Below are 114702 nucleotides of genomic sequence, written 5' to 3' on the forward strand. Positions count from 1 at the left end.
CGTTGTTTTCCACGCATTGTTAGTTAACGAATCTGACAGGAAGTACGGTAATTCAACTGTTCCTCGATACACTTGAATAGAAGCTGCTGCTGGTGTTGAAAAGTTAGTGTTATAACCCGCAGCTAATTGTGTTGCAGCATCGTCACCAAATGCACTCTTAAACATCGCGTCAGCTTGTACAGCTGTAGCAAAATCCTGTTTCGTTCCATCAACTGTAAATGTATACAGATTATCAAGATCAGCTTCCGAAATACTATTTGGATTCGCTAGGTTCTTCCATATATCAGACGGGGTAACTGCGGGGCTAACTGTTTGTGCAATTGCAGCTTTGGTCCCGTTCATAACGTTACCTGCCGACGCCGTAGTAAACCAAGATGAGTATATGATTTCATCTGAGCTTGATACAGAACCATAGCCAGCGAACAACGCTTCAACTTGATGGATGATTTTCTGTGGTAAATCGAGCGAGCCTGCTTGGTCAATATCTTTCGTTTTTAAAGATGCGTAAGAGCTTGATGTTCCAAGTGGTTCATCTGCGCTATCAACAATTGAGTCAGTTAATGCATAGATGTAGTCAGAGCTAGGATCTAAACCTTTAAGAGGTAAAACTTGTATGGTCTTAAAATCGCTAGATGCCACTAAGTAGTCAACTCCAGCAGTTAGAGCAGTAAAGTTAGACATGACACCGGTGCTCAGGTCAACATCCACTTTAGCAACTTTTACACCGGCATTTAGGTGCGCGCTAAACGGTGTCGTACCCATCATCACGACATCATTCTTCAGCGTCCTATCACTTGGAAGATTCACATTGATAGTGAACGGCATGATAGTACTCCAACCATCAGCTTCACCCATGGCTACTTTTGGATCATTCAAGAGTCCCGTTGAATTTGCATCTAACGGAATATTTAGAGTGTGATCGTTGGTATCGAACAAGAAAAATGAAGGAAGAGGAACATCCGCTTCATTACCTAGAAGAGTGAAGCTAATTTTTGAACTTCTAGCTAATGATTGGTTGATTGCATCTGAATAAGGTGCCGCTGTTGAATCACCAGAGCTTTCACTATTGTCCCCACAGCCCGCAAGTAGTAATGCTGAGCATACGAGAGATAAAGAAAATTTGTTGTTCATGTAATTATTCCCGTACGGTTAGTTGAAGGTGTAGTTAAGTTGTATCGCTGAAAGGTAAGCAACGCCTTCAGCATCAAATGTAAGCTTTTGTCCCGCCGCATCAGTTTCGGTAAACGAACCGCTTTCACTTTGTACGAGTGCAAATGCAGCATCGACAGTCATATTCTCTGAAATAGAATAGGTGAGGCCTGCTGAATACCACATACGATCGCTGTCTGGAATGCTTAATGTCGCTTCACCAGCTTGCTCGTCATACGCTAGACCCGCTCGTACCGTCCAATTTTGATTAACCATGTAGGTTGCACCTACAGACCATCTTTGATTGTCTTCGTAATGTTCGGTTTTTAAGAAACATTCATTGTTTTTACAATCTGAACTAGTGGCTTTTAACTCTTTGAACTTACTCCACTTAGTTAACTGCCAACCATAGTGTATTGCCCAAGCATCGTTAAGTTGATGAAAAGCAGATAATTCGAAGATATCGGGCAGTTCAATTTCTAGGCGCCCTGTGGTTTTACCAGGAGCGCCGTTTTCCATTTTTAGACCTGTGTAATCAGTGAACTCACCGTCATCAAAGTCGAGTTCAACGGATGATCGGTAACCAAATCCAAAACGGTTGTACTCGTTCAGTTCATATAACGCGCCCACATTCCAACCAAAAGCAAAAGTCTCACCAGTCATCGAGATTAGTTTGTCACTTGGTGAGCCACCAACAGGAAGGCTGCCTTTGTGTCTGTTGAGCTCGGCCTCTGCATAAACAAAGTTAACGCCAGCTCCTACACTAAAACTATCGTTAACTCTGTACGCGATATTTGGATTTAAGTTGACTGAAATTAGTGATGTGTCACCTGCCAAATCACCTGCATAAATATCATCTGGGTAATCAGTGGCTACTCCGTAAGTCGTGAACATGCCAATTCCCCAAGCCCATTTGTCGTTGATAGGACTAATGTAATAAGCAGCAGGGACAATTTGTAAAGGAGCGACATCTGATGATTTTTGGTTGAAGTCGCTGTCATTGATTTTGGTTTGAGTAACGTCTACCTCGGGATCAACGATAGAAACCGCGCCTGAAAATTGGGCTGTATCAAATAGGGTCATTGCGGCGGGGTTTCTCGCTAGTACACTCGCGTTATCGGCTACAGCGCCTTCACCTGAGAATGCGCGACCAAGACCTGAGGCAGAATGCTCAGCAACTTGGAAGCCAGCCGCAAGTGAATTGCACGCAAATAGCACAGAAAGTGAAACGAGAGAGCGTTGTATTGTTTTCATCCTTGACCCTCCTAGGGCATCGAATTTCATTATTATCGTTTGAAAACACACTGAGCATTGTTGGTGTTGAAGCTCTAATGTAAACAGCATGTTAAATTCATGTTTTATATAAAGTCAAAGAAATAGTTGCTATTTTGTGAGGTTATATTTTCGAGGGGCGGCACTTTAACACTAATAATATAATTACAATCAATAGTTTATTTGTGGTTGGAGGTGTGACCAGAATGTTTATGTTAGCTATTGGTACAAATAGTGTTCAATAGCTCAATATGTAACAACTTTGTTTATGTTTACCGCCGATCGCTAAATCGGCATAATATCGACACTCGTTAGAAGTCATTAAATTGGAATTTAAGTTTGGAATTACTCGCGATAGAGTTTCTTGGTAAACCACTTCGATTAGAAGGGTCAATGGCAGGGTGGCAACAGTTGTATTGGGACAACACTCTGGTATCTCAATTAGATGCGACCACAGACCAAGAAGACGCACGAACACACGAATTTGCACTACGTGCTGGAGAAGAAACGTTGCAGTGTCACGTTGAGTCGACCGTTCAGTGGCAACCGTTTGAGATGACGTATAAAGCATCGGTTAATGGCCAAACTATTACCGAAGGCAATCGAAATACCAAAGATATCGAGCAACAAACCCCTGTTGTTGCTCCTAAACCAGAGAGGCGTTTTAGCTTAATTGGGTTGGTGTCGCTTGGCATGAAAGCGCTGAAAAGCGCTAAGTTAATTAAGGTCGTTCTTGCTTCCGCGAGTTTAGCGGCTTACTCATGGTTGTTTTCAATTCAGTTTGCTCTGGCCTTAATCGCCTGTTTAATGTTCCATGAGTACGGTCATATCAGAGCGATGAAATACTTTGGAATGAAGACAAAAGGGATCTACTTGATCCCGTTCCTTGGCGGGTTAGCACTTTCAGACGAAAAGATTAATACTCGTTGGCAAGATGTCGTTATCTCGATCATGGGGCCATTGTTTGGCTTGATATTGTCGTTGATATTTATGGTGTTGTACTGGGCGACTGGCGAGATGTTCTTTGCTGGGCTTGCGGTATTTAATGCCTTGTTAAACCTGTTCAATCTACTGCCGATTTTGCCTCTTGATGGCGGTCATGTTCTTAAAAGTATCAGTTTCTCGATGAACAGTGTGCTTGGCATTGTATTGTGTGTCGCGGCAGCTGTTGCTGGCGTGGTATTGAGTTATCAATTGAATTTAACCCTGTTTGGTTTCTTATTGATCATGGGCAGTGTTGAAATACTGTTCGAATGGAAAGGGCGTCATCACAGTCATTTGTTGCCGTTAGACAAATACGGTCAAGTCGTGTCGTTCGTTTGGTATGTGGGTTTAGTGAGCAGTTTGATCGGTGTTATCTGGTATTTTGCATCGACAGGTGATCAGCTATTGAGCCTACCTTTACAAATTCTTGGTACTTGATCAGTGAGTTTCTGTTGTTGGATTCATTTAGCTGCATAGTGCACTTGAACTGTTAGTTAGCAAGAAACTAAAAATGCCCTAACCAATATGGATAGGGCATTTTTGTAGATACACCAACTAAGCGATTCTAACTTAGACTACGCTTTGCAATTTGGTCTTAGTGAACCCGATTGAGGAAGCGTCTTTATCGTTGCTTGAAGATCTTTAATACGCGTACTGTGGGAAGGGTGCGTAGAAAGCAATTCTGGCGGCTGATTTCCACCTGATGCTTTCGCCATGTTTTGCCACAAGTTGACACTTTGGTTTGGATCGAACCCAGCTTGAGCCATATACTCTAAGCCAACAACATCGGCTTCAGACTCTTGAGTTCGCCCATACGGCAGAATAACACCATATTGAACGCCTAAACCTAACGCGGCCATCGTCATACCTTGATACTGCTTGTACTCTGATGCACCTAGCGCGACGTTAGTAATAGATAAGCCAGTATTAGCGATTTGAGACTGAGAAAGGCGCTCATTACTGTGGTCCGCTAGAACGTGTGCCACTTCGTGACCGATAACCGTCGCGAGTTGGTCCTGATTAACTGCAACCTTAAGTAAGCCTGTGTATACACCGATTTTTCCGCCAGGTAGGGCGAATGCATTCACTTGGTCGCTATCAAAAACCACCACTTCCCATTCACTAAAACCTTGCTTAGGAATGTGTTGAGTAATACTGTTCGCTACGCACTGTACATAAGCGTTAGTGTTGGTATCTTTACTGATGGGTTGTTCTTTCTTCATTTGTTCAAAAGATTGTGCTCCGAGCTGAGACATGTCTTTATCTGAAAAAAGCAGCAATTGGTTTCTGCCTGTCGGAGAAGCGCTACATGCGGTTAGGCCTGCAAGTGTGAGAAGCGAGGCAAACTTCATCCATGACGTCATACAATATCCTCTGTGTATTCGGTTTTTATGCATGTTAACATCAACTTGCGTAATAGCTAAGGGCTGTAAGATAACTAACAGCGGTAATATAGAAAAAAGCTATGCACGCGATAACAAGATCAATAATTAAGGAACCTATATGAGTATTTGGAAAAAGCCCGTTGACCTAGATACCTTCAACGCGACCTCAAAAAATACCTTAATTGAACACCTCAACATTGTTTACACCGAAGTAAACGATAACTCCTTGGTCGCAACCATGCCGGTTTGTCATTTTACGCATCAACCACTTGGCATGCTTCATGGAGGCGCATCAGTTGTGCTTGCAGAAACACTTGGCTCATTGGCTGCAAATTTCTGCGTTCCAGAAGGCTACTATTGCGTTGGACTCGATATCAATGCTAACCACGTAAGATCAATGCGCGAAGGCAACGTCATCGGTACTGCTGAGCCCATTCACCTTGGTGTATCGACACAAGTATGGCAGATCAATATCACAGATGAACGTCAACGTTTAGTTTGCACCAGCCGCTTAACCATCGCTGTAAAGAAACACAAGCGATAATAGACTTAAAGTCATCAGTTTTTTGTATTTAGAAGAAGTTATTAGTATTTAAAGAAGTAGCCCGAGAATCCCATGGTCATAACGTTTAAAAGTGGAAAAGTCATCGCAACGGCACATGAGCTGGTTGTTCGTTTAGATGGTGAACATAGAGTCACGCTACAAGCTCAAGTTGATGCCATTCAACTGATCGGAAAAGGGGCAAATGTCATTTCAGCCAATGGCTCTGAGTGTAAATGGTCGATAAAATTGGACGACGAACAGCAGCTTCGTGAGATCGCTAATGAAACTGGCTGCGATGTGATGTAATCCTATGCTGTAAAAGCACTTAGCCCTTCAGATTGAATAACGTCTTAGGATGTCATACTCAATAATCCATAATAAAATTGTGCCAGTAATATTGCTTTTAGGCCGTAAAATAGGGAAACTGAATTCAATGTCCTTTGAATAAGTTTTCCTCTTTATGAGCAGCCCAAGACTTCGCGTTCAATTTGAAACCCTGTTTGAATACTTCGATGGTAAAGATTCTGATGTTCAGTTAGACGACATCACGGATGTGCTCTGTTGTACCCGTCGTAATGCCCGAATGGTACTCAACAAGCTTGAGGAAGAAGGATGGGTCGAATGGTTACCGGCAGCGGGTCGAGGGAAGTTATCTCAACTTATCTTTAAGCAAAATCGTTGTGATGTGAGCGAGAACTTAGCGAGACGCTACTTACAGGAAGGCAAAATTGGACAGGCGCTGTCAGTGCTTGATCACAATGCTGCGAAACTCACCCAAGTCATTCAAAACTACTTGGGTGTGCAATATCAAGAGGGCGAACAGGTCATTCGTTTGCCTTATTATCGTCCGCTATCCATGCTTAATCCGACAAAGTCTATGCGTCGTTCAGAGCAACACATCGCCTGCCAAGTCTTCAGTGGTTTAACGCGTTTGGATGAAAACGATCAGCTCCAGCCTGATCTTGCTCACTCGTGGCAGCAGATCAGTGACTATCAATGGCGGTTCTTCTTGAGGCCAGGTGTTCGTTTTCATAACGGGGAACCTCTGTTAACCAATCATGTTGTGGATACACTTCTTGCCCTTGAACCTCTCAACATGTTTTCGCATATCAAAGATGTCTCTTCACCTGCAAATTGTGTTGTAGATGTTTTCCTCACACGTCCAGACAAGTATTTTCCGCTCGCACTAACGGAATCGGTCGCTAAAGTCACTTTACCGGTCACTTTACGTGGTGAAGACTACGATATTCGACCGATTGGAACAGGGCCTTACCGCATCGAAAAGAACGACGAGAAACAACTCGTGTTAACGGCTTTCAACGGATATTTTGGTTTCAGACCGTTAATTGATCGCGTTGAAGTTTGGGTAGTGGATGAGGCTTATTCATCAATGGTTTATCCAAGTCTTTCTAAGCCTGTAATGGCCGACCGCGGCGATAGCGATGAAGTAGAGCTCGATCCGGGGTGTACGTATCTATTACTCAACAGAAAGAAAGGTATAGCGCAAGATCCCGCTTGGGCGGAGTTTTTGTCAAATGCGTTAAATGCTGCCGATCTTTTTGTACATATACCAAAAGAAACCGTCATTGATTTGGGCGTTTTGCATGCTTATGGCATCAAGCCTGGTTGGTACGATATCAAGTTAAAGGTTCCGGAATGTCCACCAGCCGATAGTAAGCCTGCAATAAAGTTAGCTTACCAATGCCAGCACCCAATGTTTCCTACGCTCGCGAAGGCCATTGTTACTGTGCTTAAACAATATAATGTTGATGTTGAGCTTTTGGGTTACGAAACCGATCCACCGCATGCTGATGATGTGGACATTTGGATTAACCCCATGGGAATTGCGAATAACAGAGACGACGCACTGGCATGTTGGCTTATGGATTATAGTTTCCTCGATGAATCCAGTCCCGCAGATGATTTTGATCAATGGTGCCATATGATTGATCGTTGGCGCTCTGGTGAATTTGAACAGTTTCCAGCAAGGCAACTCGGTAAGCAACTGGTACAAAGCAACCAATTGATTCCGATGTTCCATTGTTGGTTAGGCGTAAACAAAGACCAATGTGGTACCTTACAAAACGCGAAGTGCAATGCGCTTGGTTGGTTTGATTTTAGCCAAGTATGGGTTAAACCTGACGTTGATTAATACACGGCTAACCTCAGCAAGGACAAGGAAAGACCGATGCAAACCGTTTTAGTAACCCTGATTACGCTGGTGGCATTTGCTGCTAACTCCGTGCTTTGCCGCTGGGCGTTAATGGATCAAACGATTGATCCCTTGAGCTTTTCGATTGTACGTATCTTGTCTGGAGCGCTAACACTTCTGATTTTATTAACGTTATCTTCGCAGTCTAAATCTAACTCCAAACCTAAACAGGATTCACATAACAGCGGTATATCGGGATACACAAAGCTCAAATCACAGTTCCAATTAGCATCCATATTGTCACTGCTCGTGTATATGTTTGGCTTCTCGTTTGCTTATTTAGAGCTTGGCGCAGGTCTTGGTGCTCTGGTGTTGTTTGTCGCAGTGCAATTTACAATGATTGCCGCGCATTTGTTCTCTGGCAACAGAATGTCACTCATTGAGTGGGGCGGGTGTTTGTTATCTGTGGCAGGGCTTGTTTACTTGTTAATGCCAACGGAATCGACACAGGCACCCGACTTAGTTTCTATCATCTTGATGTCTTTGGCTGGAGTTGGGTGGGGCATTTACACGTTGGCCGGAAAGAAATCGTCAAACGCACTGCAATCGACCACCGCTAACTTTGGATTCAGCTCGCTAGTTATCCTTTTGGCATTAAGCTTATTTTCTTTGATACCTAATGCGTTACCGCAAGTATCTATCACTGAGCAAGGTTTGATTTACGCGGTTATATCGGGCGCAGTGGCTTCTGGTATCGGTTATAGTTTGTGGTATTACGTGGTGAAAAAACTGAATACGGTGGTTGCGTCTATTGCACAGCTTTCTGTTCCAGTTATCGCGACACTTGGTGGCGTATTACTGTTATCTGAACCTGTCACCATGCAATTTATAGTCTCATCAACCGTTATACTTCTTGGGATAAGCTTGGTTCTTGTCGCTCCTAAACATAAGAAATAAAGAGTTCAATCATTAACTTCTATGGCTAAACCAAACAAGAAACAACCGACCAAGACGGTTCAGATTTTCTGCGCCAAATGTAAAACGCAACTTTTTAAGTATCGGAAAGGTGGCAAAGGTGCACTCGTGAAATGTTTTAAGGAGCGTATCGTTGAAGATTTCACGACAGAGCCATGTGTGTGCCCTGAATGCGGGATTGAATTTGCGCGAGATACCTTGGTTCGAGGTACGCCAGCCTACAAGTTTGTTGGTGGTAAGGTAACAATGAAATAAAAATGCCACCGCACTCATTGTGTGGCATTTCAGAACTGTTATTGAAGTTCAGAATCAAAAGCTAGTATCAATGAACTTTGACACGCCCTTGGAGCTTAAGAAGTATTAGCGAGACAATTGCGCCAGTTGTATCACACAGCATGTCTTTCTGCGCATCCCAAATATCACCTTGTGAACCAAGGAATGCGATACCTTCATCACCACCTGCAATCTCCGCGTACCACCACTCGATAATTTCATAGCCTGCAGCAACACTCATGATCGCAAATAGCGCAAAGAAACACGCCAGTACCGGTTGAGCCAGTTTTTTACGAATCAAGTACTCTGCGAGTGGGTAAGCATAAAGGCCAATAGAGAAATGGGCGACACGGTCAAAGTTATTGCGTTCAGAACCTATCATGTTATTGAACCAATCAAATGGCACCTCAGCGAAGGTATATTTCGCGCCTATCGTATGCAAAATCAGCCAGATAAACATCAAAACGTAGGCTGTCTTAGTGAAGGTGAGCTTTGTTGATACCCACCAAATACCCACCAATATCGCGAGCGCTGGGACAATTTCGGCAATCCACACAGCTCTTGAAGAGGGAGCGAACGCTGAAAATAGAAACACAGTCAGATACAGCGTCGTCAATGACAGTAATGGTCGATTTTGAGCAAGTGGCGTGATTGTCATATCAAGATCTCTCGTCGAAGTTTTTAATAGTGTCACACAATAATGAACAGTGTTCAATTGGGGTTTAATCACCAGATTTGTTGAAAAGTGGTGTTATCGCCCAGTATCTAGACAAACGGTTGCTAGAGTTTCACAAAAGTTTGATTTACAACAAAGCGATCCTTAAAATCGCTCTATTACTACATAACAAGAAAGAAAGTCATGAAACTGGAAACTGTCGATTACCTTGCTGACGACGCAGCAGAACAATTTGTTCGCTCTCTACGTGAAACTGGTTTTGGTGTTCTTAAGAACCACCCAATCCCGAAAGAGCTTGTTGAGTCAATTTACGAAAACTGGTACCAATTCTTCATCTCTGAAGAGAAAGAGAACTTCCACTTTAATGTTGAAACACAAGATGGATATTTTCCACCTTCAGTATCTGAAGTTGCTAAGGGCCACACTGTAAAAGACATCAAAGAGTACTTTCATGTATACCCTTGGGGCCAAATCCCTGAACAGCTCAAAGAACAGATTCTAGATTACTACCAACGTGCGAATGCTTTTGCTCAAGAGCTGCTAGGTTGGGTTGAAGCTCATGCTCCTCAAGAAGTACAAGAGAAATTCTCTATTGCGTTATCAGAAATGATTAACGGCAGTGAACAGACTTTGCTTCGTGTTCTTCACTACCCACCAATGCAAGGTGATGAAGAGCCAGGTGCAATCCGCGCTGCGGCACACGAAGACATCAACTTACTGACTGTTCTTCCTGCAGCAAACGAGCCGGGCCTTCAAGTTAAAGCACAAAATGACGAGTGGTTAGATGTTCCATGTGACTTCGGTAACATGATCATCAACATCGGTGACATGCTTCAAGAAGCATCAGGTGGTTACTTCCCATCGACAACTCACCGTGTAATCAACCCATCAGGTGAACGCCAAGAGAAGTCTCGTATCTCTTTGCCTCTATTCCTTCACCCGAAACCAGAAGTAGTGCTATCCGAAAAGTACACAGCAAACGAATACCTAATGGAACGTCTAAGAGAGCTTGGCGTTATCTAATGAGTTAAATGCTTAGTCCCTAATACTGGATAGATGTGAAAGGTCAGCTAAATTGCTGACCTTTTTTGCATCTGTAGCAAAAAATAGCTCCTGTATTGCTTACGGTTGCGTTCGACTAAACGGTATTCAGTCTTGACGGTAAAAAGTGTCTTTAAGCCAAGCGATAGAAAGTTGTTTGTCCTTAAGCTCGACAAATCGTAGAAAATCGCTTTCAATTAAAGAAGATACGCAACGGATGAGAAACAGATTACTTATAGAACCACTGTTTTGAAAATCCATTAATTCAGAAAAGCTAACTGAGTCAACTATGTCGAATCATCAAGATGTGCGAGCAAACTTTCACTGCCATATGGAAAACCCATTGCTTTGGCCGATAATGGAAGTGCTTAAGCAAAAGCCAAGTGGATGGAAAGTTCACACATTGGCGGCTCATCTGAACGATCTTGGGTTCGTGCCTGTGTTAGATCCTGTGCCTGAGAAAGAGTTGTTTAAGAAGAACTTCCTGATCATGAATGCGCTTTATCAGCTTCAAGAAACTTTACATCCTGATGGTTGGCTACAAGTCCAAGCGATGGACATTGAATTGATGAACGGTCGTTATCACGGAAGCAACCACAACATCGATCGTCAAGATCCACTTCGAGACTACTATATTAATTGGGTTAACTATGAAGCGGATGAAGGTGAAGTTAAAAGACTGTTGAACGAATTTTGGACTCGGTACCGGAAGTTTGTTGGTGGTGATGAGCTCGATATGGATCGAAGCCGAGCATTGAACCTGTTTGAGTTACCTTTAGACGCGACTCACCATGAGATTAGAAAGCGTTGGCGACAACTGGCGTTGAGATGGCATCCAGACCGAGACGAGGGTAACACCGCAAAATTTCAGACGCTCTGTGAAGCATGGCATGTATTACGAAGCTCATAATCGACAGTCACTTTTAACTGCCTAGCTGGGTGGAACCCTAAAATATAAAGCCCCATATTGTGAGTGACACAAGTGGGGCTTTGTCGTAATTACGTTATGTGTTGTAGCGACTTAAGTTGTTGGTGCTAGGAGTGATCTTTGCTCTCACCACTTTTATGCTCAAAGGCATAGTCGAGTACTTTACGGATATAAGGTGCGCCGACTTTCGAGCCGCCGTTACCGTGTTCAATGACCACAGTCGCGACATATTCAGGGTGTTCATAAGGTGCGAAAGCTGTGTAAAGCGCGTGGTCAAGTAGATGCCTAGCGAGTTTCTTCGAGTTGTAGACCTGATCTTTCGCTAGATCAAACACTTGTGCAGTTCCTGATTTACCGCCGCTCGTGTATTTAGTTCCCTTAAATGCACGCCTGCCGCTGCCTCGACTTCCGTGGTTCACGAGTCGCATCGCGTTGATGGGCACATCCCAAATTCTATCCGGTACTTCAGTGATTGAGGGCATTGGCTCCGGTTCGACAAGTTTTTGGGTACTGAAATCTTCACCGTGGTCTAAGGTAGCTCGTAAGATATGCGGTGGCATCACCTTACCATGATTAACCAATACTGAAGTTGCTTTAGCAAGTTGCATCGGTGTCGAAGTCCAATAACCTTGGCCAATACCAATCGGTACTGTGTCGCCCTGATACCAAGGGGTGCGATAACGCATCATTTTCCATTCTCGAGTCGGCATGTTGGCGGTACTTTCTTCATAGATGTCGATACCTGTCGGTTCACCAAATCCAAATCGGTTCATCCAACTTGAGATTCGGTCAATACCCAAATCAAAAGCGGTTTGATAAAAGAATGAATCCACAGACTCTTCAATCGCTTGGGTGACATCAACAGGCCCGTGCCCCCAACGTTTCCAGTCACGCCACGATTTGGAGTTTCGTTTTGAACCGGGAATTCTCCATACCCCATGGTCGTTACGAATTGTATCTTCAGAGATAACATGCTCTTGCAGTCCTGCCACAGCCATAAATGGTTTAACAGTTGATGCAGGAGGATAAACACCTAGAGTCGTACGGTTTACCAACGGGTGAGCAGGGTCATTCAATAAGCGTTGATAGTTCTTACTCGAAATGCCGTCGACAAAAAGGTTAGGGTCGTAACTCGGGCTTGATGCCATCGCTAACACGCTGTTGTCTTTTGGATCGAGAATAACTGCGCTGCCAGTTCTATGGTCAAGTTGCTCAAAAACGTATTTTTGCAGTTCAAGGTCGATATTTAGCACGATATCTTTGCCGGCTACTGGCGGCACGTATTCAATCGTTCGAACAACTCGTCCGCGGCTATTTACTTCTACTTCCTGATAGCCCTTGGTTCCATGTAGGATATCTTCGTAATAACGCTCAACGCCGAGTTTACCTATAATTGTTGTAGCTTGATAATTCGCATCTATCCCTTGTTCTTCAAGTTTTCTTAGATCGCTATCGTTGATATGCGCCACGTAACCAAGAACGTGGGTAAGAACCTCACCATTCGGGTAAAAACGCTTTAAGCTGGTATCGATAGATAACCCGGGGAACTGGTACTGATGAACAGAGAACTTCGCAATCTCTTCTTCCGTTAAGTTCTCTAGAATGGTCACTGATTTAAAACGGCGGGTGTTGTGATAACGTTTTTTGAAACGAGCGATCTGCTCGGCATCACGTGGGACGTATTTGTCTAGCTTGGCGAGCATTGCATCGACATCATCGGTTTGCTCTGGAATCATAGTCAGATCAAAGACAAGTTTGTTCTCTGCAAGCAATACGCCGTTGCGGTCGTAAATCAGCCCACGAGTAGGGGCGATAGGCAACACTTTGATCCTGTTACCATCGGCACGAGTTTGATAGCTTTTAAAATTTTCAACTTGAAGTCGGTATAGGTTGCCGACTAAGACAAGAGTGAACATCAAGATCCCACAAAATGCGACGATTACGCGGTTTTTGAATAGGTTCACTTCGATTTTATGGTCACGCATCTTAACGCGTTTATGATTCATTGAAGCCTCAAGGGTTTGTTACATTTGGTTACACTTGTCGAGTCGGGACTTTATCTGAATATCACTAGGGTTTTGTAAAAGCTGTGTCATGATTTTAGGGAACGACAGCATTAGATGGCGGTAAACAGCGCCTTTAATTTTCTTATTACAAAAGTTGATAAGTAATTGATGTAAATATTAGTTTTGTGAATTTTTAGAGTTGAAGAGTTTTGATAACACTAGAAGTTGGGCAAATAGAGGTTAGAAAGATTTACGGCCCTCAGAATGAGAGCCGTAGACCGTTAATTTGCTGACTTAGTAGCTAGTGACTTAGTAGCTTAGTCGCTTAGTAGCTTAGTAAATTGGAAGCTTGGAACTTAAAAAGCTTAGAAGCACAATAAATCTTATAGTTAACGAAATCAGTTCGAAGGCTTGAACTGAGATTTACGCATACGGTTAAGAGCTGCCATCACATCTAATGTTCTTGGTTTCGCTAAATCACCGTAGTTAGGCATGTTAGCGTGCCATTCGTTTTCCAAAATAGCGTTGAACTCTTTCGCTGGGTTGTTTGACCAACCTGGAGTTTGTGCAAATTGGAACCAAGCCCAACCGATCGCGTTTACTTCAGATGGCGATTCTAATTGCTCAAGCGCAGAAAGGTCTGCGAACTCTTTACCAAAACGCAGTGACTCTTTGCCTTTCGCGTTAACACGGAATTTACCGTCAGTTAGAATGTTCATTAGCGATGCGCGGTTCAATGAACGCGGCACAAACGTTTCTAAAGCCGTCTCGCATTCATTAGTACGCTGAGTAGGGTGCTGAGCAATAACGTCTTTTGCTTTTTCCGTCACATCTACCGCTTGGTAGTCGTGCATTTGAATCACAGTGTTCGCCACATCCAGGTAATCACCAGAGCCACCCATTACAACAATGGTAGAGATGTCCATCTCTTCACGAAGTTGGCCAATGCGGTCGACAAGTGGCGTGATTGGCTCATCGCCTTTTGACACTAGCGCTTGCATACGCTCATCACGAATCATGAAGTTAGTCGCTGATGTATCTTCATCGATAAGTAGAGTTTGAACACCGGCTTCAATTGATTCTTGTAACCAAGCCGCTTGAGACGTAGAGCCAGATGCATCTTGTGTACTGAAATCAGACGTGTCTTTCTGCATAGGTAAATGATTGATGTAGTTTGACAGGTTCAAGCTGTGCACACATCGACCATCTTCAGCACGTATCTTCATCGTATCAATCGCAGTTACGATGCCTTCACGACCGTCACCAGGAATATGGTTGTAGATAGAACGTTCAACGGCGTTCAACAGAGTCGATTTACCATGAAAACCACCACCAACGATTAGCGTAATGCCTTTTGGAATACCTAGGCCAGTCACGTCACCTTGATTTGGTGTGTTTAATGTAACGCTCAACGACTCTGGAGCTGCGAAAGGCACAGCGTCTTTCATCGGCAGGTCACAGTTACCCGCGATACGCGGTAGTACACTGCCGTTTGCAACGAACGCCGCTAGGTTATTTTCGTCCAATTGAGCACGCAGTGCTTCTTGGTCTTCAATCGTTTCACAGTGCTTAATCATTGCATCGATGTTCAACTCACGCTCAAGCGTTGCGCGACGAATAAACTTCGGTAAGTAGAAAGTGATGATGTTGTTCGCTTTCTTAGCAAGAATGCTACGGCCATCAGCAGGTAGGTTGATACGGAAACGAATTTCGATACCGTGTTCTGTGAAAACAACGGCCGTATTGTCTAATACTGTTTGGCCCGTCAGGGCAATAGACACGGTCGATTCTTGTTTCGCGAACTCAGAGAAGCTACGTGCGATAAAGTCACGAGCGGCTACTTGGTATTCATAAGATTTTTCTTTCAGCCAATCTAACCCGGTCAAAGACCACGCGCGCGTTGCACGAAAACGAGAAGCTGACGCGTATGGGTCACCTTGAATGTGGTCGATGTGTAATTCAAAATCAGCAAAGTCGTATTGACCTTTAATTTGTTGATATGCACGGTAGTTTTGTTTTTCGAGCTTTTTAAGCTTTGCAGTCAACTGATCCATAACGAGGAATGCCTATATAAGGGGAAAGATAAAAACAGAAAGGCGGCGATTATAAAAATCACCACCTTTAGAGTAAAGAGAAAGTAGGCCTAAATCCAAAACTAACTGCTCTTTTCCGCTTTAAGCGTAGCGAGTTGTCCCCAAATAGTTTTGATTGATTAAGCTGTGTTCGAATTCTTGGCTCGGCATTGGCCTTCCGTAAAGGTAGCCTTGGCCCACATCGCAGCCTTCATTAATAATAAATTGCTCCTGAACCTCAGATTCTATGCCTTCAATCGTGACTTTTAGGTCGAGCTTTTTCGCAATTTGAACAATAGAACGAACAATTTCCGAGTCTTCGTGTGAGTTGAGCATTTGGTCGACAAAGCTCTTATCAATCTTAATGGTATCAAATGGGAATTTCTTGAGGTAACTGAAAGAAGCGTAGCCCGTGCCAAAGTCATCCAATGACAATGTAACGCCAATATCATGCAGAGATTCTAAGGTATTCTTGGCAACCACTTCATCTGCAATCAGGCCGCTCTCCGTGACTTCAAGTTCTAAGCAACGAGGTTCTAGATGGTAGGTTTCGAGTAGGTGAACCACTTGTTCCGCAAAGTGCACGTTCTTAAGTTGAATCGCAGACACATTCACGGCCATTTTGAAATCGTCAACGTATTCAGACCACTCTTTGGCTTTTTCAATCGCATTGCGAAGAACAAAGCTACCCACTTCGAAAATCAAACCGTTTTGCTCAGCCATATGTATCAAGGTTTCGTTAGAAATGTCACCCAAAACAGGATGTCGCCAACGGAGCAAAGCTTCTGCACCAACCCAGCGATGCGTTAGCGGGCATACCTTGGGTTGAAAGTAGAGCATAAGGTCATCATTGCGAACGGCTTGAAGCAAATAGCCTTCGATCTTATTAATATGGGTTTGTTCTTCGGTATGAGATTGAGAGTAGTAAGCGAACTTTTGTCCTGAATCTTTACAGGCTAACATCGCTTCAGAAGATTTTTGCAGAATGCGTTCCGCATCATCTTCGTCGTTCGTAACTGCAATCCCAATAAAGGCGTGCAAATGCACTTTGTCACTTTCGATATCAAATTCTGAATGGCCAACTTTAACTAGCGTTTGGCAAAGTTCTTCTAGGCGATGGTCCAAATCTTTAACGCTAAACGCCAACACGAGGTCAACTGAAGTAGGGCGTGCTGTTAACACTTCTATATCAGAGATACTGTCGATGCGTTGTCGGTATTCAACAAGCACTTGGTCTAACGCACTATAGCCGTATCGAGCTTGTATGCGTCTGCCGTTGGTAAAACCAATATGAACGACTGCAAATGAGCTGTCTGTTAGCCTTCTTTGTGACAGTAGCTTGTGGTTTAAGCGAGATTCAAATGCGGTTCGGTTTAAAAAGCCTGTACCGAGATCGTGATTCTTTTGGAAATTGATCTTTTGCTCTGCTGCTTTTCGCTTATCAATCTCTTGATTTAATGAATAATTAAGACTCGCAAGGTCTTTAGTCCGAGTGTAAACACGGTTTTTCAAGTCTCTATTCATTTGAGTGAGCTTAGCATGCTGAAACAGGGTTTTAAGCTGGGACTCTATCGAGGTGCGAAAGCTCTGTAAAAGCTTGATGTAGGTGGGAGTGTAGTGGTTTTCTTTTGAATCTAAAATGCAGATGGTGCCAAATAATTCGCCATTCGGCCAAAGCAGCGGAATACCACAGTAAGAGACTAAGCCGAGCTTGATATCTGGATTGTTTTCCCAGTCAGGATCGGCGAGGGCATTGGGTACAACAAGTTGTTGTTGAGACTCCATCACCGTTTCACAGTAAAGCCCATTACCTAAGGTTTCAGAGTCACCTTTGTTGTAAGGGTTATTTTCACTACGGCTGGTTGAGAAAACTTCAATATAGTTGGCGTGAACACGCATGATAAGTGCGGCGGGCACTTGAGTGATTTGAGCCAAGAGGTCAACAATGTTCTGCCAACCTGACTCCATATCGTCTGGAATATCTAAGTCTATCGTTTTTATTTTCTTCATATGACTCCGAGTCAATTATGCTAAATGCATCAACACATCCTGTGTTAATTATGATGAACCAAATAAACTATGAACCTTACGTTAATTAATTATAAGAAATGTTGCACGAAAAAACCTCCGCAATTTTGCAGAGGTTTTCAAATGTGAATCTGGGTCTCAGTAATGAGATAAGTTTCGATTAAGGCTTTAATTTTATAAAATCTTCAGTATTAAGTTTCTGGTTATAGTCTACCGAAGGTTGAGCAAACCCATTTAACTGCAGAAACTCCTCTTTAAACCCTTGGTAATCGCCTAACATTTTGAAGTTGTTCTCATCCATCTTTTCTAACAGCTCTGTTACGTGTGCTTGGGTTTCAGGGTCTAATTCCCAGTCATCCATACGAATCAGACGTTCACCATCAAGTGGCACTTTAGTTTGTCCATACAGTTTGCAGCTAAACAAGCGCTGCATCTGTTCAATACAACCTTCGTGGGTCTCTTTCTCTTTCATAACTTTGTACAAAGCAAGTAGATAAGGGCTGAGTCCCGGGATGAAAACGCTCGCTTTAGTGACTAGGGCTTTACAGACAGTCGCGTAAGCGTTGCCATCAAAGTTAGCTAACTCTAAGTTAAGTGCGTGGCTGGTTTGGTGAAGGTCGATCTTAGCTCGCCCCAATGTCCCGTCTAAATAGATAGGGTGTGTGACTTCTGGACCAACATAAGAAAACGCGATTGTCTTACAACCCGGGGCGATAGATTCAGCGTTGATAAGCTCATCTATCCATTGTTCCCAATCTTCGCCGCCCATCACTTTGAGTGTGCTTTCGGCTTCTTCTTCCGTTGCAGCATCAAGTGTGTTTGTCACCCAATTGTCGTGCTCCAGAGAAATCGTCGCGCCAGTTACGCTTTCACCAATAGGCTTGATGGCAGAGCGCCAAAACTCATCGGAATCTGGTTTAGGACGAACGCCCGCAGCTAAGCTATAGATAATCAGGTCCACTTCACCTTCAAAGTAGGTTTCAATGGCTTCAACAACTTGTGAACGTGTTTCTTGCGAAAATGCATCGCCAACGATATTGATAGCAGTGCGTTGCTCTCGTTCTGCTTCTTTTTTGAAGTAGATGTTGTTGTACCAACCAGCACTACCTAGGGATTTTTCGTTTGGACCGCGCTCGAATGAGACGCCGATAGTGTCAGCTTTTGCGCCGCCAAAGGTAAGGGCAATACGAGCGGCAAGGCCAAAGCCTGAGGAAGCGCCGATAATCAGTACGCGTTTAGGGCCATCTTTGATTTGCGGCGCACTCTTAACAAACTTGATTTGTTGCTTTACGGCTTCTTGACAGCCAATAGGGTGAGCGCTTTTGGCTACCACACCCTTGATAACAGGTTCGATCAGCATAAATAACCTTACAGTTAACGGTGATATGCACTCAGGCTAACGTAAAGCTGTGTAAAATTTATTGAGCTAGACCATTAAAACTTAAAGATACTGATATAATTCTTCGGCGACGAATTCAGCAATCCAAGGTTGAGCTTCTGGTTTTGGATGCAGTCCATCGTTCATCATCCACTCAGGTTTAAGGATGATGTGCTCAAGGAAAAAGGGCAAAAGTGGCACGTTTTGTTGATCAGCAAGCGCTGCAAAAACGTATTCAAACTGCTGGTTGTAACGCTTTCCGTAATTCGGTGGGATTTTAATCTGCATCATTATAGGTTTCGCGCCCGCAGCTTTTATCTGCTCAATGATTTGATCAAGATTCGCAGACATCAGCTTCGGTGGGAATCCACGAAGTCCATCATTCGCACCAAGTTCAATAAGAACAGTGTCTGGAGCGTGTTCTTCAAGCAATTGTGGTAGGCGAGCCAAACCATTGCCAGTTGTGTCACCCGAAATACTTCCGTTAACCACGGTGACTGTTTTGTCATGCTTTGCTAATGCGTCTGGTAACAGGCTTGGCCAACTCTGTTTGATGTCCATGTTGTAACCAGCACTCAAGCTATCACCAAGGACCAGTAGCTTAGAATCTAACTCGGTATCTTGAGCCAAAGAAGCGGTTGAAAATAAAATAAAGAATAAAAAGGAAATTAGTCGAGTCATGCATACATCCATCATTAAAGCAGAAGCTGTTTCGAAGACAGTGTCTACTAATCAAGAACATTTAACAATCCTAGAGCACGTCGATATCGATATTCGTGAAGGCGAAACCGTCGCGATTGTCGGCACGTCTGGTGCGGGTAAGTCGACCCTAATGACGCTGCTAGCTGGTCTTGACGTACCAACGAAAGGTGAAATCAGTTTATTAGGGCAGCCACTTTCACAGCTTGATGATGAGGCAAGGGCTAAGATCCGTAGTGAATCGGTTGGGTTTGTATTTCAAAGCTTCTTATTAATCCCAAGCCTATCTGCACTACAAAATGTCACGCTGCCTTGTTTGTTGAAGGGAGAAGACGAAGACATCGAACGCGCGACTGCTTTGCTTGAATCCGTAGGCTTGAAAGACAGGCTTGATCACTTGCCGTCCCAATTATCTGGTGGTGAGCAACAAAGGGTCGCGTTGGCGCGCGCATTTATGATCAAGCCAAAAATCCTTTTTGCTGATGAACCCACAGGTAACCTAGACCAGCAAACAGCTGCCAAGATTGTTGAGTTGTTGTTTGAATTGAACTCATCTCACGGCACCACGTTGGTTTTGGTGACACACGATCCTAAGCTTGCACAACGTTGCCAAAGAACACTTAAGATGCATGTCGGTCAGATAGAGGAAGTCTAAATTGAATTCATCAAACGGACTGAATAAACGCCTTTTTTCATGGAGTATTGAAGAGATTCGACACGGTCAGTTGTGGCCAGTTTCAATCGCTTTAACGCTTATTATTGCTTGTGTGTTTGCATTGTCGGCGTTGGCAGAACGTATGGAGCAGGTAATTGTTAAGCAGGGCAAAGATGCACTTACTGCCGATAGCGTGTTCATATCAGCAAACCCAATTCCGCAATCCTTGTTAGACCTCACTCAAGCTGAGCAACTAGAAAGCTCCCAACTAACCCGTTTTTCAACCATGGCATTCAGTGACAACTCGATGCAGTTAGTGACGGTGAAAGCGGTTGAAAGTAATTACCCATTACGTGGCGAAATGATCTTAGAGGGCGTTGATAAAGCATTAAGTAACCATGTTGAGCCGGGTGAACTTTGGCTAGACGAGCGTATATTTGCGCAGTTAGAAGTAGACATTGGTGACAATGTCACTATTGGCGATGCCGATTTAACGATAACAGGGCGTATCACTCAAGAACCGGGCTTGAGCTTTAACCCATTCCAGCAAATGCCAGCTGTATTGATACACAAAAGCGATATCGATGCGACTGGTGCCATTCAACCGGGAAGCCGTGTGAGTTTCAGGCTGTTCTTGAACGGTGATGATTCAAAACTGAAAGCCGCGCAAGACAGCGTAGAATTAACCCCGAGTGACCGCTGGCGTACTCAAGATTCTGCGAGCCGTACTAACGACATGTTCGAAAGCACGACTCAATATCTTTCGCTAACCGTTGCTATCGTTGTGATCATGGCTGCGACCACTTTGGTACTCACGTGCCAACATTATGTGGCGAGTCGTCGTAAAACCATCGCGATGCTTAAGAGTTTAGGTGCAAGCAAGCAGTGGATCGTTAAATGGTTGTCTGTACAGGTCTCTCTGTTAGTGGTTATCGGTGCAGTACTGGGAATTACCATAGGTATCGGCTTAGAGTTTTTGCTTCGTATACCTCTGGGTGACTTATTACCAACGCCGCTTCCTAGCTATGGTATTGAACCTGCTATCTTGGCGATTTTATCAAGTATCTTAATTGGTGTTCCTGCTCTTGGTATCCCGTTAATTGGCTTGGTCAACACCTCAGCAATCAGTGTTATTCAATCAAGTCACCAGTCAAATGAAAGCTATAAGAAATACTTGTTGTTACTGGTACCGATTATTCCAATGATGCTGATGTATGGCGACAATCTATTGGTATGGATAGTTCTAGCTGGTATCGCTTGCCTGTTCTTAGTACTCGCAATTGTGAGTACGCTTGTTTTGCGCTTAGTTGGTAAGCTGCCGACGTCGACATCTATGCGTTTGGCATTAAGCCGAATTAATCGCACACCATTAGCAACTGGAATTCAATTTGGCTCTTTGGCACTGTCACTGATGTTGTTGTCTATCATCTGGTTGGTCAGAAGTGATTTACTGTCAGATTGGCAACAAACCTTGCCCGAGAACGCGCCCAATGCGTTTGCACTTAACATTGCAAGCTATGAAAAAGACAGTTATCTCGAGACGATTGATGCAAACGAAGTAGAGCGCACTCAGGCGTTTCCAATTATCCGAGGAAGATTGACGACTATCAACGGTGTTGAAGCGTCGGAATACAGCGATACCTCAGGAGAAACAGACGCACTAAGTCGCGAGATCAACTTCACTTGGGGAGATAGCTTGCCTGAGTACAATGAAGTGTTAGAAGGCCGCTGGACACAAGAGCATGGCGTATCGGTGGAATCGGATGTCGCGAAGCAGTTGGGTCTAAAGATTGGCGATGAGCTTTCGTTCACAATCAACAGCCAGAATGTCTCTGCCCAGGTGAATAGCATCCGTAAAGTCGAGTGGCGTGAAATGAAGCCGAACTTCTATTTCATCTTTACTCCAGATGTCTTGAGTTCAATTCCTTCTACTTGGCTAGTGAGCTTCAGATTAGAAGAACAACATAATCAAATGCTCAACGAACTCTCTCGAAATCACCCAACCGTGAGTTTGATGGATATTCGTAAGATGGGTAGCAAGATACAAGAACTGCTCAAACAGATTGTTTGGTCGATTACTGTACTTGCGGCGTTAGGTGTGGTGGCGGGGCTGTTGCTTATCTTCACTCTATTGCGATTAAGCTTATCTCAAAGACAACAAGAGATACGCTTGTATCGAACATTAGGCGCGAGTAAGAAGCGAATTCTCAATACTATTTGGTGTGAGTACGGGTTAATGGCGTTAGTCGCAGGCTCAATTGCAGCACTCGGTTCTGAGCTCAGCGTAGCAGGCGTTATGAACTTTGGCTTTGAGTTACAACCTTCACTTCACCCGATGCTGTGGATAGCGCTACCTGTGCTAACGTTCATCACATTGGCCGCGGTAGTGAATAGCTTAATCAAACGCTTGTTGGCACCAGTAAACAAGGATTTTGGTTAGTGGTTAGCGTGATCTAACCAAATGCTTTAAAACGGTCTAAAAGTGAAATTATTTATATTTAGTCATGCACTATTTATAAGACGTCGCTTTAGACCGTTTTTTATTTGACCAATACATAGCACAACTGGCAAATATCTCACCTTTATTTCCCAACTTTTTAGTATTTTTTAAAACTAATTGCACAATAATGCCGATTTAATGAATAGCGGTTAGTCCCTGTAAACAAAGGGTTTGCGCAACTTAGCAAGAACGTTATCAACAGTTATCCACAAAAACGGTGGATAACTTTAGGGATAAGTTAACATCTATGTTTTAAGAGTACAGAGGCAGCCTTTATGTGGCGTCACTTAGGACAAATTTGACTGTTAGAATAACCTTTAAAACTCTATCTGGAGTTATTGAGTCAAGAGATTATTTATGTTTTTTACATAGATATTAAATCCCGCCTATCTAAGACCTTGATAAAAATGTGTTTTAATTCATCGCAGAACAAAAGTAGAATAGCGGCAGTTAATCTTATTCTACAGAACACGATGAACCACAACAAAACGGATACAAATCAACCTTCTATTGCCATTGTTGGTGGTGGTATTGCCGGAACAACAAGCGCGATTCACTTTAGTGAGTTGGGTTTTAAGGTCACTATCTTGGAAAAAGGGCCGAGTTTGGTTAATGGTCCACCAATTTGCCACCTACACGCTGGCGGCAATTTGTATCGAGATATTTCTGTAGAGCAGTGTCTCCAGTTGCTTACGCAGTCAATTGATACTGTCCGCTTATTTCCTCATACGATCAATATCCGCCCGACAATCATAGCCGTTCCGCACAGTGATGGTGGAGAGCCGTTGGATCTGCTTCCTCGCCTTAAGATAATCAAGAGCGCTTATGCCGAACTTGTTAAACAAGATAAGAGCAACCAAGTGCTTGGTGATCCGGAAGAGTATTACAAGCTGTACAGCAAAGAAGACTTACTAGCACTTTCTACAAAAACTCAGCCTCTGAAACCAACATCGCTTGATGATTGGTGTATTCCTTTTGCCAAACATACGGATTTAGAGACCCTTAAGTATCCTGTTGCTATGGTTCAAGAGTATGGTTGGAGCGTATTCCGCTTATCTGCGACCGCTCAACTGTCTTTAGGGCAACAAGCTAACTGTACCGTGTTAACCAATAGCCGATTACAATCTGTTGAGTCGACGAGCCAAGGTTGGTCTTTGACTTATACCGATGCCGAAAACCAAAGCTGCCAACTAACGACCGATTACTTGATCAATGCCAGTGGATTTGAAACAGGTATTGTGGACGACTTTGTTGGCTCTAAGCAGCAAAGACTGGTTGAGTTTAAAGCCGCATACGTTACAGAGTGGCCGTATTCACAAGAATGCAAGGAAGAGTGGCCAGAGGTTATCTTCCATGGTCCGAGAGGCACTCCGCAAGGTATGGCCCAATTAACGCCGTATGCTGATGGTGTATTCCAACTTCATGGTATGACAGAAGGGATTACTTTGTTTGAGGGAGGGCTTGTTTCATCATCAACAGACTCGTCACAGCCACAGTTGCCTTCGAAGTTGCTTAAGAAAATTGTATCGGGTTGGAGTGAAGAGCAGCTTGAATTAAGAACTCGCGCGGCAATAACGCATATGTCTCAGTTCATCCCAAGTTTCAGCTCTGCACAGGTAGGTGGCAAGCCTTTGTTTGGAGCGCAGCAAATACCAGGAACGGATCCTAGCTTAAGAGCTTCAGACGTCTCATTCTGTGGTGAACGCTATGCTCGACTTGAAGTAGTGAAAGCTTCTTCAACATTAGAAGCGGCACAAAAGGTTGCTGAGCAATGGTTTGATGTATTAGAGGCGGTATCTATTGAAGATATGCACTCAGTGACAATGTCACTTAATCTAAATGATATTGAGAACCGAGCAATAGATTTGACCAAAGAACGTGGATACCCAGAAGCGCTTGCAAAGGTGTCAGGCCAAGATCACGCTTAATAGCCAATCATCATCGACTGCGCTTAACTTCTCCAATTCGGCTTACCGTAATAGATAAGCCGAATCTTCATTCAAACGCCAGCTTAGATACCGAAACTCACCTAAACTACATCTTCCTCGCTAATTATTCTTAGCTACATAGCAATTAGCACATAACACATAGCAAAGACTAATAGCCGAAAAACTGAGCCCATTGGCACCAAACATCTTGCAAGCCTAAGCGATCGCCTTTGCTGAACGATATCTCATGTCCCGGTTTGGCTTGTGCCAAGCGCGGTAAATCGATTCTGGCGACACATCCAATCTTCGGATAACCACCTATGGTCTGTCTGTCATTAAGCAACACTATAGGTTGTCCATCTTGAGGGATTTGAATTGCACCTAAGGCAATACCTTCTGACAACAGCGAAATGTCAGGCGAGTCGACGGGATCGCCACTGAGTCGATAACCCATCCGATTAGAATTTTGATCAACGTGATACTGCGCGTTATACAAAGTCTCTCTTGCTGAATCGGAGAATAGCTCGCTTTGATAGCCTTCAATAACTCGTAGGTTCACGGGCAGGTTGTAATCAGGCTTGTATCTGAAGGTAACACTCAACGCTTTGAATGGACGAGAGAGTGAGTGTTGGGTAAATGCTATTTGTTGACCTTGCTGGCATGGCTCTCGATCTTGTGTTAATCCACCAATCTTTTCACGAGTCACCGTAGAGCAGCTATGAAGAGTTGATGGAACATCAAAGCCGCCTTTAATGGCTAAATACGCCCTTAAACCATTTTTAGGTAAACCAAATGAGAGAACTTGCCCCTTAAAAGCTTGAAAAGTACGCCAGTTAGCCTGTGGTTTACCATCAAGCTTCGCCTGTAAATCGCCCCCGCATAGCGCCATCTCGCAATCAAAATCAATTCGTAACGAGCATTGTCCAAGCGTGATTTCCAAAGCAGCTTGGTTTACTGGATTTCCCAATAGATGATTGGCCCAGCTATAAGAGTAATCATCAACCGGCCCACCTTGCGTTAATCCTAGATGAGCAACACCAAATCGCCCAAAATCTTGTATCAAACTCAACGGACCGGGCTTAATCACTGTCAGTGTTGGTCTAGCGTTTGTCTTAGCCATTTACGATGCCTCCACCCAACTCTGCAAATTCTTGTTTTGAAATCGCGATGAAACGAACGGTGTCACCAACATTAAGCAGAGACAATGGTCTTTGAGTGATATCGGCGTTCTTCAATTGGCTATGCTCGAACAACGGAAGCGGGCAATTACCAATAATATTCCAGCCGCCCGGCGAGTCCGAAGGGTACACAGCTGTTTTAGTATCCGCGATGGCGATACTGCCTTTGGGCACATTTAAGCGGGGTGTAGAGTGACGGGGCAAAGCAAGCTCATTAACCACATCAGACATAAACGCAAAGCCAGGCATAAACCCAATAGCACTGACGCTGTATGTCTGTGAGGTGTGATATTGAATAATATCTCCCAGCGATAAGCCTTTGTCTTGATACCTGTCTAAATCGAGCGCCGTTTCTGGTGAATAATAGGCAGGAAGCTCAATCGTATTACGAGTTTGACTAACACTAGAAAAGGACGATAGAGCGTGATTCATCAAATTATTGAGTTGTTCAATGAGCTGCTGTTCTGATATTCGATAAGGTAGGTAATCGACCAATATTGTTTGGTAAGCCGGCGTCACATTCATCAACACCGATGCTAAATTTTGGCGAATGGCATCGGAAAAGTGAGCCATATACTGCACATATTCAGCGCTAGATTGATTGTTTGAAGGCGATAGCGTCAAGGTCACCAAAACGCTGCATTCCGCGACTGGCGCTATATTGAATTCAATCTTATTCGTCGTCATTTCGTTTCCATACGTTTGTTTGCCTTTTGTTTGCTTACTTGGCATGTCTCACTTCCGCGAATAAACCAATACAAAGCAATTGAATCTTACGAGCGATTGATTAGGTGCTTGGTTAGGCGAACGAACAGGCCATGCGTCATACCAATCACACGCTTCATACTAATTAAAAGCGTTGAGGTCTTGTCTAATTTTTCTAATTAATGCAATAGATTGAGGGTTATCGCCATGAACACAGATGGTATCGGCTTCAATAGGCAGTCTTTCGCCCTCTAAAGTCGTGACTGAGCCATAGTTAATGATTTGCATGACTTGGTTATAGATATCGTCTTGATTGACGTAAACCGAGCCTTTTTGAGTACGTGGTGCTAGTTGCCCGTTGTTCAAATAGGCACGGTCGGCAAACGCTTCAAACAAAAGGGGTAAATCATGGTCGTCAGCAATATCCAAATACTGTTGATTGTCTGATGAAGAGAGAATCATCAAGGGGATGTTAAATTCAGCGACTGCTTGGGCTACCGCATTAAACACATCAATGTTCGCCATCATATCGTTATAAAGGGCGCCATGAGGTTTTACATAGCCAACAGAGGTGTGGTGATAGCGACATAGGGCTTGTAGTGCACCGACTTGATAGCAAACCAGCTCACTAATTTCATCCATAGTGTGTGGAATGGAGCGGCGTCCAAAACCAACTAAATCTTGATAACCGGGATGAGCACCAATTTGAGTGTGATAGTGCTGAGCCAGTTTTATCGTCTTGGACATAACGTGCGGATCAGACGCGTGAAAACCACAAGCGATGTTTGCCATATCGACCCATTCCATGACCGACTCATCATCGCCCATCTTCCAATTGCCGAAACTTTCTCCCATGTCGCAATTAAGCAAAATCTTCGTTGTCACGTGGTGCTAATCCTTTACGTTGAGGTAAGTAATGACGGTCTTATAAATACCACAAATAAACAGTGACCTAACTCATACTTTCGATACCGTAAATTTACCAGTATGGCATTTCATATATAGTTGAACTATTGATTAAAGGATTAATATCTATCTGTATATTAGGTGAGCACATGATATCCCGCCAGGTTTGCTTAGGACTAGCATTAACGACACCTGTTTTTGTCTATGCTCAAGTAAACTCTCTAGACCAACTCATGTCGATGAGTCTTGAAGAGTTGTCGATGTTAGATGTCGAAATGGAAACGGCTTCGAAAGTGACACAAAAACTCACTGACATTCCCTCGTCGGTGTATGTGCTTTCTAATGAGCGAATTCAGCGCAGTGGGGCAAAAACCATTGCGGAAGTCCTAACGCTTGTCCCTGGACTCAAAGTAACCAAGTTTAACGAAACCTCATGGTTTGTTTCTGCCCGTGGTTTTCATGATGGGCTATATAACAAGATGCTCGTGATGATGGATGGACGCAGCTTGTTTAGCCCAGTCTATGGCGGTACGTATTGGAGCGACGTTGATTATGTACTTGCCGACATCGAACGCATCGAAGTACTAAAAGGCCCCGGCGGAACAATTTGGGGAGGCAACGCGGTTAATGGTGTTGTCAATATCATTACTAAGTCTGCCAATGATACGCAGGGGACTTATCTCTCAGGTGTCGCTTCTAATACTGATAACTATGAATTTAGTGTTCGTCAGGGATTAAGCCTCAACGACAGTGTGAATGCTCGTGCCTTTTATAAGTACCGAGAAGAACCCACATATCGCACAAACGAATCTGAAAAATGGAAAGCACAAACGGCAGGGATGGTATTTCAGCCAAGTAATGCTGAAGAAAGTTGGTCATTACGTATTGGTGGTGAGAAAAGCTTTTATGAGTCGGAGTTGTATACGTTCCAATATGATAATTCAGGATCGTTTGTCGGATCACAAGCCAACGATTTTGATAATAAAAGCCAATCTGTTTATATTCAGTTCAACGATTCTCGCCATTTTGATGAAAGTTCGACACTCTCATATTCGTTATGGGGTGAATATAATGAGGATAACGCGCCAGACGCTCCGGGAAGCTATTCGACCATCGATTTTGACTCTACTTATATCAACCAACTATCGGCAAACCATCAGCTAACACTCGGTGGTGGCCTGCGATATATGTACCTTGATTTCTCCTCAAGCCAAGTTTCGGACGTGGATTGGTACAATCCCGATTACTACGGTAGAGCCTACAATATCCAATCTGCTAACGATTATATTGCGAACGCATTTGTACAGTCTCAAATTCAAATGACAGAAGCGCTATCGATAACTCTTGGCTTCAAGGCAGAGCACTTTACACAGAATGACTCGACAGAACTTTCACCTCAACTACGCGGTTTATATCAGCTAAATCAACGCCATTCTGTTTGGGCTGGCTTGAGTCGTGCGGTGGTTGCTCCTTCTTATATGGATTCAAACTCCACATATTACTTCAACAGTTACTATGCTGATTCTAACGACAGCTACCTTGATGTCTATAAATCAAATTCTGACCTGGAAACAGAGAGCGTCGTAACGGCGGAAATGGGTTATCGCTACTCAAACAATTCAAATTTCGAACTCGATGCGACGATATATCTGAGTGAACATGACAACCTTCGCTTCCACAGTTATGACCCAAATGATATCCCCGCGAATCATGTCTATGTCGGTGTACTGTCTGATGATTATAAAGCGAAAACATATGGCTTGGAGTTAGGCGCAAGCTATCAGCTCACTCAAGATATCACCAGTTACTTGAGCTATGCCTACACAACATTAGAGGGAAAAAACAAAGGTGATGACCCTAAATCTAGTCTTCAAACGAGTGTTTATTACGATATTGATAATGAACATTTAGCCACGGCACAGTTGATGTGGAATATCACAGAAAGTTGGCAATTCGATGTGATTGGCCAGTACATTAATGTGAATTACCCAGACTATTGGGTAGCAGGCGATGGCACTCAATATGAATGGCAGTCTTACCCACATGAAATAACCTTTGATGCGCGTCTCGCATGGAAAAAGTCGTCCGCAGCGCCTTTAGTTGAAGTGGTTGTTGAAAACATAGGTAAGAGTGACGGCTACCAAGCTGAATTCACATCTCAGAAAAGCGTCAATCAAGAGTCGGTGTATGTGAGGATCTCTCATGAATTCTAAATGGCTTAAGCACCGCATTAAGCTCGGTTTCTTTAAATTAGGCCTTGCCGCTTTAACGATGCTTATTATGCCTTTGAATACCTCGGCAGCTAGCTTCAAACCTTATGAAGTGAAAGCGGTGTACCTTTTTAGAATTGCGAATTTTATACGTTGGAATGATGAAAGCTCAATGAACGCTGTGAACTTTTGTGTGATTGGCGATGAAAAGGTAAGCCAAGTGCTGACGTCAATTACAGAGGGGAAATCTATTCGTTCGCTCGCTATCCAAGTTCAACAGTCGATTACATCTAAGTGTGATATTACGTATTTGTCTGACCGTAAAAATGACCAATTCCTTAGTCAAGAGCACTCCCCACATACTGTGACAATCAGTGATATCCCTAACTTTACAGACTTAGGTGGAGTCATTGAGCTTACTCACATTGATAATAAGCTCAAACCTAAGATCAATCTCGAGAATGCAAGGCGCGGTGACTACGTCATTGGCTCAAACCTGTTACGAATCGCTATAGTGGAGGACCAATAATGCTGTCTTTCATTAATAATATATCGATAAAAAACAAGTTGATATTACCGATTATCATCTTCATCACGGTTACTTTGGTGACAATTCAATCGGTAAATTACACTGTCACGTTTGAAAGAGAAAAAGAAAGCCTGATCCAGCGAGTTAAAGTGTTAGCACAAGGTGTTGCTTATAATCTACAAGCCGCGATTCTATTTGAGGACAAATCTTCGGCTCAAGAGATTTTGTCAGCTTTCGTTGCAGATAAAGATATTGTCAGGGTCAAACTCTATGACATTAACGAACAGCTATTTGCTAGCTACCAAGTGAACAACACATTGGTTCCAAGGCCGAACGCAGATGAATTAGACGATATCGCGGATCATCAATTTGCCATCTCTGAGCATTTCATCTTCTTGCTCGTTCCTGTGACGCTGGATGACGCTGTTATCGCGAACTTGAGAGTGACAATATCAAAAGAGACGTTTAATTCAATCTTAACGAATATTTTCAAGGTTGCAGCCGTCTATCTTCTGTTTCTGGTGATCTTAGGCGGCGTGCTGGTCAAATTGGTTCAACGCTTGATTATCGAGCCGATGTTTGACCTCAATGACGCGATGCAAGCCTTTATCGAACGCCGATCAGAGCAGCCAAAATTAGTCGTAACCAACCGCGATGAGATTGGGGAGCTGGTTCGAGCTTTTAATACCATGCTTGAAAGGCTTCAACACCGGGACAACCAAATCAATTTTACACTGGATAAACTCCAAGAAGAGAAGTCGTTCGCGAATGAGGTCATTGAGACCGTTCAGCACTCATTGTTGGTTGTAGATGAAAAAGGGGTCATCGTTCATGCAAATGCAGCCACTCGCGATATTTTTAAGTGCTCGGAAGCCTTTCTTGAACACTTGTTGATCCAAGAGTTGATCGTAACCAAGCAAGTTGGGTTCTTACAAGATGTTATCAACGCCAATATTGAACTGAATGACGAATTGCTGGAAACCACTGATCTCTTTCAATCTAAACGTTGGCTTCGAGTGAGTAGCCGTTCATTGTCAAAACATGGCCGTATCCTTTATGCAATTCAAGATGTCACGAACATCGAAACGGCAATGAGCCGCCAACGTATTGCGGCCGGTGTTTTTGAGAATAGTAAAGACGGCCTAATCGTACTTAACTCGTCCAACGTAATTACCATGGTAAACCCAGCGGTCACTGGACTACTGGGGTATCACGCCGATCTGCTGGTGGGCAAAACACCATTTGAAGTATTTTCTTGGCAACAGTTTTCGTCACTCATGCCGACTATTCGCAGCTCATTGGAAAATTATGGGCAGTGGCAAGGCGAAGTGTGGGAGAAAAGCGCATCCGGCACGTTAGTCCCTATGTTTGTCAAAGTGAATAGAGTTGCCTCAGACAACGAAAAAGACGAGTTTGATATGGTGTTAACTCTGTCTGATTTATCTAACGTTAAAGAGATGGAAAGACTCGAACACTTAGCTCATCACGACGCATTAACCGGGTTAGCGAATAGAGCGCAACTGTATAAAGTTATGGATGATGTTGTCACGTCGAGCCACTATTCAAATCAGCATTTTGCGGTTATCTACTTGGATTTGGATGGCTTCAAAGAAGTGAATGACAACTATGGACACGATGCAGGTGACGAAATCCTGAAAGAAGTGTCAAACCGGTTGTTATCTCAGGTAAGAGCGGGAGATTTGGTTGCACGTTTGTCGGGAGATGAATTTGTACTTATTATTAAGCAGACAAACAAAATCTTATTAGCGAAGCTAGCCGAACGTTTGTTAGAGCTTATCGGGCAAGAAGTGAATTATAAACAGCGTTCGCTTCATGTTGGAGCGAGCTTGGGCATACACTTAGTTGACGGTTTGGAGCGTGATATCGACGTGATTCTAAAGGTTGCCGATGAAGCGATGTACGAAGCGAAACGCAAAGGAAAAGGTCAATTTGTGTTCTCTCGTGATAGTTAATAGCCACAGGCGTTTGTGGGCATTGTCTAAGTTGTTGTATCATAAGTGATAGGTTGAATAATTTTAATTAAAAGGTCTGCTAAGCATGAATGTTTTAGTTACAGGTGGCATGGGTTACATTGGTAGCCATACAAGTATCCAGATGATCAACGCAGGTATGACGCCTGTACTTTTTGATAGCTTGTACAACAGCAAACCAAGCGTTTTAGAACGTATCGAAAAAGTATCGGGCGTTCGTCCCAACTTCATTGAAGGTGACGTTCGTGATAAAGCGCTTTTGACTGAAACAATGAAGCAACACAACATCGAAGCGGTTATCCATTTTGCGGGTCTAAAAGCCGTCGGAGAGTCTGTGGAAAAGCCTCTTGAATACTACGATAACAACGTAAACGGCACGTTAGTTCTTGTTGATGCAATGCGTGATGCGGGTGTAAAAACCTTGGTATTCAGCTCTTCAGCGACAGTCTACGGCGATCCAGCAAGTGTTCCAATTACTGAAGACTTTCCAACAAGCGCTACCAACCCATATGGTCGTAGTAAATTAATGGTTGAAGAGTGCTTAACCGATTTCCAAAAAGCCAATCCGGATTGGAGCATTACACTGCTGCGTTACTTTAACCCAGTAGGTTCACACCCAAGTGGTGAGCTAGGTGAGGATCCACAAGGTATTCCAAATAACCTAATGCCATTTGTATCTCAAGTCGCTGTTGGCCGCCGTGAGTTTCTATCTGTGTTTGGTAGCGATTATCCAACAAAAGACGGAACTGGCGTTCGCGATTACATCCACGTAATGGATCTATCTGATGGTCACATTGCAGCGCTTGAGAAAGTAGGGCGCAAAGACGGTCTTCATATCTACAACCTTGGTACGGGTAACGGTTCAAGTGTATTGGACATGGTTAAAGCGTTTGAGAAAGCGAGCGGTAAACAAGTCCCTTATAAACTGGTCGATCGTCGCCCAGGTGATATCGCAGAATGTTGGGCAGACCCTGCTAAAGCTCAGAAAGAGCTCGGCTGGAATGCGACGCGTACATTGACTGAAATGACAGAAGATACATGGCGCTGGCAGTCAACGAATCCTAATGGTTTCCCTAGCTGATCTAGTAGTTTCATGAATGATTAATATACAAAAAGATGCTTTAGGGCATCTTTTTTGATCTAAATCGAATAAAAAGTGAATTAGTGGTTAAAAAGTATCATTCTGTATCGGTTGTTGTTATCATGCTCGCGAATTATATGTTTAATGTTAATTTTCTTTGGAGTTAATCATGGAACTAGGCCTAATTATCACTTTCATCATTGCTGCTGCAGTAATGGTTAAGAAAGAGATGGCAGAGAAGTAATTTCACTTTATCCCTTTTTGATACAATTTTTAGTGAAATAATAAAAGCCAGCATTTAGCTGGCTTTTTAGTATCTGCAATTCAGGTTTTTAACGAATTAGAATTCGTATTTAGCTGAAATACCGTAGTTTCTTTCCGCTTGTGAGTTCTCTTTATAAAGCTCATCATCGCCGCGAATGTCGTTCCAACGGTAGTACTCTTCGTTAGTTAAGTTGAATACACCACCACGAATAGTAAGATCTTTCATTGGCTTGTAGTAAGCTGTCAGGTCAACAACCGTAGCACTCGGAAGCTCAGCTTGATCAGCGTTGCCGCCGCTTTCGTCCTCGAAGTTGATGTCTGAACCAGACTTGCTAGCTGTGTAGTTTAACTTAAGGCTAGTACCCCAGTTTTGGTTTGGCGCATCATAGTTAAGACCAAATACTGCATTCCAAGGATTCACACTGTTTAGCGCATTTCCGTTACCGTCTTCGCCTTCAGTGTAAGACGCCACGAAATGAGTTGAAATACCTGCAGGTGCGCCCACTAAAACATCCCAAAGTAACGTGTTAGAGAATTCAACACCCTTAATTGTTGCTGAATCTAAGTTAACGTTAGAGTAGTGTGTGGTGCCACCAACTTTCTTCGTTACCACAGTTTCAATGAAATCATCGTAATCACTGTAATAAGCCGCAATTTCAGATGAAGAAGCCTGAGTATTATGACGGTAACCTAGCTCGTAAGAGATACTGGTTTCAGACTTAAGATCCGGGTTTGGGTCATTTACGTAACCATGTCCTGGGTTGTCATACGTGTAGTACAGTTCATCGAAAGAAGGGGCTCTAAAGCCTTGGCTAATTTGGCCAAAGATGGTGCCTGTATCAGTAAGTTTGTATGTTGAGCCTAAACGTCCAGTCACCGCGGAATCTGAGAAATCAGTTAACGATTCTGCCGTATTGTTGCCTGGATCCGTTGAGAAGTAGTCAAATCGAACACCTGGAGTAACAACAAGTTTGTCGTTCATTAGGCTAATTTCGTCTTGTACAAACAGACCAAATTTCTGCTCTTTAGCATCAGGAGTGTATACATAAAGCTGGTCATCAGTAGCAGGATCAGAGTTGTACTCCATGTTTGTATTGCTAATGTCACTATGTGTATATGTCGCACCGTAAACTAGGTAATGGTTGTTAATCTCTTTATCTAACTGCGTTTCGATCTCAAGCTTATCTTCTGTGTATTCATAATCTTTGGTTTGCAAGTTATCGTTGTTGGCTCGCACCCAAGGTGGCATACCTGGACCCGCTGGCTTAAAGCGCTTCGTCACACCATTTTCTTCTTTAGAAATGTATGACACTTTGCTCGTCACTGTGTCAGCGATAGCGCCATCTGCGAACCAAATGTGCTTAATAGCGAATCGATTTTGTGTTGTGTCATCAGCACCAGTATAGCTATCGTAACTTGAGTGATAGATGTCAGAGTCTGAAGTATCTTTGATTAGCTCAGCTAAAAACTCGATACGATGGCTTTCATTCAATTGATATTGCAGTTTTACCAATAGGTTATCTGCTGATGTGTCTTGATCTTCTACCGCGTAATTTTCTAAGTTGTTCGAGTCGCGGAAGTTTTGAAGCTCTTCACCGTCACGGCGCGTGTAGGCAACCAATGTTTCAAGGTCACCAAATCGATTAGCTAATGCAACATGCTCACTGAAAGAGTTATCTTCTGAAGAGTAAGACAGTTTCGCTTGTCCACCGAAGTTTTCGCCATCTTTCAAGAAGTCAGAAGGGTCTTTAGTTTCGAAAGCAACAACACCACCAATAGCGTCACTTCCGTGTAAACTTGAAGCAGCGCCTTTGATGATTTCAACGCTTTTTAACATGTCGGGATCGATTGAAATACCGCTAGAGTTGATAAATGCATAAGGGCCACCATCAAATGAACCTGGTTGCGACGAGCCATCTACTAAGATCTTGACGCGTTTACCTTCCATGCCACGAATGTTGATGGTTTGTGCACCTTGGCGAGAGCTTGAGTTCATCGTTACACCCGGAGTGTATTCGAAGATTTCATTCACGTCTTTCGCCATATTTTCTTCAATTTGCTTATCCGAGATGACAGTAACAGAAGCTGCTGTATTGATAAGTGTTTGATTAGTACGAGTCGAAGATACAACAACCTCGTCAAATAGGGCATAATCTTCAGCAAAGGCTGATGTTGATGAAAGCGCTAAAACGATTGAAGCAGAGAGTAGGGATTGCTTATACATCTGATAGTTACCTTAATTCCATAGTATTATCTTGATTTGCGAAAGATAATATTGGTTCTAAATGATAATTACTATTATTTGCATTTAAATAATTTTCAATCTTATCAACTAGTTCATAATTAACACTCTTAAATGACTGTATTAAAAAGATTTTTACAGTTCCATTCACAACCTGAATGCTTCTGTTTTTGTGATTCAAGTCTCATTTATAAAGTAGGAAAGCTATGCATAGTCCAATAACACTTGAAGCATTACACATATTAGATGCCATTGATCGTCGTGGGAGTTTCGCAGCTGCAGCGAATGAAATGGACCGAGCACCTTCTTCATTGAGTTATCAAATCCAGAAGTTAGAACAAGACTTGGATATCATGATTTTCGACCGCTCAGGACACCGCGCCAATTTCACTGAAGCGGGGCAGCTAATATTAGAGCAAGGTAGGATCATTCTGGGTGCCACTGAACAACTCGTTAACGATGCGAGTATTCTTGCTAACGGTTGGGAGTTGGATTTAACCATTGCTTTCGATGGCATTATTCCGATTGCTAATTTCTTCTCGTTAGTCGATGAACTAGGGAAAATCAGCAAAACACGCGTTCGCTTACAAGAAGAGATCTTAGCTGGATGCTGGGAATCACTCACCGATGGTCGTGCTGACCTGCTTGTTTGCCCGAAACTCGACACCATCCCGAACGATATGAAAAGTGACGTAATCGGCAAGATGGAAATGGTATGGGTCGCGGCATCAAACCACTACGTTCACAAGCGTTCTGGCGAGTTTGACCAAAAGGCTAGAGAAAGTTACAGGGTAATTGCAATCGCAGATACTGCACGCGATCAACCCGCTTTAAGTCGCAACATTCTAGAGAAGCAACCTCGTTTAACCGTGACAAGTTTCCCTGCAAAGGTTGAAGCTCTGACAAGTGGATTAGGGATTGGCACCTTGCCGAGTAGTATTGCTAAGCCGCTGATTGAATCTGGCGTACTACAGCAGATTTCGGGTACAGAACCACAGCCGATCGATATCGTCATGGCTTGGCGACGTAACAAAATGGGCGACGCCAAGTCTTGGTGTATCCAACATCTTAAAAAGACATGGGCGTTAAAGTAACGGTAACACCATATCTGCAGTACCGTCTTCAAAACTGATATCTAGCTTAAAACCGAGCTTTTGAGCTAGTGTCAGCATCCCTCTATTGGTTGGCATCGTCATACCCGACATCTGTTTAGTCTGCTTTGCTCGGCAGTAATCGATAACTTTCGTCATCAGAATACGACCTATGCCGACACCTTTCAGATCGGAACGTATCAGAATCGCAAACTCGGCATCGGTGTTCTCTGGGTTAATCAGCGCTCTCGATACACCGATGATTGCAGGAACCCCTTGTTCTTCACGCACCACAACAAAGGCGATCTCTCTATCGAAATCAATCTGAGTAAAATTAGCCAACGCTTCATGATTGAACTCACCGACATCACTAAAGAAACGTTTATAAAGATCCTCTTTAGATACGCGATTAATAAAGTCAGCATGGAGCGGTTCATCTTCAGGCAGAATAGGGCGTAACAACACTTCGGTTCCATCTTTTAGCTGGATACGTTCTTCAAGCTCGACTGGGTAAGGGCGAATGGCCAACCTTTCTTGCGGGTCTCCTTCGTAAGCTTTCAATATGATATCGGCATCTAAGATCGTGAACTTGTCTCCGTTGGCCAGTACTGGATGGATATCTAAATCATGTATTTCAGGGCAATCAACGACCATCTGCGATATACGAACCAATAATTCAGAAAGGCCCTCTATATCAATCGGGTTAGGGAGCTTTTGTAGGCGAATCTTGCCACTTTTTATCGCTCGAATAATCAAGTAGCGCGCCAGTGTCATGTTGAGCGGTGGGAAAGCAGCGGCCGCATCAATCGATTCATCCCACTCCGAACCACCTTGTCCAAGTAAAATGATGGGGCCAAAGGTTTCATCGGTTGTTACTTTGACTCGTAGCTCTTGGCCACCCGCGATCTTGGCCATACCCTGAATTAACAAGCCGTGGATGTGAGCTGTAGGGAAGGATAGTTGAGAACGATCGAGAATTGCCTGAGCAGCATTGGCAACTTCACTGCTGTTTCGTAAATTGAGCATCACACCTTGAACGTCTGACTTGTGTGCAATGTCTGGCGAACGAAGTTTTACGGCAACCGGATAACCAATTGTTTCTGCAATGTGTACCGCTTCACTTGGGTCAGAAGCAATCCATGTCGGTAGCACATCGAGGTTAAAACTCTTGAAAAACTGGCTATTTTGGTGAGTATCAAGGCTAACTGTATCTTTATCCAGTAGTTGTCGTTCTATCCAACTTTTCGCATCTGCTAGATCTTCAATATGTACTTTTTCTGCCGTGGTAGGCGTTTCCATTAACTGACGTTGGTTTCGTCTGTATTCGACCAAGTGCATGAATGCGACCACTGAGCTTTCAGGCGTTCGATAGGTCGGGAAACCCGCTTCGGTAAACAGCTTTCGCGCTGGCCTAGCTGTTAACTCACCAGACCAATTCGTCAGGATGTTAAAGCGCTTGTGGCGAGGGTGCTTCTTAATCGCTTCAATAATTCGTTCAGCCGTTCTAGCGGAATGTGCAATCGCAGAAGGGCTATGCATGATAAGAATCGCATCCGCTTCATCGCCATCGAGTAAGATGTTTATGGTATCGATATAACGCTGATCACCAGCATCACCAACAATATCGATAGGATTGCTGTGAGACCAACTAGATGGCAACACCTTGTTCAACTTATCAAGAGTCTCTTGTGAAAACTCTGCGAGCTTGCCACCGCGGTCAAATAGCGTATCCACGGCCATAATCGCAGGGCCGCCACCGTTGGTAACAATAGCCAAACGCTCACCACGCAATGGTACTGAATGAGTCAGTGTCTCTACCGCAGCAAACAATTCATGTAAGTTCTTAACTCGCAACATGCCACTACGGCGAATCGCGGAATCGTAGATAATATCTAAAGTATCGGCACCACCGGTGTGTGCCATTGCGGCCGCTCGCCCTTTCGCTGTTCGTCCGCCTTTTAGCACTAGAATTCGTCTGTTGCGCGATGCCGCACGCGCTGCAGAAATAAAGCGCCTCGCATCAGTAATGCTGTCTACATAAAGTAATATCGCTTCGGTGTGAGAATCGGTACTCAGATAATCCAATAACTCCGAGAATTCGATGTCACTGCCATTACCTATAGAGATAAACGCCGAAAAACCGATCTCTTTGTCATTAGCCCAATCGAGAATCGTGGTACACACAGCTGCAGACTGAGAAACAAAGGCGATTTTACCGGGTAATGCTGTCACAGGAGAGAATGAGGCGTTTAAATTTAACCAAGGGACAATCACTCCCAAACTATTGGAACCTAACACTCGAATGTTGTGTTTTTTGGCAATCGCTAGGCATCGTTCATCATACGTCTCACCATTATCGCTTTCTTGCTGCATGTCGGAAGAAAGCACAATGACAGAGGCTATACCTTTCTCGGCTAGTTCTTCAAAAATGGCGACATTACGGGTCGCATTGGTACATAAAATGGCAAGGTCAGGAACGATCGGTAGCGACAAAATGTTTTTATAAGAGAGTACGCCTGCCACCGAGTCATATTTTGGCGTAACTGGCATCACTGCACCTTTAAAATCCCCGTGCAACAAATTGTTCATGACGATATACCCTGCACGCGTTTCTCTTTGAGAAGCACCAACAACAGCGATTGAACGGGGTTTAAGTAGGGGATCAAGATGATTCATAGACATATCCTAGCAATGCACGTAAGTTCATCGTAACTTACTTTGCACTCACGGGTTGATGGCAAATTCACCGAATTAAGATGAATAAGCAGACACTGCATAAAGTTTGTGAAATAGGTCACCCACTAATGGTGTATAATCTCAAAGTTAACTTGATTCTAAACCGACGTATCGGCATGATTTATAGTAATTATTATTAAGGATATAGAGCTTTCCATGAAAAAATTTGCAATTGTGACTTTGCCACTGCTCTTGGCTGCATGTGTATCTGACGACTACGTTACCAATGTCACTTCAGATAGTTATCAAGAAGAATACAAAACGGCCAAAGTTGAAGCTCCAGTTGTATCTCAATCTGAGCAAACAGGCGTTGTTGAAGAAAACGTTGTCAACGTGATCAGAACTGAACCTGTTGAACAGAAAGTCACTCAAACGACTCAAGCGAAGCCAGTTGCAGTAGTGACAGGCCCAACCAAGAAACAGCAAGACATGAATCAGCGTTTTGGTTACACCGTTCAAGTTGTTGCTGTTGGCAGCCAAAGTAAAGTCGATTCTTTCGTGAAAATGCTACCTACGACTTCTCAACCAGTTTGGGAAAACTACAAAATGGTTAACGGTACCAAATGGTTCACCGTACTTTACGGTGACTACGCAACGCGCTTAGAAGCTAAAAAGGCAATCTCAACACTGCCGAACACTTTCCAAAACTTGAAGCCGTTTGTTAAGAGCATTGATGACATCAAGAACTCTGAATACCCAACGCTTAACAAGTTGAACTAAGTTTTGATTCATTAAGAAGGGGCAAATGCTCCTTCTTTTGTTTTAAGACTCGCTGTTTTGTTTAATAGTTAATCGCTCGATCTTTCGAACGCAATTTTAACAATCAAAACACTGTACCTATCTCGACTTTTGTTTATCATTGAAGTCAGTATTCCTAGTTTCAAGGACCGAATTTACCCATGAACACCACAAACATACTTCTACTTTGCGGCGGTGGATCTTCAGAGCATGAAGTGTCTTTAGTTTCAGCCAATTACCTTTTCGAACAACTCAATAGCGTTGCAGATTTCAACGTTGTGAGAGTTGAAATTAAAAACGAAGGCTGGTGTCTTGATTCAGGTGAATTGGTTTATCTTGATATTAACGATCAAACCCTGCGCGGTGACAATTTAACATCTAAAGTCGATTTCATTGTTCCTTGCATACACGGTTTCCCAGGTGAAACAGGTGATATTCAATCACTGTTTGAAATGGCTAAAATCCCGTACCTAGGTTGTGGTTCAGAAGCGAGTAACAACAGCTTTAACAAAATCACTTCAAAGCTTTGGTACGACGCACTTGGCATTCCAAACACGCCGTACCTGTTCTTATCAGACAACAATGATCAAGCACACTCACAAGCAACTCAAGCATTTGAAAAGTGGGGTAAAGTGTTCGTGAAAGCGGCTCGTCAAGGTTCTTCTGTGGGTTGTTACCAAGTTAACCAAGTAGAAGATTTGAGCGAGGCTATCAACAAGGCGTTCACTTTCTCGGACCAAGTATTGGTTGAGAAATCAGTGGTGCCTAGAGAGCTAGAAGTTGCTGCTTATGAAATCGATGGCGAGCTACATATCAGCAAACCGGGCGAGGTGATTGCACCGAACGGCGCATTTTACTCTTACGAAGAGAAGTACAGTGCAGACAGCCACTCGATCACTGAAGTTGAAGCAAGCAACCTCACTGATGAGCAGCGTGAACTGATTGCAGAAAGCGCTCGAAAAGTGTTTACACAGATGAAGCTCCGCCATTTATCTCGTATCGACTTCTTCTTAACGCAAGACAACGAAATCTATCTGAACGAAGTCAACACCTTCCCAGGTATGACGCCAATCTCCATGTTCCCTAAAATGGTTGAGCATGACGGCCACAAATTCAGCCAGTTCTTAGAGAACTGCGTGAGAACAAGCCTTTCTTAGGTTTCTAACTCGTTTTCGTTCACTTAGAGCTGAACCCAAAAGTGCCTTAAGCTTTCGCCAAGGCACTTTTTTTTAAAGCTAGCCGTTTTTTTTACGAATCTATCATTTAGCCACAACTTATATCCAAGTAACAATATCCAAGTAATTACGAACCGTTTATTGCCAAGGTATTAGCGCCTTAAACTTCATCTTCTCACTCTCAGCCGTTCCCGTGAAACCCACATATTGGGCTGGCATGGCAGGGCTAAGCCAGCGACCAAAGTCCTGAATCTCTCTAACCTTAAGACCTTGTTTCGACAACTCTTGTGCGGCACCAACACGAATCGAATTTCCAGAGAAATGGTGGTTTTCTGGAAGTTGAAGTAAGTCGCTTGCTCTTCTCAATATTCGGTAAATGGACGAATCATCTAAAGGCTGTAAACCAATATTCTCATGCTTGTCTATCGCACGAAACACAGGCAAATCGTCTTGTGGTCCAGTAAACGAAAGCCAACGTTGAAGTGCAACACTGGCTATTTGTGATAACTGATAAGCTGAATCTTTGACTGTTACTTGGTAATGATCTTCAACGTACTCAACATCGGTCATCGACAACGCCTTAAGTTCTGAGCGCTTTAAAGCACACTCGAACATAACGTTATAAATAGCGATGTCTCTGATCTCTTTCAAGTTTGCTTTATCATGGGAGAGTAACGTATTTAAATCAGTGAGATGCACAGATGTCATAGCATTGGTTTGTTTGGCGTCACCGGCCATTTGAGATTGTAAGTGGAGCAGGGTAAAGCGAACTTGCCTATGCTTGATCGGGTTAGCAAAGCTCAACACAGTATGTAACATACTAAGCGTTGCAGTGTAACGTTTCAAGGATGCGTATTTTCTATCGTTGGACTCCGTCTCAAGAAATCGACGCACAGCGGTTATAGAAGCGGGAAGTGTGTTAATACGATGTTTGGTACAGAACGCATGATAGCGATTCCAATCACTATAGATACCCAACAGTGAATTGTGAGAGTATTGAAATCCTGTCAATTCATCTATAATTTCAATTGTCGCGTGCCTGTTTAATTTTTCAACAAATGAATTAATTATCACAGAGTCGGTTAAAATAGGGACTTTTTTTCTCAAATTACCGTACCTCAACAGGTTTTTTTACCATATTATGCTTGATATCATTATAAGTATACTTATGATTAATGTAGTGAAAACAAAAAGATGATTAATAGATATGGCTAATTCAATTTACCGAAGCGTCCATCTTCAATCGATAGATGCTAATAACACAGTTTGGCGTGCTAAATTAAAAAACAACGTTATTCAGGGCAACCTAGCTGCCGTAAAAAAGAGTATTGATTGGTGGATTGAAACCGCGTCTATTATTGATCCAAAAGAATTCACGTCATTAAATAAGTCGAGAGGAACTGGTGGCTCGACTGAAAACTTCAACGGCTACCAAATCAAGAATGACACCGGTGAGCCTAATGCGTGGTATTGCATGTTTAACGGTCGCTTAATCAAAGGCGGCAAGATTGCAATCCAGCGTCATATAGAAGCTTACTTACTCGCAAAACAAAAAGCAGAGCAACAAAAGAAGTAATTTATGAGCCTAGTATATTCAACAGAAACAGGTCGTATTAAACCTGAAGAAGAGAAAGTCCAACGTCCTAAAGGCGATGGTATCGTTCGAATCCAAAAAGAAACCAAAGGCCGTAAAGGCAAAGGCGTTTCTGTCGTAACTGGCTTAGACCTAGATGACGCACCATTAAAACTAATGGCAGCAGAACTCAAAAAAGTGTGCGGCTGCGGCGGCTCAGTAAAAGATGGTAACATCGAAATTCAAGGAGATGCTCGTGACAAGATCAAAGCGCACCTTGAAAAGAAAGGCTACAAAGTTAAATTTGTTGGCGGTTAATCTCTAACTAATACCAGGGTTAAAATCGAAGATTATTATCACTGGATATTAGGTATTTTATGGTAAATAACCATTATGGTTAAATACACAGTATAACTCAGAGAATATCGACACCAAATAAAGGCAGGGCATCACACAAGAGTCCTGCCTTATAAATACCAAATTCAATTTAACATAACGTACATAATACGCAGTGGGATAGGCAAAAAATAAAGGCATCTTTATCAACCAAATCAATTAGATACCCTTACTTTTTGCCTATCAAATTATGCTGTTTTTTTGTCTTCAATCACTCGTTCAATTACTTCAATTGTACGTTGATTCTTAGACCTTTCGGCTAGTATTGCTAACAAAGTAAGGTCTACGTCTAATCCCAACATTTCTGCTATTTCACAAGCTAGATCGTCACTCATTGTCGTGCCATTTCGCCAATTTTGTACCGTGGTGTGTCCAATGCCTAGTACTTTTGCAACTTCTCTAGTGCTATGTACCTGTTTTAATTCACATAAACGGTTTAATAAATCTAAGGTTGTTATCATTTTTTCACCTCCTTGGACAAGGATAATCCATACCGTCACTGTACCGTTAGTATGTACAGCAATGTTGAAATGAACTTTAATACACTTCGTCAAGTCGGGAGACTTTGCGAACATCCTTTAAGCCCCCTAATTGATTCGAAGCTTTTATGGGGGCTGTCTGAAAAATGAGTGATGTTCCAAGGCTTTAAGTATTGACCAGACTTATTAAAAAAGGATCAACACCATGTCAAATCAACGTAAAACCCCTGTCGATATAATCAAAGACCGCATGGAAGTGTTACAGAAACACAGTGACGAATACCAAGCAAACCCGTCTTTAACCGCGCATACCAAAGAAGCATCGGCTAATTACTATCGTGGCGCTTTGAACGAACTTTTCCGTTTAACAAAAATGCTTGGTACGGACTAACTCACATGAGTATGTACGACTTAACCAAAAAACAACGTAAAGACCGCCCATTGGCGGCTCTCAATCGTTCTGTTTTGGATAAGATTGTTAAATGTCCATCTAGTTCTATAGCTTTCCTTACTGCTAATGGCCGTGGCGTTCGTAAGAGCTTTGCTCGTGATATTGCGATCGTAATGAAAGCCCTAGTAAACGAAATGTGCCTAAGCTCGAATAAGATTGGCGTTGCCACAAAAGACGGATTTGCTTTGCGTTCTTGGGGTTACATTGCTGATATCTGCGATTTCCCTATCTGGCGTGTTAAACAGTGCGTTAAGTTCGCGTTTAACAAAGGTTGGATCACATCCAAACAGCCTAGAGAAACCTATACAGGCAAAGACAACCTTCAAAAATGGCGCGGCCTAGCGTCTATCAAACGAGTAACAGACGCATATTTTCACGATATCGGTATCTTTGAACAGTACAAAGAAGCCAAGACCGCGTCTAAACGTTGGCTTAAAACCTTTGCGAACCGCATTGGCCGTCCAGTGAAATATATTCAAACCCCAATTACACTGCTACGCAGACGCCGCAAAGAAGCGGCAGAAGCTAAGAACCCAGTCCCAATACCACAATAGCCTAAACTCTTTTCCATGCGCCTTAACTGGCGTTATTTGCGATCTATCAACGCAATTCATATCTTGAATTGGCTCATTATGGCCGTTCTCACCATTTATTTCACTCTAACTTATCCACAAGTAGGTTGTTTTTCAATCGCTTGAGGTTGGCATTCTCTCGATCTCGTTTGGCTTGTGCAAAAGTCGCGTATATATGGTTCTAAACTACTCCTAGTTCTTACTACCATTCCCTACTCTATTTACTTAGCCCGCATAGTCTTCGACTAGAACCATGATATTAAGGATAGTAATGGTATTAATGCTTTTACCCCCTCGAAACTCGGGGATAAGTTAATGAAGCGGCCTTTCTTAGTCGCAAGCGACTTGCGGCCTTGTCTGCTTGTAGACGAAACACAACGAATGAATGGTAACTATACAGATTGGGATGAGTTGGACGTGATTCTAAGAGCCTATCGCTACGCGATGATTCTAGCAGAAAGAAAAGGCGAGCTTTTATGTACGGATGAAACAAAGGCCACTTCGCAAGAAGTGACCTTTGTACATTAGCTTGTGGTGTCAAATATCTATATTAAACAGTTATTATGTGCATGTGCTCTAATTTGATGAACCAAAGCTTCGTCACCTGCTTTATGTAGCCACAAACACCAAAGTGTAATAGAACCATTATGCTTGCTGTAAACAACCCACTCACCTGTTTTGTCGTTATTAGACACTGAATCCATTAAAGATTGATACATTGTTTCGACATTCAAGCTTTTATCACGCAACTTACTACGCCTTGCGTGATTAGCCCAATTTTCAACAATAAATGAAGACTGCCCAAAATGAGTGTGCATAACATCAAAGCCCAACTCGTTTGATATGTGTCTTAACTTACCCCGACCTTTGCTAGCAACTGTAAAACTCTCTAACACAGACAACACTGATGCGACTGGAACTGCCACTGCAATATTTTCAATGACAGCATACCCTTGATGATATAACTGAGATAATTGAAGTTTCAAAAGGTCACTGACATTACAATTAGAACAATGAAAAGACAGAGCCTCTTCAATCCTATCTTCATAATCGCTATATGACCAAGTAGACTCTAATTCTAAATCTCTGCGAACTTTCACATCCGTTGAACGGATGATTTGCTCCACTTTATCCATCTATATCTCCATAACGCTATGATAAATGGCTAACAAAAACTCGACTGCATCTAGGAAAGCATTTCTCTCGCGATGTGTTTATCACCCACATTTTGAACATAAACTTCTATCGAACAGCCTTGAGTCTGATTTCTATACGTTTCACCACCCATCGAGTAAAAGTCCTGATGAGTGATTACATCTCCGATTTCAGGCTCATCTGTATCTAGTAACTCAAAAATCACGTACTCACCTGAACCATCAATTTCAGCTGCATACATTCCAATTGAAGAGTTAATACCTGCTACTAATGCTTTCATTTAATTCTCCGCTGAACGAATTAATTAGTAAGTTAAGCAACGATAATTTTCGTAAGAAGCACAAAACGCTATTAGGTCGAAAATCTCGTACCAACTTGCAAAACCGTGGTTATTCTCGGCTTTACATTCTAACATTACAAATAGCTTAAGGCTCCAATTAACAATCACTTATGAGTACATCCAGACAAAGGCTAACGAGGATTTGTTATCAGAGGCATAGCGCAGAAAAAACAAAGGCCACATCGCAAGATATGGCCTCGTTTCATATAGTTATGATATAGTTTTAGAGCCTAACCCAAAGCAAACCATAACTTCAATACAGGGACATTATGACTGAAACTAATAATAAATGTAAGCATGTGACAAATGGAAAACCTTGCCATTCTGATGCATACCGAGATGGGTACTGCGAAACACATCAAAAGAACCGTAGCTTTAATGCTGCAGGTGGAGCCATTATTGGCGCTGGTGCGGCGGGCTTATTCGCTCTAGGACCTGTCGGTGTAATACTTGCTGCCGTTGCGGGAGCTGTTATAGGAACAAAAGCTTCAGAGGATGAATAACGATGAAGCTAATTATATATATTGTCTGTTGCGCGCTAGTTTCTTTATTCTACTACCTTAGAGTCAACAAAATTTCGATGAAAGAAGTAGGTATGATTCTACTCGCGATCTTTGCCGTTGATACCATGATTAAGACGGCTGTTACATGTTGGACTCATTACGAAGAATTAATTTCCTATTTTGATGATCAAACAATGGCGATTATCGTGATTGCAATGACTTTCGTCAGTTGGTTAGCGATAGAACCTCTATGGGCTAACATGAAGAAAAGTACCGACAAACTCCAGAGCACTGTTGAAGACTAGCTAATGATTAATGAAGTCATGGCTTAATCTATAAATACTGCCTTAAAAAAAGTAATGTATGAATATCAATAAGATAAATAAAAACATAGCAGCAAAAAACAGCCGAAATCCTAGGCCTTTTGCGACATTTTTTGACATTTCAGAATCTACATCAAAAGCAATGGCGGAAGTTTCTAGCCTTAGTGTGTCCGATGAGACTCTAGTTACGCTAAAAAACAATCAAATCATTAATATGGTAACTGCTGTAGAAGTCTACTTTCGAGATATACTAGACGCTATTTTTAAAATGTGCGAAAGAGAATCGTTTGAAGGGAAATTAAAAAAACTCCACGATAAAAATTACAAAATTGATGAAGTGATTGCCATTTACGAAAACAAAATACATCCATTAGAGTTAATTTCAACCTCTCTTGGCTTTCAAAATACAGACAATATTAATAAAGTTTTTAGCACACTCCTAGGTGATCGCTTTATCCCTAATTTACTTAAACTAAAATGGAAGCTAGCCAAAGATTCAGATGAAGAAGCAAGTAAGCTCTATATGTCTGATGTTGAAAACCTTCAAGAGCTTTTTGATATTAGGCACCATTTGATCCATAACCCACACAAAATGAGCACTATACCTGATGAGAAAATCGAAGTTTTATTCGAATCAATGTATGGCTTTATCTTAGCCTCAGATTTTGCATTCACTGAATTTATAAATGCAAATTCTAAATCTGTAGAAATAAAAGACCGAGAGCCCGTTTTAGTTAAGTAGACTTCTCAGCCATAAGAAAACCGCGAACTATCGCGGTTTTTGCATTCTAGAAACTCCCCAATCCGAAGAACGATAATCACAGTATTGATGTGAAATAAGTACAATATCGATCTTCATTATGTATAATTGACACGTTCGTAAAACCTCCGGCTTGTTTCTTTTAACGTCAGTTAAGGCAACGAGCTATGGAACCATCCAAATACAAGTACCCTATTACGGCTAAACTGATACGTGATGCACGTTTACGTTCTGGCCTACAACAGAAAGACTTCATTTCTCAAAACAACCTTGAAATCACTCAAGCTACCTTTTCGCGTTGGGAAACGGGACAGGCGCAAGTGCCTGCTAATGTCCTGCTAAAGCTTGGCTTAGTTAGCGAGGCCATTGTCCTATGAGCTTCCTACACCTTGGCTTATTCCTCATGTTCCTGTTTGGCTTTTTATGGGGACGCGATAACTCTCTAAACCCTATTTCACCTTGTGAGTGCCCTCCTATGATTGTCTACGGTTGGGCGTTTGTTGGTGTGTTCAATTGGATTGGACTTAGCATAGGAGATTTCAGCCTATGAGCCTCAAAAAACAGTTCACCCAAATTATAAACGGCATCAAAGAATCGCGCCGCGTTCTCGAGGACGCGTCTCCAGATTGGCCGAAAATATCCCCTCTTAAATTGGTCGGTACCGTAAAGGAATACGCGATCACAAACTTCGAAGCTGCCCGCGATATCTTCGACAGCAAAGTGGCCGCGCTCGAAAACCTACAGCAGCAAATCGATGAACTACGCGAACAGCTCAAGCAGATTCAAGGAGAAGAACAATGATTCTAGGTTATGTGAAATGCACCGCCCCTAATTGCAATGAAGCGATGGAAGTCAGCCAATGCAGCGGTAAACGTTCGGCCTACCTAAAGGGACGTTGTCACGTTTGTAAGTGTACGGAGCAGCGCAGCAATCCCAATACTCAAGACTATCTAAAACAGCACAAGCCTTTAGAAGAGTTGAACCCTGCCCCTGTTGAGCAAACCGAAAAACTCGAAGTTCTGCAGGAAGCCCCGACCGAACCCCCTAAGAGTGATACAGAGCCGAAAGGTGTATCCAGTTTTATGTGCGCTGGTATCGGTGCATTCATTGGCTTAACCCTTGGTAAAGCCGTCACTGTTTTACGAGCTGTATAAGGACACCCTATCCATGAAAAAACAAAACACACCAGAACTCGATCAACCTGTCATCGATGCTGAAGAAATGGAAACGCACACAGAGCAAGACAAAAGCGAGTTCCTAGAAGAACTAGAAAGTGAGTTCGACCCTCAAGCCGCGTTAGATAAAGCAGACGAAAAAGCCGAAGCGGTAAACGCTCAACAGCTTGCGCTAGAAGCAACACAAGAAACCGTTCTTGTCGGTGTAGGCATGGCTGATTTCGCTGTAAAAGAAATGCTCGATGAACGTCTAGAGATTGGTGAAGACAACGCCCACGCATTAGCAAAAGCCGCAGCACCGGTGATTTTAAAATACAACGTTGCACCTCCACCCTGGGCGGTGAAATACAAGGAAGAGATTTCCTTGGGTATGGTGGCTCTCAGCATCACCGCTTCGCTCTACCTTCAGCACCGCAGCCTGAAAAAAGCCGATAAGCAAGCGGCCATCGATGCAGCTAACGAAGCGCAGAAAGAAAAAGAGCAACACACCGCTCATTAAGCCTTTAAGTGATACAAATCACACTTAATACATATCTAACCCGCTTGGTGTTAGGCATCTAAGGCACATAAAGCAGTAACACTAAGGCCGCCCACTTTCGGGCGGTCTTTTTTTAGGGTTAGATATGGAACCAATCAACAATAACAACGCACTTGATAACCACCATGCCTACATTGTCGGCATGTCGGGTTCGGGTAAATCGTCCTTAGCCAAAAAACTGCTTATCTCATCGACTGACCAAGTCGCCATTTACGATCCAAAACGTGAATATGACGGCCTTATCGTAGGCCGAAAGATTCGTGTTTATGGCAACTTACGCACGTTCGCCAGTGCGTTAATGGCCGGACGAGAAACTAAGCAAGGCTTTAAGATAGCTTATCGCCCCTCAGAGCCTTGTGCTAAAGACTTCGACCTGTTTTGCCGTGTAGTGTGGAGTTGTGGTGATGGGAAGCACAAGAAGCCACTCAAGGTCATTTGTGAAGAAGTCGCGGAGAACTCGACAAGCTCAGGTAAAGCAACGGGTTACCATGGCAAGCTGCTTCGCCTTGGTCGCTCTTACAACATTCACACCATCAACCTATTCCAACGTGGCCAAGAAGTACCAAAGACCATCATCGATAACTGTGAATATGGCTACATCATGCTAACGAAGACGCCCAAGAGCCGCCGATACTTAGAAGACCTCACCGGAATATGTGCCAATGAACAGGCTAAATTGGTCAAATTTGACTACTTCAAGCAATACGGCGTGGTCGTTGAAAAAGGCCGTATCCGTTGGTAAATGTGAAATAAATCACACTTAATGCATATCTAAGGTACATAACCATTAGGCATCGAAGGCACATAAAGCAGTACCAATAAGACCGTCCACTACCGGACGGTTTTTTATTGGAGCAAATCTAAGAATGAAATTGAATGCAAAAAACATTGGCATCATTGCAGGTATCGCGGCAATCGTTGCAGCGGGTATGGTCTGGGCGTCAAACAACGTTGACGCTGTCGAAGACACAATTGGTTAAGGGAGTTAGATACGATGTCGACTCCAACCAAACTTAACTCATTCACAGGTACAGGCTACGGTGAGAAAGCAACACTTACCCTACCTATCGGCCCTACTTACGAAGAGATTTTCCTAGAAACAAATCTCAGTGCCGCGCAGCTAAAACGCATCACTATCACATTGAACGCGGATGAAATTATCGTGCTCGATGGTGAGCTGATTAAGGCACTAGAAGCTTACAAAGGCCTAGCGCAAACTGAAGGCTTTTTCACAATTCCACTTGCTGATATCAGCGCGAAAACTAAAAACGGTGTTCGCTACACAGGCCTTGTGACTGAATCGGGCGATAACATCACGCTCGAAGTCGAAGTCGCAGCAACTAGCCAAGAAAATGCCCCCTCTATCCAGTTGCAAGCATGGGCTACCGTGTCGGCTCGTCAGGCCGTTCGTGTACTTGTGCCAAAAATCAAAAAGCAAACCATGCAAGCGTCATCGACTGAAAACGAATTTCTCGAATTGATTTCGGGTCCGTTGCAGTTAGTACGCCGCATGCACTTTATGAGCGGCGAAATTCACGCGCTTCAAATTCATCGTGATTTTGTGAAGGTGTTTGATTCTTCAAAAGCTCTTGAAGAAATGCGTGCCAAGCGTAATCGCCGTTTCTGGCAAGCCGATTGTTTCCACTTCGATCCAATCATGCGCGGTTTCTACATCGATGAGCTGTTTCCAACCGCACATAGTTCAGAGCTGAAATTTACGGTGAAGACCAAACAGCCTGTAGGTTCAATTCCTATCATCGTTGAATCGGTAGAAGTCGTTCGCCCTGACTTAGTGTAAGGAGAAGCGTTTGTCTTTTTTAGAAGATTTAGGGAATTTCGGTTCCGGCATGTTGGACGACGTGGGTGAAGGTTTTGGAAGCATTATCAAAACCGCCACCACAAGCGACCACTCAAAAAACGCAGCGACCACCCAACAACCGCAACAGCCAATCAAAGATAACAACGGCAACGCAGTGACAGGGTCACACAGACCACAAGACAACGACAAAACGTTGTTGTATGTGGGCGGCGGTGTCGGTGTCGCCTTGCTGCTAACGGTGATCGTTGTTGTCGCAACGAGATAAGGAGAAGGTATGCCATTAATTGTGGTGCTTCCCCTTCTTGCGGGTGGTCTTGGGTTTGGCGCGGGATTTTGGTCAGGCTCAAGTGCTACGAAACTATTAAAAGTCGCCGCTGTAGGTGGCGGCTGTTATATGGCTTATCGAGTCATTAAGGGGGGCAAATGATACCGGGTATCGGCGGCGGTTTAAGCGCGGGCGGCTCAATGCCTATCAGTGCAGGTGGCGGTGCGGCTGGACCAAGTGAAGCTACGGGTACTAACTCTATTGGTGGTGTTCGTAACGGCTCTATCAATTTTGGTGGCAGTGCGGGACAAAACCTTGCTCAAAACTTGCCAATGGTTCTATTGGCAGCAGTCATTGCGTGGGTGGCGTTTAAACGATGAAATTTATCTTAATGAAACCAACCCGCGCAGACATCAAAGCACAGTTCTCACTGATTAAACCTGCGTTTAATGGTGTGCACTGTGCGAAAGCTGAATACGAATTTTGCTGTGAATCCGTGAACAACAAGCAAGCGAGCTTTTACCACTTAAAGGGTAATGGTGTCTCTGTTCGCTTCGTTGGTTTGGTGAACAGTGACAACGAGTATTTGATCTTGGCCATGACTGGTAAGGGATTAATCAAAGCCGCTCCATACATTATTGAGGCGGTGAAATCTCAAGGTTATAAAGCCATTAAATATCATACGGTTCGTGCAGGTATGGCGCGTGTTCTTAAATCGTTTGGGTTTGCTGTCACAGGCAAAACGGAGCATGACTCTACCCTCACGCTGACATTGGAGGAATGCTAATGGGTGGCGGCGGTAGAAGTTCAAGTGCGAACACAACCAACACAACAAATACAAGCGGCACCAGTGCGATTAGCGGGGATAACCTTGGGATCGTTCTCTCTGGCATCAATGGCAACGTTGGCAACATTTCGATGACTGACCACGGCTCAGTAAGAGCCGCATCAGAAATCGCAAAAAATGCCATGAACAGCAACAGTGCCGCTATGAGAGAAGCATCAAAGCTTGGCTCTGACGCACTAAAAGCGAATGAGCGCGCCGTTGATAAGTCTCTGGACTTTGGGCGCGATGCGCTCAAGTCAAACGAAAGCGTGAGCAAAGAAGCTCTTAGATCCAATGAGAGTGTCAGTAAAGAGGCGCTTAAATCGAATCAAGAGTCGCTAAAGTCGGCATTGAACTCTGGACAAGAATCACTCGCTAAAGCCTTAGATTTTGGTCGTGATTCCATGAAAGAAAATGGCGATGTTAGCAAAAAGGCAATGGACAACATGCGACAGAACAGCGCAGAAACAACGTCCGCCATTAAAGCGATGGCTACGCAGTCGGGAGAAAACGCCCGAGCCGCTTTAGCCATGGCAGAAAATACCGCCTCACGCTCTCAAACAGGCAGTGCCGGAGAAATGTCAAAAGTCGCTATTGCTTTCGCGGTGGTGGTTGGATTAGGTCTGGTCACTATGGCCGTTAAGGGGGCGAGATGAAACAGCTAACCCTCAAGGCAAACGAAGAAAAACGTTTTGGTGTCGGTTCCGATAAATGGCTCATCGTTCGTGAGTCACAAGAGTACCTTTACGTTCGCAGTGACAACGGCGAAAAAATCCGAGTCGATGCGGGAGATACGTTAGATATCGCAAGCTTTAAAGAGCTTGAGATTATCAACCCTCACGCCTCATCGATTCGCGTGGTGTATCAGCTGACAAAGCGCGATCTAAAAACCACACCACCTGCACTAGTGAAGTTCGCCCAATCATTGGCCGTCAGTGAAATACGTTCAGTCGTGACCACTCGACCAGAAACGGCGCAACGCTTCATTAGTCGTGATCACTTGGTGATTAACCCAAACCAGAAGAAACGCTTGTTCAACGCTTCAGTCACACGACTTGAGGCCATTATCCAAAACATTAGCGATACGGAAGTAGAAACAATGCTTGGTGATAGCAACGTTTCCGCTGTAGTGGGTTTGCCGATTATGGGAGACAGAAAAGCTCCTGCAGGAATGACCGTTACAGGTGGTGGTGAACTTTGGGCGTATAACAACAGCAACACACCGTTAAAACTGGCAATGATGGAGGTTCATCGATGAGCCACCTTATGCCCCGTCGAGTGGTCGTGAAATGCGACCCACTCACAGAACATCTTAAAAACTTACAGCCTGAACAAGTAGACGCCCTGTTAATGATGCAAGGCATCTACAGCAATCAGGTGGCATTAAGCGCGGCCGTTGTATCGATACAACGCCACGCTTTCGAATCAGATAATGACGTTCACGAACTGGCCGACAGTGTGGCAGCGAATACGCTCCCTCGCCTACAGCACGTAGCGGAAGAAATGGAGAAAGAACTCAATGAGTGATTTTACGGCAATCGGGCAACTGGTGAATGAAGCCCGAAACCTACTAGATAGCATCAAGGGCGGTGCTATTCGAAAAATGGAAACGGCGTTTGATGCGCTCAAGTCATCTATTGCTAGTGAATGGAATGGCATCAAAACCAAGATGAACAATGAAGCTCTCGCGGCTATTGGTCGTGTAGATACACAAACCGTAATCAATGCGATGGGCTTTACCGCAGTGAACTACAACGGCGACTTCATTGATACCAACGAATTATCAGCTAATGCGCATGGTCACAAGAATGTTTACCCGATAGGAATGGGCGTTCGCGGTGGTCGCAACGATTGCTTCAAGGTCGAAGTCATTCCGGTCAAGTCAGGTGATGATCCAGTCATGCGCGATAGCGAAGCGAAAGCTCTGTTGGACTTCATGGGCATTGGTCGTGGTTCTAAGCACTTTTCAGGAAGTTTCAATATCTTGAAGATGACGGTTTTGGATGCCTCTTTTCAAGATTTAACGGGATATGATTTTTATATTCCTAATCAACATATTAAGAACAGCCCCACAGCAACGTTTCTTGCGTACACCAAAATTCAAGGTACAGCATCGGTTTCGTGGTTGGGGGCAGATACGGCGGGGGCTTGGAAACAAATTGCGAGTCATAGAACAAGCAGCAGCCCCGGTTCTTATACGCATGTAGATCTGAATTTCTCTAGTGCAAGTGTTGGGGATGTTATCTACCTCGCTTTGCCTACTGTTTGCGTAGGCCACTTTCCTAAATCTAAAAAACATGGGCAGTTGTACAGCCCAAAAACTGAGCTTATCCGAAAGGTTAACGCTCTTCATAAAGCTTAAGGAGTTGAGATTATGACAATGTTAGTTGTAACCACCCGCGGCCTTGTTGCTGAAGAATGGGTTGAACATATTGAGAAGCGTGACCGCCTTATGGTTGATGCTGATCATCTCGTGAATACAGCTATGGATATGGAATTAGATGTCACTCCATTTCGCCAGTATCGCCAAGCTCTACGCGATATCCCTCAAACGTTCACTAATCCGGAAGATGTGGTATGGCCTCAAAAACCATCATTGCCGCAAGCGTCTGCATAATTGGGGGGCTAGCCTACATGACATATAGAAAAACTCTGCCGCGTGGTGTGCGTAACAACAACCCGCTAAACATTCGTGAGTCCAAAGGTGATCGCACTCAGTGGGACGGTGAACACTTGCTCGACCTCGATAAAAGCTTCGAAGAGTTCAAGCACCCTGTTTATGGGTTTCGAGCGGGGGCGCGTGTTCTTCGCAGCTACTCACGACAAGGTTTTCGAACCTTGAGCGAAATAATCAACCGTTTCGCACCGTCAATTGAGAACGATACCGAGCTGTATATCAAACACGTTAGTGAATGGACAGGCATCGGGCGCAACCAGGTTGTCGATGTTAACAACAACGAACAGCTGGCAAAGCTCTTACATGCGATGAGTCGTAAGGAAGTCGGTAACTATTACGGTTTAAGCATGGCGCGTGAAGGAGTTGCCATGGCATGACCAAAGAAGACTACAAGAAAATAGCAATTACCGTTGTGGGTGGCGTTCTCGCCGCCTACACCATTAAGTTTTTAAAAGGAAAAAAACTACTATGAAAACGTTTTTAAAAGAGAACCTTTGCATCGACCTTGACCAACCATCCACAAAAAAAGGCATTGCCTTAGTCGGTGCAGGTATTGCCCTAGCCACAGGTAACCCAGAATTTCTAACTGCAACGGTTACAGATGCAGGTGTTCAATATGGCGGCTTAATTGGCACGGTTGTACCGCTAGCCATGGGACTATGGGAAGCCTTTCGCAAAGAGTGGGACTAATGGAGTATCAAACTATATTAGTGTTTGCGCTTAGTTCGCTTTTCTCTGGAATCGGTGTCGGTATGACATTAAAAACTGATGTGAAATGGCTACGGGTTATGCTCGAAAAGATGGACGAGCGTGTAACGAGATTAGAAAACAGATCATGAAACGTTATTATCTAGTGGTTATACCGGTTCTATTGCTTAGCTCTATCGGCGTCTATGCCAGTACTAAGCGTAAACGAAACTTCACAGACTATGATGCAAGTAAGCTACCAGATCCTAAAGGTAATAAGATCCCAAACCTAAGCAAGTTTATCGATCAATTATAAAGCTCGTTTCTACGAGCTTTATTTTTAACGGTGCGTTTAATCTCTTGCTGCTTAAGCTTAAACCGTCTCTTTTTTTTTCGCCTAAATTGAACAACATTAGACGCCGTTTCAAAACTCATCTTGATATCTAGCTCCATGAGGTCATACGCTGATAATTCACGCCCCCCAGGAGTGTAGAGAATATCCCCCCGAATCTTAAAGCCTCTCCATGATTTCGAAGTCGGCAAGTATCCACGGTGCATAACTAAGAGCAATCGAATAACTGACAAAGGCCAGTTCCCCTTTGCTTGCCAGTTCTTAACGGTTTGAGGCGTTACACCAAAATAGGTGGCAGCCTCATCTCGCCCGTCAAAATGCCATAACAGCAGATCATTAACCTGATTGATGTACAGACCGTTATTGAATAGCTCGTCTTTTATCTTATTTTTCATGTGATCTAAGTCTCATTTTTTATAAATGGACGAAAATCATATTTTTCTACTAGTTCAGTCGCAATCAACATAAGAGCTTCATATATATAAATATTTACATTTGTGAGAAACCTATCACTGCTCTATTTGGGTTGTACTGATTATTTAAACATTAGTGCAACAAATTTTACATAAGAAGCCATAATACGCAGTTGGCTTGTAAGCGCAAAGTTGTAATGTCACTATTTTCCAAAGTTATTCTTATCATCGTTTCCCCTTAATCCCTTAATACTACTGGCGCCTCAAGCATATTGAGTTCACCAGCATTCTCTAGACGCTCTTTTAACTCAATCATTATACGTGTGGCCAACATCTACATGATTCGTTTACACAAAGCCGATCAACGAGAACATTTGTTCCACCTGTCTGCTTACATCTGTTTTGTACTCATGATTCAGCGCGCTGTGTGTAAACCCTGTGGGCATTGCTGTCGTTTCTTTTTCAGGTTTTACACACGCCACCGTATTTCTTGTTGGCTACACACGTTGAATTCTGTTTTGTGTTATCCACTAAGCCAGTTAAGTTTTCTCACACGAGCTCGTCTGTAAGTTTCCATGCTGAATTTTTTTAACTCAACTTGCAGCTCGCAATAAAGTTAGTGTTTGTTGGTTAGATTATTGGATTACTCTGTGTGTTCCTCAGATCTACATAATGTCATGAACAGACTTGTTCAAATCGGTTAAGTCACTTTACCTAAACCACAAACATCCACGCTCGCGGTTACTTGCCGTTAGACTATCGTTGGAATGGATTTAAGGTGCACTTTGACCGTGCTACCTTGATCACGCCTGAACGACGCGAGTTTAATCCGAAAGAATTGCTCAGTTTTGCGTATTAGCGCGACGAACATCGTCAGCTCGTTGAACGCCACGGTCGAATTGATTCCCCAAAGTTTTACCCACCTAAGGAGCATCCGTTGCCATTTCGTGGCGGTCGCCGCATGCCAGCGAAGCCTTGGGTGCCCACCAAATTAAAATAAAACCAGGTACAACACCCACAAGCAATAATATCACTCGCTCTCCAGGAATCTTGATTGGACACCTAGCCTACTTCGCCTAGGACAGCTAATGACAAAGTGTGTAACAAACATTTTGATGTTAATGGTTACTACCAGACAACCGCTTGAATAAACGACTTATATTTCTGCTATTTCGCCTCGCTTTTCGTTTTTGTACTTTCTAAAAACGGCTACACTTCGTTGACTGTCAGTTATATTGCACTTGTCTAGGCGAGCTTCGCTCAGCTCACTACCAGTCAGATTAGCACCTTGTAAATTTGCATTTGTAAAATCAACCCCGACAAGGTCAGCGTTTTCAAGGTTAGCGTTCTCGAGATTGACTTCACTTAGAGTTGAACTTTTTAAATTCGCATGATCAAGGCGAGCGTTGCTTAAGTTTGCTCCCGATAATAATGAGGTCTGAAGCTTTGCTTCTGTTAAACAAGCCTCAGTTAAATCAGCCCCTTTCAAGTTTGCTTTACTTAGGTTTGCCATTTTCAGGTTTACATTTTTCAAACTCGTACTGTTCTGTTTTCCAGTACCATGAATTGAAGTAGTTAGTTGCGCGTCTATTAAGTTCGCTTTACTCAAATTTGCATTATCAAGAAGTGCACCATTTAAACAAGCCCCTTCAAGGTTTGCTTCGCTTAAGTTTGCACCTTTAAGATTAACGTTTTGTAAGTTCGCTCCTTGAAGATTCGCGCCCCGTAAATTTGCACCGTCCAATTTTGCATTATCCAAGTTAGCCCCTTCAAGGTTTGCTTCGCTTAAGTTTACCGAATTAAGCGATGCGTTCTTTAAGTCACTATGATCCAAAGAAGCATACTTTAGATCAAAGTTGGCTAGTTGATTTTTATTGGCAATCTCAAATCCGGTCAATAAGCACCCATTCCTTTCATTAAAAAACAACCCAACTTTAGATTTATTAACCGTTTTGATGAACTTAACCATATTATCAGTTTTATTAAATGGGTCACCTTTGTCTACAAGGATACCGATCTCTACGCCATAAACTATTAAAAACTCTCTAATGCTTAAATGAGAAAATCGAAATTCGCCATATGAATTTCGATTTAATAGAGAATTTGTGCCAATATCAATATGATCTATCCCTTCAATAACTCGCTCCACCGAGTCTTTTAATAGGAGAATATGTGATTCACGGTGACATAATTGCTGAATATGTTTCAAAGCTACTGTATGAGTATTATGTCTTTGCATTGTTTCTGCTAGCCAAATGCAAGCTTTAAGCAAGTCTTCTTTATTGATATTTTTATCATGATGCTGTCTTAGCTTAATCACTTCACGATTTAACCATGTATCTACTAAACCTTTATATAGCTCATACTCTGTTGCCCCTTGTCGGTGGCTTTCCAGTAAAGTTTCAACATGTGACAACAAAAAAGGTCGAAATTGAAGCGAGCCTATGCCTTTGATTGACTGTTTTGCATCGCGCTGCTTAGGGTCATCAAAACGGTTCAATATGAACTTCAAGTTTCTGGGATAACGCTTCTCTAGATATGCGTCGACCTGTTCATTAGTAAATAAGGAAAGATAAATCAAAGGGCAATCGTAGTTATTAAACGATATTTTGCCCATGGTGTTAAATGCAGATTCTGCCGTTTCAGGAAAGAATTGTGTACGACAAGTTATGATTACCCTGTAAAAACAACTAGTTGCTTCTAGTATCTTAGTTAATCGATCACTTGTGCCACCTTGCTTACATTGGGTATCTTCGTCTAATGAATCTAGTAAGAGTACAGTTTTAGTCTTATTTTCGATTTTGCTAATATCACTTAAGGTCGTGGCTCCTAACTTTAGCAACTTACATTCGTAATCTTTCGGCCAGAAAGCCATCAAGTGACTAAGTTTGACCATCATCATCAAGGAGGTTTTCCCCATACCAGCATCGGCGAGGATAAACATCTGACTAGCACCGTCTCTAGTCAAAATATTCCGATTTAAAAACTTGTTTATAGTTTCAAACACTCCAGCTCTTATTGATGAAATTGTCTCATCTTCAAGCTCATCCGCAGGGTTAACCTGCTGACAATTTGGTTGAATATAAAACTTTGCAAGTTCTTCACAATTACCAAATATATCATTAATTCTAACTAATTCTTTATTTCGCTTATCAACATTATTTTTTAATACTTTAGTTAGAACTGTTAATAGCTTAGTAGCCATTTTTGTAGAAATAAAACTAGTTGCTTCCATGATTCACCGACTGTTGCCAAGAGTTTAATTATATAAATTCAATTAGTTTGTTACTTATTGTGTAACTTTCGTGCTGAATCAGTTAGCTCTTGTGATAACTTCCACATTGCGTCTGTCGCTGAACTTATATATTCAATGGACATATCTAGTTGTGGCCCATTTAATGAAACTCCTGGTATCTCGTCAAAATTCTTTGTCGCATTCGGAATCCCACCATTATGAACCCAATCATTTCGGATAAATCTAACTTCATTTTCAAGCTTATCAAACGCACTCTCGAATTGTTCAGAAGTTTCAGTCAACAGGCCAAGATCTTTATAACTTTTAACAAGGTGACTTAAGTCACTTCCTGATTTCTTCTTAGGTAACTCTGGGGAGTGCCCCATTTGTTCGGCAATGTTTCGATAAAACTTTTTCAATTCACATTCAAAAACAGCCCAATTTGTAACCAACATCGACTGACGTTGGTACATAGGCATCAATTTTGTGAATATAGCTTTAAAATCGTACTCTTCTTCACTTACACCAGCAATATGTGATATTTCAATCTCAACAACTTCACCAGGATCATCCGTATACTGCTGCTGAAACATGTTTTTTGTGTATGTCTCAACGTGTTCATCTATATTACCTACAAAGCTATCAGTAAGTTCGGCCTGTTTCGAATTAAAAGCCTGAACTAAACGTAACTCTTCAGGAGAAAAATAATATGGGATCTGTCTTAACATGTCATACCTATAAATGAAAACAGCTACGCAGCATTTTGCTTCTTAATAATGCTACCATCTACCTTAAACATTGAAGCCCAACCTTAAACTAATAACGTCAAGCAGTGGGAATCACCCCTAAGTGCACTTTTAGATCGGTTTATCCATTATAATATTGCTTACAAGATGGACACTTATGATTCCCGAATCTACTAAATGTACCCGAAACTTTACTTAAGCGGACTTGTTGATTTTTAGTTTCGTAACAAGCAGAACAAAACGGCCCGTCATCATTAGAGCTATAGTAAGCAAAACCTCTAAAATCTAGCTGATTTAGATTACCGCCTTGAGAGTTCTTCAATTCGTTCATTTCGATTTTCATTTGGGAGTTTTGTTCGATGACCTCAGCTAATGCAAGCTTCGTATCAGCTAACTCCAAATTTAAGTCAGCTAAAATATTCTTAAACTCAGCGTCTTCGATATTCTTGCTTATTTCTCTTAAACGCTTTGCCAAACTGATAGCCTGGCCAATTGAACCTAACACGTCACTCATTGATTGCTCCGATTTCAATATATCTAGGGTTGTTTTTAAAATTTGGTAGGTGCTTACCGACACTCACTTCGAATTAACGAACAATGGCACACGTTTATGAACCAGTCTCAAAGCGTTTGTTAACTTTCATTGTGATGAACTATAAACCTAGCTCTTTCATAAAGTTCATCGAAAGTGATTATCTCTGGATTTATAGTATTTTTCCGAAACAACTCAAATGACCTCAGCTGATCTTTGTTTACGCCATGCTCTCCAGAAAACTCCTCGAGGCTACCTATTACAAGAAATGATTTAGGTTGGTAGTTGTATACTTCCTCTCCAGTAGGGTTACCAGATGAATCATCTAGGCTTATCTTCGTTGAGAGGCTATCAACAGCTAAAGCCACTGTTCCCTGAACTTGAGCAACAGCCCCTGCAAGTTCTTTCGAAGGAGCCCAGCACCCAGCTCGATAAGGCTTAGTATCCAACAGTTTTGTTGTATGAATTTTAATTTCAACAAAACAGAGATTTGAAATGATACCTTTGGTTTTCATCAAAGCATCTACTCGTTTACCATGATCAACAATACTATGACCTTGAACCACTTGTTCAAGCTTTTTATCATCTAAACCTGAGAGAAATAGATAACCTAACCCATACCCAAATATCCATTCGTTTTTTTCAAAATACTTTTGCCACAACCCTTCATCTTTGGTGTTTTTCTGTGCTTTAAGTTTGGAAAAATACTGCTCATCATTTAACAAACGTTTAAACACCTCAATCTGCTTTTTTCGATACCCTACAGATACTATATCCTGTGTTGTGATTTCTGAGCGCAATACTTCCGCGAATAGTTCATGGTTATCGTGTAACAACGTTTTTGCCTGCGAATCAGATAAAGTGATTCGACTTAAGTCTTCATCTGTAATATTTACTGACCCACGGTGTGTAAAATTGATAGCTTGAATATTTCGAATAAATTCGACTAGTTTACCGATTTCATCGCCAACAAATGAAAAACTTGCATTGTGAGGCTTATCTGTTGCAACACTATATCCCTGAATATTTAGAACAAAAATACCTTTCGTATCTTCGAAAAATTTTGCGGTAATATATGATTTGGCGTTAGTTTTATGGCGAATTACCGTTTCACCTTTAATCGTGCCAAATGCATAGGAGTCAGGGGATTCAATCAATTTTGAAGCGATTCTAATTTTTCTTTCACCGATAAACTGATTAAGGCTAGGACTGATATATGTCTTACCTTCAACTGGGTTATCATAATTATCCATATATTACCTAATCCTCCTAACCTTAAAGAAAGCTAAAGCCGCATCAAGCGGACAAAAATAGTGGGTTAAATTGTGTAACGAAACGAAGAAAAAGCTATCATTTTTTGTTCCGTTTAAATGCTTTGTCAGCACTGTTCTTGTTGGACGAGCTTTCCTTTTTTAAAGATGTAGGTACCATTTTCTGACTTCATAGTACTTAAACAATTTGGACATTTTTCGCTAGCAGATAAAACACCATTAACTGTTATATCAATGTTACCTACTTCTGGAACCATATCTCCTTCAAGACAACACACTTCACATGAAACTTTAACAGATGTGATATCTCGAGACTTTGTTGCAATAAACCCTTTAGCTTCGGGAATTATATAATTACCTAAGGAAGGCTGCCCACGACTTGCTGAGACCGCTCTATATGTGTTACTAACTCCACCAATAAAAGCTAATACTTCATCGAAAGCTTCTCCATCTTTGAAACCAACCCAATGGTTTCCATTATCGTACCAATACTCTTTGCCAGCTACACAGATAGCTCTTATATGTGCGAAATCATCACCGTATTGTTTTCTATAACGCTCAGCTTCATTTAAGCCAGTTCCTTTTAAATCAGAGTTCAATGCAAAGACTACTGACCTGATTTTTTCAATAGAATGGTGCTTTTCTTTTCCTTGTTCATCTTTAAGTCCAGGGAGGTACGAAAAGTTTGTAGCTAAATCCTTAGCGCTATCATGTGCCATACGAAGTTCTTTTGCATTGAGTGTGGTTTTGACTTCTATCGTATATAAAACAGACTCGATAGGAAAAATCCCCAATTTGTCATCTACTAAAACAGGAGGAAGAATAGCTTTATTGTATAGAATAATGTCTAGCTGACCTGACATTTCACCAGTATAAGCATCAATTATTTGTCCTGTACCAACTCCAATATCGGCGGGTAACAGAGGTTCGAACAATTGACTAATCAATAACTCAAGAACGGTACCTTTTACACCTTGATGAGAGAATCCAGATGCGGCTTGAGCTTGCGAAATCGCGGATATCACTTTAGATCTAAGTAACTTTTGGTATTGATTACTTACTGCCATTTATGAAATACCTCTGAAGGGCTAACAGCTATTTGATAAATAACTCTACAGTCAAATACAGAATCATTCTATCTAGCGTGATTTATTGGAACGAATTATAACCATTAACCTTTTTTATAACAGTGATTTAAATCATCAGGTGTGCAACTAAATGCTAAAATGATAGGCTCATAAAGATAAAATATAGAAAAAGCCACTTTTGTCAGAAAATGGCTCTTTTGATTAGTCGATTTTAGCGGCGCTTCTTGTAGCGTTTGCGCGTAGTGTTTGCCCTAACCACTCGCCCATTTCTAAGCGTGTAGCCCTTCATTAACTGGCCATTTTGCTTGCGGCCTTTGCACTTATAACCTTTCTTAGCCATTGGGATCCTCCAATTTTCGTATCCGTTGCTCTTGGTCTTGTTGCACTCGTTTTATCCAGTTGATGTCTGTTTTCAGGGCTGCAATCGTGCCAAGGCTTGAGACTCCACCGGTAATAAGTGCAATGATTAACGCATCGAGGTATGCCATCACTTCGTTTTCCATCGAGATGCGTAGTATTCAAGTAGGTATCGCACCATAGCGCGCATGCCCAGCGTATCGACCACAACAGCACCGACGACAAACCAATAAGGGTTAGGGATGTTCTGCAGTGCATTGAAGCCTTGTTCGACATATGGCGCGTAATTAGGAATGAAAGATAAGATGAGTGGTACGAACGCTCTCATAGACAACAAAGTGTTTCGATAAAACGAACTCCAAAAAGTGACACTGCAACATAACCACCCTCCACTTTAATTGATGGACAGTCGTTATCACGCCATAAAACTCGTAAACACCACTCTGATTACAACAAACCGAGCCACTTCAATTTAACTGTATAAATATACAGTCAAACTATTACCCCCGTAAAAACCGCACTTATTGAGTAAATAACATTCAGAATCAAGGGGCTGCGTTCAATTTTTAAACTTGAATTTGGTCTAATGGTCCGCATTCCTGTATAACCGTCAATTCTGGGTCAGTTTTGGGTATAGCTATTTTATCAATGCTAATACTCTAATCTCCGATTGCGCCAACTCTAAGGCATTGCGCATTACATTCGAATCACGTGTACGGGTTAGTATCATGAGCGACAAAGCATTCCGAAAACTCAACATATTCCTTTCGATTTTTTGCCTAGCAATCACGCTAGTGTCGTTGATCTCATTTAATACGCTCATGAATAAAAGCTACGTTATTACGCCAGACAAATACCCTACACGCGTTAACACAGACAGAGACCACGATGGTGGCACCGTAGGTTCATTACATAAGTCAGAAGATGGAATTGAGTTACAGTGTGACTTTGAAAGAACCTATAGCTTACCCTTCTGTGAAATTGAATTCGTTATATCGACACAAGGTAAAGGGCTCGATCTCTCTACGTTCGATTCGGTCACCATTAATATGGATTACCAAGGCCAAGAAGACCCAAGGTTTCGCTTCTACATTCGTAATTACGACAAGAATTACAGCGTGAAAAGCGATGCTATGTCGAACAAGTTCAATCGCTTAGACTTCTCATTACCAGATAAAAACCACATCGACTTAAACTACTTCAATGTTCCTTTCTGGTGGATTGATCATTATAACCGCCCTGTTTCTGATAGCGCTGTAGACATTACGAACGCGGTATCTGTTGAACTCGGGCTTGGTGCCAGCACGCTTGCTGGGCATCATTCACTTAAGATCTCGAGCATTGTTTTCCACGGTAAAGTCATCAGCAAGGCTTTGCTAGGTGAGCTATTGGTTGGACTATGGGTGATATACGCGATCTACTATGTCGCTTGTGCTTTACATATTGCACAACGAAACAAAACGCGTTCAGCACAGCAACAACGCCATTTAACCCAAGAAATTGAAGAGCTAAAGGTAAAGGCCACAACCGATCCGTTGACCGGATGTAGAAACCGAACCGAAGCGTTAGATGCCTTCTATGATTTCGAATGGCTGGCGCAACAAGGAAAAACGATTCACATCGCGTTGTTTGATTTAGACTATTTTAAGCAGATCAATGATCAACATGGCCATGAAGTGGGTGACAAAGTACTTATTCAGTTTGTCGCAACGGCGAACAAGAGCCTTGGTGAGCAGTACTTGCTTTATCGCTGGGGTGGTGAGGAGTTTCTACTCGTTTGCCTGGAACAAACTGCGCTACAGTGTAACGAATCTATCGATAATTTTTACTTAGCAATGGAGCAAAGCCCTTGGCCTAAAGCGCTTAAAGTCACGGCTTCGACCGGAGTAACGCAGCTTAAGGAGCATGAATCGATACGTGCTGCCATCAAGCGTGCAGACAAGGCACTTTACCAAGCGAAAGACAACGGACGAAACCAAGTCGTTACGTTTTATTAAGGCTCGCTAGACTGGACCGCAGCTACTCAATCAACAAGCCATTAATACCCAGTCGATATCTACTCTCCACTTAAGCACCCATCAAATTGTTAACCGCTGACTAAACAAGCCCATAAGCTTTGCTGTCTCATCAGAACTCAAATCGATTCGTATGCCTATAAGCGCGCTCTCACCATCTGCTATAACACCATCTGCTATAACACCATCTGTAATAACGCCATCAATAGCATTCTCAGGTTGATACTTATCGTTCCTGAATCGCTCTATAAACCGCTCTTCCGTACGCCTCTAAGCTTCCTAACCACTTGTTTTAAAAGTCCACACATTTGGCTAGTAAAGCGCGCTCTAACCAGTGGTAAGTCACTCGCGGTATCGGTTTTGAACATTACCGTCGCTACTTATCTCGCACTGTTTTTAGATGAAATCCTCATTTGTCTGCTTGTGAACATTCATACACTCGTATCCGCTAAAAACAGAAGTCACAACGTCACTAGCCTTAAAAAACGCCATATATTGAACCACTTAGACATGGTGACATAAATACTGACACCTAAAATGGCAATTGTTTTGCTTTCAGATCTTACTGTAATTTAATTACAAATAGAAACCGAAAAAAGCTTACAAAGTGGATTACTCCGCTGTAACTTACTGAATAAGCTAGATTTAAGGGTTTTGATTAGGTCGGAATTTAGGGTAACTAAAGAGTGGGTATGTACGAGATAATCTACTAGAGGGTAATATATTTAGTTATAGTGCACTAAGGCGCTAAAAAAGAAGGGCTGATGCCCTACTCTTCTTTATTACTCATTTCTTCACGAATTTGCTCAGCAACGATTTTGATAGCTTGTGCTGTGCTGATGCCCTGAGTCATCATTTCTTGAATTCGTTCAACAGCTTTCTGTTGCTCTTCGTGAGAAAGGGTTGGTAAGTCGTTTAGCATGCTCTGCTCCTTTATTTAGGAGCAGAACTATATAAGGACTGTTAGTAACTAGCAAGGAAATTGATTGAAGCACCCATTGCATTTTCGTTTGTGTAGTTCGCACTTAGATCTAACTGGAACAAGTTAAGTGGTGAGATACCAATACCGGCTGTGACTGTTCCTTCCGAATCAGAGTAAGCTAGGTTCTTGTAGTACCCTCCCCTTAACTTAAGCTGACGCAGAAGATCAACTTCAGTACCAACACGAATCATCTGTTCGTTATCATCAAACGAAGTAAACTTCTCAGTCTCATTTAGGTCGTAATCAACACTAAACGAAAAGTAATCCGATACGATGCCTGCACCAACCGTATACACAGGCTCTAGTTGGTAAGTGTATTTACCACCGACTTGGTGTGTCGCACTACTTGTGCTGCTGTTAAGCGTTCTCGTCGTATCTTTGGTTTCTATATCTCTAGAGATCAAATTAGTTGCTGCAACACCTACTCGGAACGGGCCGAAGAACCAAAGTGCACCAGCATCCATGTTGAATGCTGTATCACCATCACTATTTTCTCTCACGTCAGATAAATCGTAATCATTAACCGATGCAACATAGTTGTACGTGTAAATACGTTGGATTTTAGGTGTGATACCAAATGAAATGTGTTGGCCCATAAAGGTTTGGTATTTTGCTAGAGAAAGCCCGACTTCTGCTACACCGATTGAAACCGCTTCAACTGTAGACAGTTCAACTTTGTCTTCATCTGAACCTGTCGTGTAAACGTTAGGAGTCGCAAATGATTCTGTATAGGCTTTAGCGAAAAGGTTGGCTGCAACAAACTGATTAGGAAGCGCAAATGCGACAACACCACCCAGTTCAACATTAGCTTGGTTGCCATCAAGATTATTAAGCGCTGCGTCCAGGTCTGCAGTATTTGACGCATCAACGACGCTATCGATATTCGATTTCATATCGTTAGGGTCATTATAGCTACCGCCAAAACTTGGCGTAATCATGCCCATATCATCGTTACGACGATAAATAGCAACAAGTGCCGGGTTATAGAATGGAGCGGTTAGGAAGTTTGCTGAAACAACACCAACACCACCCATCGCATCACCACGCGCTTCAATGGCGTAGTTTGCTGCTGAAAGAGGAAGACTGGCGAATGCAATTGATGCTGCGAGTAGTTTAGTTGTATTTTTCATGCCGTTTATCTTTGTTAGATCCCTTACATAGTTAACGGCACAATTTTAAATTACTTTAACTCTTCTTCGCTAGAAATATCATAAGTTTTACTGATAGTTTGTGCTTGTTCTATCGCTATGTCGCCTTGCCAGCGTGAATGAACCATTGATACCGCCAAAACGTAGCGATCATTTGGAAGTTCTTCGCCAGTTAGGTTCATTGGATAATCAGATTCATAGCTCTTGCCCCACACCTGCTCATAGTGTTCATCGACATAATCGTACAAACCAATTTCGAGTTTAGGAAGAGGACAATAAGGGTTCAGAAGTTCTTTTTTATCGATTCGCCAGGTGTCTTTTGAAGACCAGCGAACTTGCTGACGCATTGCAACTTCACCAAGGATAATCCAAGTACTCCAAGAATTTCCACTATCGCCTTTCACACTTAGACGATACAAACCCGATTCTAGTTGAGACGCTAAATTGTAACGCTTTTGGAAGAGGCTCACCGCTGCGTTATTTACGACTTCATTTTCTTTGGTGAACTCACTATCAGATGACACAACCTTATCGACCCATTTTTCGAAGGTTATGTCTTTAATATCATTTTCGGACTCAACATTAATTGCGACACGAAATGTATCTCTGCCGGGACTTTGAATAACGTGTCGTTTAACGACGACTGAACTGATCCAATCTGGCAGTGTTTTTCTTGTGAGGGTTTTACCACAATCTTTGTTCAATGCTTGATCGAACAGTTCATTGAGGTGTTCTTCTCGTGATTGAGAAGAGTTGATTTGCCAAACTTCCACTAGTGAATCAAACATCTGAGGTAAATCATTATCCAATAGATGTTTATGTACTTGAGTCAAAGTATCGCTACTCTTGAACCAATCCGCTGCTTGCACGGTATTCGCCACGCAAGACAACATTAATAGTGGAAGTAAGGCTTTTTTCATTACGCTTTCATCTTGTAACCAACGCCACGAAGCGTTTCAATTTCTAGACCTGGTAGCTTCTGTCTTAGTTGCAGAACGTGCGTGTCTACCGTACGTGTTGTTGGGAAATGGTTGTAACCCCATACATGGTCAAGTAGCTCATCACGTGTGAAAACACGGCCAAGGTTACTTGCCAAAAATAGCAACAGGTCAAATTCAGTACGCGTTAAAGTAACTTCCAGTTCATTGAAAAACACTTCACGTGTCGCTTTGTCGATAACAAGATTTTGAGCCATTACTTTTGATGCATCTTGATCCTCAGCATCAGGAAGGCGTAACTGCGCACGGATTCGAGCAAACAGTTCAGCTTCAGCGAAAGGCTTAGTTAGGTAGTCGTTTGCACCTGAATCTAGGCCCGCTACTTTGTCTTTTACTGTTACGAGAGCCGTTAGCAAAATAACAGGGATGTCTTTCTTTTTCTTCCAACCTGGAAGTGAATCTACTGAGTCACCATCAGGAAGTTGACGGTCTAGAATCACTAGATCCGCTTGTTCCCAATAGCCTTCAACTTCAGAGATCAGTTCTGCATGCAAACATTCATATCCAGCTTGCTCAAGGCTAACTAATAAACCGTCAGCTAAATTTTTATCATCTTCAACGAGAAGCAATGTCTGTTTCACAAGGTATCTCCAAAATAAATGTTGTTGGGGGGCCAATAAGCGTCATGTGACCGCCCATTTTTCCGACCATAGATTCCACTATCGTCAGACCTAAACCGAGTCCACTCTTACTTACGAATGGCTTTCTTAGTTGCCCCCAATCTTTGCGAGACAAGTCTCCATTATCTATAACTTTGAATGTCAGCTTCTTGTCAGAAGTATTCAGTTCTAGTATCACTGGAGCGACACCGTATTTCACGGCGTTTCTGATCAGGTTGTCGATACACGTTCCTAACCAATATACGTTTACTTTTGCAGCAATATCTTTGTTTACGCGAAGTTCTATACCTGGAGCAAAGTCTTCTTCAACTTTGTATTGAAGCCACTCCTCCACACTTGGTACCCACTCTGTCGCCAACGGTTGGTTGTCTGATTGCAAATAGTCTTTGCTTGCTTCTGCCAACTGCCTCAAACGGCGCGTATCTTCGCACAGCCGACGAAACTCATCATATACTGATTCAGGCAAGTGTTCGAACTCTCGTCTGAACCCTTCAACCGTCAATGACAAACTCGCAATCGGCGTTCTTAATTCGTGCGTTAGAATTTGAAGAACCAGCATACGGCTCTTCATCTCTTGTTTCTTACTGTTCCAACGGTAAATCGCCCAACCCAAAACAAGCATGATGTTGGCAATCACCAAGATAAACATGGCAACTTGCAGAAGCTCTGAATGATCTTCTATTTCCCAACACACATTGCCGCGTTGTACGAAGCAACTTTTACCTTCCGAAGACAAACTGAACGATAAACCAGAAAGTGTTGCGTTTTCATTCCAAACTGATTCTTTGTACAGGTAGTACCTATCGCCGCGCTTTACCCACATTTCATCGAGTTCTACAAACATACTCGCGCCCGCTAGCAGCGCGGTGATAGCTTCACTGTCCATTTGTTGTAAGCGAGACAACAGTTCGTCGTGTTCAGTGTTTGGACGCTCTTGAATATGCATAAAGCGTTTCAGAGAGTCGAACTTTTCTGGGTATTTCTCTACGTATCGTGCGGCATAAGAGCCACCACCAGGGTGAATCAAGCCACTGCGGCTAAACCAACGATCTGAAAGCTTGGTACCTTTACACATCGCACGAGTAAAAACTAAAGGCTCTGTAATCAACGGACTTAGCGGTAATTTCCCGCTACAAGTCTTTGATAACTGGTATAAACGCTGGATATCTTTTAACGGGTACTCTGCTGTTTGTGGCAGCATTGACGACGGCATGATCAAGCGTGTTGGATAATCAGCCTGCAGCACTCGAATATCATAAGATTCGATGGCGGTTTCATGATCAAAGAGTTTGGTGAAATTATCGATACGCTCGGGTAAAGAGTCAGCAAATGCATTTGCTGACACAGATAACGTAGCAATAAGAAGAGAAAATGTTCTTTTGATGATCACAAACCAACGCAAATTCATATAGATCAAACAAATATATACCATTCACTATCAAAGATAAATTTTTAACCGCATGAAAAACAATAGTAATGGCGAGTTATAACAATAAATAGCATCATATTAGAATTGTGTTGCACAAGCGTACTCACAAGTTTAGTGGATTAATCCAACGATCATTCGAACACGTTTTGCTTTGGTTTCTTTACCCTATTATTTGTGGGTTTGGGTTAAGACAAGTTCTGAGGATCAAAAAAAGGAGCTCAAATGAGCTCCTTATCGAGTTATTACAGATTTCTTAGAGGTGATCTCTATAGATGCTCTAAGATGCTTAGACAGCTCTTTTTAGCATCACCAAACAGCATTTGCGTATTCTCTTTGAAGAACAGTGGGTTTTGCACACCTGCGTAACCTGTGTTCATCGAACGCTTGAATACGATAACATTCTGAGCATTCCAAACTTCAAGTACTGGCATACCAGCAATTGGGCTGTTTGGATCTTCAAGTGCTGCAGGGTTCACGGTGTCATTTGCACCAATAACCAATACAGTATCTGTCTCACTTAAGTCGTCGTTGATTTCGTCCATTTCAAGAACGATATCGTATGGCACTTTCGCTTCAGCAAGGAGTACGTTCATGTGACCCGGTAACCTACCCGCAACTGGGTGGATACCAAATCGAACATTGATGCCCTGCGCTCGTAGCTTCTCAGTGATTTCATGCACTGGGTATTGAGCTTGAGCTACAGCCATCCCGTATCCTGGGGTAATGATGACTGACTTTGAGTTTTTCAACATGTCAGCTACATCTTCAGCTGATGTTTCGCGGTGTTCACCCTGCTCTTCATCGCCATCAGACACCACCACTTCTTGGCCGAATCCACCAGCAATAACGCTAATAAACGAACGGTTCATCGCCTTACACATGATGTAAGACAGAATCGCACCTGACGAACCAACCAATGCACCTGTTACGATAAGCAGATCGTTTGCAAGCATGAAACCTGCCGCCGCCGCTGCCCAACCAGAGTAAGAGTTGAGCATAGAGACAACCACTGGCATATCTGCGCCGCCAATCGATGCCACTAGGTGGTAACCGAATGCGAATGCGATAAGTGTCATCACCATAAGCGCGAACATGCTGCCGTCCGCTTTAACGAACATAATCATTAGCAATGTAGAAGCAACGATAGCCGCTAGGTTCCACTTGTGCTTATGAGGGATGTTCAATGCAGACGAAGAGATAACGCCGCGAAGCTTACCAAACGCAACAATAGAACCTGTAAACGTCACCGCACCGATAAACACGCCAAGGAACACTTCCACTAGGTGGATAACGTGCTCTGCGTGAATATCTGCAGGGTTGATAGAAACAGCAGCAGGTGGATCAATATAGCTGTTATAACCCACAAGTACCGCCGCCATACCTACGAAGCTGTGCAGAATTGCCACCAGCTCAGGCATCTCAGTCATTTCTACTTTTCTTGCGTAGTGGATACCAATACCACCACCGATCACCATAGCAATGATGATCCATACAATACCTGCAGAATGAGGGCCAAAGATCGTTGCGATCAACGCGATTGCCATACCTGTGATACCGTAATAGTTACCTGCACGTGCAGATTCCTGTTTCGATAACCCAGCCAAGCTCATTATAAAGAATACAGCAGCAACAATATAAGCTGCTTGTACTAATCCTTCAGACATCTGTTACTCCTTAGTCTTTACGGAACATTTCAAGCATACGTTTGGTCACAGTAAAGCCACCAAAGATATTGATACTTGCAATTAATACGGCAATAAATGATAAGAACGTGACGACGCCACTTCCTTGTCCTATCTGTAACAGTGCACCGACTACAATGATGCCGGAAATCGCGTTTGTCACGGACATCAGAGGCGTATGCAGAGAATGGCTTACATTCCAAACTACGTAATAACCCACCACACAAGCGAGAACAAAAACGGTAAAGTGAGATAAGAACGCAGCAGGAGCAACCGACGCTATCCAAGCGAAAGCACCAACCGCAATTGCAATGCCGGCGACTTTCTTGACTGGAGACACAGGTTGTTGAACCTTCGGTGGAGCTTTAGCTTCTTCAGGTTTAACTTGTTGTGGTTGAGCTGACACTTGAATTGGTGGCGCAGGCCAAGTAACTTCGCCCTCTTTAACCACAGTTACGCCACGCAGCACGACATCTTCAAAGTCAATATTGATGTTGCCATCTTTCTCTTTACATAGCAGCTTCAGTAGGTTGACTAGGTTAGTGGCATATAGCTGAGATGACTGAGTCGGCAGTCGACCAACCATATCGGTGTAACCAACAACTTTTACGCCATTAGCGGTTGTGATCACTTGATCTGCAACCGTGTATTCACAGTTACCGCCATTCGCAGCGGCAAGGTCCACAATCACGCTACCTGCACTCATACTGTCTACCATCTCTTTGGTAATCAGCTTAGGCGCTGGGCGACCTGGAATCAGTGCCGTTGTAATGATGATGTCGACGTCTTTAGCTTGAGCGGCATAAAGCTCTTCAGCTTTCTTGTTGAATGCTTCAGACATCTCTTTTGCATAGCCATCACCCGCGCTGGTATCTTCCTTGAAATCGACTTCCAAGAATTCAGCGCCCATAGACTCAACTTGTTCTTTTACTTCAGGACGAACATCGAACGAACGAACGATCGCACCCAAACTACCCGCAGCGCCAATTGCCGCTAGACCAGCAACACCCGCACCAGCAACCAGTACTTTTGCTGGTGGAACTTTACCTGCCGCCGTAATTTGACCCGTGAAGAATCGACCAAATTCATGCGCCGCTTCAACCACAGCACGATAACCCGCGATGTTAGCCATAGAACTCAATGCATCTAGTGCTTGAGCTCTTGAAATACGAGGTACAGAGTCCATCGCCATCACGTTGATGTTACGACTGGACAATTGTTCCATTAATTCAGGATTTTGAGCAGGCCAAATAAAGCTGACCAATGTCGCGCCATCTTTAAGTAGATCGATTTCATTTTTAGACTCGTCAACGATCGGAGCGTTAACTTTAAAGATAATATCGGATTTCCAAGCTTCATCTGCGGTTACAATTTTTGCACCAGCTTGTTCATAAGCTGCATCTTCAAAACTTGCTAACGCACCTGCTTGTGATTCAACACAAACTTCAAATCCTAATTTTAGAAGCTGTTCTACCGATTTCGGCGAAGCAGCGACTCGCGTTTCACCCGCGAGTGTTTCTCTTGGTACACCAATTTGCATAGCTATTCCTTGACTATTGGCACGAATGACTTATTCGTTTGTATCTAACGACAACTAATACTTCAAGCGTTTTGTTCAAAGAACAGGAAAAGTTATTACTTATAACGATTTGGATGGCATTTGAGCGCTTCATTTGAAGAAATGACGACCGCCTCGAACAAAGAGGTCAAACCACTTGCAAATAATCCTTTAAATAACAACTTACTAGCTGTTCTTTGTCCCTAAAACTAAAAAGAGCTTTCAGCATATACACTGAAAGCTCTCGAAATTATGACCAACATCAATTCTAACCCTAATTGGCTAGCTAAATATATTGTCGCCCATTTGGTCGATGAACATCTGCGATTTTTTAAGCATCAATTCATCGGCATCTTGTTTGTTTGAAACAACGTCTGAACGAATAAAACGGTGAGTTTTAATTTCACCATCGAATTCTTTCTCAATTCGCCCAGCAACACGGTATTGACCAGATTCTGCAATGGCATCTTGATAGATATTGAAACCCTTATATTCGACTGGCTCAATCTCTACTTTTTGTTCGGTTTTTTCTTTGCCACCAAATAATCTAGAAAAGAATCCCACGTTTTTTACTCCTTAAATGACCGTATTAACCCTAAACTATCATGACTGTTTACGGTTCAACAACGGCTTTTCATACCATTGTAATTCTACGTCATCATCAAAATTGTGTTGACTAAATATAACGGGCACATTGTCGTCACGTTCGCGTCTTCGGTCGTCAATAATCATACTTTCTGCATTTTTGACCGCGATCTCACTATTGCGCTTATAGAGCACCAATTTGTCTTCTGGCAATGCTGACAGAAAATCGATATCAAAACGAATATAGATGGGTTTGAGTTGACCCAAAGCCAAACACGCGAGATCCGCCAACTGTTCATTGGTATAACTAGACACATATTCCTCGGTAGACAATACATGACCCACCAGAGTTTCCATATAGTTATGAACATCAACACTAATTTGCATACCACACCTCCATTTGTAGCTATCACAACAGATCGTGTCCTAGCCTAATTTGGCAACGATCTACATATTGTTACCTTACTATACCCTACTCATTACTACAGATTTACTAACTGCATGTTAAGTAACTATAACGACTAATTAATTTCTCATATATACTATGTAGTTCGCTCTATGGTTAATAGCAACTCAAATACATATAAAAAGAGTTGCACCAATAGCGACCTATGACTATGTTTTTGCTCTGATTTACGCAAAAAGCTTGGCAATCGCTTGTTTAACCGTATCCTACGTATAAAATTAAATTACAAGATCATCAGTACACTTAGGCTCACCACATAAATGGCATCTTCTTTTGTAACGTCGAGCATGTTTCGATTTTGCTTTCCCTTACTTCTATTAGCAATGTTACTCGTAGGTATGAACAACGTCATTCTCGTGACCGATTCAAACTTAGGGTTTGCTAGCAACCTTCCGTATATTTTATTGAGCGTTGCCGTTTTGCTGTGTCACACATTCAGGCAAGGTCGTATGGCTATGGTGTCTCTTACCATGCTCGTTGCCTATTTTATCATCCAAGTCCGCTTACAAACCCCATTAAACACTGGAACCACATTATTGGAGCTGTCTCTTCTGGCCGCTTTAGTGCCGGTTACTTGCTTATTGGTATATGCCTTCCCCGATAACGGGGTTAACTCAAAGTCCATGTTCCTTTACGCCTTGGTTGTGGTGCTATTCATGGTTTGGGCGCAACTGATTGTGTCTCACTTCCATGCCGGAGGTTTTGAATCATGGAGTGAAGGGGTTCTATTTACCGTTAGAGACTTTTCTAAACTGCCTTTTATTCTGGTGCTCTATAGCCTTTGTTTACTGGGCCTAACGTCGATTTTGGTTTTAGTCTATAACCGCTCTATCGACGTCGTTGTTTACAGCGCGATTTTGTTGTCTTCGAGTACCTTCATATTCTTTGATATCCAATACATCTCAAGCACCATGTTCTCTTTGTCAGGCATATTGATTATCGTCTATGTAATGTCTGCTAGCCATGATATGGCCTTTAATGACCAACTGACTAACATCCCAGGTAGACATGCATTAGAAGTCGATATGAAGCACCTAGGGCGTAGATATTCGATGGCAATGGTCGATATCGATCACTTCAAGAAATTCAACGATACCTACGGACATGATATTGGCGACGATGTGTTAAAACTGGTGGCTCGTATTCTGAGAGAAACGACCGGTGGCGCGAAAGCTTATCGTTATGGTGGCGAAGAGTTCACGATCATTTTTAAAGGCAAATACTCGGAACAGGTTAAAGAGCACCTTCAAGCTCTGATTTCCGAGATTCAGAACTACGACATGACGATTCGGAATAGCCACGAACGCCCTGACGATCATGAAGTGGGGATTAAAAAGCGGGGTAAGAATGGCAAACCATCGGAAGTGGTGAACGTGACGGTGAGTATTGGGCTGTCTGACAGTACCACCACCAGACATCCTGAAGAAGTGCTGAAGCTTGCTGATAAGGCTCTCTACAAAGCGAAAGAAACCGGTCGAAACAAGCTGTGTGTTGATAGTTAAACGTAAGTCTCGGTAACTAGATTAGAGGGAGCTTAATCTTGGTTGAAGAAGATAACCAAGCTCCCGCCTTTTAAGCTACTTCCGTAGTTAATCGTAAAACCTATTCCCACGTTATCGACCCATTCATTAAACAGGTTTGGGTTAAGCAACCACCCTACACTGCCCTCGTAATATGACGTTGTCCCCATAGGTGCTACAGTATCGCCCCCAATATCAATTCGTCTGATACTGGAGTACATCGATGTGATGTTTTTGTCCCAACGTACTAAATCATAAAAGATCTTTGCTTCATTGGCGATATACCAACCTTCTGGGTGGCCAATGTTACCGTTATTGGCTTCCCCCCAACCCACACCATTAAAATAATGCCAACTGGTACTGAGTTTGTATTTACCCCAGTTATTCTTGTCTTCATAGATCAATTTAATCTTGGGCTCTATGATGTAAGCCCAAGCGTCAGTATTGAGATACAACCCATCAAGCTGTTCGGCAACAGGTTTAAGTATGTTCGCACGATACTCAAAATCATTCCGATAGTAAGAGATATGGTTACCAATCGCTGAATGAAAACTCCAGTACTCATCCAACTGAGACACGTTTGCAAACTCAACATAGCCAGATATCACAGTCTCTTTCTGAAAATCAGACACAGTTTCTGATGCGTATTGAACGTCTTTCTCAGTGCGTAATGCTGATAAGCGCAGCGTCACCTCTTGATGGTTATCTTCGATATAAGCTGGTAGCTCAAATGTATAAGGGAGGCTAAGTGAGGTTATGTTTTTCCGACGACTTACGGAATCATTCGAACCAATGTCTTCGTTGTCTAAACGAAACACTTTATTAGGGTCAAAGTTGTTGATACCAAAGGTAAAAACATCAGTGTCGTTAAGAAGTACACTGGTTGCAAAGTTCTGCTCTATATCCTTACGGACAAGATCAGACAACTGGTTCGCTTGAACATTGGTAGGAACCGCAAAGTAGAATACAGGGACAATCAGTGTCCAACATGTATTAGCCATAGAAAATGACTTTGAATATGGCATTTCTCTTATCACTTAAAGTACTTCCAAGCTCAAACGCTAATAGAAGTATAAATTCAAATATCCGGAAGAGCTCGCCAACTAGCCTGCAAGCTCCAAAATACTGCGCTGTACAAAGGTATTTCTACCACTTTGCTTCGCTTGATAAAGCGCTTGATCAACCTTTTCGTAAATAGAGGCGATAGATTCACCCCCTTCTGGTGCAAATGACAACACACCTTGTGACACTGTCACCCTATCAGAAACCGTTGAATAATCGTGGACGTAATTCATTTCATGTAGCGCTTCTTTTATGCGTGTCGCCTGTTGCATAGCAGCATCACTATCCGTATCACTTAAGATAAGAACAAACTCTTCACCGCCATAACGGCCGACAAACTCTCCTGCTCGAACAAAAAGCAGCTTCAAGGTATTAGCAAGCTCTTGCAAGCACTTATCCCCTTGAATATGGCCGTAATTATCGTTGTAAGGCTTAAAGAAGTCTACATCTAGCAATATAACTGTCATGGGTATATTACGCCTTCCATGCCACGCTATGCTCTCTTCAAGCTTAGTGTCCATATATCGACGGTTGTACAATTTGGTCAAGCCATCTTCATTGGCTTGTTGCTGCAAGAGGATATTCAGTTCTTCGAGCTTGGCGGTACTCTGTTTTAACTCTCGTCTCATATGCGCGATACGCTGCATCGCAATCAGCTTAGAATTTAAAACCACCTTGTTTACAGGTTTTATCAGGTAATCATCACCACCAGCGTCAATCGCTTTCGCGATCATTTCAGGTTCTTCGTGGCCACTTAGAAAGATGATCGGAACCCATTCTGGAAATTGCCTACGAACCTCGTTAGCCACCTCAAAACCATCCATGTCTGGCATGCTAATATCAAGTAACACAAGTTCAGGATCAAAATCAGAATAGACGTTCAGGGCTTCTTTTCCGCTACCGACAGCTTCAACAATATGACCCAATTGCTTGAGTCGAATAGCAAGTTGCATCCTGTCTAGTTGAACATCATCAACCAGCAATATGCGCATCGAAGATCCCTTTTCTATCATCACATCACCTTTATCTAGTGTTGAATATTCAAAGTAGCTCAAATTTGGGCTTAAATCATGCCCTAATCTCTATATTATATTGACTTTTTTACAGATCTTTTTAGCATTGTTTCTTTTTAAAGAGAAATACTATGTCAGACGCTACAAACAACGAAGTACAAGAAATCGATTTAACCACTATCTCACCAGAGCTTCGCCAAGTTATCGAATTTGATGAAGTGCCTAAAGAGATGCACAACATGGTTACTTCTATTCATGAGGTGTCTGAAGAAGCAGTGCGTGAAACTTGGAGCAGCCTTCCAGCAAGCGCACAAAATGTTTTGGACAACTTTGAGCAATTCCACGCTCTAATATCTGTTAGCCAAGCTTTTGCTGGCGTAAACATGATGGAAGAGTTCCCTACTCTTAAACTTCCAGAAGGCATGTCTGATGAAGAAAAAGAAGAGTACCGAGCTCAACTACTTGACCAAATTTTACATAACTGTGTAAAAGATATGGCTAAGCAAATCAAGAAAGCGCGTCGCGATGCTATCTTGAAGCGTGATTTTAAAGAAGTCTTCATCCGATAAGCTATTCCTCAGACCTAACTTTAGGTTGAATGCTTAACGAAAACTTAATGATGAAGCCGTATGTTATTACAAACATGCGGCTTTTTTGTGCCTGATACTTTTTCTTATTATTGAGGTAATTAATATGCCTCAGCACACATACAGTGTGGCTCAAAACTGGCAGTTATACCGTATAAAAATGACGCATGTCTCCATTCATGGAATCAAGATCGAATTTTCAGAGCCTAGAAACTGCAACATCACGACAATATCGAAAAGGTGACCTTGACAGATTTAATGTGTTACCGCGATATCTCTTTGAGCGACACTTACACCTTTAATTTGCGCGTAAACACGCTGCCCAATTTCTAGATTCAACTCATCCAGAGCCCACAACGTAATCGTTGCCCATAAGTAACATCCAGACTCTAACTCTAGTTCGACAGCGACACTCTGCTTATTTGTGCCTTGTTGGTGCGTCTCTACGCTTTTAATAGTGACAGGAAGGATATTACGAATCGAAGTCCCTTTCGGCTGTTCTAGTGTGATAGAAACATCATTTGCCCTAACTTGCAGCCTTACTGCAGTACCAAGCTCACTCGACACTTTCTGAACCCATAATGACGTCGACTTTCCTAACATTAGGCGAGACAGCGCATAATCATCATTGTGTTCCGCTAATGTGGCTTCAAATAATGAGCTTTGCTCTGAGAAAGATTGCCACGGTTGCATAGCTCTCGATGCCCAAACCTCTTCTGTCACGCCCGATGAAATAACTTTACCTTGGTCAATGATCACAAGGTGATGTGCCAAGCGTAAAATCTCATTAAGGCTATGAGTGACATAGATGATCGGTATTTGGACAGTTTCAGATAAGTTTTCCAGAAACGGCATCACTTCACGCTTGCGGGGCAAGTCGAGAGACGCCAGAGGCTCATCCATCAACAAAATGCTGGGCTTTGATAACAATGCGCGGCCGATCGCCACACGTTGCTTTTCGCCGCCAGACAAACGAGCTGGATAACGGTCTAGCAATAAACCGAGAGATAACAAGGAGACAATCTGATCGAAATGCGTTTTATCAAAGTCTTTGATGCCATATTTAAGATTGCCTGACACCTTCATGTGCGGAAACAATCGCGACTCTTGAAACACATAGCCGACATTACGTTTGTGAGTCGGCAAGTTAATGCCCTTATAACTATCAAACAAGGTGGTTCCCGATACGCTGATCAAGCCCTTATCTGGCTGTTTAAGACCACTAATCGCATTGATAAGCGATGTTTTACCCGCGCCAGAACGACCAAAGATCGCAGTAATACCGGAACTTGGGAGTTCTAGGTCGATATCAAAGAAAGTTTCACCCAACTGTTGCTGGTATTGGAGGATCAAAGCACTCATGCATTGCCTCCTAGTCGCTGTGCCGACTTCTTATTGAGCCATTCAGAAAGCATCAATGAACCAAGCGCTATAACAATTGAAATGACACACAAACGTGCCGCTTCCATTTCCGCACCAGGGGTTTCAATAAAGGTATACATGGCCAATGGAATGGTTTGAGTTTCGCCGGGAATATTTGAAACGAAGCTGATCGTCGCACCAAACTCACCTAGGCTTCTTGCGAATGAAAGCATGGTGCCGGTAATGATCCCAGGGGTCATCAAGGGCAAAGTGATCGTAAAAAACACGCGAACAGGTGAAGCCCCCAGTGTGGCAGCGGCCTCTTCAAGCTTACTGTCTACAGTTTCTAGGCTCAACCTGATAGAACGAACCATCAACGGCAACGCCACAACCACGCAAGCAAGTGCCGCGCCCTTCCAGCTAAAGCTGAATACAATACCAAACACGTCATTGAGCCACGAGCCTATGATGCCTTGCCTACCCATCATCACTAACAGTAAATATCCGATGACCACAGGTGGAAGTACCAGAGGTAAATGGACAATGCTCTCTACAATGCTTTTGCCTACAAATTGTTTCTTAGCAAGTAGCCACGCCAAACCAATGCCGATAGGAATAAGCCATAAGATGGCAAACCCAGCGACTTTCAAGCTCAGCATTAAGGCTTGGTATTCGTATTCCGATAAGTAACTCATTTAACGCACTTCAAATCCAAAACTGTTCAAGGTGTCTTTCGCTTTTTCGCTCTTTAGGAAAGTATAGAACTCTTCTGCAACGACTTTATCGTTCAATTTCGCTACAGGGTAACGTATTGGTGTGTGCAGATCAGATGGGAACGTCAACACTAGATTTACTTCTTTTGAAAGCAATGCGTCCGTCTTGTAGACAATCCCAAGCTTAGCTTCACTACGCTCTACTAAGGCTAAGGCCATACGAACATTGTTACTTGGTGCCAATCGAGTCTTCACATCGTCCCATACACCTAACGTTTCTAACGCTTCTTTCGCATAGATACCAGCAGGAACCGATATGGTGTTGCCCACTGCAAGCCTCTCATTAGTAAGCAGTTTAGCCCATTGATTACCTTTTGATAGGTCTAATGTTACCGATGTCTCTTTAGGGGAAATCAGCACAAGTTCGTTCTCACACAGATTGGTGACATTGTCACTAGAAACGTATTTTCGGTCGACTAAATGCGCCATCCATTTCTCATTTGCCGAGATGAAGATGTCTGCTGGCGCTCCTCTTTCAATTTGTCGCACCAAAGAAGATGTGCTCGCATACACAGGAATCACATCGACAGAATGATCTTTCTCAAACTCTTCAACCAACAGATTAACAGCATTGGTCATTGATGATGCAGCATAAACTCGCAGCTTTTCAGCAGCCAAAAGATGAGTGGAAGTCAGTGCCGAAGTTAAGGCCATGGCTAAAAGGATGACTCGCTTTTTCATTGTTATCACTTATCTATGTTCGTTTCAGTTCTGGCCAAAGCAGGTCAAGATCTAAGTACTCTTCGATGGCATCCGCGATTCGATTAATACCCAGCTTTTTAAGCTGTTCATGGTCAATCGCTGTTACATCGTTGGCTCCTGCCCATTCGCAAATAAGCGACAACGCATCACTGTTATCGAATACGCCATGCAGGTAAGTACCAAAAATCGAGTTGTCTTGATTTACAGCGCCATCAAGGTTGCCTGATTCTAACTGAACAGGTAAAGCCGTTTCATTGACATCAGTCCTACCTACGTGAATTTCGTAACCTTTTACTGGTGCTGTTTTACCATCAAGCGTCATGGTGCCGCGTACATTTGTTAAAGTTTTCTGCTGTGTAAGAGTCGTTTCAGTATCCAAATACCCTAACCCTTCACTGCTGCCGGGCGTACCTTCAACGCCATCAGGATCGTGGATGATGTTACCTAACATTTGATAGCCGCCGCAGATCCCCATCACTTTGCCACCTAAGCGCAAGTGACGTTGAATATCTTTATCCCAGCCTTGTTGTTTTAGGTAATCCAAATCTGCTCTTACAGATTTTGTACCCGGCAAGATAATCAAATCTGCATTGTTTACACGTTCGCCTTTACCGACATAACGTAAATCAATTGAAGGATTCAGTCTTAGCGCATCAAAGTCCGTGTGATTGCTGATTCTGGTTAACACCGGAACCACGACCTTAAGCTTAGCTTCTCCGTCAGACTCTTGAGCAGAGGTAATCGCATCTTCAGCTTCTAAGTTAAAACCATGAAGATACGGCAAGACACCAATCACTGGTTTACCAGTTTTTTCCTCTAGCCAATCTAGGCCAGATTGAAGAAGTGCGATATCGCCTCTAAAGCGGTTTATCACAAAACCTTTTACGCGAGCTTGTTCAGTTTCAGATAACAGAGCCAATGTGCCGTAGAGGTGCGCAAAAACGCCACCACGGTCAATATCAGCAACGATGATCACTGGGATATCCGCTTTTTCAGCAAATCCCATGTTAGCGATATCATTTTCACGGAGATTGATTTCAGCTGGGCTACCCGCACCTTCAATCATTACACTTTCGTATTCTTCAGAAAGTCGATCAAACGAATCGACAACCGTATCCATCGCAACTTTCTTGTAATCATGATAACCCGTCGCTTCCATGTTACTCAGCGCTCGGCCTTGCAGAATCACTTGTGCGCCGGTATCTGAATTAGGTTTTAGTAGTACAGGATTCATGTGAACGGTTGGCTCAATATTACAAGCTTGCGCTTGAACCGCTTGAGCGCGACCAATTTCACCACCATCTTTTGTCACAGCACTGTTTAACGCCATATTCTGTGGCTTGAATGGTGCCACTTTGATTCCTTTCCTTGCCAAGACACGGCATAAACCTGCCACCAATACACTTTTTCCGGCATCTGACGTGGTTCCTTGAACCATAAGGGCGCTTAATGGTGCTCGCATTTGTACTTAAATCCTTAATTTCTCAATTTGTAGCTGAAGGCAATATTTCTCTACCTCCATCTTAACGTCATTGCTAAGCAGATGCTCAATAAAATGAATGGAAAATGAATGTGTTACTCACTCTGGATTCAACCCCAGTGTTGTTTAATAGCTACATCGAAACGAAGCTTGTGAACGATAACAGGCGCTTCAACAAAAAACGTACTAACGAAAAGAAACGTTTCAAATTGAGAAAACGTTTCTACTAAAAACAACATTAAGGAATTCACCATGAAAAAAACTGTATTAGCTATCGCATCTACTATTATCCTTGCCCCAACTTTCGCAATGGCTAGTGACCACAGCAACAATAACAAGCACGAAAGCGCTATTGCTTACACTGGACCAATTGAAACCGTTTCTGTTGCGACACTGCTTGCCGATACAAGCATGTTCGCAGAGCAAGAAGCAATTGTGGATGGCAAGATTGTTCGTCAACTAAAGAATGACACGTTTGTATTCTCTGACGGCCAGAGTGAAATTCAAATAGAACTGGATGACGACATCCGCCTAGCACAACCGCTAACCGCTGATACAAAAGTTCGTATCTTTGGTGAATACGAAGGCGGAAAAACTCCGGAAATCGAAGTAGATCATATCCAAGTTCTATAAGCGATAATTATAAAACATACTGACTTCAAACAATTGGCCTGCATATTGCAGGCTTTTTTGTATTATACTGCCGAAAATACAATTTATATGGAGTCACCATGCTAGGTTGCACGAATAAGACTGTCCTCTTAGGACTCGCTGCACTGTGTTCATTCTCTGCGTCTGCAAACAACTTTAACTACAACACATTCGAGCTGCGCATGGGTACTAGCCCAAGTACTTTCGGCGGTGAAGTAACAACAATGTTCACTCAGAACTCTCACTTTGTTGCTCGTATCGATTCAGAGTTTGAAAGTGATTGGGATGCAGCGGTAGGTATGGGATTCAACGGCCCAATCAGTCAATTTGCTGACGTTACTGGTCAAATGTTACTGCACAACATCGAACGTAATGACGACAACCACATCAAAACAGAAATCAACCTTGGCTTGAGAGCTTGGTTAATGGCAAACGTTGAAGTTAACGCGCGCCTTGGTCAACTGATCGACAACGATGACACTCGTTCTATTGTTGGTATCGGTGCTCGTTTCCATTCTACTGATCAACTGTCTGTTGGCCTTGATATGCGTAATAACGGCACATACGGCCACCAAATCTTAATGTCTGCTCGATTCGGTTTCTAATCTAAGTTTGGTTAATGAGTAATAAATAGCGATATGAATTAAATACAAAAGCGCCGAACACATTAATGTTCGGCGCTTTTTTGTTTATGAGTTTCGCTGGCTTCTAGCCGTTCACGCCCTAAGCCAGCGACTTGCTTTATAAATTAACCATCAGCATCTTTTTCTGGTGATCTAGGTATTCTTCGTAAGTACCTTGGAAGCTCACTAGCTGTTGGTCTTTCACATCGATGATGTGTGTTGCTAGTGAAGAAACGAACTCGCGGTCATGGCTTACGAAGATAAGTGTGCCAGTGTAAACCTTAAGTGCATCGTTCAGGGCTTGGATTGCTTCCATATCCATGTGGTTGGTTGGTTCGTCCATTACCAGCACGTTGATGTCTTGCATCATTAGCTTGCCGAATAACAGACGGTTCTTTTCACCACCAGAACAGTTACGCGCTTTCTTGTTCGCATCGTCAGCAGTGAACAATAGACGACCTAGAATACCACGTACCATTAGATCATCGTGCTTCACTGTTCGCCATTGTGAGATCCAATCAAAGATGCTCAGGTCGTTATCAAAATCCTTAGTGCTATCTTGTGGGCAATAACCTACCGATGCATTTTCAGACCATTTTACGATGCCTTCGTTTTGCTCTAGCTCTTGAACTAAGCAACGTAGAAGTGTGGTTTTACCTACGCCGTTCTCACCGATTACGGCAAGACGTGTACCCGCTTCAAGTAGCAAGTTACCACCAGCAAACAATGTTTCGCCATCGAAGCCGTGACCAAGGTCTTGAAGTTCAAGCGCTTGACGGTGCAGTTTCTTGCCTTCACCAAAATCAATTGATGGGCTCATACGGCTCGATGATTTCACTTCATCAAGCGTGATCTTGTCCATTTTCTTAGCACGAGAACTTGCTTGTTTCGCTTTCGATGCGTTCGCACCAAAACGGTTTACGAAGTCTTGAAGCTCACTGATTTCAGCCGCTTTCTTAGCGTTGCTTGCTAGAAGCTGCTCTCGAATCAAACCAGACGCTTCTAGGAAGTACTCGTAGTTACCAGGGTAAACGCGTAGCTCACCGTAGTCGATATCAGCCATGTGCGTACATACAGAGTTCAGGAAGTGTCTATCGTGCGAAATGATGATCATTGTACATTTACGCTGGTTTAGCTCTTCAGCAAGCCAGTTGATCGTATGAATGTCCAAGTTGTTGGTTGGTTCATCAAGTAGCAAGATATCTGGGTTTGCAAATAGCGCTTGTGCCAATAGCACACGCAGTTTCCAACCTGGAGCAACTTGCTGCATCAGACCGAAATGGAACTCTTCTTCGATACCGGCTTGGATTAGGATATCGCCAGCACGGCTTTCTGCTGTGTAGCCATCCATTTCCGCGAATTCGCTTTCAAGTTCTGCAACTTTCATACCATCGTCTTCGCTCATTTCTGGCAAAGAGTAAATGCGGTCGCGTTCTTGTTTTACTTCCCACAGTTTTCTGTCGCCCATAATTACAACGTCAATAACGCTGTATTGTTCGAAAGCGAACTGATCTTGGCTAAGCACACCCAGTTTTTCTCCTGGAGTGATAGAAACGTTGCCCGAACTTGGCGTTAATGCGCCACTTAGGATTTTCATGAACGTTGATTTGCCGCAACCATTGGCGCCGATCAAACCATAACGGTTGCCGTTACCAAATTTAGCAGAGATGTTTTCAAACAGCGGCTCTGCGCCAAATTGCATTGTGATGTTCGCGGTAGATATCAAAGAACTAATTCCTAAGCGTGTACTGACAGATAATTATTAGGCTATTTCAAGAACCTAAATAAGAAGTACGAAAGTATGGATTAAACAAAAATCGAAGCGCGGATTATATAGAGATCTCGATCACGTTGTCGAGGTTAAACAGTAAACGAATAGTAAACATAGACCATTTAGATGCTTTTCATACGTTATTGGGGTGTAAATAGAAAAATCCCCACCAGCAGAACCGGCAGGGATTTCATTTATCAACACTAAAAGTCTTTTAAGCTCGTCACTTTTGAAACTATAGCTCTTCCAAACGAAAAGCTTTGATGACTAGCAGAACTGTTATTTAGTTATTTTCTTTTGAACGTATTTTTGGCTTACATCTACTACCGCAACATCTCTAAAGAAGCTTCTACCCAACAGAAGTGGGAATGAAAGATGCGTTCGGTCCGCTAGAGTAAACTCAGTTTTGTCTTTCAGGTCACCGATTTGAATTGAAGCGACAACCACAGCACGTCGTTGTGTGCCTTCCGCGCTCGACTGCTTGATCTTAACCCAACGCTCTACCGGTAAGCTGATCTCTTCCGTAGTGATGCCGTCATGTTCGATTTTGAACTTAACCCAGTCTTTTCCGTCACGTTCAAAATCAACAATATCAACCGCACTGATTGAAGAGGTTGTTGCGCCTGTATCGACACGTGCTTTAAACGCTTCTTTCAAACCTGGTACAAACACCCACTCTTCTTCACCAAGAATCAGTTTGCCATCGCTTGTTTTAGTCGGCTTTGGAGCTGGCTTTTCTTCAGGCTTTGGTTTCACTTCTGGTTCAGTTGGTTTTACTTCTTCAGGCTTCTCTGTAGGTTCCGTTACTTTCTCGCCTTCAGTTGCGTCAGTCTTTGAAGAGTCATCCACAACAGGTTGTTCTACTTGAGGCTTTTGCTCTGGCTCGACAGGAGCTTGAGTCGTCGTCGAACAAGCAAACAGGCCACCACTTAGCATTAAAACTACAATCGCTTTCCAGTTATACATTCAGTCACCTTCTATTTTGAAACGTTGGCTATCGCTTTAGCTACATAAGGAATATGAGATTCGGAAAGGCCTGCAATATTGATGCGTCCATCACCAACACCATAGACTCCATACTCTTCACGTAATTGATTCATTTGAGTTTCTTTAAAGCCTAGTACACTAAACATGCCTTTATGGCTTTCAATGAAATCAAATTGTGACGTGTTATAAGTATTTCGCAATTCATCACATAAACTTTGGCGCAGATTTAACAAACGTTGCTGCATTTCACTCAATTCTTGCTTCCAAATCGATGTTAGCTCTTGATTCTGAAGAATTGTTTTAACCAAAGCGGCACCATGATCTGGCGGCATTGTATAAGTTGAACGAGCAAGCGTAAGAAGCTTACCTTTAGCATTACCAACGTGTTCGCTGTTCTTGCCAATCACGATAGCGGCACCCGTTCTTTCACGGTATAAACCGAAGTTCTTCGAGCAAGATGTCGTAATCAACATCTCTTCGATGTTGTTAGCCATGTGTTGAAGACCTTTAGCATCTTCTTCTAGGCCATCACCAAAACCTTGGTAGGCAATATCAACGAACGGTAAGAAACCATTCTTCTGAGATAATTTGGTGATTTCCTGCCACGCTTCAAAGTCGATATCTGCACCCGTTGGGTTATGGCAGCAACCGTGCAGTAGTACCACGTCTGATGGACCCGCTTTCGAAAGGTCATCCAACATTCTTGCAGTATCAACTTGCTTCGTTTCAGGACTGAAGTAATTGTAGTATCGAACTTTTAAGCCTGCCGCTTCCATCACCGGTTTGTGGTTAACGTAGCTTGGGTTTGAAATCCAAACTGTGGTGTCTGGTTGAGAAACTTTCATTAAGTCACCCAACATGCGAAGTGCACCACTTGCACCAGGTGTTTGAATCGCAGCAACGCGATCCATTGCAGAAGTCCCTTTAAGCAGCAGATCAACCATGCTCTGGTTAAACTCTTCACAGCCTGCTAGGCCAACGTAAGCTTTGGTTTTCTGCGTATCAACAACGATATCTTGAGCCATAGAAACGGCTTTCATGATCGGTGTTTCGCCTTGGTCGTTTTTGTAAACGCCAATGCCTAAGTCGACTTTATCAGTACGAGTATCGCCGCGGTAAGCAACAGAAAGAGATAGAATTGGATCTAAAGTTGGTTTTGGTAGATGTGAAAACATGAAAGTCACAACCCTTTGAAATTCAAGTAATGAGTTTCACGTTAACATTATCGTAGACAAATCAGAAACATTTTTTAATAGAAGCGCTTAGTTACCATAAGTAATCAGAGATTGGTCATTTCAAACGGATAAATAGTGCAAATTTCATACACCTAATGACCTATTTAACAATTTAAAGCGCTTTATTTCTATGTGTCTTATGTTCCCATGTGCCCTATTAAGCACTTTGTTTGAATTGCCTTGGTGTCATTCCCGACCACGCCTTAAATCGAGTACTAAAGTTAGCCGCATTCGGGTAACCCACGATCTCGCCAATGTGTTGAATCGACCAATCACTCGATTTCAACAAACGTGCTGCGTATTCCATTCTCATGCGCATGATATGAGTCATTGGGCTGTGTGAGTAATAGCGCTGGCACAAGCGATGGAAATGCGGCTCTGAACACGGGAATAGGTTTGCCAGCTCATGTACATTCCACTCTTTATGCAGCTGCTTTTGTACGTTATCGAACACTCTTCTTAATCGAATCAAATTTCTAGATTGCTGCTGCGGGACTGGCGCGTTAATCATGAATTCGATTTGGGCTACGCTGTGAATGGCAATCGCTCCACCGAGATCAATGGGCAACGCGATGCTTCTTAACAAGGTATGAATGCAAGACGAGACAACTTCTGCTGCCGGAGAGAGCATATAACTCACCTCATCATTGACGACATTTTCCCAGTGCTTATCAGGCGATAGAAAGATCCAAGCTATCTGCCATGTCTCTTCTTCAATCCCAAAGCCGTTCTCAACGCCTGCAGGCACAGTAATACACGACCCCGGCTCTAGAATGTATCGACACCCTTCGCTTTCGAGCCACCCTTTGCCTCTTACGGTATACAACAACATGTGTTTTTGTTGGTTCTTTCGATAAACAGAAAAGAAATCACGACACGATGCTGTCCCACATTGAACAATACCCAGTTCTTCGAATGCCAATACATGGCTTTGATCGACAAACTCTTGATGGGTCTTTTCAGAGATCTCGTACCGTTCTTGTTTCTCGCTCATACCATTGCTAGCTCGTTCATGTTGCCGAACTACCAAAGTGGATAGTTTGGCAAAAGTTTGTGATGAACCTGAACAATACAGTTAAAACAAATACCGATAAACTTCTCGCATATTCACTAGAGGGGAAATGCGATGCTCTCGACATATCGTCATTTAGACAAAGAATTTTGGCACAAGCTGTTACACATCGGTTTACCTGTCTCACTGCAAACTATGTTGTTCTCATTGCTCGGCGTGGTCGATATTTTCATGGTCAATCAGCTTGGTGATGCGGCAACCGCAGCAGTTGGCGTTGGCAACCGTATCTTCTTCTTTAACTTAATCATGGTTTCCGGAATTAGCGGTGCAGTCAGCGTGCTAGCTTCGCAATATTTTGGAGCGGGTGATTTCAATGGCATTCGACGTGTCTTGTCGCAATCTTGGGCGTTGTCTATCTTTGCTATCATCCCTTTTGTTTTGATTTATACACTGGTTCCTGAATCAGTCGTGTCTGTGGTGGCCTCAGACCCTGATTACGTCCGCTTGGCAACGGATTACCTTTGGATAACAGGAGCCAGCCTTATTGGTACGGCAATCGTTGTGCCGCTAGAAAGCGCGCTGCGATCTGTCGGTGAAGCCAAATTGCCCACCAAGATAAGTATTTGGGCAATCATCGTTAATGCGATTCTCAATGCCCTGCTGATCTTCGGACTATTTGGTTTTCCAGAACTCGGCGTGGTTGGCGCAGCGATAGGCACCACAGTTTCTCGATTATTTCAGACCATTGCGTTGCTTATTATGGCGAGGAAACATTACGCGCATCTATTCCCTACAATAGAGAGTTGGCGTGATGCAATCTTACCCAAGCACAGGAAGAAGTACTTCAAGATTGCCATTCCTATGTTAGTTCATGATACGGCATGGGCTGGTGGGATACTGATTTACAACGTCATTGTAGGTCAGATTGGCGTTGGTGAACTTGCGATCATCTCACTGTTATCACCAGTGGAAAGCATCTTAATTTCTGCCTTCTTGGGCTTTGCTGTTGCCGCTTCGATCATTCTAGGCAATGAGATTGGTGCGAAGAATTATCAACGTGTTGAAAATACCGCTTGGGGCTATGTACTTGTCAGTTGTGCACTTGCGACACTATTGGCAGTGCTGTGCTTTATCGCCAAGCCAGCCATTGTTCAATTAATCGATTTAACGCATCTGGAACTCAAAGATACAGCGGTCAACGTCGCTTTGGTGATGGCCGCAGGGATGATATTGAGAGTGTTCAACATGGTTGGCATAGGTGGCGTGTTAAAAAGCGGCGGAGACATCAACTACAGCATCTTCATCGACATATTTGGCCAGTGGGCCATTGGTATTCCCCTCGCCTATTTCACCGCTTTAGTACTGGGCTGGTCTTTAGAATGGGTGCTGATGATTGTGTTACTGGAGGAACTAGCGAAGATCGCTTTAACTAGCCAGCGAATTCACTCTAAGAAATGGATCAACAACCTAATAGAAGAGCGGGATCACGTCGCAGCTTGAATGGTAGTTTGAGCGAATAAACGAAAAGAACTCACACCCAAGGGCCGATTGGTTGCATTGCGCTAACCATGACGCCCTTTTTCGTTTACGAGTGTGCAAAGTCACGACAGCAGTTATATATCAGTAAATCGATGGATAATTTGGTTTGAACTGCCACGCCAATCCAACATCGGATCCGCTTTGTCTTGTTCAAAACGACCATCAATCAAGGTATCAACGTACTCCAATACTTGCTTCTGCTTTTCATCGAGTTCGTCGAGTTCGTAACCCGTCCACATCCAAATATCTTTACCTTCACATTCTGCTTTTACACGCCGAACAAGCTTAAGCACTTCAGACACGTTTGCAGGATGCAGAGGATCACCACCAGAAAGCGACAAACCACGACGCTTGATTCGCGGATCATTGAGATCAGCAATAATGTGGTCTTGAAGTTCTTGAGTGAACAAATGCCCAGAGTCCAACCTTTGCGTCGATTGGTTATAACACCCGCGACACTGGTGTACACAACCCGACACAAACAAAGTGCAGCGTGTTCCTGGGCCATTTACAACGTCGATTGGGTGATATTGGTGATAATTCATAAGGCAGTATTGAAACTCGTTATTGCTTAATAGTTTGAAGTGAAGTGCTGTCACAGCTGAAACGAAAGAATTGGTATCGACACAACACCGATACCAATCTTATTCCTTGAAACCTAGCTCTTCTAAGTAAGCTAGATAATGATCTTAGCGGTTACTAAAGATGCTTCACGCGACGTTTAACTTCTTCTTGCTTACCGAAGTTAAATGGTCGTGCATCTGGGCTACCAAGGTAACCGCAAACACGGCGTGTTACCGATACTTTCGTAGAATCATGGTTGCCACACTTAGGACACGTAAAGCCCTTACTTGTACAGTCAAACTCACCGTTGTAACCACACTCGTAGCACTCATCAATAGGCGTGTTGGTGCCGTAGTAAGGTACGCGTGTGTAGCTGTAGTCCCATACGTTTTCTAGCGCTTCGATGTTCTTCTGCATGTTAGGGAATTCACCGTAACAAATGAAACCACCGCTAGAGATTTCAGGGTAAGGCATCTCGAAATCGATCTTGTCGTATGGGTTCACTTTCTTCTGCACATCTAAGTGGAAGCTGTTAGTGTAGTAACCGCGGTCTGTTACACCATCGATCACACCAAACTCTTTGGTATCGATGCTGCAGAAACGGCTACATAGGTTTTCACTTGGTGTGCCATATAGGCTGAATGCGTAACCTGTCTCTTTTGTCCAAGATTCCACTTCACGCTTCATGTATTCCACCAGCTCAAGCGCTTTAGCACGCATTTCGCCATCGTCGTACAAGTGAACGTCAGTGCCGTAAAGCGCTGTCATTGCTTCGTGGATACCAATGTAACCAAGAGAAACAGATGCACGGCCGTTCTTGAAGATATCAGCAATAGAGTCGTCTGCTTTCAAGCGAACACCACACGCACCTTCCATGTATAGGATTGGAGCAACACGTGCTTTCACGTTTTCTAGACGAGAAATACGAGTTTCTAATGCACGACGAGCAAGCTTGAGTTTTTCATCAAGCAGTTCGTAGAACTTAGCCATATCTTGCTTTGCGTTAATCGCGATACGTGGCAAGTTCAAGCTCACAACACCTAGGTTGTTACGGCCTTCATGAATCAGCTCACCGTTTTCTTCGTAAGTATTCAAGAAGCTACGGCAACCCATCGGTGTTTTGAATGACCCTGTCACTTCTACTACTTTGTTGTAGTTTAGAATGTCCGGGTACATACGCTTAGACGCACACTCTAGCGCTAATTGCTTGATGTCGTAGTTCGGATCTTGCTTCTGGTGGTTCAAACCATCTTTGATTGCAAACACCAGTTTAGGGAATACCGCTGTTTTACGGTTCTTACCCAAACCTGCAATGCGGTTTTTCAAGATAGATTGCTGGATAAGTTTTGAACCCCAGCTTTCGCCTAAACCAAAACCAAACGTCACAAATGGTGTTTGACCGTTAGCAGTGTGCAGCGTGTTTACTTCGTATTCCAATGACTGAAACGCGTCGTAACACTCTTTCTCTGTACGAGAGATAGCAAAAGCTTCTGGGCTATGAATGTCCCACTCTTTCGCTAACGATAAATGCTTCTCGTAACTCGCCATCACGTAAGGCTCTAAAACCTCATCGATACGGTTAATCGTAGTACCGCCATAAATATGGCTCGCCACTTGCGCGATGATTTGCGCTGTAACCGCAGTCGCCGTAGAGATCGACTTCGGAGTGTCGATTTCCGCGTTACCCATCTTGAAGCCATGCGTTAACATGCCTTTCAGATCGATAAGCATACAGTTAAACATTGGGAAGAACGGTGCGTAGTCTAGATCGTGGTAGTGAATGTCACCACACTCGTGAGCTTGTACGATGTCACGTGGCAAAATGTGAGTTTTCGCATAGTGTTTAGCCACGATACCCGCCAGCAAGTCACGCTGAGTTGGGATAACTTTGCCGTCTTTGTTGGCATTCTCATTGATCAGATCAACATTGCTTTCTTCGATCAAACCTTCGATCTCACGAGTCAAAGCACTTTGCTTTTCACGTGCGATGTCGCGGTCATGACGATATTCAATGTAAGCACGAGCCAGAGACTTATAGGGTCCCTGCATTAACTCGTTCTCGACCATGGTTTGAATTTCAGAGATATGAACTTCATCGTAGTCTTCGAGCTTCAACTCAACTGCTAATGCCACATTCAGTGCATAAATAGCAATTTCCTTATCGGCTTTGTCTGATGCTGCTTCCACTGCAGCTTGGATGCGATCTCTACTGAATGGAGCTCTTGAGCCATCACGCTTGATTACGATTGATTTCACCACTTCTCCTTACTCTTGAGGTATTCACAGACTTATCCACAAACACACTATATAGAGCGATTTATCGTTTAACTAACACTAGATATTGTGGCGTATTTAACGAGAACCACCAACTTTGAGTATTGATTTGGATCAATAAAACTCTCACGCTGACTAAGATCAATTCAATATTATTACGCCAGTTCTCAAGTCGAAAAGAAACAATGTAACAATAAAAAAACTGCTAAAAAGAGTTGAATTTTTGGTAAGTGTTGTAGGATAACGGCTCATCAATATTGGCAGACAAAATTAGGGATATTTGGCATGAAACGACTTCGAAACTGGATAATGTTAGGTTGCGTACTCAGTAGCCACGCATTTGCTGAACCTTTGACCATATCCAGTTGGAATATCGAATGGTTATCAACCAACGAGGCTGTGAATAAGTTTTCCGCCCAACGTGATCAAGCTGATTTCAACAAACTTGAAGAATACTTTCAGTCTTTAGATGCGGATGTGGTCGCCTTTCAGGAAGTCGACGACTTAAATGCCATTCAGCGCGTGGCTGGCGATCAATACAAGATATTGATGTCTGACCGAGCATTACCAGAAAACAGTAACCGCCAGTTCAAAGAAGTGAACCAATACACAGGCTTCGCAGTTCGCAAAGGAATCACACTCACCGACTACGCTGACTTTCCTCTGGAGTTGGATTCTAACAGCAAGCTTAGGTTTGCCAGCTATGTGGTCGTTGAAACGGACTCAAAACCAATTCACATGTTGTCTGTGCATTTAAAGGCAGGCTGCAGCGGAGCGTATAAGTCTAACCGCGATTGTTCGCGCCTAAAAGACCAAGCACAGCAACTGAATAAATGGATACAACAAAGAGAACGTAACGGTGAAGACTACGCGATCTTAGGCGACTTCAACCATAACCTATCCTACTCAAGAGATTGGATGTGGAAGGATTTAACTGAAAACACGGATGCTCGTTTGGCGACAAGGAAGACCCGTGCAGATTGTAAGGTTCGCTCAAATCGTAATAACCACCGCACGCACCAGTTCCGTTCTGTAATAGACCATATTGTGGTGAGCAAGTCCTTAGATGCTACTCCTGCGAAACAAAAGGTATTTGAAACGCAAGATGTGCTGGACTACAAACTCAGTGACCACTGCCCAGTTTCAACGACTATCAACTAATTGTTGTAGATCTAAAAAGAGACCGACTGGCTGCGAGTCGGCCTCTCTAATGCTTATATCAAGCCAATTCGATACACGATAGGTTTACCCTAACAGGTTTTATTCGTTCGACCTGCCAACCACATCCCCGCCAGCATGCTTATCATAAACACCCACACGGTTGGGTTACCGCCACTAAGACTCGTAACAGCAGGTCCTGGACAAAAGCCTGCAAGCCCCCAACCTAATCCAAACGCTGTTGAACCTAGAATCAGTTTTCTGTCGATTAGCGGATTGTTACGGCTATCTAACGGCTCACCATTGATCGCTTTAGCGCGCTTTTTAATGACTAAGTGATAAAACGGAGCGAACACCAGTAGCGCACCGCCCATCACAAATGCCAAGCTGATATCCCAATTGCCAGTCACATCTAAGAAGCCAAGTACTTTCTTTGGATCAACCATACCTGAGATGATCATACCCGAGCCAAACAAGATTCCAGCAAGTAAACCAACAACGATACTAAATGAAGAATTTTTCATTATGCCCCCAACCCTATCAGGTTCTTGATAAGCACGGTTGCTATTGCCACACCCATGAATACACACGTTGCGATAATGGAGCGTTTAGACAAACGCGCCATGCCGACAATGCCATGCCCACTAGTACAGCCGTTTGCCGTTTTAGTGCCAAAACCGACTAACAGACCAGCAATAACGACTACCAAAAGGTTCATCTCTTCCAATTGAGGGAGTTGGTAACCGGTAGGAATTAACAACCAACCACTAACTACCATTCCAACAACAAACGCGATACGCCAATGCTTTTCAGTTTTTTCTGCATCCGTGTCTTTGCTTTCTTTGTTGCTGGTGCGAACTGGTAATAAACGGCTGACAATGCCACTAATACCTGCAACTCGACCAATGCCCAACATTAAAACAATGGCCGACACACCTAACAACATGCCACCGAAAAAAGCATCCCAAGGAATAAAACTAACCACTGGCCTCTCCTATCCACAAACTCGAATCTAACTCACCGCTATTTAAATTAGAGTTTACTAATAAATATAAATTAGTCAATGCTAATGTAATACCAGCATGTTTCGGTTTGTAAATCAGTAATCAAAAAGCTTCCCCCATGAAAAAAGCACCTAGGTGTTAACCTAAGGGCTTAAGATTTCTTCTGTCTGTGGTAAAGAACCGTTATTTAATCTTATTCTTCTCCGCAATCCACTGCGACATGTACTTAGTGCTTGCCATGCTGTGGTGCTTTAGCATTGAACCGAAGAAATTATCCAGTCGATGCGAATCAAGCTCAGAATCTAGCGCAATTAATCGCTCGATCAATTTGTCGCCCAGTTGATTCTGTTCATAGTACGCTTCAAGAATTGAATTACACTGGCTTTGAGCTTGAAGCCACTTATCTTCATCTTTATAGAGAGCGACAGCTTGTTCAACAAACTCGTCGATATCATCTGCCACCGCACCCGGCCATTGCAGTTTGCCTTGTGGTAGCATGCCTTCACTGCCGATCTCACTCGTCACGTTTGGAGTTTGCAGCTTCATCGCATCAAGCAGCTTACCTTTAATGCCCGCACCAAAACGTAATGGCGCAACACAAACACGTGCCTGTTCCATCACTTCTTGAGCATCTTTAGCCCAACCTTTGATGTGGAAACCGGTTTTAGGGTTATGCAAAGCGGTTGCCTTTGGCGGCGGGTATGAACCGTAAATATGAAGCTCAGTGTCAGGCAACTGCTTACGAATCTTCGGCCAAATCTTCTGTAACTGAAGCACCGCATCCCAGTTAGGCGCATGTCTAAAGTTACCTATCGTCATGAAATGCTTACGTTCTTCAAAACTTTTTGTGCTTTCAGGTAACGTATTAAGATCAACCATAAACGGCAGATGATGTAACAGCTTTGGATCGATATTGAACTCAGATTGGAGCAGTTCCATCTCGTAGCTTGAGATGATCAACGAAAGATCACAGCGCAGAATCGCGGCAATTTCACGTTTCGCCAAATCACTGTACAGGTATTCTTTCGTTAACTCTGTCTCTTTCTTAACTGCTTCATGTCGAGCATTGCGTAGGAATTGTAAATCTTCAGTATCCAGTAGTTTAAAGGCATTCGGACATACCTTCTCAACGCGCCAGCCGAATTGCTCTTCCATCATAAAGCGGTCAAACATTACAACATCAGGTTGCAGCTCTTCGATGTACTGGTCAAAGCTATCGCAATTTAGCTGAATAGATTGGCTTGTGATGCCCTCTTCTGAGAGGTCGATCATGTGCTCGGTTTCTTGAGCTGGCGTTGCGAATTCAACAGACCAACCTTGTCTCTTAAATAGACGCAAAAGAGACATCATGTGGCTGCCAGCCGCCGATGAATTCGGTTCTGGCCAAACGTAGCCAATTGCTAAAACTTTCTTCAAAACACTTCCTAAGAAATAACAAAAGGGACTGTAGAAGTCCCTAATTAAACGTAAATCAATTTATACAGCTGATTATAATTGGTTCTAAGAACTCAGCGATCAGATTCGCTCACCTACATTGCGAGCTATCATAAGCACTTCATCAGCAGAGTACAGGTTTGAAATCGTGGTTTCGACCTCTGCACCTAACGTCAATTGATAAAGCTTTTGTGCAAAGTTGTCAGCTCTGGTGGTCACTAATACATGTTTTAGCGTCGAGCCTTGCTCTGCTAGCTTCTGCTTCACTTGCGGCAAGGAGTCCAGAATCAGTTGTTTTCCCAATCCTTTCCCCTGCGCACTTGGTAACACGGCAAGTTGCTCTAGTTCTAAAACAGCTTCAGGTCTAAACCCACTCTTTTGCACCCAAATTATGTAGCCAACAATCTCACCTTCGCTCTCTGCAACGAAGTTAAGAAAGCGTGGTGAAGCGCTTAAGTTACATTGTAACCAATCTTTTGAGTTTTGCTGTCGAACAAAAGTAGCTTGGTGAACTAAAGCCGCACCATCAAGGTCGGCTTTTGCCATAAAACGAACTTGCGCCATGTTGCTACTCGTTCTCAGAATTAGGACGCGTTTTACAGTGTAAAATGGCTCTTTCCAAAAGCTCTAAAGCCGACTTATCCGCTTCTGGAAGCTTAGCATCCGATTGACCTAGTGGTTCAACACGGCTACCCCATTTAATATGACCAGCACCCCAAGTTAAACCAGCACCGAATGCCGCTACAAGGATGTTTGAGTTCGGTTTAACAAAGCCTTGCTCTAACGATTCACACAATGCAATTGGCACAGTCGCAGCCGACGTGTTGCCGTAATTTTGAATGTTCACGAACGCTTTCTCACGTTCAATGCCCGCCATATCGCACAGAGTTTGAATGATTCGGATATTTGCTTGATGTGGAATCACAACGTCAATGTTGTCTGTTGAGATGCCAGTACGGCTCAATACTGTGTGTGCTGCTGCACCCATGCCTTTAACCGCTCGTTTGAAGATCTCTTTACCTACGAAATCAAAGTCCCAGTAACCGTTGTCAGCAGCGAAGCGATCCATAGATGTACCGAACTTTGGTACCGCTAGAATATCGCGGCCTTCTGCGTCACAACCTATCTGCGCTTCTTGCAGGCCAACTTGTTCTTCAGTGCGAGATAGAACCACAGCGCCAGCGCCATCACCGAATAGAACCGCAGTATCACGCTTGGTCCAGTCGATGAAGAATGAAAGACGTTCTGCGCCCACAACGATTGCATTGCGGTAGTTGCCCGCTTGAATCAATCGAGTTGCGGTTTCAACACCGTAAATGAAGCCTGTACATGCTGCGTTAAGGTCAAAAGCCGCTGCGCTCTTGATACCTAGGTTCTGTTGAACCTTAGACGCAGTATTTGGAATAAGAGAATCAGGGCTGCACGTTGCGATGATCACGAGATCGATATCTTCGGCAGTAAGGCCAGCGCACGCCATTGCGTGTTGAGCAGCAACAGTCGCTAGCTCAGAGGTATTTACATGACTGATACGACGGTTTTCGATACCAGTTCGAGTACGAATCCACTCGTCAGACGTATCAATGAAAGTGCTTAAATCATCATTGGACAGCACGGCTGGTGGCAGACACTTTCCCCAGCCAGTAATTTCGGCGTAAAATTTTGTCATCATTTACCTGTTTATTGTTTGTTTTTATTTAAGTATCGTATTCTAGTTTTAAACAGTATAAGCGCTCCGTGCGTGATTCGTAAATCACGTTAGCCACGGAGTTACAATAAAAAGAGAAAGTTATGTCTACATTCAACACACGCTGCCCTTCTTGTAATGGCTTAAACCGAGTTCCTTCAGAAAGAATTTCAGAAAGCCCAACTTGTGGTAAATGCAAAACAGCACTGCTCGATGGCGCTCCTATCGAGGGAACATCACTTAATTTCCAATCTATCTTGAACAGTTCACAGCCTGTAGTTGTCGACTTCTGGGCGACATGGTGTAACCCATGTGTAGGCTTCGCGCCTGTGTTCAGCGACGTTGCAAAAGAACGCTCTGGAGATGTTCGATTCGTTAAGATTGATACTGAAGCTCAGCAACAGCTTGCTGCAATGTATCAAATCAGAAGTATTCCGACGGTGATGGTCTTTAAAGACGGTAAACGTGTCGACACGATCAACGGTGCGTTACCAAAAGGTCAATTTGATCAATGGCTTAATCAAGCTCTAACGAAGTAAGTTTGTTTCGATTCTTTCAGCAATCAACAAACAAAATAGGTTAAGGAACCTTAATGGATAAGGCTCCCTAACCTATTGTAAATCTGCCTGTTTTCTCTAACCTTTTCGGCTAACCAGTCATTTCGTGTTCTGCGCTCTCATTCGCGACCTGCTTATTTACACTGTCTTTCTTATCTAAGTTGTATTGGCTTTTAATCTGATCAGCGACTTTTTCAGCAATCATAATGGTTGGCGCATTAGTGTTTGCCCCAATCAGTGTCGGCATTACCGAAGCATCAATGACTCTCAAGTTATCCAATCCATAAACTTTGAGATCTTTATCTACCACGGCTAATGAATCACTATTAGGCCCCATTTTACAGGTTCCAACAGGGTGATATTGGGTATCAGCTCGGTTACGGATGTCTTGCTCTATAGCCTTGTCATCATTGACATCAACAGGATAAAAAGCATTGCCACGAATATCATCGAACGCTTCGCTTTCTAGCATTTGATACTGCTTTTTCCACCCTTTAATCATGATCTCCATGTCTTCAGGATGGCTGAAAAACGCAGGGTCGATCTTTGGCGGATCGTAGGGATCGGCGCTATTCAGTGTTACGGTGCCATGGCTTTTAGGTCTCAGTAAGGTGACATGCGAGGTAAACCCATGACTGGTATGAATTTTTCTCGCATGGTCATCGACTACTGCGACCACAAATACAAACTCTAAATCCGGCACAGCGATATGATCATCGGAACAAAGAAAACCGATTCCCTCTGCGAAGTTACTGCTCATTTTCCCGCGGCGTTCTTTGTGCCATAAGGGCAAAGCTTTGGTCATTTCAGATGCCATTTGCAATGAAATACCGAACGTTTCGCGCTTTTCACTGCACTTGTATGAGTGAACCAAGTCGATATGATCTTGCAAGTTCTTACCCACACCCGGTAACTCGTGAATCTGTTCGATGCCATGCGCCTCTAATTCGTCTTTGGCGCCAACGCCCGATAGCAACAGCAACTGAGGAGACCCAAAAGCACCTGCAGACAAAATGACTTCCTTGTTGCATCGGATCTGATAACGTTTGCCATTTGAGCCGTATTCAACACCTACCGCTTTCTTACCTTCAAACAAAACCTTATGTGTGGTTGCTTTGGTCACGACGGTGAGATTTGGACGCGAGAGATTTGGCGTCAAGTAAGCCTTGGCAGCACTGCATCGTTCACCATTCAGCTGAGTTACCTGCGTCGGCATTGCACCAAACTGAGCAGCACCGTTGATGTCTTCATTGCGAGGCACACCTATCGACTCACACGCAGTTAAATAGCGTTCCAACATTGGGCTTGGCGACCTAAGGTTTGCCACATTAAGAGGACCACCTTGACCATGAAACTCATCTTGGTGGACTTCGTTATTCTCTGCTTTTTTAAAGTAAGGCAGACACGATTCATACTTCCAGCCAGCATTACCTAAACTTTCCCATGTATCGTAGTCATAGCGATGTCCACGGGCGTACATCATGGCATTGATAGAACTGGAGCCACCGAGAGTCTTGCCCCTCGGTTGATAGCCCTTCCTACCATTTAAACCCGGCTGTTCGACTGTCTCGAAAGCCCAGTTATTGAGCTTGGTCGGCATCATAGCCACAACGCCAACCGGCGTATGAATAAATGGGCTCGTATCTTTACCGCCAGCTTCTAACAAGCAAACCGTCACATTAGGGTCTTCCGACAATCGAGAAGCCATCACACAACCAGCCGAACCGCCACCTACGATGATAAAGTCATAGTTATCCATTGATTGCCTCCGCAACTTCTAAAGGGTGTAGCTCTCGTTTTAAGACTTTTCCGGTAGCAGTCATGGGTAAGGCGCTACGAATAAACACCTTACGAGGATATTTGTAGTCCGCGAGTTGCTCACGACACCAAGCCATCAAGGCTTTGCTATCACACTGGGTATGCTCGTGAAGTACAACATGGGCGTGAATCTCTTCACCCAACTGATCATGGTGCTCGCCCACCACCGCCACCATCTCCACATCAGGGTGACACATCAATACTTCTTCAATTTCTCGTGGATAAACGTTGTAACCACCACGAATGATCATGTCTTTAACACGATCAACAATAAACAAGTTACCGTGCTCATCGACGCGTCCGATGTCACCCGTTAAAAACCAACCGTCTCTGATCGCTTCTGCCGTTGCTTCAGGTCGTTGATAATAACCTTTCATGACACTTGGGCTTTTAATGCAGACTTCTCCCAAATCCCCCATAGCGACTGAGTTGCCTTGGATGTCTGCAATCTTAATAAGCTGACCACATAAAGGCTGACCCACACTGCCCGAAAGTCTATCGCCATCAATGTGATTAAAGGTCGCAACCGGCGCAGTTTCAGACAGCCCATACCCTTCTAAGACTGGTAATTCGAAACGAGATTCAAACTGTCGTATAACCTCAAGCGGCATAGAAGCTCCGCCAGATACGCCTAACCTCAAGCTGTGTTTGACTTGCTCTGAGCGCTCTAAAGACTCTTCTCCAGCTTTTAGAAGCGCAATATACATAGTAGGAACGCCCGCAAACACACTGACTTTATGGTTAATGATCTGCTCGATCACCAAGGACGGCTCAAAGCGCGGAATCAACACCATGGTAGAGCCCGTTAACACGCTCGCGTTCATCATCACGGTTTGGCCAAAACTGTGGAATAGAGGAAGTGTGGCCATTGTGGTATCGCTATATTCCAATCTCATAAGATACTGCGAAGACATCGCATTGGTTTGCATGTTGGTGTGGGAAAGCTCAGCCCCTTTTGGCTGCCCAGTCGTACCAGAGGTATAAAGGATCACAGCAGTATCATCGCCATGACAAGCCACAGATTCAAAGGGAGTCAAAGGTTGTGCTAACCAATCAGCTATTGATTCATGCTGCTCATGGTTTTCTGAAAGCAAGGATGTTGCGCCGTTTGGTATTGGCATAGACACGAAATGTTCGCAGTTATCGACCTTTACAAAACCTTGTAATCCATAGCGTCCGATAGGTAACTCTTCACTGCCCTCAAAGCATAAATAAGCTTTCGCATCTGAATCATTAAGGTGATAAGCGATCTCTCTGGCCTTGAATAATACATTCAAAGGCACCACCACACAGCCCGCTTTTAGAATCCCGTAATAAGCGATTGGAAAATACGTGACGTTCGGACACGACAGCGCGACCTTATCTCCCTTTTTTAACCCGAGCCTTTTTAGGTTCGCGGCCACGTTTCCAGAAAGTTGTTCTAACTGAGAAAAGCTGACTTCATCCGATCCCATACGCAGAGCGGCTTTAGTTGGAAAAAGCGAAGCGCTGCGCTCCAAGTTAACAGCAAGATTGTGCATCCATGATCTCCTTATTCGGCTTAGACCTGTTAATCACAGTCACCGTAGACGTTCTAATCGTTGTAATGAGTGTTGTCTTTGTTGCTATCAAACCCTGCACATTGGTGTGTCATGTAGGTAAGAGTATTTATTGAGCAAAATAGTAGTTATTGAGCAAAATGTTTAAGATGTTCCAATATGCAACCCATCAAATTACAACATTTTGATAACATTTCGAACAGGTTTCAAAAAGACAAAAACCGGTGATATTCGGACACAGCTCTATCAGGCCTTGTAAAACCTTGCACACATAAAGCAAAAGTTTGAACAAGCTTGGGAAAGTGAGAACAGGCGACAAGCGCAAATGTTAAGAGTTCGGTTAAGATGGCAATATTCAACAAGAGGCATCCTATGAAATACACCGCAGTCTACGAACCCGATATGCAAGCATTCGGCATTCTTGATCTTCAATTACTGCATCGCTATATGTCACCCGCCCTCAATATCGAAGCATTATTGGAAGGCAGTAACATTGAAGCTCTGCAGCTCAACACGCCAGACACCCACATTACCTTGGCGCAAAAGTTGGCGGTGTTCAGTAACGCATTGGCGAATACTGATGAAGGCGGTTTAGGGTTAAGAGTCGGTCAACAAGCACGGTTTTGTGACTTTGGTGTTCTAGGTTATGCAGTATTCAGCAGTGAAACACTATTAGATGCATTGCTGATTGGATTTAAATATCTGCAGCTTGCTGGCCCTGTACTTAGAAAAACGATGTCAGTAGAAGATAACGTTGGGTACTTTAGAGCCGAGCAGCTGATCGACTTGGACTCGCTGCTGCCATTTTGTTGCGAATATTGGTTCACCGCAATTCAAAGCCTGTGTGAAGAAGTACTACAACAACCATTCCCATCCCAAGTGATCCGCTTCCCTTACCCGAAGCCAGAATACGGCGACCTCTACACAGAAATTTTCCGTTGCCCTGTTGAATTCAATAGTGATCGCCTTGAATGGCAGTTTGATGCAACAAGTTTGTACTCGCCTCTTCCTACCGCCAATACCATCACGCTGCAGATGTGTCTGAAATCGTGTGACGACATGTTGGCAAAAGTCAGTGCGTCCACCAGCCTAAAAGAAAAAGTCTCTCAAATGCTACTAGAGAGACCTGGATGTTACCCTTCGATAGAATCTATTTCATCAGAATTGGGGATGTCTTCTCGAACGCTACGCCGGCATCTCAAAGCCATCGATACCAGCTACCAGAAGATACTGGACCACGTTCGTTTTCACCTTTCTCGACACTACCTTTCTTCAACTCAAATGAGCATTGAAGAGATATCTGAGCGCGTTGGGTTTTCAGACAGCGCTAACTTTCGACATGCCTTTCGTAAGTGGAGTGGAAGCTCGCCCAGACAATACCGACAAGAAGTGGTCTAACACGATTAAACGCCCTAAATTAAAATCTGATGAATACAACGAACCTCTCTCCGTCTTTCAAATTAAATAGTCGTTTGAACAACGCTTTATCGGCTATTTAACCGCAGAAAATATCGCGAAAACATGAAATATCACAACGGTATTTTAGCTAACAAACACGATAAATTTCTTTTATCTTCACGACCATTTTTATTCGTTTTACCCAATCCAGTTTCTCCCCCATAGTCGCGGAAAATTCATCGTTTCTTTCACTATTTAGAGGCTGCTGCATTGGACAACATCCAACCAACAACTCGCATAACTGTTCCTGTTATTGCATTGTCTTTTTACGCGATAGCTTCAGGCTACTTAATGAGTTCATTACCATTAATGCTGTCTGAGTATGGCTTAGACAGTAATCTATCGAGTTGGTTGGCGAGTGCCTTTTATGCAGGTCTTCTAGCGGGTACGTTATTGATTGAACGCGCCATCGCTCGTATTGGTCATAAAGACGCATTCGTGGTGGCACTGAGCGTATTCATTGCAACGATCCTTGTATTGCCATTGATCCCACATCAAGCGGTATGGCTATTGGCTCGTTTTGTTGCTGGTGTTGCGGTAGCGGGCATCTTCGTAATTGTTGAATCTTGGCTAATGAGCGGTGATGAATCTCAGCGTGCGAAACGTTTAGGGGTTTACATGTGTTCGCTATACGGCGGATCTGCCGTTGGTCAACTTGGCATTGGATACCTTGGTATTACAGGCGGCGTGCCTTTCATTGCAATGTTCACCTTGTTGTTTGGTGCAATCATTGTGTTGATGTACGGACAAGCGACAGCACCACAAATTCACGATGCTAAGTCTTTATCACTGAAGCAAATCAGCAAACTGAGCCACAGCGCACTAATTGGTTGTATTGTATCGGGGCTAACACTTGGTTCTATTTATGGCTTGATGCCTGTAGAGCTGGCTCAGCGCAACATCGCACACCAAGATATTGGTGGTTTGATGGCGTTAGTAATTATGGGTGGTATGGCTGTTCAGCCGATGGTGACATGGTTATCTCACCACATAGGACAAGTGTTATTAATGGCTCTGTTCAGCTTACTAGGGGTTGCAAGCATTGGTGTACTAACGATAAACCATGATTTCTACGTACTAGGCATGAGCCTATTCGTACTGGGCATGGCAACATTCGCACTTTACCCAATTGCGATTAACTTAGGTTGTCGTAACTTAGACCCAAGCTATCTGGTGTCAGTGACTCAGGTTATGCTGTTGTGTTACAGCATCGGTTCAGTCGCAGGGCCATTAGTTGCAGATAGCTTTATGGACTCTCAAGCAGGACTATTTACTTACCTGTTTGCGTCTCTGCTAGCGACAACGATTTACATGTTAATCGCAAGTCTAAAGCGTTCTCCTCTACAGATTGCTGGCGAGTGATATAGCAAGTTCATTAGATAGAGAATAGTGGGGCTCTTCGTGATGACTAATCGTCTAAATGAAGCGCCCTTTTCTTTAACTGTAATAATGCGGAGAAATATAAAACCAGCGAACAGTGTTTAAGGTTGGAACACGTAACCTTCACCCGTTATCGTCATGATCAGCCCATCACCAAACAAAGATCGAATTTCCGATATGGCGACGATCACAGAAGAATTGGTGACTTTCTCACTTTCCCAGCCAATCTTCTTTAATTGACCAACACTGAACAATTCACCTCGATGTCGATTCATAAATAAAATGATCTTTCGGTATGCCAAAGGCATGGTAGCCAGTACGTAGCCATTCTCTACATTGCGAATAAGTTTGGTGTTGAGTTCAACAATTTTACCGTTTAATTCAAGTATTACGTTGTTTTCAGAGTGGTTCGTTTCTATTCCAGGATAAGAGTCCATTTTTAGATAATTCCCTTACTATATAGCCAGCGACAATGTCAGATTTGTTCGTATTTATATAACGTCGCTTATATGTGGACGTTTTAGATTTGACGATAATCAATGGAATTCGTACGGTAAAGAGATTAAATTTTTATTATTAAAATATTAATAGGATATCAATAGGAGATTATTTATTACTCCATGACATACCCTTCGTTGGAAATTGTTTGAATACAACGACAGTCGAGAACTCTTCTGATCTCGTAAATAGCCACCAATACAGACGCACATGTCACCGCTTTACCGGCCCAACCTACACGCTTCAATATTTGCTTGCTAACTACTTGACCTCTGTTCAGGTAAAGATAGAAAAGCACTTTACGATGAGGCTCAGAAAGCGTTCCTATTATTGAACCACAGCCCTGTTTTCGAACAATTTTTGTGCCTGATTGAAACTCTTTACTATTTAAAATGAGCTTTGATGGAAGAACAAAATCATCCACCTCGCCGATATCTTGTTGCATTTATACCTCACCCTGCATATGCAGTCGTGCTTTTAGATGTTTCTGATAGTACCGAATAGGGCAAAAATACTAAATTGATAGATAGCTCAATACAGTAATATTACTGCAAAGTTTGATCTTGCGTAATTGATCGAGGAAATAAGCATGGCTAACCGGGCAGTCGATGACTCTTTCGATATTGACTAGGTGACAGACCGAAATGCTTTTTGAAACGATGTGAGAAGTTATATGGGTCTTTATAGCCTAGACGATTGGCTATCATCGACACCGACCAATCTTGCTGCTTCAACAAACTGGTGGCTTTATCCATTCTCAACTGAATCAATTTGCTGCGTGGTGATAGGTCGAATAGCGTCTTGGTGACTCGATTAAGTTGCTCTTCGCTGATAAACACCCTTTGTGCCATGCCAGCGACGGTCCATGGTTGGTGCAGACTGCTTTCAATCTCATTATAGAGTGCTTGAACACGTGCAGTAGTACTGGTCGACTTAGGCTCAAATCCCGTCAATGTTCGGATAATTTCACTCAAGAGTAACTTACGGTAACTGGCTCGACCGCCTATCTCAAAGTAAACCAAGTTCATTAATGACCAGATCTGCTCACACTCTCCGAACGGCACAATCCCCTGACCTAAACTTGCTATGTGCTGCCATTGCTGCGTATCGGGCGTCAGCATCCACGCCATTTTCCAATAATTATATTGAGGATCAAGTTCAAAACGAAATGGGGTTTCAGCAGGAAGAACCACCAGCGTATAAGGTGTAATCTCTTGTACCGATGTTGCGGTTGTTAGAATACCGCCACCTTCCATAGTGAAAATCAACGTATGAACATTAACGGATTCTCGCTCAACCCAATAACCATCATATAGCTTCGCCATACCTCCCATGTAGACACCAAAGCTTTTCATCTCTGGAATATCTTCAACGGTCAAAAAACGTTCTTTGCACTGTTCAGCGAGAAAAACATCATCGTGCCAAGTTGATTTTGGTCTCATTGAATCAATGACAGATTCGCACAGGTTTTGTTGTTTTTTAAACATGTTGTTACTTCGCTCAAATCACTATAGTTCTGCCATAAATCGGAGAGCTTATGACAACTAACATCAACCCTAACTCATCTATGAATAACAAGCCAGAGAGCATATTACCTCGTATCGTTAAACTTGGTTTACCTGTTGCTTTACAAAGTGCGCTTGTCGCTATTCTTGCCCTTGCTGACGTATTGATGGTCAGTGACTATGGTATGGAAGCAGCTGCGGCTGTGGGAATTGCATCAAAATGGCACTTCGTTGCTATTATGATTATGGCAGGGTTGGCCTCAGCAAACGGAACATTAGTCGCTCAATACTGGGGAAAGAATGACCGAAAAAGCGCACGAACGGTATCATCTATCGCGATGGTGTTTGGCTTAAAAGTTCTGTTGCCTGTGACTGCAATCATCACTCTTGGTTCTCAGTTTTTAATGATGTTGCAAACCAGCGATCAAACCGTGATTGAACTTGGCGCGACTTACCTATGGTATGGCTTCCCCGTTCTACTGCTGACTCACATTGTAGTCGTGGTAGAAGCAAGCATGCGCTCATCAGGTGACACCGTAACCCCACTACTATTGGGCGCGGTGACCATTGCACTCAACATTGCGCTTAACTTCGTTCTAATCAAAGGTGCCTTTGGTATTCCCGCTATGGGCGTAGCAGGTGCAGCACTGGCGACGACACTCGCTCGCGCAATTCAAGTTGGCTTGATGTATGGCTACATGCGCATGCGTAACCACTGGTTGTTAACCACGCCTAGCTCACCACATCGTCCGTCATTATGGTTGTCTTACCGTCGTATTGCTTTGCCACTAACGATGAATGCCGTGTTATGGGCAATGGGTACTATGGCATACCAAATGATCTTCGGTCACATGGGCACAACTGAACTTGCTGTGTTCTCTATGCTCGCGCCGTTTGAATCACTGTGTTACTCGATTTTCTTTGGTATTTCGGTAGCGTGTTCAGTACTGCTTGGTCATTCATTAGGCCGTGATGAGTTTGATGACGCAATGAGTATGGGGTTGACCTTCATTAAAGCCGTCGTTGGATTTGGCGCGGTTGTAGGATTGCTACTGTTTATGGGCAAAGAGCATGTTCTAACATGGCTGAACCTTTCTACAGATGCACTCTACCCACTCGCTTCACCTGCAATGACCATTATGTGTTTTGCTGTGGTGATTCGTATGCTCAACATGGTGATCATCAACGGTATTATTCGCGCTGGTGGCGATAACGCGTTCTGCCTACGTATGGATTTCATCGCGATGTGGATGGTGGGTATTCCAGTGTGTGTTTACTGCGCATTTATCGCTGGATGGGACTTCAAATACATCTATGGTCTGATGTTAGTAGAAGAAGTAGTGAAACTGGCTATCTGTTCACACCGTTACTTGAGCCGACGCTGGATCAACAACCTAACGGTTACTTATGAAGAACCACAAGCGGCGTAAGTTACAGTTACCTGGCTATATTCAAGCTTAGATAAATCGTATCTACATCAAAAAAGGTCTGAGAAATCAGACCTTTTTCGTTTCTTTAGAAATTACTTTCAAGCGCCACTTACTTCTTGTTCATTCGGATATGACGATTAGATACGTTCGGCAGCGGCTTTTCAGGCACTTTCCGCTTCTCATGAATCAGATGTCGAATCGCTAAAATAGGATGCTTAAGTAGCATTCTTGGCCCGGCATAGCGCATCACTAAACGCATTTGCTCTTTCGGATCAGGTTTATAGCAATGAATCGGACACTTATTACAGGTCGGTTTTGCTTCGCCATAAGGACATCTATCCAGTCGTGTTTCGGCATAACGCAGCAGTTGCTCACACTCCTCACATAACGCATTATTCTGACGAACTTCACCGTGGTGATCTTTGCAATAGATGTGCACCATCGCAATAACGGTTTTGTACTCCGTTGCGAGCTCGCCTTGTAGAATATTGTTATGTTGGAACATGTTTTAATTACCTAATGAGAAACCGTACAGGTTGAGATTAACACTTTCGCTTATCACATCTTCAACTCGCTCAAACACAAAGCCTAATTTAGTCAGTAGTGCGATACTTCGAATGTTATCAGAGGTTGTGATGGCAACTAAATGATCGATATCAGCGTTCTGCTTAGCTTGTTCAATTATCGCCTCCGCTGCTTCTTGGGCAAAGCCTTGACCATAAAACTCAGGAACAAACCCGTAGCCAATATCATGCGACTCTAAGGTGTCTCTTTTTATTAGTCCGCAGATACCAATTGGTGTTGAACAATCCTTGATTTCAACCATCAACAAACAGACTCCCTTCTCTTCGTGCATCTTAAGAATGTTGTTTTCGATGTATTCGACAGCCTTGTCAGTGTCGCTGATTTCCTTATCACCAATGTAACGCAGGAAATCTTCTGAGCTGTATAATCGCTGAATAAACGCCGCATCTTGAGGCGTGATCATTCTTAATCGTAAACGTTCGGTCTCGACGGCCTGCATAGTGATATTTTCCTTGCTGAATACCATGTAAATATTGAGTTCTAGAGCTAAAATGATTATCCTCCACCGCCTAAACTAAATACAAGGCTATGCAGCAATGAACCGTAAGAAAAAAATCAATCAAATTCTAAAAAAGAAGCAGAAACAGGCGAATTCTAAACTGCATAGTAGCAACAAGCCTCGCTACATTTCTAAAGCTGACCGCGCAAAAATGGAAGCTGAAGAACAAGCTAAAGCGGCTCAAGAGCACGCTGAAGGTTCAGTAGAAGCGACTGTCGAAGCTGAAGAGACAAAAGCTGCAGAGTAAGTTAAAACTCGCAGTCCTCTTGTCCAAATCTCCGTACTGAGTCAATGTGTAAGAACAAAAAAGCAGCCTTTATTTGGGCTGCTTTTTTGATCCTACCATTTTAATCGCGCTGATTAGCCTTTCAAAGGCTGTACTTCCCAACGGGTAAACGGTGATTTTTTGTTGATTCCTGCTCTACCCCAACGATCAACAGAATCCACCACTAAGATACGCTCATTCGGTACCAATGATTTAATCAAGTTAGTTGGCTTTTTCGCTGTGACTAACCATAGAGCATCGTCTTCCGAAAACATCTCTTTAAGCTTGGCTTTGTCTTCGTCTGTCCATTCCAGTTCAGCTTTGAACATACGCTCTTCAACAAACAGTTGGCTGCCAGAGACAAAATCTTCCAAGCTTTCTGAAAGCAGCAATACTGAATCTACGTCATTATCTAGTAATACCGCTTGCTGCTTGTTGATCAGTTCACGAACATCCAACATCACACGCTGTAAGTTGCTATCAATCGTTTCAGCTTGCGCAGGCCACAACAACTTAAAGTCGTCAGCCACAATTGCAGCCATACGCGTTAAGTTGGTCGGATTTAACCACGCGTATTTAGACACATCACCATTCGACAATGTAAGCGCTGCAACACCTTGTGCACGCGGTGTGATCGCTTGAGCCGCATCCACCTCAACCAAACGGATATTGCCTTGTCTTGCGTATACAAAGGTAGGATCCGCTTGCCAGATGGATGACAGTGTTACCGCAACGGTCGCCTTTTCGCCAGATTGAAGCACTTTACTCGCACCCTTGGTACCAAACCAGTTCGGCAGACGATCAATGCCGTAGCGTTTTGGTGGTAGGTATTCGGTCGTAATGTCGGTGCCTTTGGTTAGCTCTGTCGCTAACGCATAAGTCACAGGCGTACTGGTGAGGATATCCTTTGCATTAGCGCTGATAGACACCATTGAGCCAGCCAACAATAGGCTGCTGACTGCACTCACTTGAGCCGTTGCTTTTAGTGAACTTGAAATACGATTCATTAAAGAAGTCATGATTATGCCTTTCTTACAATTCGGTATAGCGTTGCCGCTAGGAAAAATGTTGCAGAAACGATGATGATTGAAGCACCAGATGGCACTGGCAGTTTAAGTTCCATCGGTAATACTGTTCCGACCAAACACGCGATGGTTGCGAGTAATGCTGAAAGCAGTACAAAGCTCCCCATGCGTTTAGTCAGCAATCGAGCGGTCGCACCTGGAATCAGCAACAACGCACCCACTAAAACCGCACCCACTATTTTCACCGCTGCAATCGTCACTAAGGTGATCATCATGACAAACAGGTAGTCGTAGAAGCTGGTGTTATAACCACGAACCTTGGCAATATCAGGGCTGATACAAGTAAGGAGAATACGGTTGAACGTCGGTATCAAGAGCAAAATGATGATCGCGCAGCTGCCTGCGAGAATTGCTAAATCTTGGTCTGTTACCGTTAGAATCGAGCCAAATAACACGTTCTCAAGCATGTGGATATTGATCTTACGTGCCACGTACATCAGCAATGCCGCGCCAACCGCTAACGCAAGTGCAAGGAAAACGCCGACTAAGGTGTCGTATGGCACATTGGTTCTATTTCTCACGAAGTGAAGAAGCAAAGCGAAGATCATACAGAAGCTAAACAAACCAATAATTGGGTTTTCTGGTGGCTCACCAATCAGAACACCGATAGCGATGCCGGTTAACGCCGCGTGACCCACCGCTTCAGAGAAGAAAGCCAGACGCTTTGCAATCACCAAAGTACCAAGGCCACCTAGTAACGGGCCCAGTAACAATGCAGCAACTAATGCATTCACCATGAACGCATACATGAAGCTGTCAGATAGCCAACCTGCTTCAACGCCACTTACGGCAAGTTGTCGTAACCATTCCATTACGCAACCTCCTTCGATTTAGCGATGGCTGCACCACTGCTGTAGTGCTGAAATAAACTCTCGATTTTACTTGGGTGCAGCACTTGTTCATGTGGGCCACTATCCACCAAGAATCGATTCACAACATGTACATTCGCTTCAAGGCGACGTACTGCGGTTACATCGTGGTGAACGGCAAGAATCGTGCGGCCTTCATCAACACATTCACGAATCAGAGATTCAAGATAACGAACGCCCTGCTCATCCATGCCTGTCGTAGGTTCATCCAACACCAATAGGCTTGGGTTATCCAATAACGCTTGTGCAAACAACACACGTTGCTGCTCACCACCTGATAACTGGCCCATACGGCGGTCGCTACGAGTCGCCATTCCCACACGATCCAATTGCGCTAATGCGAGATCCAACTGCTTAGACTTACGACGCCAAAATAGCGGAATTCGAGTTTGGTTAAGCAGTACGAAATCCATTATCGTCAGGGGTAAGCTCGATTCAAAGGTCGCTTTTTGAGGAACGTAACCAATACTTGGCTTTTCTGGCCAATGGATATTGATTTGCCCAGAGAACGGCGTAAGGCCAAGCACTGAGCGCAGCAAAGAAGTTTTACCACCACCGTTTGGACCCATGATCACATGGCACTGACCCGCTTTAAGTTCTAGTGAAATATCATCAAGAATGACGTTGTTGTCGTATTGCAGACCAAGTTGATTGATTGAAATTGATGGACCTAGCATTATGCGTTCCCGCTTTTAGCTTGGTTCGCCGCCGCAAATTTCATTGCTTCGATTAACGTTTCTAAGTTCTTCTTCATTTCGACTTCCACCTTATCGTCTTGATACTCACCGTGCGTCATGTGAGAGAAACGGTAAAGCTGAACGCCTGTTTCTGCTTCAATCGTGTCAACAAAGCGATTTGGCATGTTTAGCTCGTAGAACAGAACATCAATGCCTGATGCGCGGATTTTCTCGATCGTTTCTTGAAGTTGGCTAGCACTTGGTTCAACACCGTGTGCAGGCTCAATCACCGCCGCGACATCCACACCAAACTCTTGAAGGATGTAGCCATAAGCATTATGCGTAGTCGCGACCTTCATACCTGATGTATCTAACTCACCTAATGACAACATCGCATCGCGCTTCATAAAGCGAAATTGCTTTGCGTATTTACGTGCATTCTTACGATAAAAAGCCGCGTTGTCAGGGTCGAGCTTAGATACCTCACTCGCAATGGTGTAAACCTTTTGAATTGTTGTCGAAAGTCCAACAAACGTGTGCGGGTTCACCGCACCTTGACCCACAGACTGGCCTAATGCTGGAAGTAAGGGCACTTC

Annotated in this window: 119 protein-coding genes and 2 pseudogenes (2 of these 121 running past the window's edge); 57 read left to right on the forward strand and 64 right to left on the reverse strand. The window is 43.2% G+C overall.

Features of this window, described 5'->3' with window-relative positions; translation table 11 throughout:
- Together CWO08_RS12165 and CWO08_RS12170 are read right to left on the reverse strand one after the other, a co-directional pair.
- Positions 1-1131, reverse strand: the beginning of a protein-coding gene (locus CWO08_RS12165) for a VolA/Pla-1 family phospholipase (RefSeq protein ID WP_065675339.1). The gene continues 1374 nt to the left of window position 1, outside the view; only the first 1131 of its 2505 coding nucleotides appear in the window; its start codon is at positions 1129-1131; its stop codon lies beyond the left edge, outside the window.
- 18 nt (positions 1132-1149) lie between these two features.
- Positions 1150-2403, reverse strand: a complete 1254-nt coding sequence (locus CWO08_RS12170; protein WP_048660195.1) for an outer membrane protein transport protein — start codon at positions 2401-2403, stop codon at positions 1150-1152.
- Positions 2404-2760: 357 nt separating this feature from the next.
- On the opposite strand from CWO08_RS12170, the gene CWO08_RS12175 reads away from it, so the two are divergent.
- Positions 2761-3843 (forward strand): site-2 protease family protein, encoded by a 1083-nt coding sequence (locus CWO08_RS12175; RefSeq protein ID WP_102478751.1) that lies wholly within the window; start codon positions 2761-2763, stop codon positions 3841-3843.
- Positions 3844-3980: 137 nt separating this feature from the next.
- On the opposite strand, the gene CWO08_RS12180 is transcribed toward CWO08_RS12175, so the two are convergent.
- Positions 3981-4769, reverse strand: a complete 789-nt coding sequence (locus CWO08_RS12180) for a M48 family metallopeptidase (RefSeq protein WP_108020522.1) — start codon at positions 4767-4769, stop codon at positions 3981-3983.
- 139 nt (positions 4770-4908) lie between these two features.
- Between CWO08_RS12180 and CWO08_RS12185 the strand changes: the two genes are divergently transcribed.
- From CWO08_RS12185 to CWO08_RS12205, 5 genes are all read left to right on the forward strand, one after another.
- Positions 4909-5334, forward strand: coding sequence for a hotdog fold thioesterase (locus CWO08_RS12185; RefSeq protein ID WP_048660192.1), 426 nt, complete (start codon positions 4909-4911; stop codon positions 5332-5334).
- A gap of 72 nt (positions 5335-5406) precedes the next feature.
- On the forward strand, positions 5407-5640 hold the full coding sequence (locus CWO08_RS12190) for a DUF3389 domain-containing protein (RefSeq protein WP_065675335.1): 234 nt from the start codon (positions 5407-5409) through the stop codon (positions 5638-5640).
- A 154-nt stretch (positions 5641-5794) separates the two neighbouring features.
- Complete coding sequence (locus CWO08_RS12195) at positions 5795-7486, forward strand: SgrR family transcriptional regulator (protein ID WP_055319517.1); 1692 nt, start codon at positions 5795-5797, stop codon at positions 7484-7486.
- Positions 7487-7522: 36 nt separating this feature from the next.
- The gene (locus tag CWO08_RS12200; protein ID WP_108020523.1) at positions 7523-8443 is read left to right on the forward strand and encodes a DMT family transporter; all 921 of its coding nucleotides are present in this window, start codon (positions 7523-7525) and stop codon (positions 8441-8443) included.
- 21 nt (positions 8444-8464) lie between these two features.
- On the forward strand, positions 8465-8716 hold the full coding sequence (locus tag CWO08_RS12205) for a hypothetical protein (protein ID WP_017067298.1): 252 nt from the start codon (positions 8465-8467) through the stop codon (positions 8714-8716).
- Between the two features lie 67 nt (positions 8717-8783).
- On the opposite strand, the gene CWO08_RS12210 is transcribed toward CWO08_RS12205, so the two are convergent.
- A complete protein-coding gene (locus tag CWO08_RS12210) occupies positions 8784-9392 on the reverse strand; it encodes a DUF2238 domain-containing protein (RefSeq protein WP_108020524.1) in 609 nt (202 codons plus the stop codon).
- A 201-nt stretch (positions 9393-9593) separates the two neighbouring features.
- Between CWO08_RS12210 and CWO08_RS12215 the strand changes: the two genes are divergently transcribed.
- Positions 9594-10433, forward strand: coding sequence for an isopenicillin N synthase family oxygenase (locus CWO08_RS12215; RefSeq protein WP_009845327.1), 840 nt, complete (start codon positions 9594-9596; stop codon positions 10431-10433).
- A gap of 307 nt (positions 10434-10740) precedes the next feature.
- Positions 10741-11361: a DNA-J related domain-containing protein gene (locus tag CWO08_RS12220; protein ID WP_108020525.1), complete on the forward strand. Its 621-nt coding sequence runs from the start codon at positions 10741-10743 to the stop codon at positions 11359-11361.
- A 125-nt stretch (positions 11362-11486) separates the two neighbouring features.
- Here CWO08_RS12220 and mrdA read toward each other — a convergent pair whose 3' ends face one another.
- The 5 genes from mrdA to CWO08_RS12245 form a co-directional block, all read right to left on the reverse strand.
- Positions 11487-13385 carry a penicillin-binding protein 2 gene (gene mrdA / locus CWO08_RS12225; RefSeq protein WP_019826612.1) on the reverse strand — a complete coding sequence of 633 codons (1899 nt, stop codon included), beginning with the start codon at positions 13383-13385 and terminating at the stop codon, positions 11487-11489.
- A gap of 398 nt (positions 13386-13783) precedes the next feature.
- On the reverse strand, positions 13784-15439 hold the full coding sequence (locus CWO08_RS12230) for an ABC-ATPase domain-containing protein (RefSeq protein WP_048660185.1): 1656 nt from the start codon (positions 15437-15439) through the stop codon (positions 13784-13786).
- A 120-nt stretch (positions 15440-15559) separates the two neighbouring features.
- A complete protein-coding gene (locus CWO08_RS12235; protein ID WP_048661989.1) occupies positions 15560-17467 on the reverse strand; it encodes an EAL domain-containing protein in 1908 nt (635 codons plus the stop codon).
- Positions 17468-17645: 178 nt separating this feature from the next.
- Complete coding sequence (gene fabV / locus CWO08_RS12240; RefSeq protein WP_048660183.1) at positions 17646-18845, reverse strand: enoyl-ACP reductase FabV; 1200 nt, start codon at positions 18843-18845, stop codon at positions 17646-17648.
- An 81-nt stretch (positions 18846-18926) separates the two neighbouring features.
- Complete coding sequence (locus CWO08_RS12245) at positions 18927-19544, reverse strand: arylesterase (RefSeq protein ID WP_076657240.1); 618 nt, start codon at positions 19542-19544, stop codon at positions 18927-18929.
- Between CWO08_RS12245 and CWO08_RS12250 the strand changes: the two genes are divergently transcribed.
- The 3 genes from CWO08_RS12250 (at position 19543) to CWO08_RS12260 (ending at position 24645) form a co-directional block, all read left to right on the forward strand.
- Positions 19543-20217 (forward strand): ABC transporter ATP-binding protein, encoded by a 675-nt coding sequence (locus tag CWO08_RS12250; RefSeq protein ID WP_004730959.1) that lies wholly within the window; start codon positions 19543-19545, stop codon positions 20215-20217. The two genes, CWO08_RS12245 and CWO08_RS12250, sit on opposite strands and share 2 nt — an antisense overlap.
- 1 nt (position 20218) lies before the next feature.
- On the forward strand, positions 20219-22657 hold the full coding sequence (locus CWO08_RS12255; protein ID WP_108020526.1) for an ABC transporter permease: 2439 nt from the start codon (positions 20219-20221) through the stop codon (positions 22655-22657).
- A gap of 533 nt (positions 22658-23190) precedes the next feature.
- Positions 23191-24645: an NAD(P)-binding protein gene (locus CWO08_RS12260; protein WP_108020527.1), complete on the forward strand. Its 1455-nt coding sequence runs from the start codon at positions 23191-23193 to the stop codon at positions 24643-24645.
- A gap of 169 nt (positions 24646-24814) precedes the next feature.
- Here CWO08_RS12260 and CWO08_RS12265 read toward each other — a convergent pair whose 3' ends face one another.
- The 3 genes from CWO08_RS12265 to CWO08_RS12275 form a co-directional block, all read right to left on the reverse strand.
- Positions 24815-25765, reverse strand: a complete 951-nt coding sequence (locus CWO08_RS12265; protein WP_108020528.1) for a biotin-dependent carboxyltransferase family protein — start codon at positions 25763-25765, stop codon at positions 24815-24817.
- Positions 25758-26510, reverse strand: a complete 753-nt coding sequence (locus tag CWO08_RS12270; protein WP_108020583.1) for an allophanate hydrolase subunit 1 — start codon at positions 26508-26510, stop codon at positions 25758-25760. Before CWO08_RS12270 ends, CWO08_RS12265 begins: the two co-directional genes overlap by 8 nt.
- Positions 26511-26669: 159 nt before the next feature.
- Positions 26670-27413, reverse strand: coding sequence for a 5-oxoprolinase subunit PxpA (locus CWO08_RS12275; RefSeq protein ID WP_048660176.1), 744 nt, complete (start codon positions 27411-27413; stop codon positions 26670-26672).
- A gap of 170 nt (positions 27414-27583) precedes the next feature.
- Here CWO08_RS12275 and CWO08_RS12280 point away from each other — a divergent pair, with 170 nt between their 5' ends.
- The 4 genes from CWO08_RS12280 to galE all read left to right on the forward strand — a co-directional run bounded on the left by CWO08_RS12280 (position 27584) and on the right by galE (position 33245).
- Entirely contained in the window at positions 27584-29647 is a 2064-nt protein-coding gene (locus tag CWO08_RS12280; RefSeq protein ID WP_108020529.1) for a TonB-dependent siderophore receptor, read from the forward strand.
- Positions 29637-30173, forward strand: coding sequence for a YfiR family protein (locus tag CWO08_RS12285; RefSeq protein ID WP_048608322.1), 537 nt, complete (start codon positions 29637-29639; stop codon positions 30171-30173). Before CWO08_RS12280 ends, CWO08_RS12285 begins: the two co-directional genes overlap by 11 nt.
- Positions 30173-32146: a diguanylate cyclase domain-containing protein gene (locus tag CWO08_RS12290; RefSeq protein ID WP_108020530.1), complete on the forward strand. Its 1974-nt coding sequence runs from the start codon at positions 30173-30175 to the stop codon at positions 32144-32146. The genes CWO08_RS12285 and CWO08_RS12290 overlap by 1 nt, the downstream gene beginning before the upstream one ends.
- Before the next feature lie 85 nt (positions 32147-32231).
- A complete protein-coding gene (gene galE, locus CWO08_RS12295) occupies positions 32232-33245 on the forward strand; it encodes a UDP-glucose 4-epimerase GalE (protein ID WP_108020531.1) in 1014 nt (337 codons plus the stop codon).
- Positions 33246-33585: 340 nt separating this feature from the next.
- Here galE and CWO08_RS12300 read toward each other — a convergent pair whose 3' ends face one another.
- Positions 33586-35733, reverse strand: coding sequence for a TonB-dependent hemoglobin/transferrin/lactoferrin family receptor (locus tag CWO08_RS12300; protein ID WP_108020532.1), 2148 nt, complete (start codon positions 35731-35733; stop codon positions 33586-33588).
- A gap of 224 nt (positions 35734-35957) precedes the next feature.
- Here CWO08_RS12300 and CWO08_RS12305 point away from each other — a divergent pair, with 224 nt between their 5' ends.
- Positions 35958-36845: a LysR family transcriptional regulator gene (locus tag CWO08_RS12305; RefSeq protein ID WP_055319527.1), complete on the forward strand. Its 888-nt coding sequence runs from the start codon at positions 35958-35960 to the stop codon at positions 36843-36845.
- On the opposite strand, the gene CWO08_RS12310 is transcribed toward CWO08_RS12305, so the two are convergent.
- Positions 36837-39518 carry a bifunctional acetate--CoA ligase family protein/GNAT family N-acetyltransferase gene (locus CWO08_RS12310; protein WP_108020533.1) on the reverse strand — a complete coding sequence of 894 codons (2682 nt, stop codon included), beginning with the start codon at positions 39516-39518 and terminating at the stop codon, positions 36837-36839. The two genes, CWO08_RS12305 and CWO08_RS12310, sit on opposite strands and share 9 nt — an antisense overlap.
- A 216-nt stretch (positions 39519-39734) precedes the next feature.
- On the opposite strand from CWO08_RS12310, the gene CWO08_RS12315 reads away from it, so the two are divergent.
- Both CWO08_RS12315 and CWO08_RS12320 read left to right on the forward strand, forming a co-directional pair.
- Entirely contained in the window at positions 39735-40298 is a 564-nt protein-coding gene (locus CWO08_RS12315; protein WP_055319529.1) for an SPOR domain-containing protein, read from the forward strand.
- Between the two features lie 179 nt (positions 40299-40477).
- A complete protein-coding gene (locus CWO08_RS12320) occupies positions 40478-41473 on the forward strand; it encodes a D-alanine--D-alanine ligase (RefSeq protein WP_108020534.1) in 996 nt (331 codons plus the stop codon).
- Positions 41474-41629: 156 nt separating this feature from the next.
- Here the strand turns inward: CWO08_RS12320 and CWO08_RS12325 are convergent, their stop codons facing one another.
- The gene (locus tag CWO08_RS12325) at positions 41630-42598 is read right to left on the reverse strand and encodes a tyrosine-type recombinase/integrase (RefSeq protein WP_048668928.1); all 969 of its coding nucleotides are present in this window, start codon (positions 42596-42598) and stop codon (positions 41630-41632) included.
- A 100-nt stretch (positions 42599-42698) separates the two neighbouring features.
- On the opposite strand from CWO08_RS12325, the gene CWO08_RS12330 reads away from it, so the two are divergent.
- Together CWO08_RS12330 and yciH are read left to right on the forward strand one after the other, a co-directional pair.
- Entirely contained in the window at positions 42699-43067 is a 369-nt protein-coding gene (locus CWO08_RS12330; RefSeq protein WP_048660165.1) for a DUF3319 domain-containing protein, read from the forward strand.
- Positions 43068-43070: 3 nt separating this feature from the next.
- A complete protein-coding gene (gene yciH, locus CWO08_RS12335) occupies positions 43071-43382 on the forward strand; it encodes a stress response translation initiation inhibitor YciH (RefSeq protein ID WP_108020535.1) in 312 nt (103 codons plus the stop codon).
- A gap of 266 nt (positions 43383-43648) precedes the next feature.
- On the opposite strand, the gene CWO08_RS12340 is transcribed toward yciH, so the two are convergent.
- Complete coding sequence (locus tag CWO08_RS12340) at positions 43649-43921, reverse strand: helix-turn-helix domain-containing protein (RefSeq protein WP_076647672.1); 273 nt, start codon at positions 43919-43921, stop codon at positions 43649-43651.
- Positions 43922-44144: 223 nt separating this feature from the next.
- Here CWO08_RS12340 and CWO08_RS12345 point away from each other — a divergent pair, with 223 nt between their 5' ends.
- The 3 genes from CWO08_RS12345 to CWO08_RS12355 all read left to right on the forward strand — a co-directional run bounded on the left by CWO08_RS12345 (position 44145) and on the right by CWO08_RS12355 (position 45490).
- A complete protein-coding gene (locus tag CWO08_RS12345; RefSeq protein ID WP_108020536.1) occupies positions 44145-44330 on the forward strand; it encodes a hypothetical protein in 186 nt (61 codons plus the stop codon).
- Positions 44331-44335: 5 nt separating this feature from the next.
- Positions 44336-44944, forward strand: coding sequence for a hypothetical protein (locus tag CWO08_RS12350; protein WP_065607188.1), 609 nt, complete (start codon positions 44336-44338; stop codon positions 44942-44944).
- Positions 44945-45343: 399 nt separating this feature from the next.
- A complete protein-coding gene (locus tag CWO08_RS12355) occupies positions 45344-45490 on the forward strand; it encodes a hypothetical protein (RefSeq protein WP_258185334.1) in 147 nt (48 codons plus the stop codon).
- 17 nt (positions 45491-45507) lie between these two features.
- Here the strand turns inward: CWO08_RS12355 and CWO08_RS12360 are convergent, their stop codons facing one another.
- Together CWO08_RS12360 and CWO08_RS12365 are read right to left on the reverse strand one after the other, a co-directional pair.
- Positions 45508-46098: a hypothetical protein gene (locus CWO08_RS12360; protein WP_108020538.1), complete on the reverse strand. Its 591-nt coding sequence runs from the start codon at positions 46096-46098 to the stop codon at positions 45508-45510.
- Positions 46099-46148: 50 nt separating this feature from the next.
- Positions 46149-46397 carry a hypothetical protein gene (locus CWO08_RS12365; protein ID WP_108020539.1) on the reverse strand — a complete coding sequence of 83 codons (249 nt, stop codon included), beginning with the start codon at positions 46395-46397 and terminating at the stop codon, positions 46149-46151.
- Positions 46398-46756: 359 nt separating this feature from the next.
- Here CWO08_RS12365 and CWO08_RS12370 point away from each other — a divergent pair, with 359 nt between their 5' ends.
- The 21 genes from CWO08_RS12370 (at position 46757) to CWO08_RS23995 (ending at position 56346) form a co-directional block, all read left to right on the forward strand.
- The gene (locus CWO08_RS12370; protein ID WP_146161765.1) at positions 46757-46960 is read left to right on the forward strand and encodes a hypothetical protein; all 204 of its coding nucleotides are present in this window, start codon (positions 46757-46759) and stop codon (positions 46958-46960) included.
- Between the two features lie 92 nt (positions 46961-47052).
- A complete protein-coding gene (locus CWO08_RS12375; RefSeq protein WP_146161766.1) occupies positions 47053-47265 on the forward strand; it encodes a hypothetical protein in 213 nt (70 codons plus the stop codon).
- Between the two features lie 58 nt (positions 47266-47323).
- Complete coding sequence (locus tag CWO08_RS12380; protein ID WP_108020542.1) at positions 47324-48025, forward strand: hypothetical protein; 702 nt, start codon at positions 47324-47326, stop codon at positions 48023-48025.
- Positions 48026-48210: 185 nt separating this feature from the next.
- Positions 48211-48420, forward strand: coding sequence for a transcriptional regulator (locus CWO08_RS12385; RefSeq protein WP_004737993.1), 210 nt, complete (start codon positions 48211-48213; stop codon positions 48418-48420).
- A gap of 169 nt (positions 48421-48589) precedes the next feature.
- Positions 48590-48844, forward strand: a complete 255-nt coding sequence (locus tag CWO08_RS12390; protein WP_065607194.1) for a hypothetical protein — start codon at positions 48590-48592, stop codon at positions 48842-48844.
- Complete coding sequence (locus CWO08_RS12395; RefSeq protein ID WP_108020543.1) at positions 48841-49197, forward strand: hypothetical protein; 357 nt, start codon at positions 48841-48843, stop codon at positions 49195-49197. Before CWO08_RS12390 ends, CWO08_RS12395 begins: the two co-directional genes overlap by 4 nt.
- 13 nt (positions 49198-49210) lie before the next feature.
- Positions 49211-49717, forward strand: coding sequence for a hypothetical protein (locus CWO08_RS12400; protein ID WP_108020544.1), 507 nt, complete (start codon positions 49211-49213; stop codon positions 49715-49717).
- Between the two features lie 124 nt (positions 49718-49841).
- On the forward strand, positions 49842-50498 hold the full coding sequence (locus tag CWO08_RS12405) for a type IV secretory system conjugative DNA transfer family protein (RefSeq protein WP_108020545.1): 657 nt from the start codon (positions 49842-49844) through the stop codon (positions 50496-50498).
- Between the two features lie 252 nt (positions 50499-50750).
- Positions 50751-51554: a major capsid protein P2 gene (locus CWO08_RS12410; protein WP_050622393.1), complete on the forward strand. Its 804-nt coding sequence runs from the start codon at positions 50751-50753 to the stop codon at positions 51552-51554.
- Positions 51555-51564: 10 nt separating this feature from the next.
- The gene (locus CWO08_RS12415; protein WP_050622392.1) at positions 51565-51840 is read left to right on the forward strand and encodes a hypothetical protein; all 276 of its coding nucleotides are present in this window, start codon (positions 51565-51567) and stop codon (positions 51838-51840) included.
- A 9-nt stretch (positions 51841-51849) separates the two neighbouring features.
- Complete coding sequence (locus tag CWO08_RS23990; RefSeq protein WP_181360047.1) at positions 51850-52002, forward strand: hypothetical protein; 153 nt, start codon at positions 51850-51852, stop codon at positions 52000-52002.
- A complete protein-coding gene (locus CWO08_RS12420; RefSeq protein WP_017106688.1) occupies positions 51999-52220 on the forward strand; it encodes a hypothetical protein in 222 nt (73 codons plus the stop codon). The genes CWO08_RS23990 and CWO08_RS12420 overlap by 4 nt, the downstream gene beginning before the upstream one ends.
- Positions 52217-52627 (forward strand): hypothetical protein, encoded by a 411-nt coding sequence (locus CWO08_RS12425; protein WP_050622390.1) that lies wholly within the window; start codon positions 52217-52219, stop codon positions 52625-52627. The genes CWO08_RS12420 and CWO08_RS12425 overlap by 4 nt, the downstream gene beginning before the upstream one ends.
- Positions 52627-53322, forward strand: coding sequence for a hypothetical protein (locus CWO08_RS12430; RefSeq protein WP_102579683.1), 696 nt, complete (start codon positions 52627-52629; stop codon positions 53320-53322). Before CWO08_RS12425 ends, CWO08_RS12430 begins: the two co-directional genes overlap by 1 nt.
- A complete protein-coding gene (locus CWO08_RS12435; protein WP_108020546.1) occupies positions 53319-53924 on the forward strand; it encodes a hypothetical protein in 606 nt (201 codons plus the stop codon). Before CWO08_RS12430 ends, CWO08_RS12435 begins: the two co-directional genes overlap by 4 nt.
- Positions 53921-54193, forward strand: coding sequence for a hypothetical protein (locus CWO08_RS12440; protein ID WP_108020547.1), 273 nt, complete (start codon positions 53921-53923; stop codon positions 54191-54193). The genes CWO08_RS12435 and CWO08_RS12440 overlap by 4 nt, the downstream gene beginning before the upstream one ends.
- Positions 54186-55028 (forward strand): phage tail protein, encoded by an 843-nt coding sequence (locus CWO08_RS12445; RefSeq protein ID WP_108020548.1) that lies wholly within the window; start codon positions 54186-54188, stop codon positions 55026-55028. The genes CWO08_RS12440 and CWO08_RS12445 overlap by 8 nt, the downstream gene beginning before the upstream one ends.
- A 12-nt stretch (positions 55029-55040) precedes the next feature.
- Complete coding sequence (locus CWO08_RS12450; RefSeq protein WP_016783626.1) at positions 55041-55283, forward strand: phage tail assembly chaperone; 243 nt, start codon at positions 55041-55043, stop codon at positions 55281-55283.
- Positions 55284-55300: 17 nt separating this feature from the next.
- Positions 55301-55720 (forward strand): virion protein, encoded by a 420-nt coding sequence (locus CWO08_RS12455; protein WP_065605204.1) that lies wholly within the window; start codon positions 55301-55303, stop codon positions 55718-55720.
- Between the two features lie 91 nt (positions 55721-55811).
- Complete coding sequence (locus CWO08_RS12460; protein ID WP_017105004.1) at positions 55812-56033, forward strand: hypothetical protein; 222 nt, start codon at positions 55812-55814, stop codon at positions 56031-56033.
- Positions 56034-56178: 145 nt separating this feature from the next.
- Positions 56179-56346, forward strand: a complete 168-nt coding sequence (locus tag CWO08_RS23995) for a hypothetical protein (RefSeq protein ID WP_157939723.1) — start codon at positions 56179-56181, stop codon at positions 56344-56346.
- Here the strand turns inward: CWO08_RS23995 and CWO08_RS12465 are convergent.
- Positions 56337-56777 carry a DUF3653 domain-containing protein gene (locus CWO08_RS12465; protein WP_065605205.1) on the reverse strand — a complete coding sequence of 147 codons (441 nt, stop codon included), beginning with the start codon at positions 56775-56777 and terminating at the stop codon, positions 56337-56339. The two genes, CWO08_RS23995 and CWO08_RS12465, sit on opposite strands and share 10 nt — an antisense overlap.
- Positions 56778-57519: 742 nt before the next feature.
- On the opposite strand from CWO08_RS12465, the pseudogene CWO08_RS12470 reads away from it, so the two are divergent.
- Positions 57520-57795 (forward strand): annotated as a pseudogene (locus tag CWO08_RS12470) (DUF3653 domain-containing protein); the annotation flags it as partial.
- A 156-nt stretch (positions 57796-57951) separates the two neighbouring features.
- On the opposite strand, the gene CWO08_RS12475 reads toward CWO08_RS12470, so the two are convergent.
- The 8 genes and pseudogenes from CWO08_RS12475 to CWO08_RS12500 form a co-directional block, all read right to left on the reverse strand.
- Complete coding sequence (locus CWO08_RS12475) at positions 57952-60030, reverse strand: pentapeptide repeat-containing protein (protein ID WP_108020549.1); 2079 nt, start codon at positions 60028-60030, stop codon at positions 57952-57954.
- Positions 60031-60080: 50 nt separating this feature from the next.
- Complete coding sequence (locus tag CWO08_RS12480) at positions 60081-60758, reverse strand: hypothetical protein (RefSeq protein WP_108020550.1); 678 nt, start codon at positions 60756-60758, stop codon at positions 60081-60083.
- 139 nt (positions 60759-60897) lie between these two features.
- Positions 60898-61290, reverse strand: coding sequence for a hypothetical protein (locus CWO08_RS12485; RefSeq protein WP_108020551.1), 393 nt, complete (start codon positions 61288-61290; stop codon positions 60898-60900).
- A 119-nt stretch (positions 61291-61409) separates the two neighbouring features.
- Positions 61410-62561 carry a Shedu immune nuclease family protein gene (locus CWO08_RS12490; RefSeq protein ID WP_108020552.1) on the reverse strand — a complete coding sequence of 384 codons (1152 nt, stop codon included), beginning with the start codon at positions 62559-62561 and terminating at the stop codon, positions 61410-61412.
- 125 nt (positions 62562-62686) lie between these two features.
- Positions 62687-63646 (reverse strand): DUF6602 domain-containing protein, encoded by a 960-nt coding sequence (locus CWO08_RS12495; protein ID WP_108020553.1) that lies wholly within the window; start codon positions 63644-63646, stop codon positions 62687-62689.
- 232 nt (positions 63647-63878) lie between these two features.
- Positions 63879-64007, reverse strand: a complete 129-nt coding sequence (locus CWO08_RS24235) for a hypothetical protein (protein ID WP_258185339.1) — start codon at positions 64005-64007, stop codon at positions 63879-63881.
- Entirely contained in the window at positions 64000-64158 is a 159-nt protein-coding gene (locus CWO08_RS24000; protein ID WP_157781559.1) for a hypothetical protein, read from the reverse strand. Before CWO08_RS24000 ends, CWO08_RS24235 begins: the two co-directional genes overlap by 8 nt.
- Positions 64155-64346, reverse strand: a pseudogene (locus CWO08_RS12500) (hypothetical protein); the annotation flags it as partial. The gene CWO08_RS24000 and the pseudogene CWO08_RS12500, both read right to left, overlap by 4 nt.
- Before the next feature lie 367 nt (positions 64347-64713).
- Here CWO08_RS12500 and CWO08_RS12505 point away from each other — a divergent pair.
- Positions 64714-66021, forward strand: a complete 1308-nt coding sequence (locus tag CWO08_RS12505; protein ID WP_108020555.1) for a GGDEF domain-containing protein — start codon at positions 64714-64716, stop codon at positions 66019-66021.
- A gap of 787 nt (positions 66022-66808) precedes the next feature.
- Here the strand turns inward: CWO08_RS12505 and CWO08_RS12510 are convergent.
- The 9 genes from CWO08_RS12510 to CWO08_RS12550 form a co-directional block, all read right to left on the reverse strand.
- Positions 66809-66961 (reverse strand): YoaH family protein, encoded by a 153-nt coding sequence (locus tag CWO08_RS12510; RefSeq protein WP_004731009.1) that lies wholly within the window; start codon positions 66959-66961, stop codon positions 66809-66811.
- Positions 66962-67002: 41 nt separating this feature from the next.
- Positions 67003-68151 carry a conjugal transfer protein TraF gene (locus CWO08_RS12515; RefSeq protein WP_048660163.1) on the reverse strand — a complete coding sequence of 383 codons (1149 nt, stop codon included), beginning with the start codon at positions 68149-68151 and terminating at the stop codon, positions 67003-67005.
- A gap of 50 nt (positions 68152-68201) precedes the next feature.
- Positions 68202-69089: a DUF2861 family protein gene (locus tag CWO08_RS12520; RefSeq protein WP_048668948.1), complete on the reverse strand. Its 888-nt coding sequence runs from the start codon at positions 69087-69089 to the stop codon at positions 68202-68204.
- The gene (vxrB, locus tag CWO08_RS12525; protein WP_009845363.1) at positions 69089-69748 is read right to left on the reverse strand and encodes a response regulator transcription factor VxrB; all 660 of its coding nucleotides are present in this window, start codon (positions 69746-69748) and stop codon (positions 69089-69091) included. The genes CWO08_RS12520 and vxrB overlap by 1 nt, the downstream gene beginning before the upstream one ends.
- Entirely contained in the window at positions 69723-71195 is a 1473-nt protein-coding gene (gene vxrA, locus CWO08_RS12530; RefSeq protein WP_108020556.1) for a sensor histidine kinase VxrA, read from the reverse strand. The genes vxrB and vxrA overlap by 26 nt, the downstream gene beginning before the upstream one ends.
- A 287-nt stretch (positions 71196-71482) precedes the next feature.
- Positions 71483-72880, reverse strand: coding sequence for a Re/Si-specific NAD(P)(+) transhydrogenase subunit beta (pntB, locus tag CWO08_RS12535; protein WP_108020557.1), 1398 nt, complete (start codon positions 72878-72880; stop codon positions 71483-71485).
- Positions 72881-72890: 10 nt separating this feature from the next.
- Positions 72891-74438, reverse strand: coding sequence for a Re/Si-specific NAD(P)(+) transhydrogenase subunit alpha (pntA, locus tag CWO08_RS12540; protein ID WP_108020558.1), 1548 nt, complete (start codon positions 74436-74438; stop codon positions 72891-72893).
- Between the two features lie 300 nt (positions 74439-74738).
- Positions 74739-75020 (reverse strand): HlyU family transcriptional regulator, encoded by a 282-nt coding sequence (locus tag CWO08_RS12545; RefSeq protein ID WP_004731023.1) that lies wholly within the window; start codon positions 75018-75020, stop codon positions 74739-74741.
- 39 nt (positions 75021-75059) lie between these two features.
- A complete protein-coding gene (locus tag CWO08_RS12550) occupies positions 75060-75428 on the reverse strand; it encodes a late competence development ComFB family protein (protein WP_048660158.1) in 369 nt (122 codons plus the stop codon).
- A gap of 339 nt (positions 75429-75767) precedes the next feature.
- Between CWO08_RS12550 and CWO08_RS12555 the strand changes: the two genes are divergently transcribed.
- Positions 75768-77009, forward strand: coding sequence for a GGDEF domain-containing protein (locus tag CWO08_RS12555; protein WP_108020559.1), 1242 nt, complete (start codon positions 75768-75770; stop codon positions 77007-77009).
- Between the two features lie 32 nt (positions 77010-77041).
- Here the strand turns inward: CWO08_RS12555 and CWO08_RS12560 are convergent, their stop codons facing one another.
- Both CWO08_RS12560 and CWO08_RS12565 read right to left on the reverse strand, forming a co-directional pair.
- Positions 77042-78052: a Solitary outer membrane autotransporter beta-barrel domain gene (locus tag CWO08_RS12560; protein ID WP_102433177.1), complete on the reverse strand. Its 1011-nt coding sequence runs from the start codon at positions 78050-78052 to the stop codon at positions 77042-77044.
- Between the two features lie 78 nt (positions 78053-78130).
- Positions 78131-79081: a diguanylate cyclase gene (locus CWO08_RS12565; RefSeq protein ID WP_108020560.1), complete on the reverse strand. Its 951-nt coding sequence runs from the start codon at positions 79079-79081 to the stop codon at positions 78131-78133.
- A 152-nt stretch (positions 79082-79233) separates the two neighbouring features.
- On the opposite strand from CWO08_RS12565, the gene CWO08_RS12570 reads away from it, so the two are divergent.
- Entirely contained in the window at positions 79234-79671 is a 438-nt protein-coding gene (locus CWO08_RS12570) for a DUF3069 domain-containing protein (RefSeq protein ID WP_004731036.1), read from the forward strand.
- Positions 79672-79944: 273 nt separating this feature from the next.
- Here the strand turns inward: CWO08_RS12570 and modC are convergent, their stop codons facing one another.
- From modC to CWO08_RS12590, 4 genes are read right to left on the reverse strand one after another with little or no spacing between them, the layout of a single operon-like run.
- On the reverse strand, positions 79945-81051 hold the full coding sequence (modC, locus tag CWO08_RS12575) for a molybdenum ABC transporter ATP-binding protein ModC (protein ID WP_102433175.1): 1107 nt from the start codon (positions 81049-81051) through the stop codon (positions 79945-79947).
- On the reverse strand, positions 81048-81746 hold the full coding sequence (modB, locus tag CWO08_RS12580; protein ID WP_108020561.1) for a molybdate ABC transporter permease subunit: 699 nt from the start codon (positions 81744-81746) through the stop codon (positions 81048-81050). The genes modC and modB overlap by 4 nt, the downstream gene beginning before the upstream one ends.
- Positions 81747-82505, reverse strand: coding sequence for a molybdate ABC transporter substrate-binding protein (gene modA / locus CWO08_RS12585; RefSeq protein ID WP_108020562.1), 759 nt, complete (start codon positions 82503-82505; stop codon positions 81747-81749). It abuts the gene before it with no gap.
- 13 nt (positions 82506-82518) lie between these two features.
- Positions 82519-83988 carry a cobyric acid synthase gene (locus CWO08_RS12590; protein ID WP_108020563.1) on the reverse strand — a complete coding sequence of 490 codons (1470 nt, stop codon included), beginning with the start codon at positions 83986-83988 and terminating at the stop codon, positions 82519-82521.
- 270 nt (positions 83989-84258) lie between these two features.
- Between CWO08_RS12590 and CWO08_RS12595 the strand changes: the two genes are divergently transcribed.
- Together CWO08_RS12595 and CWO08_RS12600 are read left to right on the forward strand one after the other, a co-directional pair.
- Complete coding sequence (locus CWO08_RS12595; RefSeq protein WP_102433172.1) at positions 84259-84639, forward strand: YgiW/YdeI family stress tolerance OB fold protein; 381 nt, start codon at positions 84259-84261, stop codon at positions 84637-84639.
- A 98-nt stretch (positions 84640-84737) separates the two neighbouring features.
- Positions 84738-85262 carry a hypothetical protein gene (locus CWO08_RS12600; RefSeq protein WP_048608275.1) on the forward strand — a complete coding sequence of 175 codons (525 nt, stop codon included), beginning with the start codon at positions 84738-84740 and terminating at the stop codon, positions 85260-85262.
- A 136-nt stretch (positions 85263-85398) separates the two neighbouring features.
- On the opposite strand, the gene CWO08_RS12605 is transcribed toward CWO08_RS12600, so the two are convergent.
- The 4 genes from CWO08_RS12605 to CWO08_RS12620 form a co-directional block, all read right to left on the reverse strand.
- Positions 85399-87006 carry an ABC-F family ATPase gene (locus tag CWO08_RS12605; RefSeq protein ID WP_081090187.1) on the reverse strand — a complete coding sequence of 536 codons (1608 nt, stop codon included), beginning with the start codon at positions 87004-87006 and terminating at the stop codon, positions 85399-85401.
- A gap of 324 nt (positions 87007-87330) precedes the next feature.
- Positions 87331-88017: a RimK/LysX family protein gene (locus tag CWO08_RS12610; RefSeq protein ID WP_057622204.1), complete on the reverse strand. Its 687-nt coding sequence runs from the start codon at positions 88015-88017 to the stop codon at positions 87331-87333.
- Positions 88018-88028: 11 nt separating this feature from the next.
- Entirely contained in the window at positions 88029-89213 is a 1185-nt protein-coding gene (locus CWO08_RS12615) for an amino acid aminotransferase (protein ID WP_057622203.1), read from the reverse strand.
- A 217-nt stretch (positions 89214-89430) separates the two neighbouring features.
- Positions 89431-90267 carry an AraC family transcriptional regulator gene (locus CWO08_RS12620; protein ID WP_107899122.1) on the reverse strand — a complete coding sequence of 279 codons (837 nt, stop codon included), beginning with the start codon at positions 90265-90267 and terminating at the stop codon, positions 89431-89433.
- Positions 90268-90399: 132 nt separating this feature from the next.
- Here CWO08_RS12620 and CWO08_RS12625 point away from each other — a divergent pair, with 132 nt between their 5' ends.
- Positions 90400-91785: an MATE family efflux transporter gene (locus CWO08_RS12625; protein WP_108020564.1), complete on the forward strand. Its 1386-nt coding sequence runs from the start codon at positions 90400-90402 to the stop codon at positions 91783-91785.
- 113 nt (positions 91786-91898) lie between these two features.
- Here the strand turns inward: CWO08_RS12625 and nrdG are convergent, their stop codons facing one another.
- Together nrdG and nrdD are read right to left on the reverse strand one after the other, a co-directional pair.
- Entirely contained in the window at positions 91899-92369 is a 471-nt protein-coding gene (gene nrdG, locus CWO08_RS12630) for an anaerobic ribonucleoside-triphosphate reductase-activating protein (protein ID WP_107899120.1), read from the reverse strand.
- Between the two features lie 154 nt (positions 92370-92523).
- Entirely contained in the window at positions 92524-94644 is a 2121-nt protein-coding gene (gene nrdD, locus CWO08_RS12635; RefSeq protein WP_108020565.1) for an anaerobic ribonucleoside-triphosphate reductase, read from the reverse strand.
- A gap of 303 nt (positions 94645-94947) precedes the next feature.
- Here nrdD and CWO08_RS12640 point away from each other — a divergent pair, with 303 nt between their 5' ends.
- The gene (locus CWO08_RS12640) at positions 94948-95823 is read left to right on the forward strand and encodes an endonuclease/exonuclease/phosphatase family protein (protein WP_102433167.1); all 876 of its coding nucleotides are present in this window, start codon (positions 94948-94950) and stop codon (positions 95821-95823) included.
- 89 nt (positions 95824-95912) lie between these two features.
- Here CWO08_RS12640 and CWO08_RS12645 read toward each other — a convergent pair whose 3' ends face one another.
- The 5 genes from CWO08_RS12645 to CWO08_RS12665 form a co-directional block, all read right to left on the reverse strand.
- Positions 95913-96344, reverse strand: coding sequence for a YeeE/YedE family protein (locus tag CWO08_RS12645; protein WP_065677065.1), 432 nt, complete (start codon positions 96342-96344; stop codon positions 95913-95915).
- Positions 96344-96805, reverse strand: coding sequence for a YeeE/YedE family protein (locus CWO08_RS12650; protein WP_065677066.1), 462 nt, complete (start codon positions 96803-96805; stop codon positions 96344-96346). Before CWO08_RS12650 ends, CWO08_RS12645 begins: the two co-directional genes overlap by 1 nt.
- Positions 96806-97007: 202 nt before the next feature.
- Positions 97008-98240 (reverse strand): glycosyltransferase family 4 protein, encoded by a 1233-nt coding sequence (locus tag CWO08_RS12655; RefSeq protein WP_108020566.1) that lies wholly within the window; start codon positions 98238-98240, stop codon positions 97008-97010.
- A 99-nt stretch (positions 98241-98339) separates the two neighbouring features.
- The gene (locus CWO08_RS12660) at positions 98340-98804 is read right to left on the reverse strand and encodes a GNAT family N-acetyltransferase (protein ID WP_102433189.1); all 465 of its coding nucleotides are present in this window, start codon (positions 98802-98804) and stop codon (positions 98340-98342) included.
- Between the two features lie 22 nt (positions 98805-98826).
- On the reverse strand, positions 98827-99924 hold the full coding sequence (locus CWO08_RS12665; RefSeq protein WP_017097618.1) for a ketoacyl-ACP synthase III: 1098 nt from the start codon (positions 99922-99924) through the stop codon (positions 98827-98829).
- A gap of 122 nt (positions 99925-100046) precedes the next feature.
- Between CWO08_RS12665 and trxC the strand changes: the two genes are divergently transcribed.
- On the forward strand, positions 100047-100481 hold the full coding sequence (gene trxC, locus CWO08_RS12670; RefSeq protein ID WP_048660138.1) for a thioredoxin TrxC: 435 nt from the start codon (positions 100047-100049) through the stop codon (positions 100479-100481).
- A gap of 109 nt (positions 100482-100590) precedes the next feature.
- Here the strand turns inward: trxC and CWO08_RS12675 are convergent, their stop codons facing one another.
- Positions 100591-102258: a GMC family oxidoreductase gene (locus CWO08_RS12675; RefSeq protein WP_102478864.1), complete on the reverse strand. Its 1668-nt coding sequence runs from the start codon at positions 102256-102258 to the stop codon at positions 100591-100593.
- Entirely contained in the window at positions 102251-103837 is a 1587-nt protein-coding gene (locus CWO08_RS12680; RefSeq protein WP_108020567.1) for a long-chain fatty acid--CoA ligase, read from the reverse strand. Before CWO08_RS12680 ends, CWO08_RS12675 begins: the two co-directional genes overlap by 8 nt.
- 390 nt (positions 103838-104227) lie before the next feature.
- Between CWO08_RS12680 and CWO08_RS12685 the strand changes: the two genes are divergently transcribed.
- Both CWO08_RS12685 and CWO08_RS12690 read left to right on the forward strand, forming a co-directional pair.
- Complete coding sequence (locus CWO08_RS12685) at positions 104228-105253, forward strand: AraC family transcriptional regulator (RefSeq protein WP_108020568.1); 1026 nt, start codon at positions 104228-104230, stop codon at positions 105251-105253.
- A gap of 270 nt (positions 105254-105523) precedes the next feature.
- Entirely contained in the window at positions 105524-106675 is a 1152-nt protein-coding gene (locus CWO08_RS12690; protein ID WP_055318845.1) for an MFS transporter, read from the forward strand.
- 119 nt (positions 106676-106794) lie between these two features.
- On the opposite strand, the gene CWO08_RS12695 is transcribed toward CWO08_RS12690, so the two are convergent.
- The 3 genes from CWO08_RS12695 to CWO08_RS12705 form a co-directional block, all read right to left on the reverse strand.
- Positions 106795-107130, reverse strand: coding sequence for a winged helix-turn-helix domain-containing protein (locus CWO08_RS12695; protein ID WP_065677073.1), 336 nt, complete (start codon positions 107128-107130; stop codon positions 106795-106797).
- Between the two features lie 176 nt (positions 107131-107306).
- Positions 107307-107636 carry a winged helix-turn-helix domain-containing protein gene (locus CWO08_RS12700; protein ID WP_102433477.1) on the reverse strand — a complete coding sequence of 110 codons (330 nt, stop codon included), beginning with the start codon at positions 107634-107636 and terminating at the stop codon, positions 107307-107309.
- Positions 107637-107784: 148 nt separating this feature from the next.
- Entirely contained in the window at positions 107785-108678 is an 894-nt protein-coding gene (locus CWO08_RS12705; protein WP_048660132.1) for a helix-turn-helix domain-containing protein, read from the reverse strand.
- A gap of 50 nt (positions 108679-108728) precedes the next feature.
- On the opposite strand from CWO08_RS12705, the gene CWO08_RS12710 reads away from it, so the two are divergent.
- A complete protein-coding gene (locus tag CWO08_RS12710) occupies positions 108729-110126 on the forward strand; it encodes an MATE family efflux transporter (RefSeq protein WP_102433476.1) in 1398 nt (465 codons plus the stop codon).
- A gap of 109 nt (positions 110127-110235) precedes the next feature.
- On the opposite strand, the gene CWO08_RS12715 is transcribed toward CWO08_RS12710, so the two are convergent.
- Both CWO08_RS12715 and CWO08_RS12720 read right to left on the reverse strand, forming a co-directional pair.
- Positions 110236-110631, reverse strand: a complete 396-nt coding sequence (locus CWO08_RS12715) for a nitrous oxide-stimulated promoter family protein (RefSeq protein WP_017060975.1) — start codon at positions 110629-110631, stop codon at positions 110236-110238.
- A gap of 3 nt (positions 110632-110634) precedes the next feature.
- Positions 110635-111150 carry a GNAT family N-acetyltransferase gene (locus tag CWO08_RS12720; protein WP_048660129.1) on the reverse strand — a complete coding sequence of 172 codons (516 nt, stop codon included), beginning with the start codon at positions 111148-111150 and terminating at the stop codon, positions 110635-110637.
- 97 nt (positions 111151-111247) lie between these two features.
- On the opposite strand from CWO08_RS12720, the gene CWO08_RS12725 reads away from it, so the two are divergent.
- Positions 111248-111457: a DUF2986 domain-containing protein gene (locus CWO08_RS12725; RefSeq protein ID WP_048662822.1), complete on the forward strand. Its 210-nt coding sequence runs from the start codon at positions 111248-111250 to the stop codon at positions 111455-111457.
- A gap of 113 nt (positions 111458-111570) precedes the next feature.
- Here the strand turns inward: CWO08_RS12725 and CWO08_RS12730 are convergent, their stop codons facing one another.
- The 4 genes in view from CWO08_RS12730 to CWO08_RS12745 are tightly spaced (at most 2 nt apart) and all read right to left on the reverse strand, a layout consistent with a single transcriptional unit that may run on beyond the window.
- Entirely contained in the window at positions 111571-112494 is a 924-nt protein-coding gene (locus CWO08_RS12730) for an ABC transporter substrate-binding protein (RefSeq protein WP_108020569.1), read from the reverse strand.
- A 2-nt stretch (positions 112495-112496) separates the two neighbouring features.
- On the reverse strand, positions 112497-113372 hold the full coding sequence (locus CWO08_RS12735; protein ID WP_108020570.1) for a metal ABC transporter permease: 876 nt from the start codon (positions 113370-113372) through the stop codon (positions 112497-112499).
- The gene (locus tag CWO08_RS12740) at positions 113372-114106 is read right to left on the reverse strand and encodes a metal ABC transporter ATP-binding protein (protein WP_108020571.1); all 735 of its coding nucleotides are present in this window, start codon (positions 114104-114106) and stop codon (positions 113372-113374) included. Before CWO08_RS12740 ends, CWO08_RS12735 begins: the two co-directional genes overlap by 1 nt.
- Positions 114106-114702: the 3' portion of a metal ABC transporter solute-binding protein, Zn/Mn family gene (locus tag CWO08_RS12745; RefSeq protein ID WP_108020572.1), read on the reverse strand. It continues 339 nt past the right edge of the window; the window shows 597 of its 936 coding nt (coding positions 340-936); its start codon lies off the right edge, out of view — the gene reads right to left on this strand; its stop codon occupies positions 114106-114108. Before CWO08_RS12745 ends, CWO08_RS12740 begins: the two co-directional genes overlap by 1 nt.

The organism is Vibrio sp. 10N.286.48.B8, from assembly GCF_003050085.1.
GTDB classification, from domain to species: domain Bacteria; phylum Pseudomonadota; class Gammaproteobacteria; order Enterobacterales; family Vibrionaceae; genus Vibrio; species Vibrio crassostreae.

Excerpts from the sequence above, each read along its gene's own strand:
- CWO08_RS12170 (WP_048660195.1), bottom strand. The coding sequence starts at position 2,403 with ATGAAAACAATACAACGCTCTCTCGTTTCACTTTCTGTGCTATTTGCG.
- CWO08_RS12180 (WP_108020522.1), bottom strand. The coding sequence starts at position 4,769 with ATGACGTCATGGATGAAGTTTGCCTCGCTTCTCACACTTGCAGGCCTA.
- CWO08_RS12185 (WP_048660192.1), top strand. The coding sequence starts at position 4,909 with ATGAGTATTTGGAAAAAGCCCGTTGACCTAGATACCTTCAACGCGACC.
- CWO08_RS12190 (WP_065675335.1), top strand. The coding sequence starts at position 5,407 with ATGGTCATAACGTTTAAAAGTGGAAAAGTCATCGCAACGGCACATGAG.
- CWO08_RS12195 (WP_055319517.1), top strand. The coding sequence starts at position 5,795 with ATGAGCAGCCCAAGACTTCGCGTTCAATTTGAAACCCTGTTTGAATAC.
- CWO08_RS12200 (WP_108020523.1), top strand. The coding sequence starts at position 7,523 with ATGCAAACCGTTTTAGTAACCCTGATTACGCTGGTGGCATTTGCTGCT.
- CWO08_RS12205 (WP_017067298.1), top strand. The coding sequence starts at position 8,465 with ATGGCTAAACCAAACAAGAAACAACCGACCAAGACGGTTCAGATTTTC.
- CWO08_RS12210 (WP_108020524.1), bottom strand. The coding sequence starts at position 9,392 with ATGACAATCACGCCACTTGCTCAAAATCGACCATTACTGTCATTGACG.
- CWO08_RS12215 (WP_009845327.1), top strand. The coding sequence starts at position 9,594 with ATGAAACTGGAAACTGTCGATTACCTTGCTGACGACGCAGCAGAACAA.
- CWO08_RS12220 (WP_108020525.1), top strand. The coding sequence starts at position 10,741 with ATGTCGAATCATCAAGATGTGCGAGCAAACTTTCACTGCCATATGGAA.
- mrdA (WP_019826612.1), bottom strand. The coding sequence starts at position 13,385 with ATGAATCATAAACGCGTTAAGATGCGTGACCATAAAATCGAAGTGAAC.
- CWO08_RS12230 (WP_048660185.1), bottom strand. The coding sequence starts at position 15,439 with ATGGATCAGTTGACTGCAAAGCTTAAAAAGCTCGAAAAACAAAACTAC.
- CWO08_RS12235 (WP_048661989.1), bottom strand. The coding sequence starts at position 17,467 with ATGAAGAAAATAAAAACGATAGACTTAGATATTCCAGACGATATGGAG.
- fabV (WP_048660183.1), bottom strand. The coding sequence starts at position 18,845 with ATGCTGATCGAACCTGTTATCAAGGGTGTGGTAGCCAAAAGCGCTCAC.
- CWO08_RS12250 (WP_004730959.1), top strand. The coding sequence starts at position 19,543 with ATGCATACATCCATCATTAAAGCAGAAGCTGTTTCGAAGACAGTGTCT.
- CWO08_RS12245 (WP_076657240.1), bottom strand. The coding sequence starts at position 19,544 with ATGACTCGACTAATTTCCTTTTTATTCTTTATTTTATTTTCAACCGCT.
- CWO08_RS12260 (WP_108020527.1), top strand. The coding sequence starts at position 23,191 with ATGAACCACAACAAAACGGATACAAATCAACCTTCTATTGCCATTGTT.
- CWO08_RS12265 (WP_108020528.1), bottom strand. The coding sequence starts at position 25,765 with ATGGCTAAGACAAACGCTAGACCAACACTGACAGTGATTAAGCCCGGT.
- CWO08_RS12270 (WP_108020583.1), bottom strand. The coding sequence starts at position 26,510 with ATGACGACGAATAAGATTGAATTCAATATAGCGCCAGTCGCGGAATGC.
- CWO08_RS12280 (WP_108020529.1), top strand. The coding sequence starts at position 27,584 with ATGATATCCCGCCAGGTTTGCTTAGGACTAGCATTAACGACACCTGTT.
- CWO08_RS12285 (WP_048608322.1), top strand. The coding sequence starts at position 29,637 with ATGAATTCTAAATGGCTTAAGCACCGCATTAAGCTCGGTTTCTTTAAA.
- CWO08_RS12290 (WP_108020530.1), top strand. The coding sequence starts at position 30,173 with ATGCTGTCTTTCATTAATAATATATCGATAAAAAACAAGTTGATATTA.
- galE (WP_108020531.1), top strand. The coding sequence starts at position 32,232 with ATGAATGTTTTAGTTACAGGTGGCATGGGTTACATTGGTAGCCATACA.
- CWO08_RS12300 (WP_108020532.1), bottom strand. The coding sequence starts at position 35,733 with ATGTATAAGCAATCCCTACTCTCTGCTTCAATCGTTTTAGCGCTTTCA.
- CWO08_RS12305 (WP_055319527.1), top strand. The coding sequence starts at position 35,958 with ATGCATAGTCCAATAACACTTGAAGCATTACACATATTAGATGCCATT.
- CWO08_RS12310 (WP_108020533.1), bottom strand. The coding sequence starts at position 39,518 with ATGAATCATCTTGATCCCCTACTTAAACCCCGTTCAATCGCTGTTGTT.
- CWO08_RS12315 (WP_055319529.1), top strand. The coding sequence starts at position 39,735 with ATGAAAAAATTTGCAATTGTGACTTTGCCACTGCTCTTGGCTGCATGT.
- CWO08_RS12320 (WP_108020534.1), top strand. The coding sequence starts at position 40,478 with ATGAACACCACAAACATACTTCTACTTTGCGGCGGTGGATCTTCAGAG.
- CWO08_RS12330 (WP_048660165.1), top strand. The coding sequence starts at position 42,699 with ATGGCTAATTCAATTTACCGAAGCGTCCATCTTCAATCGATAGATGCT.
- yciH (WP_108020535.1), top strand. The coding sequence starts at position 43,071 with ATGAGCCTAGTATATTCAACAGAAACAGGTCGTATTAAACCTGAAGAA.
- CWO08_RS12340 (WP_076647672.1), bottom strand. The coding sequence starts at position 43,921 with ATGATAACAACCTTAGATTTATTAAACCGTTTATGTGAATTAAAACAG.
- CWO08_RS12345 (WP_108020536.1), top strand. The coding sequence starts at position 44,145 with ATGTCAAATCAACGTAAAACCCCTGTCGATATAATCAAAGACCGCATG.
- CWO08_RS12350 (WP_065607188.1), top strand. The coding sequence starts at position 44,336 with ATGAGTATGTACGACTTAACCAAAAAACAACGTAAAGACCGCCCATTG.
- CWO08_RS12355 (WP_258185334.1), top strand. The coding sequence starts at position 45,344 with ATGAATGGTAACTATACAGATTGGGATGAGTTGGACGTGATTCTAAGA.
- CWO08_RS12360 (WP_108020538.1), bottom strand. The coding sequence starts at position 46,098 with ATGGATAAAGTGGAGCAAATCATCCGTTCAACGGATGTGAAAGTTCGC.
- CWO08_RS12365 (WP_108020539.1), bottom strand. The coding sequence starts at position 46,397 with ATGAAAGCATTAGTAGCAGGTATTAACTCTTCAATTGGAATGTATGCA.
- CWO08_RS12375 (WP_146161766.1), top strand. The coding sequence starts at position 47,053 with ATGATTCTACTCGCGATCTTTGCCGTTGATACCATGATTAAGACGGCT.
- CWO08_RS12380 (WP_108020542.1), top strand. The coding sequence starts at position 47,324 with ATGAATATCAATAAGATAAATAAAAACATAGCAGCAAAAAACAGCCGA.
- CWO08_RS12385 (WP_004737993.1), top strand. The coding sequence starts at position 48,211 with ATGGAACCATCCAAATACAAGTACCCTATTACGGCTAAACTGATACGT.
- CWO08_RS12390 (WP_065607194.1), top strand. The coding sequence starts at position 48,590 with ATGAGCCTCAAAAAACAGTTCACCCAAATTATAAACGGCATCAAAGAA.
- CWO08_RS12395 (WP_108020543.1), top strand. The coding sequence starts at position 48,841 with ATGATTCTAGGTTATGTGAAATGCACCGCCCCTAATTGCAATGAAGCG.
- CWO08_RS12400 (WP_108020544.1), top strand. The coding sequence starts at position 49,211 with ATGAAAAAACAAAACACACCAGAACTCGATCAACCTGTCATCGATGCT.
- CWO08_RS12405 (WP_108020545.1), top strand. The coding sequence starts at position 49,842 with ATGGAACCAATCAACAATAACAACGCACTTGATAACCACCATGCCTAC.
- CWO08_RS12410 (WP_050622393.1), top strand. The coding sequence starts at position 50,751 with ATGTCGACTCCAACCAAACTTAACTCATTCACAGGTACAGGCTACGGT.
- CWO08_RS23990 (WP_181360047.1), top strand. The coding sequence starts at position 51,850 with ATGCCATTAATTGTGGTGCTTCCCCTTCTTGCGGGTGGTCTTGGGTTT.
- CWO08_RS12420 (WP_017106688.1), top strand. The coding sequence starts at position 51,999 with ATGATACCGGGTATCGGCGGCGGTTTAAGCGCGGGCGGCTCAATGCCT.
- CWO08_RS12425 (WP_050622390.1), top strand. The coding sequence starts at position 52,217 with ATGAAATTTATCTTAATGAAACCAACCCGCGCAGACATCAAAGCACAG.
- CWO08_RS12430 (WP_102579683.1), top strand. The coding sequence starts at position 52,627 with ATGGGTGGCGGCGGTAGAAGTTCAAGTGCGAACACAACCAACACAACA.
- CWO08_RS12435 (WP_108020546.1), top strand. The coding sequence starts at position 53,319 with ATGAAACAGCTAACCCTCAAGGCAAACGAAGAAAAACGTTTTGGTGTC.
- CWO08_RS12440 (WP_108020547.1), top strand. The coding sequence starts at position 53,921 with ATGAGCCACCTTATGCCCCGTCGAGTGGTCGTGAAATGCGACCCACTC.
- CWO08_RS12445 (WP_108020548.1), top strand. The coding sequence starts at position 54,186 with ATGAGTGATTTTACGGCAATCGGGCAACTGGTGAATGAAGCCCGAAAC.
- CWO08_RS12450 (WP_016783626.1), top strand. The coding sequence starts at position 55,041 with ATGACAATGTTAGTTGTAACCACCCGCGGCCTTGTTGCTGAAGAATGG.
- CWO08_RS12455 (WP_065605204.1), top strand. The coding sequence starts at position 55,301 with ATGACATATAGAAAAACTCTGCCGCGTGGTGTGCGTAACAACAACCCG.
- CWO08_RS12460 (WP_017105004.1), top strand. The coding sequence starts at position 55,812 with ATGAAAACGTTTTTAAAAGAGAACCTTTGCATCGACCTTGACCAACCA.
- CWO08_RS23995 (WP_157939723.1), top strand. The coding sequence starts at position 56,179 with ATGAAACGTTATTATCTAGTGGTTATACCGGTTCTATTGCTTAGCTCT.
- CWO08_RS12465 (WP_065605205.1), bottom strand. The coding sequence starts at position 56,777 with ATGAAAAATAAGATAAAAGACGAGCTATTCAATAACGGTCTGTACATC.
- CWO08_RS12475 (WP_108020549.1), bottom strand. The coding sequence starts at position 60,030 with ATGGAAGCAACTAGTTTTATTTCTACAAAAATGGCTACTAAGCTATTA.
- CWO08_RS12480 (WP_108020550.1), bottom strand. The coding sequence starts at position 60,758 with ATGTTAAGACAGATCCCATATTATTTTTCTCCTGAAGAGTTACGTTTA.
- CWO08_RS12485 (WP_108020551.1), bottom strand. The coding sequence starts at position 61,290 with ATGAGTGACGTGTTAGGTTCAATTGGCCAGGCTATCAGTTTGGCAAAG.
- CWO08_RS12490 (WP_108020552.1), bottom strand. The coding sequence starts at position 62,561 with ATGGATAATTATGATAACCCAGTTGAAGGTAAGACATATATCAGTCCT.
- CWO08_RS12495 (WP_108020553.1), bottom strand. The coding sequence starts at position 63,646 with ATGGCAGTAAGTAATCAATACCAAAAGTTACTTAGATCTAAAGTGATA.
- CWO08_RS24235 (WP_258185339.1), bottom strand. The coding sequence starts at position 64,007 with ATGGCTAAGAAAGGTTATAAGTGCAAAGGCCGCAAGCAAAATGGCCAG.
- CWO08_RS12510 (WP_004731009.1), bottom strand. The coding sequence starts at position 66,961 with ATGCTAAACGACTTACCAACCCTTTCTCACGAAGAGCAACAGAAAGCT.
- CWO08_RS12515 (WP_048660163.1), bottom strand. The coding sequence starts at position 68,151 with ATGAAAAATACAACTAAACTACTCGCAGCATCAATTGCATTCGCCAGT.
- CWO08_RS12520 (WP_048668948.1), bottom strand. The coding sequence starts at position 69,089 with ATGAAAAAAGCCTTACTTCCACTATTAATGTTGTCTTGCGTGGCGAAT.
- vxrA (WP_108020556.1), bottom strand. The coding sequence starts at position 71,195 with ATGAATTTGCGTTGGTTTGTGATCATCAAAAGAACATTTTCTCTTCTT.
- pntB (WP_108020557.1), bottom strand. The coding sequence starts at position 72,880 with ATGTCTGAAGGATTAGTACAAGCAGCTTATATTGTTGCTGCTGTATTC.
- pntA (WP_108020558.1), bottom strand. The coding sequence starts at position 74,438 with ATGCAAATTGGTGTACCAAGAGAAACACTCGCGGGTGAAACGCGAGTC.
- CWO08_RS12550 (WP_048660158.1), bottom strand. The coding sequence starts at position 75,428 with ATGCAAATTAGTGTTGATGTTCATAACTATATGGAAACTCTGGTGGGT.
- CWO08_RS12555 (WP_108020559.1), top strand. The coding sequence starts at position 75,768 with ATGGCATCTTCTTTTGTAACGTCGAGCATGTTTCGATTTTGCTTTCCC.
- CWO08_RS12560 (WP_102433177.1), bottom strand. The coding sequence starts at position 78,052 with ATGCCATATTCAAAGTCATTTTCTATGGCTAATACATGTTGGACACTG.
- CWO08_RS12565 (WP_108020560.1), bottom strand. The coding sequence starts at position 79,081 with ATGCGCATATTGCTGGTTGATGATGTTCAACTAGACAGGATGCAACTT.
- CWO08_RS12570 (WP_004731036.1), top strand. The coding sequence starts at position 79,234 with ATGTCAGACGCTACAAACAACGAAGTACAAGAAATCGATTTAACCACT.
- modC (WP_102433175.1), bottom strand. The coding sequence starts at position 81,051 with ATGAGTGCTTTGATCCTCCAATACCAGCAACAGTTGGGTGAAACTTTC.
- modB (WP_108020561.1), bottom strand. The coding sequence starts at position 81,746 with ATGAGTTACTTATCGGAATACGAATACCAAGCCTTAATGCTGAGCTTG.
- modA (WP_108020562.1), bottom strand. The coding sequence starts at position 82,505 with ATGAAAAAGCGAGTCATCCTTTTAGCCATGGCCTTAACTTCGGCACTG.
- CWO08_RS12590 (WP_108020563.1), bottom strand. The coding sequence starts at position 83,988 with ATGCGAGCACCATTAAGCGCCCTTATGGTTCAAGGAACCACGTCAGAT.
- CWO08_RS12595 (WP_102433172.1), top strand. The coding sequence starts at position 84,259 with ATGAAAAAAACTGTATTAGCTATCGCATCTACTATTATCCTTGCCCCA.
- CWO08_RS12600 (WP_048608275.1), top strand. The coding sequence starts at position 84,738 with ATGCTAGGTTGCACGAATAAGACTGTCCTCTTAGGACTCGCTGCACTG.
- CWO08_RS12610 (WP_057622204.1), bottom strand. The coding sequence starts at position 88,017 with ATGTATAACTGGAAAGCGATTGTAGTTTTAATGCTAAGTGGTGGCCTG.
- CWO08_RS12615 (WP_057622203.1), bottom strand. The coding sequence starts at position 89,213 with ATGTTTTCACATCTACCAAAACCAACTTTAGATCCAATTCTATCTCTT.
- CWO08_RS12620 (WP_107899122.1), bottom strand. The coding sequence starts at position 90,267 with ATGAGCGAGAAACAAGAACGGTACGAGATCTCTGAAAAGACCCATCAA.
- CWO08_RS12625 (WP_108020564.1), top strand. The coding sequence starts at position 90,400 with ATGCTCTCGACATATCGTCATTTAGACAAAGAATTTTGGCACAAGCTG.
- nrdG (WP_107899120.1), bottom strand. The coding sequence starts at position 92,369 with ATGAATTATCACCAATATCACCCAATCGACGTTGTAAATGGCCCAGGA.
- CWO08_RS12640 (WP_102433167.1), top strand. The coding sequence starts at position 94,948 with ATGAAACGACTTCGAAACTGGATAATGTTAGGTTGCGTACTCAGTAGC.
- CWO08_RS12645 (WP_065677065.1), bottom strand. The coding sequence starts at position 96,344 with ATGAAAAATTCTTCATTTAGTATCGTTGTTGGTTTACTTGCTGGAATC.
- CWO08_RS12660 (WP_102433189.1), bottom strand. The coding sequence starts at position 98,804 with ATGGCAAAAGCCGACCTTGATGGTGCGGCTTTAGTTCACCAAGCTACT.
- CWO08_RS12665 (WP_017097618.1), bottom strand. The coding sequence starts at position 99,924 with ATGACAAAATTTTACGCCGAAATTACTGGCTGGGGAAAGTGTCTGCCA.
- trxC (WP_048660138.1), top strand. The coding sequence starts at position 100,047 with ATGTCTACATTCAACACACGCTGCCCTTCTTGTAATGGCTTAAACCGA.
- CWO08_RS12675 (WP_102478864.1), bottom strand. The coding sequence starts at position 102,258 with ATGGATAACTATGACTTTATCATCGTAGGTGGCGGTTCGGCTGGTTGT.
- CWO08_RS12680 (WP_108020567.1), bottom strand. The coding sequence starts at position 103,837 with ATGCACAATCTTGCTGTTAACTTGGAGCGCAGCGCTTCGCTTTTTCCA.
- CWO08_RS12685 (WP_108020568.1), top strand. The coding sequence starts at position 104,228 with ATGAAATACACCGCAGTCTACGAACCCGATATGCAAGCATTCGGCATT.
- CWO08_RS12695 (WP_065677073.1), bottom strand. The coding sequence starts at position 107,130 with ATGGACTCTTATCCTGGAATAGAAACGAACCACTCTGAAAACAACGTA.
- CWO08_RS12700 (WP_102433477.1), bottom strand. The coding sequence starts at position 107,636 with ATGCAACAAGATATCGGCGAGGTGGATGATTTTGTTCTTCCATCAAAG.
- CWO08_RS12705 (WP_048660132.1), bottom strand. The coding sequence starts at position 108,678 with ATGTTTAAAAAACAACAAAACCTGTGCGAATCTGTCATTGATTCAATG.
- CWO08_RS12710 (WP_102433476.1), top strand. The coding sequence starts at position 108,729 with ATGACAACTAACATCAACCCTAACTCATCTATGAATAACAAGCCAGAG.
- CWO08_RS12715 (WP_017060975.1), bottom strand. The coding sequence starts at position 110,631 with ATGTTCCAACATAACAATATTCTACAAGGCGAGCTCGCAACGGAGTAC.
- CWO08_RS12720 (WP_048660129.1), bottom strand. The coding sequence starts at position 111,150 with ATGCAGGCCGTCGAGACCGAACGTTTACGATTAAGAATGATCACGCCT.
- CWO08_RS12725 (WP_048662822.1), top strand. The coding sequence starts at position 111,248 with ATGAACCGTAAGAAAAAAATCAATCAAATTCTAAAAAAGAAGCAGAAA.
- CWO08_RS12730 (WP_108020569.1), bottom strand. The coding sequence starts at position 112,494 with ATGACTTCTTTAATGAATCGTATTTCAAGTTCACTAAAAGCAACGGCT.
- CWO08_RS12735 (WP_108020570.1), bottom strand. The coding sequence starts at position 113,372 with ATGGAATGGTTACGACAACTTGCCGTAAGTGGCGTTGAAGCAGGTTGG.
- CWO08_RS12740 (WP_108020571.1), bottom strand. The coding sequence starts at position 114,106 with ATGCTAGGTCCATCAATTTCAATCAATCAACTTGGTCTGCAATACGAC.